Origin of the sequence: Pseudomonas sp. DL (assembly GCF_047199225.1) — a bacterium.
Taxonomy (GTDB): Bacteria; Pseudomonadota; Gammaproteobacteria; order Pseudomonadales; family Pseudomonadaceae; genus Pseudomonas; species Pseudomonas aeruginosa.
The window spans coordinates 5,916,032-6,028,292 of the sequence record NZ_CP178323.1 but is presented as its reverse complement, the minus strand read 5'-3'; the positions used below and the strand labels follow the sequence as shown (position 1 = coordinate 6,028,292).

General features: G+C 66.8%; 103 protein-coding genes and 2 tRNA genes (2 of these 105 cut by a window edge). 50 read left to right on the top strand and 55 right to left on the bottom strand.

Annotated elements, in window-relative coordinates:
- Together ACI766_RS28090 and ACI766_RS28085 are read left to right on the top strand one after the other, a co-directional pair.
- A protein-coding gene (locus tag ACI766_RS28090) for an iron-containing alcohol dehydrogenase (RefSeq protein ID WP_023108868.1) crosses the window boundary here: on the top strand, nt 1–588 show its 3' portion. The gene continues 576 nt to the left of window position 1, outside the view; only the last 588 of its 1,164 coding nucleotides appear in the window; its start codon lies beyond the left edge, outside the window; it ends in the stop codon at nt 586–588.
- 22 nt (nt 589–610) lie between these two features.
- Nucleotides 611–1,054 (top strand): acyl-CoA thioesterase, encoded by a 444-nt coding sequence (locus ACI766_RS28085; protein WP_016254019.1) that lies wholly within the window; start codon nt 611–613, stop codon nt 1,052–1,054.
- Here the strand turns inward: ACI766_RS28085 and ACI766_RS28080 are convergent.
- Nucleotides 1,036–1,593, bottom strand: coding sequence for a chorismate mutase (locus tag ACI766_RS28080; RefSeq protein WP_023122413.1), 558 nt, complete (start codon nt 1,591–1,593; stop codon nt 1,036–1,038). The genes ACI766_RS28085 and ACI766_RS28080 overlap by 19 nt on opposite strands.
- A gap of 224 nt (nt 1,594–1,817) precedes the next feature.
- Here ACI766_RS28080 and ACI766_RS28075 point away from each other — a divergent pair, with 224 nt between their 5' ends.
- The gene (locus ACI766_RS28075) at nt 1,818–2,033 is read left to right on the top strand and encodes a carbon storage regulator (protein WP_003096222.1); all 216 of its coding nucleotides are present in this window, start codon (nt 1,818–1,820) and stop codon (nt 2,031–2,033) included.
- 68 nt (nt 2,034–2,101) lie between these two features.
- Here the strand turns inward: ACI766_RS28075 and ACI766_RS28070 are convergent, their stop codons facing one another.
- The 5 genes from ACI766_RS28070 to ACI766_RS28050 all read right to left on the bottom strand — a co-directional run bounded on the left by ACI766_RS28070 (nt 2,102) and on the right by ACI766_RS28050 (nt 7,578).
- Nucleotides 2,102–2,509 carry a glycine zipper domain-containing protein gene (locus tag ACI766_RS28070; RefSeq protein ID WP_003100051.1) on the bottom strand — a complete coding sequence of 136 codons (408 nt, stop codon included), beginning with the start codon at nt 2,507–2,509 and terminating at the stop codon, nt 2,102–2,104.
- 98 nt (nt 2,510–2,607) lie between these two features.
- Nucleotides 2,608–3,123, bottom strand: coding sequence for a hypothetical protein (locus ACI766_RS28065; protein WP_003100049.1), 516 nt, complete (start codon nt 3,121–3,123; stop codon nt 2,608–2,610).
- 308 nt (nt 3,124–3,431) lie between these two features.
- Entirely contained in the window at nt 3,432–5,753 is a 2,322-nt protein-coding gene (locus tag ACI766_RS28060) for an FdhF/YdeP family oxidoreductase (RefSeq protein ID WP_003118023.1), read from the bottom strand.
- A gap of 7 nt (nt 5,754–5,760) precedes the next feature.
- On the bottom strand, nt 5,761–6,600 hold the full coding sequence (gene fdhD, locus ACI766_RS28055; RefSeq protein WP_003100044.1) for a formate dehydrogenase accessory sulfurtransferase FdhD: 840 nt from the start codon (nt 6,598–6,600) through the stop codon (nt 5,761–5,763).
- 96 nt (nt 6,601–6,696) lie between these two features.
- Nucleotides 6,697–7,578: a LysR family transcriptional regulator gene (locus ACI766_RS28050; RefSeq protein WP_003100042.1), complete on the bottom strand. Its 882-nt coding sequence runs from the start codon at nt 7,576–7,578 to the stop codon at nt 6,697–6,699.
- A 173-nt stretch (nt 7,579–7,751) separates the two neighbouring features.
- On the opposite strand from ACI766_RS28050, the gene lysM reads away from it, so the two are divergent.
- Nucleotides 7,752–8,189 carry a peptidoglycan-binding protein LysM gene (gene lysM, locus ACI766_RS28045; protein ID WP_003096210.1) on the top strand — a complete coding sequence of 146 codons (438 nt, stop codon included), beginning with the start codon at nt 7,752–7,754 and terminating at the stop codon, nt 8,187–8,189.
- A gap of 51 nt (nt 8,190–8,240) precedes the next feature.
- Here lysM and yrfG read toward each other — a convergent pair whose 3' ends face one another.
- A complete protein-coding gene (yrfG, locus tag ACI766_RS28040; RefSeq protein ID WP_003114065.1) occupies nt 8,241–8,906 on the bottom strand; it encodes a GMP/IMP nucleotidase in 666 nt (221 codons plus the stop codon).
- A gap of 125 nt (nt 8,907–9,031) precedes the next feature.
- On the opposite strand from yrfG, the gene nudE reads away from it, so the two are divergent.
- Together nudE and cysQ are read left to right on the top strand one after the other, a co-directional pair.
- The gene (gene nudE, locus ACI766_RS28035; protein ID WP_003096206.1) at nt 9,032–9,598 is read left to right on the top strand and encodes an ADP compounds hydrolase NudE; all 567 of its coding nucleotides are present in this window, start codon (nt 9,032–9,034) and stop codon (nt 9,596–9,598) included.
- Complete coding sequence (gene cysQ / locus ACI766_RS28030; RefSeq protein WP_087823882.1) at nt 9,595–10,416, top strand: 3'(2'),5'-bisphosphate nucleotidase CysQ; 822 nt, start codon at nt 9,595–9,597, stop codon at nt 10,414–10,416. Before nudE ends, cysQ begins: the two co-directional genes overlap by 4 nt.
- Nucleotides 10,417–10,462: 46 nt before the next feature.
- On the opposite strand, the gene fabY is transcribed toward cysQ, so the two are convergent.
- The 25 genes from fabY to ACI766_RS27905 form a co-directional block, all read right to left on the bottom strand.
- The gene (fabY, locus tag ACI766_RS28025) at nt 10,463–12,367 is read right to left on the bottom strand and encodes a beta-ketoacyl-ACP synthase FabY (protein WP_003114068.1); all 1,905 of its coding nucleotides are present in this window, start codon (nt 12,365–12,367) and stop codon (nt 10,463–10,465) included.
- A 415-nt stretch (nt 12,368–12,782) separates the two neighbouring features.
- Entirely contained in the window at nt 12,783–13,715 is a 933-nt protein-coding gene (gene arcC / locus ACI766_RS28020) for a carbamate kinase (RefSeq protein WP_023120080.1), read from the bottom strand.
- A gap of 60 nt (nt 13,716–13,775) precedes the next feature.
- Entirely contained in the window at nt 13,776–14,786 is a 1,011-nt protein-coding gene (locus tag ACI766_RS28015) for an ornithine carbamoyltransferase (RefSeq protein ID WP_003096197.1), read from the bottom strand.
- Between the two features lie 79 nt (nt 14,787–14,865).
- Nucleotides 14,866–16,122 (bottom strand): arginine deiminase, encoded by a 1,257-nt coding sequence (arcA, locus tag ACI766_RS28010; RefSeq protein ID WP_023108863.1) that lies wholly within the window; start codon nt 16,120–16,122, stop codon nt 14,866–14,868.
- 21 nt (nt 16,123–16,143) lie between these two features.
- Nucleotides 16,144–17,592 (bottom strand): arginine-ornithine antiporter, encoded by a 1,449-nt coding sequence (arcD, locus tag ACI766_RS28005; RefSeq protein WP_003123669.1) that lies wholly within the window; start codon nt 17,590–17,592, stop codon nt 16,144–16,146.
- Nucleotides 17,593–18,386: 794 nt separating this feature from the next.
- Nucleotides 18,387–19,670, bottom strand: coding sequence for a C4-dicarboxylate TRAP transporter large permease protein DctM (gene dctM, locus ACI766_RS28000; protein WP_003105529.1), 1,284 nt, complete (start codon nt 19,668–19,670; stop codon nt 18,387–18,389).
- Nucleotides 19,667–20,299: a C4-dicarboxylate TRAP transporter small permease protein DctQ gene (dctQ, locus tag ACI766_RS27995; RefSeq protein ID WP_076939057.1), complete on the bottom strand. Its 633-nt coding sequence runs from the start codon at nt 20,297–20,299 to the stop codon at nt 19,667–19,669. The genes dctM and dctQ overlap by 4 nt, the downstream gene beginning before the upstream one ends.
- 18 nt (nt 20,300–20,317) lie before the next feature.
- Nucleotides 20,318–21,313 carry a C4-dicarboxylate TRAP substrate-binding protein DctP gene (gene dctP / locus ACI766_RS27990; protein WP_003105525.1) on the bottom strand — a complete coding sequence of 332 codons (996 nt, stop codon included), beginning with the start codon at nt 21,311–21,313 and terminating at the stop codon, nt 20,318–20,320.
- A 240-nt stretch (nt 21,314–21,553) separates the two neighbouring features.
- The gene (dctD, locus tag ACI766_RS27985; RefSeq protein ID WP_003096187.1) at nt 21,554–22,942 is read right to left on the bottom strand and encodes a two-component system response regulator DctD; all 1,389 of its coding nucleotides are present in this window, start codon (nt 22,940–22,942) and stop codon (nt 21,554–21,556) included.
- Nucleotides 22,939–24,777: a two-component system sensor histidine kinase DctB gene (gene dctB, locus ACI766_RS27980; RefSeq protein ID WP_003123664.1), complete on the bottom strand. Its 1,839-nt coding sequence runs from the start codon at nt 24,775–24,777 to the stop codon at nt 22,939–22,941. The genes dctD and dctB overlap by 4 nt, the downstream gene beginning before the upstream one ends.
- A 59-nt stretch (nt 24,778–24,836) precedes the next feature.
- Complete coding sequence (gene rfbC / locus ACI766_RS27975) at nt 24,837–25,382, bottom strand: dTDP-4-dehydrorhamnose 3,5-epimerase (RefSeq protein ID WP_003096184.1); 546 nt, start codon at nt 25,380–25,382, stop codon at nt 24,837–24,839.
- A complete protein-coding gene (gene rfbA, locus ACI766_RS27970; protein WP_003105518.1) occupies nt 25,382–26,263 on the bottom strand; it encodes a glucose-1-phosphate thymidylyltransferase RfbA in 882 nt (293 codons plus the stop codon). The genes rfbC and rfbA overlap by 1 nt, the downstream gene beginning before the upstream one ends.
- Nucleotides 26,260–27,168 carry a dTDP-4-dehydrorhamnose reductase gene (gene rfbD / locus ACI766_RS27965; RefSeq protein ID WP_023086729.1) on the bottom strand — a complete coding sequence of 303 codons (909 nt, stop codon included), beginning with the start codon at nt 27,166–27,168 and terminating at the stop codon, nt 26,260–26,262. The genes rfbA and rfbD overlap by 4 nt, the downstream gene beginning before the upstream one ends.
- Nucleotides 27,165–28,223, bottom strand: coding sequence for a dTDP-glucose 4,6-dehydratase (rfbB, locus tag ACI766_RS27960; RefSeq protein WP_003096179.1), 1,059 nt, complete (start codon nt 28,221–28,223; stop codon nt 27,165–27,167). The genes rfbD and rfbB overlap by 4 nt, the downstream gene beginning before the upstream one ends.
- A gap of 234 nt (nt 28,224–28,457) precedes the next feature.
- Nucleotides 28,458–28,533: transfer RNA gene (locus ACI766_RS27955), tRNA-Thr, on the bottom strand.
- A 73-nt stretch (nt 28,534–28,606) separates the two neighbouring features.
- Nucleotides 28,607–30,136 (bottom strand): DHA2 family efflux MFS transporter permease subunit, encoded by a 1,530-nt coding sequence (locus tag ACI766_RS27950; protein ID WP_003096173.1) that lies wholly within the window; start codon nt 30,134–30,136, stop codon nt 28,607–28,609.
- Between the two features lie 10 nt (nt 30,137–30,146).
- Nucleotides 30,147–31,331, bottom strand: coding sequence for an efflux RND transporter periplasmic adaptor subunit (locus ACI766_RS27945; protein ID WP_003110594.1), 1,185 nt, complete (start codon nt 31,329–31,331; stop codon nt 30,147–30,149).
- 14 nt (nt 31,332–31,345) lie between these two features.
- Complete coding sequence (locus ACI766_RS27940; RefSeq protein ID WP_003118019.1) at nt 31,346–32,824, bottom strand: efflux transporter outer membrane subunit; 1,479 nt, start codon at nt 32,822–32,824, stop codon at nt 31,346–31,348.
- 3 nt (nt 32,825–32,827) lie between these two features.
- A complete protein-coding gene (locus tag ACI766_RS27935; protein WP_003110596.1) occupies nt 32,828–33,298 on the bottom strand; it encodes a MarR family winged helix-turn-helix transcriptional regulator in 471 nt (156 codons plus the stop codon).
- A 403-nt stretch (nt 33,299–33,701) separates the two neighbouring features.
- Nucleotides 33,702–34,922, bottom strand: a complete 1,221-nt coding sequence (locus tag ACI766_RS27930; RefSeq protein ID WP_017001320.1) for a methyltransferase — start codon at nt 34,920–34,922, stop codon at nt 33,702–33,704.
- A 68-nt stretch (nt 34,923–34,990) separates the two neighbouring features.
- The gene (locus ACI766_RS27925) at nt 34,991–35,683 is read right to left on the bottom strand and encodes an ABC transporter permease (RefSeq protein ID WP_003096163.1); all 693 of its coding nucleotides are present in this window, start codon (nt 35,681–35,683) and stop codon (nt 34,991–34,993) included.
- Nucleotides 35,680–36,375: an ABC transporter permease gene (locus ACI766_RS27920; protein ID WP_003110597.1), complete on the bottom strand. Its 696-nt coding sequence runs from the start codon at nt 36,373–36,375 to the stop codon at nt 35,680–35,682. Before ACI766_RS27920 ends, ACI766_RS27925 begins: the two co-directional genes overlap by 4 nt.
- 61 nt (nt 36,376–36,436) lie before the next feature.
- A complete protein-coding gene (locus tag ACI766_RS27915; RefSeq protein ID WP_003096156.1) occupies nt 36,437–37,189 on the bottom strand; it encodes an ABC transporter substrate-binding protein in 753 nt (250 codons plus the stop codon).
- 14 nt (nt 37,190–37,203) lie between these two features.
- A complete protein-coding gene (locus tag ACI766_RS27910) occupies nt 37,204–37,977 on the bottom strand; it encodes an ABC transporter ATP-binding protein (RefSeq protein ID WP_087823881.1) in 774 nt (257 codons plus the stop codon).
- 248 nt (nt 37,978–38,225) lie between these two features.
- Nucleotides 38,226–38,915, bottom strand: a complete 690-nt coding sequence (locus ACI766_RS27905) for a DUF502 domain-containing protein (protein ID WP_003110598.1) — start codon at nt 38,913–38,915, stop codon at nt 38,226–38,228.
- Nucleotides 38,916–39,073: 158 nt separating this feature from the next.
- Between ACI766_RS27905 and ACI766_RS27900 the strand changes: the two genes are divergently transcribed.
- Nucleotides 39,074–39,811 (top strand): SDR family NAD(P)-dependent oxidoreductase, encoded by a 738-nt coding sequence (locus ACI766_RS27900; RefSeq protein ID WP_003096148.1) that lies wholly within the window; start codon nt 39,074–39,076, stop codon nt 39,809–39,811.
- Between the two features lie 56 nt (nt 39,812–39,867).
- Here the strand turns inward: ACI766_RS27900 and ACI766_RS27895 are convergent.
- The 8 genes from ACI766_RS27895 to ACI766_RS27860 all read right to left on the bottom strand — a co-directional run bounded on the left by ACI766_RS27895 (nt 39,868) and on the right by ACI766_RS27860 (nt 46,667).
- A tRNA-Phe gene (locus ACI766_RS27895) sits at nt 39,868–39,943 on the bottom strand.
- 113 nt (nt 39,944–40,056) lie between these two features.
- Nucleotides 40,057–41,139 carry an oxidoreductase gene (locus tag ACI766_RS27890; protein WP_034076864.1) on the bottom strand — a complete coding sequence of 361 codons (1,083 nt, stop codon included), beginning with the start codon at nt 41,137–41,139 and terminating at the stop codon, nt 40,057–40,059.
- A 27-nt stretch (nt 41,140–41,166) separates the two neighbouring features.
- Nucleotides 41,167–41,439, bottom strand: a complete 273-nt coding sequence (locus ACI766_RS27885) for an oxidative damage protection protein (protein WP_003096100.1) — start codon at nt 41,437–41,439, stop codon at nt 41,167–41,169.
- Between the two features lie 43 nt (nt 41,440–41,482).
- Nucleotides 41,483–42,550: an A/G-specific adenine glycosylase gene (mutY, locus tag ACI766_RS27880; RefSeq protein ID WP_003110600.1), complete on the bottom strand. Its 1,068-nt coding sequence runs from the start codon at nt 42,548–42,550 to the stop codon at nt 41,483–41,485.
- Nucleotides 42,547–44,799, bottom strand: coding sequence for an AsmA family protein (locus ACI766_RS27875; protein WP_003105535.1), 2,253 nt, complete (start codon nt 44,797–44,799; stop codon nt 42,547–42,549). The genes mutY and ACI766_RS27875 overlap by 4 nt, the downstream gene beginning before the upstream one ends.
- Before the next feature lie 93 nt (nt 44,800–44,892).
- A complete protein-coding gene (locus ACI766_RS27870; RefSeq protein WP_012614645.1) occupies nt 44,893–45,999 on the bottom strand; it encodes an NAD(P)/FAD-dependent oxidoreductase in 1,107 nt (368 codons plus the stop codon).
- Complete coding sequence (locus tag ACI766_RS27865; RefSeq protein WP_003112622.1) at nt 45,996–46,232, bottom strand: hypothetical protein; 237 nt, start codon at nt 46,230–46,232, stop codon at nt 45,996–45,998. The genes ACI766_RS27870 and ACI766_RS27865 overlap by 4 nt, the downstream gene beginning before the upstream one ends.
- Before the next feature lie 36 nt (nt 46,233–46,268).
- Nucleotides 46,269–46,667 (bottom strand): acetyl-CoA sensor PanZ family protein, encoded by a 399-nt coding sequence (locus ACI766_RS27860; protein ID WP_003457678.1) that lies wholly within the window; start codon nt 46,665–46,667, stop codon nt 46,269–46,271.
- A gap of 160 nt (nt 46,668–46,827) precedes the next feature.
- Here ACI766_RS27860 and hisB point away from each other — a divergent pair, with 160 nt between their 5' ends.
- From hisB to ACI766_RS27820, 8 genes are all read left to right on the top strand, one after another.
- A complete protein-coding gene (hisB, locus tag ACI766_RS27855) occupies nt 46,828–47,421 on the top strand; it encodes an imidazoleglycerol-phosphate dehydratase HisB (RefSeq protein ID WP_003096088.1) in 594 nt (197 codons plus the stop codon).
- Nucleotides 47,421–48,059, top strand: a complete 639-nt coding sequence (gene hisH / locus ACI766_RS27850; RefSeq protein WP_003096087.1) for an imidazole glycerol phosphate synthase subunit HisH — start codon at nt 47,421–47,423, stop codon at nt 48,057–48,059. Before hisB ends, hisH begins: the two co-directional genes overlap by 1 nt.
- A 3-nt stretch (nt 48,060–48,062) precedes the next feature.
- A complete protein-coding gene (locus tag ACI766_RS27845) occupies nt 48,063–48,323 on the top strand; it encodes a DUF2164 domain-containing protein (protein ID WP_003096084.1) in 261 nt (86 codons plus the stop codon).
- 48 nt (nt 48,324–48,371) lie between these two features.
- The gene (hisA, locus tag ACI766_RS27840) at nt 48,372–49,109 is read left to right on the top strand and encodes a 1-(5-phosphoribosyl)-5-[(5-phosphoribosylamino)methylideneamino]imidazole-4-carboxamide isomerase (RefSeq protein WP_003106336.1); all 738 of its coding nucleotides are present in this window, start codon (nt 48,372–48,374) and stop codon (nt 49,107–49,109) included.
- Nucleotides 49,110–49,119: 10 nt separating this feature from the next.
- The gene (gene hisF, locus ACI766_RS27835) at nt 49,120–49,890 is read left to right on the top strand and encodes an imidazole glycerol phosphate synthase subunit HisF (protein ID WP_412828484.1); all 771 of its coding nucleotides are present in this window, start codon (nt 49,120–49,122) and stop codon (nt 49,888–49,890) included.
- 171 nt (nt 49,891–50,061) lie between these two features.
- Nucleotides 50,062–50,808 (top strand): substrate-binding periplasmic protein, encoded by a 747-nt coding sequence (locus tag ACI766_RS27830; RefSeq protein WP_003106332.1) that lies wholly within the window; start codon nt 50,062–50,064, stop codon nt 50,806–50,808.
- 90 nt (nt 50,809–50,898) lie between these two features.
- Nucleotides 50,899–51,651, top strand: a complete 753-nt coding sequence (locus ACI766_RS27825; protein ID WP_003106330.1) for a substrate-binding periplasmic protein — start codon at nt 50,899–50,901, stop codon at nt 51,649–51,651.
- 149 nt (nt 51,652–51,800) lie between these two features.
- Complete coding sequence (locus ACI766_RS27820; RefSeq protein WP_003096075.1) at nt 51,801–52,556, top strand: substrate-binding periplasmic protein; 756 nt, start codon at nt 51,801–51,803, stop codon at nt 52,554–52,556.
- A 36-nt stretch (nt 52,557–52,592) separates the two neighbouring features.
- Here ACI766_RS27820 and ACI766_RS27815 read toward each other — a convergent pair whose 3' ends face one another.
- The 6 genes from ACI766_RS27815 to gpmM all read right to left on the bottom strand — a co-directional run bounded on the left by ACI766_RS27815 (nt 52,593) and on the right by gpmM (nt 60,370).
- On the bottom strand, nt 52,593–54,074 hold the full coding sequence (locus ACI766_RS27815; protein WP_010793678.1) for a hypothetical protein: 1,482 nt from the start codon (nt 54,072–54,074) through the stop codon (nt 52,593–52,595).
- Nucleotides 54,075–54,142: 68 nt separating this feature from the next.
- Nucleotides 54,143–54,916, bottom strand: coding sequence for a divergent polysaccharide deacetylase family protein (locus tag ACI766_RS27810; protein WP_003096069.1), 774 nt, complete (start codon nt 54,914–54,916; stop codon nt 54,143–54,145).
- A complete protein-coding gene (cptA, locus tag ACI766_RS27805; RefSeq protein ID WP_003096067.1) occupies nt 54,916–56,226 on the bottom strand; it encodes a proteolytic complex protein CptA in 1,311 nt (436 codons plus the stop codon). Before cptA ends, ACI766_RS27810 begins: the two co-directional genes overlap by 1 nt.
- 28 nt (nt 56,227–56,254) lie before the next feature.
- Nucleotides 56,255–57,541: a murein hydrolase activator EnvC family protein gene (locus ACI766_RS27800; protein WP_033943229.1), complete on the bottom strand. Its 1,287-nt coding sequence runs from the start codon at nt 57,539–57,541 to the stop codon at nt 56,255–56,257.
- Between the two features lie 149 nt (nt 57,542–57,690).
- Nucleotides 57,691–58,509, bottom strand: coding sequence for a CPBP family intramembrane glutamic endopeptidase (locus tag ACI766_RS27795; RefSeq protein ID WP_003125784.1), 819 nt, complete (start codon nt 58,507–58,509; stop codon nt 57,691–57,693).
- Between the two features lie 313 nt (nt 58,510–58,822).
- Complete coding sequence (gene gpmM, locus ACI766_RS27790; protein WP_034076860.1) at nt 58,823–60,370, bottom strand: 2,3-bisphosphoglycerate-independent phosphoglycerate mutase; 1,548 nt, start codon at nt 60,368–60,370, stop codon at nt 58,823–58,825.
- Between the two features lie 324 nt (nt 60,371–60,694).
- Between gpmM and ACI766_RS27785 the strand changes: the two genes are divergently transcribed.
- From ACI766_RS27785 to secB, 3 genes are read left to right on the top strand one after another with little or no spacing between them, the layout of a single operon-like run.
- On the top strand, nt 60,695–61,114 hold the full coding sequence (locus ACI766_RS27785; RefSeq protein ID WP_034076858.1) for a rhodanese-like domain-containing protein: 420 nt from the start codon (nt 60,695–60,697) through the stop codon (nt 61,112–61,114).
- A gap of 1 nt (nt 61,115) precedes the next feature.
- Nucleotides 61,116–61,370 carry a glutaredoxin 3 gene (grxC, locus tag ACI766_RS27780; RefSeq protein WP_003096057.1) on the top strand — a complete coding sequence of 85 codons (255 nt, stop codon included), beginning with the start codon at nt 61,116–61,118 and terminating at the stop codon, nt 61,368–61,370.
- Between the two features lie 36 nt (nt 61,371–61,406).
- A complete protein-coding gene (secB, locus tag ACI766_RS27775) occupies nt 61,407–61,898 on the top strand; it encodes a protein-export chaperone SecB (protein ID WP_003096050.1) in 492 nt (163 codons plus the stop codon).
- A 58-nt stretch (nt 61,899–61,956) separates the two neighbouring features.
- Here the strand turns inward: secB and trmL are convergent, their stop codons facing one another.
- Entirely contained in the window at nt 61,957–62,418 is a 462-nt protein-coding gene (gene trmL, locus ACI766_RS27770) for a tRNA (uridine(34)/cytosine(34)/5-carboxymethylaminomethyluridine(34)-2'-O)-methyltransferase TrmL (protein WP_003104666.1), read from the bottom strand.
- On the opposite strand from trmL, the gene ACI766_RS27765 reads away from it, so the two are divergent.
- Complete coding sequence (locus ACI766_RS27765) at nt 62,417–62,884, top strand: hypothetical protein (RefSeq protein WP_031657304.1); 468 nt, start codon at nt 62,417–62,419, stop codon at nt 62,882–62,884. The two genes, trmL and ACI766_RS27765, sit on opposite strands and share 2 nt — an antisense overlap.
- 667 nt (nt 62,885–63,551) lie before the next feature.
- Here the strand turns inward: ACI766_RS27765 and ntrC are convergent.
- The 4 genes from ntrC to ACI766_RS27745 all read right to left on the bottom strand — a co-directional run bounded on the left by ntrC (nt 63,552) and on the right by ACI766_RS27745 (nt 67,422).
- Nucleotides 63,552–64,982 carry a two-component system response regulator NtrC gene (gene ntrC / locus ACI766_RS27760; RefSeq protein ID WP_003104661.1) on the bottom strand — a complete coding sequence of 477 codons (1,431 nt, stop codon included), beginning with the start codon at nt 64,980–64,982 and terminating at the stop codon, nt 63,552–63,554.
- Between the two features lie 2 nt (nt 64,983–64,984).
- Complete coding sequence (gene ntrB / locus ACI766_RS27755; protein ID WP_412828483.1) at nt 64,985–66,061, bottom strand: two-component system sensor histidine kinase NtrB; 1,077 nt, start codon at nt 66,059–66,061, stop codon at nt 64,985–64,987.
- Between the two features lie 270 nt (nt 66,062–66,331).
- Entirely contained in the window at nt 66,332–66,904 is a 573-nt protein-coding gene (locus ACI766_RS27750; RefSeq protein ID WP_003114474.1) for a DUF4124 domain-containing protein, read from the bottom strand.
- A complete protein-coding gene (locus ACI766_RS27745; protein WP_003104660.1) occupies nt 66,901–67,422 on the bottom strand; it encodes a DUF4124 domain-containing protein in 522 nt (173 codons plus the stop codon). The genes ACI766_RS27750 and ACI766_RS27745 overlap by 4 nt, the downstream gene beginning before the upstream one ends.
- A 287-nt stretch (nt 67,423–67,709) precedes the next feature.
- Here ACI766_RS27745 and ACI766_RS27740 point away from each other — a divergent pair, with 287 nt between their 5' ends.
- Nucleotides 67,710–69,917 (top strand): mechanosensitive ion channel family protein, encoded by a 2,208-nt coding sequence (locus tag ACI766_RS27740; RefSeq protein ID WP_003104646.1) that lies wholly within the window; start codon nt 67,710–67,712, stop codon nt 69,915–69,917.
- Here ACI766_RS27740 and ACI766_RS27735 read toward each other — a convergent pair.
- Nucleotides 69,914–70,318, bottom strand: a complete 405-nt coding sequence (locus ACI766_RS27735) for a hypothetical protein (protein ID WP_003104642.1) — start codon at nt 70,316–70,318, stop codon at nt 69,914–69,916. The two genes, ACI766_RS27740 and ACI766_RS27735, sit on opposite strands and share 4 nt — an antisense overlap.
- A 147-nt stretch (nt 70,319–70,465) precedes the next feature.
- Nucleotides 70,466–71,875, bottom strand: a complete 1,410-nt coding sequence (gene glnA / locus ACI766_RS27730; RefSeq protein ID WP_003096016.1) for a glutamate--ammonia ligase — start codon at nt 71,873–71,875, stop codon at nt 70,466–70,468.
- A 336-nt stretch (nt 71,876–72,211) separates the two neighbouring features.
- On the opposite strand from glnA, the gene thiI reads away from it, so the two are divergent.
- Together thiI and typA are read left to right on the top strand one after the other, a co-directional pair.
- Nucleotides 72,212–73,666: a tRNA uracil 4-sulfurtransferase ThiI gene (thiI, locus tag ACI766_RS27725; protein WP_003096011.1), complete on the top strand. Its 1,455-nt coding sequence runs from the start codon at nt 72,212–72,214 to the stop codon at nt 73,664–73,666.
- A 216-nt stretch (nt 73,667–73,882) separates the two neighbouring features.
- Entirely contained in the window at nt 73,883–75,700 is a 1,818-nt protein-coding gene (gene typA / locus ACI766_RS27720) for a translational GTPase TypA (protein WP_003096009.1), read from the top strand.
- 83 nt (nt 75,701–75,783) lie between these two features.
- Here the strand turns inward: typA and ACI766_RS27715 are convergent, their stop codons facing one another.
- Nucleotides 75,784–76,209: a helix-turn-helix domain-containing protein gene (locus ACI766_RS27715; RefSeq protein WP_003114472.1), complete on the bottom strand. Its 426-nt coding sequence runs from the start codon at nt 76,207–76,209 to the stop codon at nt 75,784–75,786.
- Between the two features lie 83 nt (nt 76,210–76,292).
- Between ACI766_RS27715 and ACI766_RS27710 the strand changes: the two genes are divergently transcribed.
- The 9 genes from ACI766_RS27710 to ACI766_RS27670 all read left to right on the top strand — a co-directional run bounded on the left by ACI766_RS27710 (nt 76,293) and on the right by ACI766_RS27670 (nt 87,401).
- Nucleotides 76,293–76,877 (top strand): SAM-dependent methyltransferase, encoded by a 585-nt coding sequence (locus ACI766_RS27710; protein WP_014603390.1) that lies wholly within the window; start codon nt 76,293–76,295, stop codon nt 76,875–76,877.
- Nucleotides 76,878–77,015: 138 nt separating this feature from the next.
- Nucleotides 77,016–80,621 carry a DUF2339 domain-containing protein gene (locus ACI766_RS27705; protein WP_003114470.1) on the top strand — a complete coding sequence of 1,202 codons (3,606 nt, stop codon included), beginning with the start codon at nt 77,016–77,018 and terminating at the stop codon, nt 80,619–80,621.
- Nucleotides 80,618–82,012 carry a DUF3999 domain-containing protein gene (locus tag ACI766_RS27700; RefSeq protein WP_087823880.1) on the top strand — a complete coding sequence of 465 codons (1,395 nt, stop codon included), beginning with the start codon at nt 80,618–80,620 and terminating at the stop codon, nt 82,010–82,012. Before ACI766_RS27705 ends, ACI766_RS27700 begins: the two co-directional genes overlap by 4 nt.
- 108 nt (nt 82,013–82,120) lie before the next feature.
- The gene (gene estA, locus ACI766_RS27695; protein ID WP_087823879.1) at nt 82,121–84,061 is read left to right on the top strand and encodes an esterase EstA; all 1,941 of its coding nucleotides are present in this window, start codon (nt 82,121–82,123) and stop codon (nt 84,059–84,061) included.
- A gap of 156 nt (nt 84,062–84,217) precedes the next feature.
- Complete coding sequence (gene gloA, locus ACI766_RS27690) at nt 84,218–84,748, top strand: lactoylglutathione lyase (protein WP_003101793.1); 531 nt, start codon at nt 84,218–84,220, stop codon at nt 84,746–84,748.
- Between the two features lie 139 nt (nt 84,749–84,887).
- Nucleotides 84,888–85,898 carry a class 1 fructose-bisphosphatase gene (locus tag ACI766_RS27685; RefSeq protein ID WP_003095990.1) on the top strand — a complete coding sequence of 337 codons (1,011 nt, stop codon included), beginning with the start codon at nt 84,888–84,890 and terminating at the stop codon, nt 85,896–85,898.
- Between the two features lie 4 nt (nt 85,899–85,902).
- Nucleotides 85,903–86,505, top strand: a complete 603-nt coding sequence (locus tag ACI766_RS27680; RefSeq protein WP_087823878.1) for a DUF924 family protein — start codon at nt 85,903–85,905, stop codon at nt 86,503–86,505.
- A 72-nt stretch (nt 86,506–86,577) separates the two neighbouring features.
- Nucleotides 86,578–86,835, top strand: coding sequence for an outer membrane protein assembly factor BamE (gene bamE / locus ACI766_RS27675; protein WP_003095983.1), 258 nt, complete (start codon nt 86,578–86,580; stop codon nt 86,833–86,835).
- Complete coding sequence (locus ACI766_RS27670; protein ID WP_003095980.1) at nt 86,832–87,401, top strand: lipocalin family protein; 570 nt, start codon at nt 86,832–86,834, stop codon at nt 87,399–87,401. Before bamE ends, ACI766_RS27670 begins: the two co-directional genes overlap by 4 nt.
- 142 nt (nt 87,402–87,543) lie before the next feature.
- Here ACI766_RS27670 and ACI766_RS27665 read toward each other — a convergent pair whose 3' ends face one another.
- On the bottom strand, nt 87,544–88,905 hold the full coding sequence (locus tag ACI766_RS27665; protein ID WP_023086722.1) for a formimidoylglutamate deiminase: 1,362 nt from the start codon (nt 88,903–88,905) through the stop codon (nt 87,544–87,546).
- 100 nt (nt 88,906–89,005) lie between these two features.
- Between ACI766_RS27665 and hutC the strand changes: the two genes are divergently transcribed.
- From hutC to ACI766_RS27570, 19 genes are all read left to right on the top strand, one after another.
- Entirely contained in the window at nt 89,006–89,758 is a 753-nt protein-coding gene (gene hutC / locus ACI766_RS27660) for a histidine utilization repressor (protein ID WP_003095970.1), read from the top strand.
- The gene (locus tag ACI766_RS27655; RefSeq protein WP_003118004.1) at nt 89,755–90,345 is read left to right on the top strand and encodes a HutD family protein; all 591 of its coding nucleotides are present in this window, start codon (nt 89,755–89,757) and stop codon (nt 90,343–90,345) included. Before hutC ends, ACI766_RS27655 begins: the two co-directional genes overlap by 4 nt.
- Nucleotides 90,346–90,486: 141 nt before the next feature.
- On the top strand, nt 90,487–91,509 hold the full coding sequence (locus ACI766_RS27650; protein WP_003101766.1) for an ABC transporter substrate-binding protein: 1,023 nt from the start codon (nt 90,487–90,489) through the stop codon (nt 91,507–91,509).
- 15 nt (nt 91,510–91,524) lie between these two features.
- On the top strand, nt 91,525–92,463 hold the full coding sequence (locus ACI766_RS27645; RefSeq protein WP_010793681.1) for a fatty acid desaturase: 939 nt from the start codon (nt 91,525–91,527) through the stop codon (nt 92,461–92,463).
- 18 nt (nt 92,464–92,481) lie between these two features.
- Nucleotides 92,482–93,279: a phosphate/phosphite/phosphonate ABC transporter substrate-binding protein gene (locus ACI766_RS27640; RefSeq protein WP_023086721.1), complete on the top strand. Its 798-nt coding sequence runs from the start codon at nt 92,482–92,484 to the stop codon at nt 93,277–93,279.
- Nucleotides 93,280–93,604: 325 nt separating this feature from the next.
- Nucleotides 93,605–95,284 (top strand): urocanate hydratase, encoded by a 1,680-nt coding sequence (hutU, locus tag ACI766_RS27635; protein WP_023086720.1) that lies wholly within the window; start codon nt 93,605–93,607, stop codon nt 95,282–95,284.
- Between the two features lie 107 nt (nt 95,285–95,391).
- A complete protein-coding gene (locus ACI766_RS27630; RefSeq protein ID WP_003101761.1) occupies nt 95,392–96,834 on the top strand; it encodes a purine-cytosine permease family protein in 1,443 nt (480 codons plus the stop codon).
- 96 nt (nt 96,835–96,930) lie between these two features.
- Nucleotides 96,931–98,460 (top strand): histidine ammonia-lyase, encoded by a 1,530-nt coding sequence (gene hutH / locus ACI766_RS27625; protein WP_003114461.1) that lies wholly within the window; start codon nt 96,931–96,933, stop codon nt 98,458–98,460.
- A 62-nt stretch (nt 98,461–98,522) separates the two neighbouring features.
- Complete coding sequence (locus tag ACI766_RS27620) at nt 98,523–99,926, top strand: amino acid permease (RefSeq protein WP_023086719.1); 1,404 nt, start codon at nt 98,523–98,525, stop codon at nt 99,924–99,926.
- Between the two features lie 117 nt (nt 99,927–100,043).
- On the top strand, nt 100,044–101,012 hold the full coding sequence (locus ACI766_RS27615) for an ABC transporter substrate-binding protein (protein ID WP_003095948.1): 969 nt from the start codon (nt 100,044–100,046) through the stop codon (nt 101,010–101,012).
- A 24-nt stretch (nt 101,013–101,036) separates the two neighbouring features.
- Nucleotides 101,037–101,888 carry an ABC transporter permease gene (locus ACI766_RS27610; protein ID WP_003095946.1) on the top strand — a complete coding sequence of 284 codons (852 nt, stop codon included), beginning with the start codon at nt 101,037–101,039 and terminating at the stop codon, nt 101,886–101,888.
- Nucleotides 101,885–102,715, top strand: coding sequence for a quaternary amine ABC transporter ATP-binding protein (locus ACI766_RS27605; RefSeq protein ID WP_023104801.1), 831 nt, complete (start codon nt 101,885–101,887; stop codon nt 102,713–102,715). Before ACI766_RS27610 ends, ACI766_RS27605 begins: the two co-directional genes overlap by 4 nt.
- A complete protein-coding gene (locus ACI766_RS27600; RefSeq protein ID WP_023104800.1) occupies nt 102,712–104,244 on the top strand; it encodes an HAL/PAL/TAL family ammonia-lyase in 1,533 nt (510 codons plus the stop codon). The genes ACI766_RS27605 and ACI766_RS27600 overlap by 4 nt, the downstream gene beginning before the upstream one ends.
- A complete protein-coding gene (gene hutI / locus ACI766_RS27595; protein ID WP_023090132.1) occupies nt 104,241–105,449 on the top strand; it encodes an imidazolonepropionase in 1,209 nt (402 codons plus the stop codon). The genes ACI766_RS27600 and hutI overlap by 4 nt, the downstream gene beginning before the upstream one ends.
- A complete protein-coding gene (hutG, locus tag ACI766_RS27590; RefSeq protein ID WP_003117997.1) occupies nt 105,442–106,242 on the top strand; it encodes an N-formylglutamate deformylase in 801 nt (266 codons plus the stop codon). The genes hutI and hutG overlap by 8 nt, the downstream gene beginning before the upstream one ends.
- Before the next feature lie 270 nt (nt 106,243–106,512).
- Complete coding sequence (locus tag ACI766_RS27585; RefSeq protein WP_023122408.1) at nt 106,513–108,885, top strand: type VI secretion system tip protein VgrG; 2,373 nt, start codon at nt 106,513–106,515, stop codon at nt 108,883–108,885.
- Entirely contained in the window at nt 108,882–111,119 is a 2,238-nt protein-coding gene (pldB, locus tag ACI766_RS27580; protein WP_023104798.1) for a type VI secrection system-dependent phospholipase D effector PldB, read from the top strand. Before ACI766_RS27585 ends, pldB begins: the two co-directional genes overlap by 4 nt.
- A 3-nt stretch (nt 111,120–111,122) precedes the next feature.
- Complete coding sequence (locus ACI766_RS27575) at nt 111,123–111,995, top strand: tetratricopeptide repeat protein (RefSeq protein ID WP_076939055.1); 873 nt, start codon at nt 111,123–111,125, stop codon at nt 111,993–111,995.
- Nucleotides 111,996–112,054: 59 nt separating this feature from the next.
- Nucleotides 112,055–112,261 carry the beginning of a tetratricopeptide repeat protein gene (locus ACI766_RS27570; RefSeq protein ID WP_049874928.1) on the top strand. The gene runs 615 nt beyond the window's last position, so the window shows 207 of its 822 coding nt (coding positions 1–207); the start codon lies at nt 112,055–112,057; its stop codon lies beyond the right edge, outside the window.

Here is a 112,261-nt window from a genome sequence, read left to right as displayed (position 1 = left end):
GGTATCGACGCGATGGTGCATGCGATCGAGAGCTATACCAGCAAACTGAAGAAGAACCCGCTGTCCGACCTGCTGGCGCGGGAGGCGTTGCGCCTGCTGGCGGCCAACCTGGAACGCGCGGTAGGCGACGGCGGCGACCGCGAGGCGCGCCAGGCCATGCTGCTGGGCGCCTGCCTGGCCGGGCAGGCCTTCGCCAATGCGCCGGTGGCGGCGGTGCATGCCCTGGCCTATCCGCTGGGAGGGCATTTCCACATTCCCCACGGCCTGAGCAATGCGCTGGTGCTACCGGAGGTGATCCGTTTCAACGCTCCCGCTGCCGCTGGACTCTATGCCGAGCTGGCGCCGCTGCTGCTGGGCGACCGCTTGCGTCCGGGCGATCGCGACGCGCTTACCGTGCAGCTGATCGACGAACTGGCCCAGCTCAGTCCGCGCAACGGCCTGCCGAGCCGCTTGCGCGACGCCGGGGTGGACGAGGCGATGCTGCCGCGCCTGGCCGCCGACGCGATGCTCCAGCAGCGTCTGCTGGTCAACAACCCGCGCGAGGTCGGCGAGGCGGATGCCCTGGCGATCTATCGCGCGGCATACTGAATCCCTTCTACGAGGACCGGGCATGGCGACCGCCCTGCGACCGCTGCGCGAGCAGTACCTTCATTTCCAGCCGATCACCACGCGCTGGCACGACAACGACATCTACGGACACGTGAACAACGTGACCTACTATGCGTTCTTCGACACGGCGGTGAATACCTACCTGATCGAGCGCGGCGGCCTGGATATCCAGGGCGGCGAAGTGATCGGCCTGGTGGTCAGTTCCAGCTGCGACTATTTCGCGCCGGTGGCCTTCCCCCAGCGGATCGAGATGGGCCTGCGGGTGGCGCGCCTGGGCAACAGCTCGGTGCAGTACGAATTGGCCTTGTTCCTCGAAGGGCAGCGGGAGGCCTGCGCGGCCGGGCGTTTCGTGCATGTCTTCGTGGAGCGCCGAAGCAGCCGCCCGGTGGCCATTCCGCAGGAACTACGCGATGCGCTGGCCGCGCTTCAGAGCGCGGCCCAGTGACAGAGATCGCCCGCCGCCCGTGACAGGGCGATGGCGTGCAGCTCGTTCAGGCGATCGACGCGTACCTGCCGTTGCAGCGCCTGGTTGAGCCTCGGCCGGCAGTCGTCGACGCGCAGTTCGGCGAGCGCCGGGGCGTAGCCGCGCAGCAGCTCCAGGTTGAGCTGATTGAGGCGGCTGCGGATGCGCTCCAGGTCGACCGCCTGGCCAGCGTCCGGTAGCGGCCGGCTGAGCAGGCGGTACTGGACCAGCTTGTTCGCCTCGATCTGCGCGGCGAACAGCAGGCGCACCTGCTCGGCGCCGACCCCGTGGCTCCCGGCTTGTCCGGCGAGCATCTGCAACTGTTGTTCTTCCCGCGGGCTGTCCTGTACCGCCTTGCCCGACTGGGCCTTGCTCTGGGCTACCTGATCGGCTAGTTGCAAACGCTGGCTGCTCAGGCTCAACAGTTGCTGGAGAGCCGGTGACAGCGGCTGGGCCTGGAGCAACGGGCCTTGCAGGAGCAGGAGGGCAAGCAGGCCCCAACTGGCGAACGACGGGCGCATCTGGAAATCTCGGATGGAATTGATGTCCGGCACGCTAGCAAAGCGAGCCCGGTGCGACAATCCATGACATGGCGTGAGGCGAACAGGAAGCGCTGGATGGGACATTTCTGATTGAACGTTTGCAGTCTCGACGCTGGAGCAATGTTCTGTGACCATCCCTCCACACCATTTCATTCACCAAAGGGGCCGGTTTGCCCCTGCTATGACTGGCAAGGACGCGGAACATGGGTTTCCTGATACTCTCCCGCCGAGAAGGCGAAGGCATCACCCTGTCCCTCAAGGCCGACTACCCGGCGGAGGAACTGATTCGGCAATTGCGCGAAGGCGGCATCCGGATCCTGGTCACCGATATCATCGGCAACCAGGCCCGGGTCGGAATCGAGGCGCCGCGTGGCGTCCTGATCGTTCGCGACGAGTTGAAAACGGCACCGAAAGGCTGACGAACGGTAGAAAGTAAAAGCCCCGCGTTCGCGGGGCTTTTACACATCAGCTTCGGCAAGCATGCCGATCAACGATGCTTGTGCTTGCGGTGTTTCTTGCCGCGGTGACCGCTGTCGTTGTCCTTGCCCAGGTTGTTACCGACCGCGCCACCCGCTGCGCCGCCGAGGCCTGCACCTATGGTCGCGCCGGTGCTGCCGCCCAGCTTGTTGCCGATCACCGAACCGCCGGCCGCGCCGAGCCCGCCACCCAGGGCGGCTTCGGTCTTGCGCCCGTCCTTGGCGGTCATCGCGCCGCCGGCCGCGCCACCCAGGCCGGCGCCTATGGCCGCACCGGTGCTACCGCCGATGGCGCCGCCCACGACGTTGCCCAGGGCACCGCCTACGCCGCCGCCCACCGCGGTCTTGGTGGAATCGCCGGCGAGCGCGGCTTGTGCGCTCAGCAGGCCGAACGCGATTACCAGGAGAGATTTACGCATCGTGCGTGCCTCATCGTTTCAATCGGGAGGGAAATACGGTCGTTCGCACAAAGGCCGGACCATCCGGCCCGGCCTTTGCCTCGTAGGGAGCGGCGGGTTCAGTCGTCGTAGTAGCGACGATGATGCTTGTGGCGCTTCCACTTCTTGTACTGGCCATAGTGATGGCCGTTGTCATGCCGGTAATAGCCATCGCGATAGCCGGCGCGGCGGTAGTAGCGACGGTCGCGGTAGTCGTCATCGTCGTCGTAGCGGCGGTTGCCGTCGCCATAATGGTTGCCCAGCGCGCCGCCGCCGGCGCCGCCGAGGGCCGCGCCGATCAGGCCACCGGTGCTGCCACCGATCTGCCGGCCGATGACGTTGCCGCCTGCGGCACCGAGGCCGCCGCCGATCGCCGCTTCGGTCTTGTTGCCGCGTCCGGCGCCGACTGCACCGCCCGCAGCGCCACCGATGCCACTACCGATCGCGGCGCCAGTGCTGCCGCCGACCGCATCGCCGACGACCGAACCCAACACCCCGCCCAAGGCGCCGCCGATGGCCGCGCGGGTGTCGTCGCCTGCGAAGGCGGTACTACCGACCAGACTCAGGGACAACAGGAGTATCGAGGAATACTTCATAGAGAGTTTCTCTCTGTGGGGATGACGGCTGCGATGCTGGGGTTGGCCCAAACCGCTGACAAGCGCCAGCCGACGATTGGTAGAGCAAATTCGAAATATTCCAAGTGCTTGTTTTGTATGGGGAACTTTCTTAAGTAGAGGCGGTCGTAGACCGAATGTGAAGCGCGATTTCAGGGTCGAAATCGGTATTTTTGCTGGCGGGATGCTGGCCATTCTAACGCCGACGAGCGGCCTGCCTTCAAGGCCTTTCATCGACTTTTCCTTAAGACGCCGCCTCCTGTTGCAGGAGGCGGCGTTTTTCGTGGGCTTCAGATAATGCGCCCGTCGCCCGTGGCCTTTTCCAGGCGTACCGCGATGAACTTCGAAGTCGGCGTATGGCTGCCGACGCCGACGCTCTCCAGCGGCACCAGGGGATTGGTTTCCGGGTAGTAGGCGGCTGCCTGGCCGGCCGGGATGTCGAAGGCGAGCAGGGTGAAGCGGCGTACCCGGCGTTCGATGCCATCGCTCCACAGCGAGACCAGGTCGACCTTGTCGCCCGGCTGGTAGCCCAGGCGGCGGATATCCGCCTCGTTGGCGAATACCACTTCGCGCTGGCCCTTCACTCCGCGATAGCGATCGTCCAGGCCGTAGATGGTGGTGTTGTACTGGTCATGGGAGCGCAGGGTCTGCAGGATCAGGTCGGGTTCGAGGCCGCTGTCGCGCACCTGTGCCGGCAACAGGTCGCGGGGCAGCGGGTTGGCGACGAAGTTGGCCTTGCCGCTGGCGGTGTTCCAGCGTCGTTCGCCGGCGGAGTTGCCGAGGTAGAAGCCACCGGGATGGCGGACGCGGCGGTTGAAGTCGGCGAAACCGGGGATGGTGTCGGCGATCAGCTCGCGGATGCGCTCGTAGTTGGCGATCAGCGCGTCCCAGTCCACCGGATGGTTGCCCAGGGTTGCCTTGGCGATGCCGGCGATGATCGCCGGCTCCGAACGCATCTGCTGCGAGAGCGGCTCCAGTTGCCCGTAGGATGCGTGGATCATGCTGAACGAGTCTTCCACCGTGACCGCCTGCGGGCCTTCGGCCTGGCGGTCGATGTCGGTGCGCCCCAGGCAGGGCAGGATCAGTGCGTCGCGGCCGGTGGTCAGGTGGCTGCGGTTGAGCTTGGTGCTGATGTGCACGGTCAGGTCGCATGACGCCAGGGCGGCGTGGGTGCGCGGACTGTCCGGGGTGGCCTGGGCGAAATTGCCGCCCAGGCCGATGAAGACCTTCGACTTGCCGGCGAGCATCGCGGCGATCGCCTCGACGGCGTTGTGCCCGTTGTGGCGTGGCACTTCGAAGCCGAAGCGCCGTTCCAGTGCGTCGAGCAGCGCCGCCGGCGGCCGCTCGTTGATGCCCATGGTGCGGTCACCCTGAACGTTGCTGTGGCCGCGGACCGGGCAGAGACCGGCGCCCGGGCGGCCCAGGTTGCCGCGCAGGAGTTGCAGGTTGACGATTTCCTGGATGATCGCCACCGAATGGTGGTGCTGGGTGATGCCCATCGCCCAGCAGACGATGACCCTGTTCGCCCGCCGGTACATCCGCGCAGCCTGCTCGATTTCCGCCAGGCCCAGCCCGGACTGGCGCTCCAGGTGTTCCCAGGGGGTGGCATCCAGTTCGGCCAGGTAGGCCTCGAGGCCGTCGGTGTGCTCGGCGATGAAGGCGTGGTCGAATACCGGCTCGCTACCCTCGGCCTGGGCTTCGCGCTCCCAGGCGAGGAGGAACTTGGCGATCCCGCGGATCGCCGCCATGTCGCCGCCCAGTGCCGGACGGAAGAACGCGGTGTTCAGCGGCGAGGACCCGTTGGTCAGCATTTCCAGCGCGTTCTGCGGGTGCTGGAAGCGCTCCAGGCCGCGCTCCTTGAGAGGGTTGAAGCAGACCACCTGGGCACCGCGCTTCACTGCCTCGCGCAGCGGCTCGAGCATGCGCGGGTGGTTGGTGCCGGGGTTCTGCCCAAGGATGAAGATCGCGTCGGCGTGTTCGAAGTCGTCGAAGGTCACGCTGCCCTTGCCGACCCCGACGCTGCGGCCCAGTGCCACGCCGCTGGCTTCGTGGCACATGTTCGAGCAGTCGGGGAAGTTGTTTGTGCCGAACGCGCGGACGAACAACTGGTAGAGGTAGGCCGCCTCGTTGCTGGCCCGCCCGGAGGTATAGAACTCCGCCTGGTCGGGGCTATCCAGGCGTCGCAGGTGCTCGGCGACCAGGGCGAAGGCGGCGTCCCAGGTGATCGGCTGGTAGTGGTCGCTGAGCGGGTCGTAGCGCATCGGTCCGGTGAGGCGGCCCTGGTATTCCAGCCAGTAGTCGCTCTGTTCGCGCAGGGCGCTGACGCTGTAGCGGGCGAAGAACGCCGCGTCGACGCGGCGCTTGGTGGCTTCCCAGTTGACTGCCTTGGCACCGTTCTCGCAGAACTTCACCCGGCCGTCTTCCGGCGAGTCGCCCCAGGCGCAGCCGGGGCAGTCGAAACCGCCGTTCTGGTTGGTCTTGAGCAGGGCGCGGAGGTTCTTGAACGGCTGTTTGCTGTCCAGCCAGAAGTGCGCCACGCTGCGCAGCGCGCCCCAGCCGGCGGCGGCGCCGGCATAGGGCTTGTAGCGGGGTTGGAGAGGTTGCAGGCTCATGGCGGACTCACTCGGTTGCGGCCGGCGCCGGGCTGTAGACCCGCGGGGCGTTGTGATGGGGCTGGTGGATCAGGTTCAGTTGGTGGCGGCGCGCCCATTGCACGGTCAGGGCGGTGGGGGCGGAGAGGCTGACCAGGGTGCCGATCCCGGCACGTACGGCCTTGTGGATAAGCTCCAGGCTGCAGCGGCTGGTGACCACGGCGAAACCGCGCGCGGCGTCGAGGCCTTGGCGGTGCAGGGCGCCGATCAGCTTGTCGAGGGCGTTGTGGCGGCCGATGTCCTCGCGACACAGGCGCAGCTCGCCATGCCCGTCGAAATACAGCGCGGCATGCAGGGCGCCGCTATGGCGCGCCAGTCGCTGGGCCTGCTCGATACGCTGGCGCAGGGCGCCGAGATGGGCGGCGGGAGGCAGCGCCTGCGGCGACCGTTCCGGCAGTTGCGGCAGGGCCTGCTCCAGGGCTTCGACGCCGCACAGGCCGCAGCCGGAAGTGCCGGCCAGTTGCCGGCGTTGGCGCTTGAGGTTCCAGAACGCGCGGCTGCTGATTTCGACCTCGGCGTGGAGGGATTCGCCCTGGCCGCTGACGCGGATTTCATAGATGTCGTCGATGGACTCCACGAAGCCGCTGCTGAGGCTGAAACCGCGGACGAAATCCTCGATGTCCTCGGGCGAGGCCATCATCACCGCCTGGTTCAGTCCGTTGTAGCTGATCGCCACGGCACACTCGGCGGCAAGGGAGGCCTGGCCGACCTGCTGCGGCAGGTGCAGGTCGGCGTAGCGGTAATCGTCGGGAACGGCGGAAGGCGCCCAGGTATCCGCGGATACCGGGCATGCAGGCTGGCAAGGCATGGGCTGGGCCCTATCGTTCTAGGTGTGGCACCAGCCTAGGCCTGACGCGGGGCAGCGTCTAATCGGTTGTGCCGATGCGCTGATCGACGTGATCTATCAAGACTGCGGCGCCAACCAGTTCCGGGCTTCCTCGAAACAGGCTTCGGCCAGCGCCGAGCGCGGCTGTCCGCTGCGGATGATCAGACCGAGCGCTGCCAGGGTATGGGCGTCCTCGATGGGGATCAGGCGCAACTCGCCGTCGACTTCGCTGCCCAGCGGCATGATCGCGCAGCACAAGCCGCGCTGCACCGCCTGCAGCAGTTGCTGTACCGAGTCGGTTTCCAGGCGCGCGATGGGGCTCAACCCGCGGCTGCGGAAGTTGTGGTCGATGGATTGGCGGAAGTGCATGCCCGCCGAGAGCAGGCCTAGCGGCAGGCCAGCCAGCGCTTCCCAGTTCAGCAGCGCGGCGTCGAGCGGGAAATGGCTGGGGTGATGGAGCAGGCCCATGCGGGTCTCCGCCAGTTCGATGCCCTCGAAATGGCTGCGGTCCAGACGGTCCAGATAAGAGACGCCGAGATCGAACTGGTTGCGCGCCAGGCCTTCGAGTACCTGTTCCGAACTCAGGGAATAGAGCTGGAAACGCAACTCCGGGTGGCGCCCGGCCATGTGCTGGACCAGGCGCATCGGGTCGAAGCTGGCCAGCGGCACCACGCCCAGGCGCAGGGTCCCGACCAGTTGCCCGCGGCAGGCGGCGGCTTCCGCGTACAGCCCTTCCTGGGCCGCCAGCAGGCTGCGTGCCCAGGCCAGTACGCGCTCGCCGGCCTCGGTGAAGCCTTCGAAGCGCTGGCTGCGTCGCACCAGTTCCAGGCCGAGTTCTTCCTCCAGGCTGCGCAGGCGCATGGACAGGGTCGGCTGGGTGACGTGGCAGCGCGCGGCGGCCTGGCCGAAGTGGCGGGTTTCGTCGAGGGCGCAGAGGAATTTCAGTTGCTTGATGTCCATCGGCGCTTCCGTGGCGGGGGTGTCGCCGAATCTTAACGCGAATGGGCGCAGTGTTATGGGGTGACGAAGGAGCCTGGGGATATTTCGCCGGTTTTTGCAGTCTAGACTTGGCTAGTCGCGGATCGGGATTGCGCCGGCCGCTTGCAACCGTAACCGTAAAGGGAGAACCAAAGATGGGTATTTTCGCGTTCGTGAAGGAAGCCGGTGAAAAGCTGTGGGATACGCTGACGGGGCATGAGGCACAGGCGGCCGAGTCGCTGAAGGAGCACGTCGCCAAGGTCGGCCTGGGCAACCCGAACATCCAGGTTTCGGTGGAAGGCGACAAGGTCATCGCCTCGGGCGAGGTGGCCAGCCAGGAGGAGAAAGAGAAGATCCTGCTGGCGCTGGGCAACGTCGCCGGCGTCTCCTCGGTGGAAGACAAGATCACCGTGGCCCAGGCCGCTCCGGAGGCGCGCTTCGTCACCGTGAAGAAAGGCGACACCCTGAGCGCCATCGCCAAGGCCGAATACGGCAATGCCAACGCCTACATGAAGATCTTCGAGGCCAACAAGCCGATGCTCAGCCATCCGGACAAGATCTACCCCGGCCAGGTCCTGCGCATTCCCGAGTGATCCCGGCGTTTCGCCAACCCCGCCCGCGTGGCGGGGTTTTCGTTTCCGCGGCTACGGCAGTCCTTCGAGCAGCCGCCGGTAGTCCTCCTGGGCGGCGAACTCCTCGGTGTCCCGGACCTGGCCACGGCTGTCCGGGTGGCGTACCGCCAACAGGTGGGCGACACCATAGGCGCGGGCGCTGCGCAGGATCGGCAGGCTGTCGTCGATGAACAGGCTGCGCTGCGGGTCGAAGCCGAAATCGGCTTGCAGGGCGCTCCAGAAGCGCGCGTCCTCCTTCGGGTAGCCGTAGTCGTGGGAGCTGATCAGTCGGTCGAAATAGGGCGCCAGTTCGATCCGTTCCAGCTTCAGCGACAGCGAGTCGCGGTGCGCGTTGGTGATCAGCGCCACGCGCTTGCCGGCCCGGCGCAGGGCGGCGAGGAAGGTATCGGCGTGCGGACGCAGCGAGATCAGGTGCGCCACCTCGTGCTTGAGTTCGCGGATCGACAGGTCCAGTTCCCGGCTCCAGAAATCCAGGCAGTACCAGTTGAGCTGGCCGGCGTGTTCGCGGAACAGCGGCTCGAGCACGGCGTCGGCTTCGGTGCGACTGAGGCCATTGCGTTCGGCATAGCGCTGGGGCAGGTGTTCCAGCCAGAAGTGGTTGTCGAAGTGCAGGTCGAGCAGGGTGCCGTCCATGTCGAGCAGCACGGTGTCGATGGCGGACCAGGGCAGGGTGGGCATGGCGGCTCTTGTCGCGGTTCGTCGCGATCGATGCGGAAATCTGTCGCTTCCCATCAATCTCCGACAGGGATAATCGGAAAAGCCGGGGTATGATAACCCGCCGGCTTCGCCAAGGAGTTATCCACATGCGTCAGAAACCCACCGTACTCGCCAGCGAGATCGTCGCGAAGAGCCGACTGTTCGCTGTCGAGGAGTTGCAACTGCGCTTCAGCAATGGCGTCGAGCGCACCTACGAGCGTCTGGTCGGCAAGGGCCAGGGCTACGGTGCGGTGATGGTGGTGGCCATGCTCGATGCCGAGCACGCGGTGCTGGTGGAGGAATATTGCGCCGGGGTCGACGAATACCAGTTGTCGCTGCCCAAGGGCCTGGTCGAGCCGGGCGAGGACATCCTCGCGGCGGCCAACCGCGAGCTCAAGGAGGAAGCGGGCTACGGTGCCCGGCAACTGGAGCACATCACCGAACTGTCGCTGTCGCCGGGCTACATGAGCCAGCGCATCCAGGTGGTGCTGGCGCGCGACCTCTACGAGGAGCGCCTGCCGGGCGACGAGCCGGAGCCGATGGGCGTCGATCGCATCAGCCTGCGCGAACTGTCGAGCCTGGCCCAGCACGCCCAGTTCAGCGAAGGCCGCGCCCTGGCTGCGCTGTACCTGGTACGCGACCTGCTCACTCAGCGCGGCGAGTACCAGGCATGAGACCGGTGCCCTGGGGCGAATTGGTGGCGCTGGTGCGGCGCGCCGGCGAGGCGATCCTGCCGCACTGGCGCGCCGACGTGGCGGTGCGCTCGAAGGCCGACGAATCGCCGGTTACCGCCGCCGACCTTGCCGCGCACCATATATTGGAGGCGGGGTTGTGGGCGCTGGCGCCGGACATTCCGGTGCTTTCCGAAGAGGATTGCGAGATACCGCTGAGCGAGCGCGGCCACTGGCGGCGCTGGTGGCTGGTGGACCCGCTGGACGGCACCAAGGAGTTCATCTCCGGTAGCGAGGAGTTCACCGTCAACGTGGCCCTGGTCGAGGATGGCCGGGTGCTGTTCGGCCTGGTCGGCGTGCCGGTGAGCGGCCGCTGCTACTACGGTGGCGCCGGTCTCGGTGCCTGGCGCGAGGAGGCCGATGGCCGCGCGCAACCGATCAGTGTGCGCCTGGAGCCCGAGGAGGCCTTCACCGTGGTGGCCAGCAAGCGCCATGGCAGCCCGGCCCAGGAGCGCCTGCTGGATGGCTTGAGTGAGCGCTTCGGCGACCTGCGGCGAGCCAGCATCGGCAGTTCGCTGAAGTTCTGCCTGCTGGCCGAGGGCGCTGCCGACTGCTATCCGCGCCTGACGCCAACCTCGCAATGGGACACGGCCGCCGCCCAGGGTGTGCTGGAAGGCGCCGGCGGCGAGGTGCTCGACCTGCATGGCGCGCCATTCACCTACGAGCCGCGCGAGGACTACCTCAACGGCTCCTTCCTGGCCCTGCCGCGCGCTGCCGAGTGGCGCAGCGAGCTGATCCAACTGGCGCGCGCGCTGCACTGAAACGAAAAGGCCCGGTCTAGCCGGGCCTTTTCCGTTGTGGTGGCGCTCAGTCGAGCATGTCACTGAAACGCGCGTCCTTCTTGTATACCAGCGGCTGGCTGAAGCCGGGCACCGTCACCTGTTCGGCGCTGACCTCGATGGCGTGTTCGTCGATCAGGTCCTGGCCGAAGTTGTAGATGATCTCCAGGTCGCCCTGCAGCGCGCGCTGGTCGTAGGCGCGGGCGGCGGCGCGGGTCTGCTCGCGCTTCTCGACGTAGGCGGCGAAGGCCGCTTGGCCATGGCGCTTGCGCAGCATCTTCTCGGCGATTCGCGGCGACAGCACCACGCCGCTGGCGTTGTTGCCGCCGAAGCCCTTGGAGTTGATGAAGCACACCTCCAGCGGCTTGTCCTGGCGCATGTCGCGATTGGAGATGCTCAGGCGCTGCTGGTGGACGTCGTCGGCGACCTTGTCGATGGTCTTGATCCCAGGGAGGATGCCGTACTTGAAGGTGCCCAGGGCGGAAATCAGTTGATCGGCGCTGGCGGTGGCCAGGGAGTGGCCGACGTAGGCCTTCACCGCGGTGACCGGCCAGCCGTCGATGCCGAAGGCGCTGGCCACGCGGTCGAGGATTTCCGATTCGGTGACCCGGTTGGCCGGCGTGCTGGAGCCGTGGGCGTGGACGAAGCTGGCGTGGCGCACGGTGTCCAGGCCGACGATCTGCACCGCGCTGGCCACCGCCTTGGCTACCGTCAGGTAGTTGCCCGGGCCGGGGGCGGAGATGGACTTCTTGAAACCGTCGGCGTTGATGAACACGTCGGTTACCGCGCCGTGGATATCCGCGCCCAGACGCAGGGCCAGTTCGTCGTCCATCAGCACTACGTACTGGCTGGACTCGGCCAGGGTGAAGCCGCAGTTCTCGCCGAACGGCCGGCTGGCGCGGCGGAAGTCCACGTCGTCGCGGCCTTCTATCAGGCGCAGGCCTTCTTCGGTGGCCAGTGCGCCCATGGCGCTGTAGCCCTCGATGCACTCCGGCAGGATCGGCGCCTCGCTGTTGCCGACGATGACCACCCGGGCCTGGCCGCTGGTGATGACGTCGATACCCTTCTGCAGGTTGTAGAGGAAGGTGGCGCAGGCGCCTGTGATGCTGCCGGTCATGCCGACGCTGCCGAGCACGTAGGCATTGATGAAATCGGTGGGCATGCTGTTGAAGCCCAGCGGCAGTTGCTTGGCCGAGACCCGGTGGCCCTTCAGGCGGGATTGCATCAGGCCGCCGAAACCGTTGTCGTCGAGCTGGCTCATGATGCTGCCGGAGAATACCGCGATCTCGTCGGGCTGGACGTTGTCGACGATGGTCTTCCAGTCGATGCCGGTGGAGCGGATCGCGTCGGTCGCGGCGACCACCGACATCTGCAGGCCGCGCGGGTGGAAGCGCGAGTTGTACAGCTCGCCCGGTTCGAAACCGGTGGGCAACTGGCCGGCGGACTTCACCGTCAGCGCACGGTAGCTGTCCACCTTGAACTCGCAGCGCTCGTGGATGCTCACCAGCACCTCGCCGTCCTCCGCGGGAGCGATCGACCAGTTGGCCGGCAGCGGCTCGGGCAGTTGCTTGGGCGAGGCCTTGAAGGTCAGCGCCTGGCCTTCGGCAGGGGACAGCTCGAGGACCTTGTGCCAGTGGACTGCATCCGGGTCGAGGTACTGCGGTTCGATGCGTCGCACCAGGGTAGAGGCGAAGATGCGTTCGGCGTAGCGCCGCTCGATGTCCTCCGGGGACAGCGGCGTGCCGTCTTCGGCCAGGTAGCGGCCGCCTTCGGCCTTGACCAGTTTCATCATGACCGCCAGGCCGGCTAGGGTTTCCTGGCGCGCCTGCGGGTCCATCGATTCGATGACCATGCGGCGGAAGCCGTGGTGGAAGGAACTACGGCCTGCTGCGTTGTAGCCACCGAAACCAACAATGACCGGTAGTCGAGACATCACTCAGAAACTCCTTCGAATAGTCGTTCGCGTGCCGGGCTGCTGCCTGGTCCGGAGCGGGAAGCGCGTGGCGGCGATGGCGGCCTTTCCCGTCGGCGAGGCGAGCTTCACGGACCCGGGCACGAGCCAGTGGCCGTTGAAATGATCAGGGTGACTATGCTGACGTGAATCATGACTATCGAGTCACGTATTTTCCTACTGAATACCGCGTTGCGTGGGCTTTCCACAAGTGCTGGCGGTCTGCCGTGGGGGGATTGACGCCCATGGCCGGGCTGTTGGCAGAGGTGGGGCGTGGGCGAGTGTTGCGGGACTTGCTTGAAAGTCCGCGCGCAGAGGCGTGGCGCTATCCACCTTTCGCCCGATGCCGGCAGAGGAGAATGAAGAAGGGCCGCGAAGCGGCCCTGGGGGTGGTGTATCAGCGGTACTCGATGCCCGCCTTGCGCGTGCTGACCCGTGTTCCCGCCTTGCCCTCGGTGATTGCGACGATGTCCGCGAGCGAACCGATCACCGCGTCCTTGCCGGTGGCGCGGGCGAACTCGATGGCGGCCTGGACCTTCGGACCCATGGAGCCGGCGGCGAAGCCGAGGCGCTCCAGTTCGTCCGGGTGGGCCTGGGCGATGGCCTTCTGGGTCGGCTTGCCCCAGTCGATGTAGGCCGCGTCGACGTCGGTGGCGATGATCAGGATGTCGGCCACCAGCTCCTGGGCCAGCAGCGAGGAGCAAAGGTCCTTGTCGATCACCGCCTCGACGCCGCTGAGCTTCTTCCCGGCCTCGTCGTACATGGTCGGGATACCGCCGCCGCCAGCGCAGATGACGATGGTGCCTTTCTCCAGCAGCCACTTCACCGGGCGGATCTCGAAGATCCGCTTCGGCCGCGGGCTGGGCACCACGCGGCGGAACTTGTCGCCGTCCGGGGCGATGCTCCAGCCCTTCTCGGCGGCCAGGCGCTCGGCTTCTTCCCTGGAGTAGACCGGGCCGATCGGCTTGGTCGGGTTCTGGAACGCCGGATCCTTACCGTCCACCTCGACCTGGGTGAGGATGGTGGCGAACGGCACTTCGAACGGCAGCAGGTTGCCCATTTCCTGTTCGATCATGTAGCCGATCATGCCCTCGGTTTCCGCGCCGAGGACGTCCAGCGGGTAGGGCGAGACCTTGTCGTAGGCGGCACCCTGGAGGGCCAGCAGGCCGACCTGGGGGCCGTTGCCGTGGGCGATCACCAGCTCGTTGCCGGGCGCCACCTTGGCGATCTGTTCGGCGGCGATCCGCACGTTTTCCCGCTGGTTGTCCGCGGTCATGGGTTCGCCACGGCGTAGCAGGGCATTACCGCCCAATGCGACGACGATACGCATATCGGTTACCTCCGGAAGGCGGCTGCGCCCGGCCGCGTGGGCCGGGGCGCAGGAGCGCGGTCAGATGTCGGCGAGGGTCGAGACGAGGATCGCCTTGATGGTGTGCATGCGGTTCTCGGCCTGCTCGAAGGCGATGTTGTAGGGCGACTCGAAGACGTCCTCGGTCACCTCGATGCCGTTGGCCAGGTTCGGATACTGCTCGGCGATCTGCTTGCCGACCTTGGTCTCGCTGTTGTGGAACGCCGGCAGGCAGTGCATGAACTTGGCCCGCGGGTTGCCGGTGGCCTTCATGATCTCCATGTTGACCTGGTAGGGCAGCAGTTCCTTGATCCGCTCGCCCCAGGCTTCCACCGGCTCGCCCATCGACACCCAGACGTCGGTGTGGACGAAGTCCACGCCCTTCACGGCTTCCTTCGGATCCTCGGTGAGGGTCAGCTTGGCGCCGCTTTCCTCGGCGAACTTCTTGCACTGGGCGACGAACTCGTCGTGCGGCCAGAGCGCCTTCGGTGCGGCGATGCGTACGTCCATGCCGAGCTTGGCGCCGATCAGCAGCAGGGAGTTGCCCATGTTGTTGCGCGCGTCGCCCAGGTAGGCGTAGCTGATGTCGTGCAGCGGCTTGTCGCTGTGCTCGCGCATGGTCAGCACGTCGGCGAGCATCTGGGTCGGGTGGTATTCGTCGGTCAGGCCGTTGAACACCGGAACGCCGGCGAACTTCGCGAGTTCCTCGACGATTTCCTGCTTGAAGCCGCGGTACTCGATGGCGTCGTACATCCGGCCGAGGACCCGCGCGGTGTCCTTCATGCTCTCCTTGTGGCCGATCTGCGAGGAGTTCGGGTCGATGTAGGTGACGTTGGCGCCCTGGTCGTAGGCGGCCACCTCGAAGGCGCAGCGGGTGCGGGTGGAGGTCTTCTCGAAGATCAGGGCGATGTTCTTGCGTTGCAGGTGCTGCTGCTCGGTGCCGGTGTACTTGGCGCGCTTGAGGTCGCGGGACAGGTCGAGCAGGTAACGCAGCTCGCGGGTGCTGTGGTGCATCAGGCTGAGCAGGTTACGGTTGTGCATGTTGAAAGCCATGATTGATCTCCTTGTGGGAAGTCGGTGGGCGGCGCCCCTCCTGGGGACGCCGCCGTTCAGCTCGAGAGAGGGTTGTCTGTCAGTAGTCGATCGGGTCGCGGACGATCGGGCAGGTCATGCAGTGGCCGCCGCCGCGACCGCGACCCAGTTCGCTGGCGCTGATGGTGATGACCTCGACGCCGGCCTTGCGCAGCAGGGTGTTGGTGTAGGTGTTGCGGTCGTAGCCGACCACCACGCCCGGCTCCAGGCAGACCACGTTGTTACCGTCGTCCCATTGCTCGCGCTCGGCGGCGAAGCTGTTGCCGCCGGTCTCGACCACGCGCAGTTTCTTCAGGCCGAGGGATTCGGCGACCACTTCGAGGAAGGTTTTCTCCTCGCGGCGGATGTTCATGCCGTAGGGGCTGCTCGGATCGGGGCGCAGGCTGAAGGGCACGATTTCCTTGACCACTTCCGGGAAGACCGTGACCAGGTCGCGGTCGCAGAAGCTGAACACGGTGTCCAGGTGCATCGCGGCGCGGGACTTCGGCAGGCCGGCGACGATCACCCGCTCGGCGGCGCCCTTGGCGAACAGCGACTGGGCGACCTGACCGATGGCCTGGCGCGAGGAGCGCTCGCCCATGCCGATCAGGACCACGCCGTTGCCGATCGGCATCACGTCGCCGCCTTCCAGGGTCGAGGAGCCGTGGTCCTTGTCCGGGTCGCCGTACCAGATCTCGAACTCGGCGTTGGCGAACTCGGGGTGGAACTTGTAGATGGCGGTGGTCAGCAGGGTTTCCTGTCGTCGCGCCGGCCAGTACATCGGGTTCAGGGTCACGCCGCCGTAGATCCAGCAAGTGGTGTCGCGGGTGAACTGGGTGTTCGGCAACGGCGGCAGCAGGAAGCTGGAATGGCCCAGGTACTCGCGGTACATCTTGAGGATGTCGGCGCCTTCGCTGGCGGGCAGGTCGTCAGCGGCGACGCCGCCGATCAGGTACTCGGCCAGCTTGCGCGGCTCCAGGCTCTCCAGCCAGGAGCGCAGCTCGCTGGTCAGGCCCAGGCCGACGCTGTCGGCGGTGATCTTGCGATCGAGGATCCACTTCAGCGCTTCCGGGTTCTGGATGGTCTCGGTCAGCAGATTGTGCATCTCGAGGACGTCGATGCCGCGCTCGCGCATCTTGGTGACGAAGTCGAAGTGGTCGCGCTTGGCCTGGTTCACCCAGATCACGTCGTCGAACAGCAACTCGTCGCAGTTGCTCGGGGTCAGGCGCTGGTGGGCGAGTCCGGGCGAGCAGACCATCACTTTGCGCAGTTTGCCGGCTTCGGAGTGGACGCCAAGTTTGGTTTTTTCCGTGCTCATTTCACGTCTCCAGTGGAGTAATCAGAGGGTGAGGAAACCGTCGTAGAGGCCGTAGGCAGCCACCAGGGCGCCAATGACGACTGCGGCGAAGATCAGTTTTTCGATTCCGGTGAAGATCGGCTGGCCGACCTCGTGCTTGGCCTTGGCGAAAAGGATCGCGCCGGGCGCATACAGCAGGGCGGACAGCAGCAGGTACTTCAGGCCCCCGGCGTAGAGCAGCCAGACCGCGTAGGCCACGGCGATGCCGGCGATGACCAGGTCCTTGCTGCGTTCGCGGGCATCGTTCTCGTAGGTCTCGCCCTTCAGGGTCAGCAGCAGGCCATAGGCGGCGGACCAGAAGTACGGGATCAGGATCATCGAGGTGGCCAGGAGCAGCATCTTGGTGTACGGGTCCATGCCGTCCGGGTCGCCCGAGGTGAAGAACACCACCACCAGGAACACCTGTACGCAGATGTTGGTCAGCCACAGGGCGTTGGCCGGCACCTGGTTGGCGTTCTCGCGGCGCAGGAACTCCGGCATGGTGTGGTCCTTGGCGGCGGCGAACATGATCTCGGCGCACAGCAGCACCCAGGAGAGCAGCGCGCCCAGCAGCGAGATCAGCAGGCCGACGCTGATCAGCACGGCGCCCCAGTGGCCGACCACATGCTCGAGTACCAGCGCCATCGACGGGTTCTGCAGCTTGGCCAGTTCCGGCTGGGTCATCACGCCCATGGACAGCACGTTGACCAGCACCAGCAGGAGCAGGACGGTGATGAAGCCGATCACGGTGGCCTTGCCGACGTCGGAACGTTTTTCCGCGCGGGAGGAGAAGATGCTCGCGCCCTCGATGCCGATGAACACCCAGACGGTGACCAGCATCATGTTGCGCACCTGGTTCATCACGCTGCCCAGGTCCGGGTTGCTCTTGCCCCAGATGTCGGCGGTGAAGATGTCCAGCTTGAAGGCGAACAGGCAGATCAGGATGAACAGGAACAGCGGCACGACCTTGGCCACGGTGGTGACGGTGTTGATGAACGCCGCCTCCTTGATCCCGCGCAGCACCAGGAAGTGCAGGGCCCAGAGCAGGACCGAGGCGCAGACGATCGCCGCGACGGTGTCGCCCTTGCCGAAGATCGGGAAGAAGTAGCCGAGGGTGCTGAACAACAGGACGAAGTAGCCGACGTTGCCCAGCCAGGCGCTGATCCAGTAGCCCCAGGCCGAGGAGAAACCCATGTAGTCGCCGAAGCCGGCCTTGGCGTAGGCGTACACGCCGCCGTCGAGTTCGGGCTTGCGGTTGGCGAGGGTCTGGAAGACGAAAGCGAGGGTGAGCATGCCGACGGCGGTGATCGCCCATCCGATCAGGACGGCGCCGACGTCGGCGCTGGCTGCCATGTTTTGCGGAAGGGAGAAGATGCCCCCTCCGATCATCGAGCCGACAACCAGAGCCGTTAGCGCTCCTAGTCGGAGTTTTTGGCTGGATTCTTGGGACATTTTCGGAATCTCCCTATAGGAATTGAGAGTGAAGCCATTAGGCGGCAGCGGCTATTGTTGAATGCTGATCCACGTCAATAGCTTCCTACTCAAAGTAATTAGATGACGCATTCCTGTAAGTCGCGAGTGCCAAAGATAGAAGAGGAATCTAAGACCTGCCCGGAATAGGGCGGTTTTTCATGTGATAGGGGAAGTCTTGCCATCCGCTACGGGGAAAGCTTGAAATTGCTCGAAATCGGGCTATAAGCCGCGGATCAAGCCGGATCGTTGATGCCGATCAATGAATTTCGCGAGACGGTATTCTGACTTTTGGAGGGGGGCTCGCCAGCTTGTTGGCGGTCCGCCGAAAACCGCCACGGTTTGCCAGAGAAGTGTTTCAGTATTTCGGTGTAGGTGCTTTTTTATTTATAAGTAAAAATAATTTTCCGCTCTTATCAAAGAACGAAAAAGCACAAGGAAAGAAATGAAGAAGCCCGGCGAACGCCGGGCTCTTCATTTGGGCTTCAGGGTATGAAGACCGCTGGGGGGACGGGATCGCCGCCCACCCGCCGCGCGTGCTGGCGCACGTCGGCACAGGGGAAGGGGCCGCCATCCGGTTCGTGGCCGAAGGGCGCGGTTCGCTGGGCGAACCGAAAGCCGGTGCCAGGGGCACTGCGAGCGATTGAGCAAGCGGCGTGCCAGCCATCGACAGGTGGCCCGGCCCGTCAACTGCGGGGCACGGGCCTGCGGCATGAGCGGATTTTTGCCGAAGGCCCGAGCGCAGGGCGGGGTTTTCCGCCGTCGTTACCGTTCCGTCAGCTCATCCCCAGCCAGTTCGGCAATGCCAGGGATACCGCCGGGATGTAGGTCACGATGATCAGGAACACCAGCAGGATCATCAGCCACGGCAGCGCTGCGCGGATGGTCGCGCCCAGCGGCATGCCGGTGACCGCCGAGGTGACGAACAGGTTGAGCCCGACCGGCGGCGTGATCAGGCCGATCTCCATGTTCACCACCATGATGATGCCGAGGTGGATCGGATCGATGCCCAGCTCCATGGCGATGGGGAAGAAGATCGGCGCCAGGATCAGGATGATCGCCGAAGGCTCCATGAAGTTGCCGGCGATCAGCAGCACGATGTTCACCACCAGCAGGAACATCCATGGCGAAAGTCCCAGTTCCGTGACCCAGCTGGCGATGCTCTGCGGTATCTGCTCGGTGGTCAGCACGTGGGCGAAGAGCATGGCGTTGGCGATGATGAACATCAGCATGATGGTCAGCTTGCCGGACTCCAGCAGCACCTTCGGGCATTCGCTCAGGCGCATGTCGCGGTAGACGAACAGTGCGACGAAGGCCGAGTACACCGCGGCGACGGCGGCGGCCTCGGTGGGGGTGAAGGCGCCGGAATAGATGCCGCCGAGGATGATCACCATCAGCAGCAGCCCCCACAGCGCCTTGCGCGCGCTGGCCAGCCATTCGCGCAGACTGACCCTTGGCATGGCGGGCAGCTTCTTGACCCGGGCGACGATGTAGATCACCACCATCAGGATCAGTCCCAGCAGCAGCCCCGGAACCACGCCGGCGATGAACAGCTTGCCCACCGAGGTCTCGGTGGCGGCGGCGTAGACCACCATCACGATCGATGGCGGGATGAGGATGCCGAGGGTGCCGGCGTTGCAGACGATCCCGGCGCCGAACGCCTGTGGATAACCCGAGCGGACCATGCCGGCGATGGCGATCGAACCCACTGCCGCCACCGTTGCCGGAGACGAGCCGGATAGCGCGGCGAAGAGCATGCAGGCGAGCACCGCGGCGATCGCCAGGCCGCCACGGATGTGTCCGACGCAGGCGTTGGCGAAGTCGATCAGGCGCCGCGCCACGCCACCGGTGGTCATGAACGCGCCGGAGAGCAGGAAGAACGGGATCGCCAGCAGGGTGTAGTGCTCGGAGGTCTCGAACAGCTTGATCGCCAGCGAGCGTACCGAGTCCGGGCTGAACAGGAGGATCGTCAGTGCGCCGGAGAGACCCAGGGAGACGGCGATCGGCACGCCGATGAACATCAGCAGGAAGAGCAGCAGGAAGAGGAACAGAATGGTCATGTCTTGGGCTCCTCGTGCTCGGTCAGCTTCAGCGCGTCGGCAGCCTCGTCGGCCAGTCCCAGTCCGGTCTGGCGGTTGCGCAGGATGCGCACGAGGATCTCGGCGAAACGGATGAACACCAGGGCGAAGCCGACCGGCACGATCAGGCCGATGTGCCATTGGCGGATGCCGAAGTGGTCGAGGTCCTCGGCGCCGATGCCGGCGATGAACAGGGTCTTCACCCAGTCGTAGCTGGCCACGCAGAGCAGGCCGGCGTAGCCGAGGCAGGCCAGGCAGGCGATCACGCCGAGCACGCGCTGTATCGGTCGCGAGGCCAGCTTCACCAGCACGTCCACACCGAGGTGCCCGGCGGTGCGTACGCCGTAGGCGATGCCGAGGAAGATCAGCCAGGCGAACAGGGCCTTGGTCAGGGCGTTGCTCCAGGTCATCTCCTGGGCCAGGGTGAGGACCCCATCGCCGATGGCGAGCAGCGTCTCGTTGCCGCCCTCCCAGAGATCGGCGAGATCGTAGAGCAGCGTATAGAGGTTATTGAGGACTACATAAACGAAGGTAACCAGCGTCATGGCGGCGAGGAGGAAGGCGATCAGGCCTTCCTCCAGGCGCGCCCAGACGCGCGCGAGCGCGTGCATGGGCTTTCCCTCTTCTTCTTATTGGGCCTGGTTGGCGGCTTCGGCGGCCTTGATCAGGTCGGCGCCGATCTCGCCTTCGAACTTCTTCCACACCGGCTGCATGGCCTTGCGCCATTCGGCCCGCTGTTCGGGAGTGAGTTCGATGATCTCGCTGGTCTTGGCCTCGACGATGCGCTGCTTGTCGCCCTGGTTGAGCGCCTCGGCCTGCTTGTTCACCTCCACGGTGACCTCGTCCATGGTCTTGGCCAGCACGCCGCGCACGTCTTCCGGCAGGCCGTTCCAGAACTTGGTGTTGGTGATCACCATGTAGTCCAGCACGCCGTGGTCGGACTCGGTGATGTACTTCTGCACTTCGTGCATCTTCTGCGAGTAGATGTTCGACCAGGGGTTCTCGGTACCGTTGACCACGCCGGTCTGCAGGCCCTGATAGACCTCGGCGAAGCTCATCTTGCGCGGGTTGGCGCGCACCGCCTTGAACTGTTCCTCGAGCACCTTGGAGGCCTGCACGCGGAACTTCAGGCCGCGGGCGTCCTTCGGCTCGCGCAGGGGCTTGTTGGCGGACAACTGCTTCATCCCGTTGTGCCAGTAGCCGAGGCCAGTGATGCCCTTGTCCTGCATCGAGGTCAGCAGCTCCTTGCCCTGCGGGCTCTGCTGGAAGCGGTCGACCGCCTGGATGTTGTCGAACAGGAACGGCAGGTCGAAGATCTGCAATTTCTTGGTGTACTGCTCGAACTTGGCCAGCGACGGCGCGATGATCTGCACGTCGCCCAGCAGCAGGGCTTCCATCTCCTTGCCGTCGCCGAACAGCGACGAGTTCGGGTAGACCTCCACCTTGACCTTGCCCGGCAGGCGTTCCTCCACCAGTTTCTTGAACAGCAGCGCGCCCTGGCCCTTGGGCGTGTGCTCGGCGACGACGTGGGAGAACTTGATGACGATCGGGTCGGCCGCCTGGACGATTCCGGCGACGGTCAGGGAAAGTGCGCAGACGAGCGCCTTCGCGGTGTGCTTGAGCATGAGACTTCCTCTTTGTTCTTGTCTGTCTTTTATGAAGAGGACGGGTGTCCTCTCGGCGTGGCCGAACAAGGGAAGTCTAGGCAGCGCAGCGGCAGATGCTGCGTGAATCGGAAAAGCGCCTGGTCTTCTGCTTGTTGGAACGCTCGGGAAGCCGTGAGCAAGCCCTGTGCCAGTCGGGCAAGGGTACGCAGGGGAGATGCTGCGGGCGCGGATGGCGAACGGTTGGCGGTAATCCGCCATTCATTCGCCATCATCTGGCGGATTTTCGCCAGGCGTGTTGAACGGCAGGCCGTGCTTGCGCAGCTTGTCGTGCAGGGTCTTGCGCGGGATACCGAGGGCCTCGGCGACGCTGCGCAGCGAATTGTGCGGGCGTTCCAGTTCGGCAGCGATCAGCGAGCGCTCGAAGGCCTCGACCTTGGCGCTGAGGTTGTGCGGCTCGTCGGCGGCGTCGGGCAGGACTCCGTCGTCCAGGCTCAGGCCGAGACCCAGGGCGAAGCGCTCGGCGGCGTTCTGCAATTCGCGCACGTTGCCCGGCCAGTCGTAGGCCAGCAGCCGCGCCGACTGGCCGGCGTCCAGTTCGCGTGGCGTCAGGCCATGACGCATGGCGCCGGCTTCGGCGAAATGGCGGAACAGCAGCGGGATGTCTTCGCCGCGCTCGCGCAGCGGTGGAATGCGCAGGCTGGCGACGTTGAGGCGGTAATAGAGGTCGGCGCGGAAGCGGCCCTGGTCGGCGGCCTGGCGCAGGTCTTCCTTGGTTGCCGCGATGATGCGGATATCCAGCGGGATCAACTGGTTGGAGCCGAGCCGCTCGACTACCCGTTCCTGCAGCAGGCGCAACAGCTTGACCTGCACGTCCAGGCTCATGCTCTCGATCTCGTCGAGGAACAGGGTGCCGCCATTGGCGTACTCGAACTTGCCGATGCGGCGCTTCTGCGCGCCGGTGAAGGCGCCGGCCTCGTGACCGAACAGTTCGCTTTCCACCACCGATTCGGCGAGGGCGCCGGCGTTGATCGCGACGAACGGTCCGTCGCGTCGGCTCGACAGGTCATGCAGGGCCCGCGCGACCACCTCCTTGCCGGCGCCGGTTTCGCCAAGGACCAGCACGTCGGCCTGGATCGCCGCCAGCGAGCCGACCTGCTCGCGCAGGCGCTGCATGCCGGCCGAGCGTCCGATCAGGCGCCCATGCAGCTCGTGGCGTTCGGCCAGGGCCAGGCGCAGGGTGCGGTTCTCCAGGACCAGCCGGCGCACCTCCAGGGCGCGGCGCACGCTGTCGAGCAGGGCGTCGCTGGGGAAGGGCTTTTCCAGGAAGTCATAGGCGCCGCCGCGCATGGCCTGGACCGCCAGCGGCACGTCGCCGTGGCCGGTGATCAGGATCACCGGCAGGTCGGCGTCCTGTTCGTGCAATTGGCGGAGCAATTCCATGCCATCGATGCCGGGCATGCGGATGTCGCTGACCACCACCCCGGGCCAGTCCTTGCACTGCGCGGTATCCAGCTGGCGCGCGTCGTCCAGGGTCGCGACCTTGAGCCCGGCGAGGTCGAGCGTCTGGCGCAGGGCCTGGCGCAGGTGCGGATCGTCGTCGATCAGCAGGACCTGGGTCTGGGCATCGAATGGCGCGAAGGGACTCATGCGCGGGTTTCCTCCTGGGGCATGGCGGCGACGCCGGGAACTCCCGGCAGCAAGTGCAGGCGCACCACGGCGCCGCCTTCGAGATGGTTGCCCATTTCCAGGCGGCCGCCGAGGGCGCGCAATAGGTTATCGCAGATGGCCAGGCCGAGGCCGAGCCCTTTGGCGGTGGTCTTGGTGGTGAAGAAGGGTTCGTGGGCGTGGGCCAGGGCGTCCTCGGAAAACCCCGGGCCGTTGTCGCGCAGAGTCAGGGTCACGCCGTGCTGGTCCTGGCTGGCGATCACCCACAGGCGCCGCGGCGGAGCTTTCTCGGCGAGCGCGTCGAGGGCATTGGTGAGCAGGTTGCCGAGGATCTGCCGCAAGCGGGTCTCGCCGGCCTGGACCCACAGCGGGGCGTCCGGCACGTCGCGCAGCAGTTCGACGTTCATCGCCCGCCGCCGGCTGGCCACCATCGACAGGGCGTCCTCGATCGCCGGCTGCAACTGCACGTTCTCCGGCGCCCGGCGCGCACCGCGGGCATAGGCCTTGAGGTGGGCGATGATCGAGGCCATGCGGGTGGTGAGGTCGCTGATCTGCTCGAGATTGCCGCGGGCGTCCTCGGTGCGCTGGTGGTCGAGCAGCACCCGGGCGTTGTCGGCGTAGCTGCGGATCGCCGCCAGCGGCTGGTTGAGTTCGTGGCTGATGCTCGCCGACATGGTGCCGAGGGCCGTGAGCTTGCCGGCCTGGACCACTTCGTCCTGGGCGCGCATCAGCTCGCGCTGGGCCTGCTCGCGTTCGTGGACTTCCTGCTGCAACTGCGCGTTGGCGTTCTCCAGCTCGCGGGTGCGTTCCAGTACGCGCTCTTCCAACTGGCGCTTGGCCTCGGCCTCGAGAGCGATGCGGTCCAGGTAGTGACGGCGGCTGAGGGTCAGCAGGGTAAGCAGCAGGAGCAGGGCGAGCAGGGTCGCGCCGCCGATCAGCAGGACGCTGCGCACCGGCCGTTCGATGAGGGTGCGGGGGGCGTAGATGCTCACCGTCCAGCCGGTTTCCGGCAGCGTCCGGCTCTGGCTGAGCCAGGCGCTCTGTTGCAGGCGCAGGGGCTTCGGGTCCTGCACCGGGTAGGGGATGTTGGCGTGGATCTCGTCGCGCTCCGCCGCGCTCAGCGGCCGACTGGCATGGAAGCGCCAATCCTCGCGCGAGGAGAGGATCACCACGCCGTAGTTGTCTATCACCAGCAGTTGCTCCGGGGAATTGCCCCAGAGCCGTTCGATGTGTTCGAGATCGACCTTCACCACCAGCACGCCGATGATCCGCGAGCCTTCCTTCACCGCACTGGCGAAGTAGTAGCCGCGCTTGATCGAGGTGGTGCCCAGGCCGAAGAAGCGCGCCAGGCGGCCCTGCATGGCCTCGCGATAATAGGGGCGGAAGGCGAAGTTGCGGTGGACGAAACTGTCCGCCTGGGCCCAGTTGGAGGCGACCTGGGTGGTGCCGTCCGGTTGCAGCAGGTAGATCACGTCGGCGCCGGTGCGTCGGCGGATGTCGGCCAGCGCCTCGTTGGCGATCTTCTGCAGCAACGGGTCGCCAGGTTGTTGCAGGGCCTGGCGCAGCACCGGCAGGCCGCCGAGGATCTGCGGCAGTTCTTCGTAGCGGCGCAGCGTGCCGAGCAGGTTGGCGACGTAGAGGTCGAGCGTCTGGCGGTTCTGCTCGGCCAACTGCTCGCTGTAGTAGCGCTCGGCGAAATATTGCAGGGGCCAGAGCAAGGGCGCGAGAAGCAGGGCGAGGATGACCAGCGAGCGCCAGCGATGGAAATAGGCTTTCAAGACGAACGAACCTGCCGTGGCTGCGAGTATCCGGGGCATCCCGGACGGGATGCCCTAAATTATCACGCCTTGCGCCGAGTCCGGTCGCTCCCTGCCGTTCAGGGGAAGCAGTCGGCGTCGGCGAATGCCTTGCCCTGGCGGTCCTTCTCCGAAAGCAGGGGGGCATCCTGCAGCGGCCAGTCGATCTTCAGCTCGGGATCGTTCCAGACGATGCAGCGTTCGTGTTCCGGCGCCCAGAAGTCGGTGGTCTTGTAGAGGAACTCGGCGTATTCGCTGAGCACCACGAAGCCGTGCGCGAAGCCGGCCGGAATCCACATCTGGCGCTTGTTCTCCGCGCTCAGGCGTTCGCCTACCCACTGGCCGAAGGTCGGCGAGCCGCGACGCAGGTCGACGGCCACGTCGAATACCTCGCCGAGAGTGGCGCGCACCAGTTTTCCCTGGGCTTGCCGGATCTGGTAGTGCAGGCCGCGGAGGACGCCACGGGCGGAACGCGAATGGTTGTCCTGGACGAAGCTGACCGGATGACCGCAGGCCTCCTCGAAGGCGCGCTGGTTGTAGCTTTCGAAGAAGAATCCGCGATCGTCGCCGAACACCCGGGGTTCGAAGAGGATGACGTCGGGGATTGCCAGGCGGGTCGCTTTCATCAGTACACGGTCTCGGTCAGCAGGCGCTTGAGGTATTGGCCGTAGCCGTTCTTGGCCAGCGGCGCGGCGAGTTTTTCCAGTTGCGCGGCGTCGATCCACTTCTGCCGGTAGGCGATCTCTTCCGGGCAGGCCACCTTGAGACCCTGGCGGTTCTCCAGGGTGGCGATGAACTGGCCGGCCTCGAGCAGCGAATCGTGGGTGCCGGTATCCAGCCAGGCGTAGCCGCGGCCCATGATCTCCACGCTGAGCTGGCCGCGCTCCAGATAGGCGCGGTTGACGTCGGTGATCTCCAGCTCGCCGCGCGGCGAAGGCTTCAGGTCCCTGGCGATGTCCACCACCTGCTGGTCGTAGAAATACAGGCCGGTGACCGCGTAGTTCGACTTCGGCTCCAGTGGCTTCTCTTCCAGGCTGATGGCCTTGCCGCCCTGGTCGAACTCGACCACGCCGTAGCGCTCCGGGTCCAGCACGTGGTAGGCGAAGACGCTGGCGCCGGTCTGGCGCTGCGAAGCGCTGCCGAGCAACTCGTGGAAGTCGTGGCCGTAATAGAGGTTGTCGCCCAGGACCAGCGCGCTGAGGTCGTTGCCGATGAACGACTCGCCGATCAGGAAGGCCTGGGCCAGGCCGTCCGGCGACGGTTGCACGGCATATTGCAGGTCCAGGCCCCAGTTCGAACCGTCGCCCAGCAACTGCTGGAAGCGTGGGGTGTCCTGTGGGGTCGAGATGATCAGTATCTCGCGGATGCCCGCCAGCATCAGGGTACTGAGCGGGTAGTAGATCATCGGCTTGTCGTACACCGGCAGCAACTGCTTGGAGATGGCCAGCGTTGCCGGGTGCAGGCGGGTGCCCGAGCCTCCGGCGAGGATGATGCCCTTGCGTTTCATAGTGGTCCCTGCTCGCTCAGTTCCTGGATCATGCGTCCGGCATGGTAGCGCCAGTCTGGCAGTACCAGGCCGAAGACCTGTTGCAGCTTGCGGTTGTCGAGGCGCGAATTGGCCGGACGCTTCGCCGGCACCGGGTAGTCCTCGGTGGCGATCGGCAGGACCCGCTGCGGCGTCGCCTGCAACTCCCAGCCCCGCTCCAGCGCCTGTTCGATGACGAAGCGCGCATAGAGGTGCCAGGACGTCTCGCCGCTGGCGACCAGGTGGTAGGTGCCGCTGGCCCGTGCTGCCAGCTCGACATCCCAGCGCAGGCGCTGCAGGGCCTGGGCGGTGACGTCGGCGATCAGCTCGGCGCTGGTGGGCGCGCCGAACTGGTCGGCCACGACCTTGAGTTCGTCGCGTTGCCCGGCCAGGCGCAGCATGGTCTTGGCGAAGTTTCCGCCGCGCGCGGCGTAGACCCAGCTGGTGCGGAAGATCAGGTGGCGGCAGCCGCTGGCGCGGATGGCCTGCTCGCCTTCCAGCTTGGTCTGCCCGTAGACGCTCAGCGGGCCGGTCGGCGCGTCCTCGGCGAAAGGCGTGCTGCCCGCGCCGTCGAACACGTAGTCCGTGGAGTAATGCACCAGCCAGGCGCCGCAGCCCGCGGCCTCCTCGGCCAGTACCGCGACGGCGCGGGCATTGATCAGGCGGGCGTTGTCGGCATCGCTCTCGGCCTTGTCCACCGCGGTGTAGGCACCGGCGTTGACGATGAACTGCGGCCGCTCGGCGCGAACCAGTCGCGCCAGGCCTTCGGGGTCGGCGAGATCGGCGCGCCGGCGGTCGCAGACCAGCAGTTCGCCCAGCGGCGCCAGGGCGCGCTGCAGCTCCCAGCCGACCTGGCCGTTGGCGCCGAGGAGAAGGATCCGGTTCATGCGTACTGCTTACCTACCCACTCGCGGTAGGCACCGCTGGTTACGTTGGCCACCCAGTCCTGGTTGTCCAGGTACCAGCGCACGGTCTTGCGGATGCCGGTCTCGAAGGTTTCCGCCGGCTTCCAGCCCAGCTCGCGCTCCAGGCGCGTGGCATCGATGGCGTAGCGGCGATCATGGCCCGGACGATCCTTGACGAAGGTGATCTGCTCGCGATAGCTGCGGCCGTCGGCGCGCGGCTGCTCCTGGTCGAGGATGGCGCAGAGGGTCTCGACCACGTCGAGGTTGGCCTTTTCGTTCCAGCCGCCGACATTGTAGGTCTCGCCCAGTTGCCCGGCTTCGAGGACCCGGCGGATGGCGCTGCAATGGTCCTTGACGTAGAGCCAGTCGCGGATCTGCTGGCCGTCGCCGTAGATCGGCAGCGGCTTGCCGGCCAGGGCGTTGTGGATCACCAGTGGGATGAGCTTTTCCGGGAAGTGGTAGGGGCCGTAGTTGTTCGAGCAGTTGGTGGTCAGCACCGGCAGCCCGTAGGTGTGGTGATAGGCCCGCACCAGGTGGTCGGAGGCCGCCTTGGACGCTGAGTAGGGACTGTTCGGCTCGTAGCGGTTGTTCTCGGTGAAGGCCGGATCGCTCGGTGCCAGCGAGCCATAGACTTCGTCGGTGGAGACGTGGAGGAAGCGGAATGCCGCCTTCGCTTCCGGCTCCAGCGCGCCCCAGTAGGCGCGCACTTCTTCCAGCAGGCGGAAGGTGCCGACGATGTTGGTCTGGATGAAGTCCTCGGGGCCGTGGATCGAGCGGTCCACATGAGATTCCGCGGCGAAGTTGAGGATCGCCCGCGGCTGGTGCTCGGCGAGCAGGCGGGCTACCAGCTGGCTATCGCCGATATCGCCGGCGACGAAGGTGTGCCGGGCGTCGCCGTCGAGGCTGGCGAGGTTCTGCCGGTTGCCGGCGTAGGTGAGCTTGTCGAGGCTGACCACCGGCTCGTCATGCAGGGCCAGCCAGTCGAGCACGAAATTGGCGCCGATGAAGCCGGCGCTGCCGGTCACGAGAATCGTCATGAGTCATACCTTGTTCAAGCAGTGGTTGTCCGTAGGGCTGCTTCGACACGTCCCGCCAAGGTGTACCAATCGATCGTGAAGACGACGATTAGTACGGGAAAAATGGCGATCCTGCCAACCCCAGATCTGGTAGGTGCATCTGACCCGGCATTCTATTCGAAGTGCCATCACTGGGTAGAAAGGAAGCAGGATAAAACAAAAAGCCCCGCGCGAGGCGGGGCTTTTCGGGATTCATGGTGCCGGCACCAGGAGTCGAACCCGGGACCTACTGATTACAAGTCAGTTGCTCTACCAGCTGAGCTATACCGGCGAAGAGGGCGACATTATAGCCAGCCGCCGCCAGGAGTAAACCACTGATTTTCCTGCCCGAATGCCGTTCGTCCTCAGTGCCCGGAGGCGGCCGCGCCGGGCTTGGCGCCGAACGGCGGGCGGGCCAGCCAGATGATCACCAGCAGGGCGAGGAACAGCCAGCCGAGCATGGTGAAGTAGTCGATGGTGGACATCATGTAGGCCTGGCTCTGCACCATCCGGTCGAGCAGCGCCGCGTTCGCCTGGGTGTTGCCGCCGAGCTGGGCGAGGGTTTCGTGGGTGGCCGGGTCGTAGAGGCTGATGTTTTCGCTGAGGTAGGCGTGGTGTTGCGTGGCGCGGCGGTTCCAGATCCAGGTGGTCAGCGAGGCGGCGAAGCTGCCGCCGAGGGTGCGCAGGAAGGTGGCCAGGCCGGAGCCGTCGGCGATCTGGTCGGGGGGCAGGTCGGAGAGCAGGATGCTCAGGATCGGCATGAAGAAGAACGCCACGCCGAGCCCCATGATCAACTGCACGATGGCGATGTGCTGGTAGTCGACCTCGGTGGTGAAGTTGGCGCGCATGAAGCAGGTGATGGCCATCGCCAGGAACGACAGGCCGGCGAGCATGCGCAGGTCGAAATGGTTGGCGTAGCGGCCGACCAGCGGCGAGAGGAACACCGGGAGGATGCCGATTGGCGCGGCGGCCAGCCCGGCCCAGGTGGCGGTGTAGCCCATCTGGGTCTGTAGCCATTGCGGGAGCAGCAGGTTGATGCCGAAGAACGCGGCATAGCCCAGCACCAGCGCCAGGGTGCCGGCGGCGAAGTTGCGGTGGGCGAACAGGCGCAGGTTGACGATCGGATGGCGGTCGGTGAATTCCCAGATGATGAAGAAGGCCAGGGCGATCGCCGCGATCAGCGCGCCGCCGACGATGAAGTTCGACTCGAACCAGTCCAGGTCGTTGCCCTTGTCGAGGACGATCTGCAGGGCGCCGACGCCGATCACCAGGGCGATCAGGCCGACGTAGTCCATCGGCGCCTTCTTGATCACCACCGGGCGTGCCTTCAGTTGCTGGTAGACGACGAAGGCGGCGAACAGGCCGACCGGCACGTTGATGAAGAAGATCCACGGCCAGCTGTAGTCGTCGGTGATCCAGCCGCCGAGGATCGGCCCGGCGATCGGCGCCACCACCGTGACCATCGCGAGCAGGGCCAGGGCCATGCCGCGCTTCGCCGGTGGGTAGATGGAGATCAGCAGGGTCTGGGTGATCGGATACAGCGGCCCGGCGACGAAGCCCTGCAAGGCGCGGAAGCCGACCAGAGAAGGCATCGACTGGGCGATGCCGCAGAGGAACGAGGCGAGTACGAACAGCAGCGCGGCGGCGATGAACAGGCGCACCTCGCCGACCCGCCGGGCCAGCCAGCCGGTCAGCGGCAGGGCGATGGCGTTGCTCACGGCGAACGAGGTGATCACCCAGGTGCCCTGTTCCGAACTCACCCCGAGGTTACCGGAGATGGTCGGCAGGGCGACGTTGGCGATGGTGGTGTCGAGCACCTGCATGAAAGTCGCCAGGGACAGGCCGATGGTCGCCATCACCAGGCTGGGCGGGGAGAAGCTGCTGCTTTCGCTCATGCTGGCGGGCTCAACGCTGGGCGGTCTTGCCGTGGTCTTCGGCGAGGTTGGCTTCGATCAGGCGTTCGATCAGCTTGTCGGCCGAGGCCAGTTGCTGCTGGTAGACATCGGTGGAGAACAGCGCTTCGCGCGGTGGCTGCTGGGCCAGGGCCGGGCCGCTCTGGTCGTGCAGGTCGACCTTGACGTCCATCGACAGGCCGATGCGCAGCGGATGCTTCTGCAATTCTTGCGGATCGATATGGATGCGCACCGGCACCCGCTGGACGATCTTGATCCAGTTGCCGGTGGCGTTCTGCGCCGGCAGCAGGGAGAACGCGCTGCCGGTGCCCACGCCGAGGCTGTCGACGGTGCCGCTGTAGCGCACGTCGCTGCCGTAGAGGTCGGAGCGGATCTCCACCGGCTGGCCGATACGCATGTGCTTGAGCTGGGTTTCCTTGAAGTTGGCGTCGATCCAGATCTGGTCCAGCGGGACCACGGCCATCAGCGCATTGCCCGGTTGCACGCGCTGGCCGACCTGTACGCTGCGCTTGGCGACGTAGCCGGTGACCGGCGCGACGATGGTCGAGCGGGCGTCGTCCAGGTAGGCCTGGCGCAGTTGCGCGGCGGCGGCCTTGACGTCCGGATGGGAGGTGATCTGGGTGTCGTCGACCAGCGCGCGATTGGTGTTCAACTGCTGTTCCGAGCTGGTCAGCGAGGCTTTCGCGCTGTCCAGGGCGTCGCGGGCGTGGGCCAGTTCCTCCTGGGAAATGGCGCCGTCGTCTGCGAGGTTCTTGCGCCGCTTGTAGTCGGCCTCGGCCTTGGCCAGCGCGACCTTGCGGGTGGCGACCTCGGCGCGATAGCCGTCGACGTTGCTGAACAGCCCGCGCACCTGGCGCACGGTGTGGGCCAGGTTGGCCTCGGCGCGTTGGAGGGCGATGTCGGCGTCGCTGGGATCGAACCTGACCAGTTCCTGGCCCTTGCGCACCAGGTCGCCGTCGTCGGCGCCGATGCTGACCACGGTGCCGACGATCTGCGGGGTGATCTGTACCACGTTGCCGTTGATGTAGGCGTCGTCGGTGTCCTCGTGCCAGCGGCCGTAGAAGAACTCCCAGGCCACGCTGGCCAGGGTGGCGAGAACGATCACGGCGAGCAGGATCAGCAACCAGCGCTTGCGCTTCGGGTTGCCGGCGGGGGTTTCGCTGTTGGCGGTAGTCATGGTGGGTGCCTCGTTCATTCTGCCGGCGCTTTCGCGGTAGCGAGCGCAGCGGAGCGGGAATCGGGTTGGAAACCGCCGCCCAGGGCCTGGACCAGCTGGACGGAAAGATCGATCTGCTGGCTCTCCAGGCTGGCCAGCTGGCGTTCGGCGACCAGCAGTTGCTGTTGCACGCTGAGGGCGTCGAGGTAGCTGCCGACGCCTTCGCCGTAGCGACGCATGGCCAGGTCGAAGTTGGACCTGGCGATATCGCGGGCCTGGCGCTGGTCGATCACCTGCTGCTCCAGGGAGCGCAACTTGCCGAGGTTATCGCTGACCTCGCCGAGGGCCTGGACCAGCGTCTTGTTGTACTGGCCGACGGCCAGGTCGTAGTCGGCGTCGCGTTCGGCCAGGTTGGCGCGGCGGCGGCCACCGTCGAAGATCGGCAGGGAGATCGCCGGCGCCACCTGGAAGAAGCGGCTCGGCGCCTGCAACACGTCGCTGGTGTGCAGGGCGGCGAGGCCGGCCATCGCGCCGAGATTGAGGTTGGGATAGAACTCGGTCTTCGCCGAGTCGATGTTGCGGCGCGCCGCCTCGACCCGCCAGCGCGCGGCAACGATGTCGGCGCGGCGGCCGAGCAGTTCCGCCGGGAGCACCGAGGGCAGGCTCAGGCTGGCCGGGTTCAGCGGTTGCGGGCGCTGCAGTTCGAGACCGCGATCGGGCCCCTTGCCCAGCAGCACGGCGAGGGCGATGCGGGCGCTGGCGATGTCCTGCTCGGCGGCGCTGAGCTGCTGGCGGGCGGTGGCCAGCTGGGTCTGCGTCTGTTGCAGCTGGACCTTACTGTCGAGTCCGGCGCTCATGCGCTTCTGGCTCAGCTCGGTCATGCGCTGCGAGCGCTTCAGTTCTTCCTCGGCGAGATCGCGCACGGTAAAGGCGTGGGCGAGGTCGCTGTAGGCGCGGGCGATGCTCGCCGAGAGGCCGATGCGTGCGGCCTGGCTGTCGATCCGGGCGGCATTGGCCTGGCCGAGGGCGGCTTCCCAGGCGGCGCGCTCGCCGCCCCAGAGGTCGAAGTCGTAGTTGAAGCCGAGCGACAGGTACTTGATCGCCGAATAGCGGCCGCCGAGCGGTGCCGGGGCCACGCTGGTCGGCGCGCGGATGCCGGAGTAGCTGGCCTTGGCGTCCAGCGTCGGCTGGCGCGCGGCATCTTGCGCCTGGGCCGTTGCCGCCGCCTGGCGCGCACGCGCCTCGGCGATCTGCAGGTCGGGGGTGCCTTGCAGGGCTTCGCCGATCAGTTGGTCGAGCTGCCGGTCGCCGAGCCCGGTCCACCAGTCCTGGCGCGGCCAGGCCGCTGGCGAAAGGGCTACGCCGTCCAGGCTCCTGCCCGCCTGGAGGGCGCCTGCCGGTTGCAGTCGGGCGTTCGGTTCCAGGCCTTCGGAAGTGACGCAGCCGGCGGCCAGCACTATCGCCGAGGCCAGCGCCAATCGCTGCGGCCAGGGATGGAGAAGAGGGAACGGCATGGATCAGGACTCCTGCAGGCTGGCCCTAGGGCAGCCGGCGTGTAGCAGAACCTTGGTCAGCAGATGGGTCAGCGTCTGCAATTCTTCCGTGCTCAGGCAGGCGACCAGCTCGTTCATCGCCGCCGAGGCGATCAGCGGAAGCTGCTCCTGGACCTTCCGTCCCGCTTCGCTGAGATCCAGGCGCAGGCAACGGCGGTCTTCGGGACAGCGGCCGCGCAGCAGCAGCCCTTTTTTCTCCAGGCGCGCCAGCATGCGCGTCATCGAGCCGCTGTCCACCGACAGCTCGCGACACAGTTCGACCGGACTGTTGGCGCGGTTGAGACCGACGAAGATCAGCACCTTGAACTGGGCGGCGGTGATGTCCAGCGCGGCGAGGTGCTTCTCGAGGATGCGGTCCTTGGTCGCGGCACTGACGCCGATGAGCTGGCCAATGGAGCCCTTGAAGGGAAAGTCGGAGGCGCTGTAGTGACCCATGGTGGAGGGGATCGCTGTCTAGGCAGGGAAAGTGTTTCAAAATAATACTGCCTAGGCAGCGATTAACAAGAGCTCAACCGTTGCAATAAAAGAACAATCCGTTCCTTCGAACGTCATGCGATGCCGTTCTGCAACTATTGCCGGTGCTGAAGTCCACTTTCGGATTAACCGGAAAGCCAGGCTTATGCACAAGTGGGCAAGGGATAGGAAGGAAACGCTCTAAGAATCGCTGCGGTTATCTCGGTTGTTATCAAGATATTGTTTTATATGGATTTTATTTTTTCTGTTCATTTTTTGAACAGCATTGACCGCCCCTGGATACGGGCCCCTCGGCAGATGTTTCCCAGAACTTGTCACCAGACTTATCCACAGGTTGTGTGGGCAACCATCCGGAACACCCGTATCAGCTGCGCTCCGCAAGGATCAGCAGGTTTCGCGGAGACAGGGAGGTCGGACAGAACTCGCCCAGGCGGACGCTATAGCCCTGTTCGACCAGATACAGGCAGCGGTCCAGCAGCAGCCAGAGTTCCAGCGGGCGGCGGAACAGGGCGCGCACCAGTTCCAGGTTGCGAACCATCGCCAGGCGCTTCCAGCCGGCCGCTTCCAGCGCCTGCCAGTCGCGCGCGGCCGGTTCGGGAAGTCCCTTGAGGGCGGCGAGTTCGCGACAGTAGTCGGCGTATGGACGTTCCAGCCAGGCCACCGGAAGGGAAGGCACGCTGAGGTACTGGTCGATTCCGCGTAGCTCGCGCTGCAGCAGGTCGAAACCCAGGCGCCGGGCCATCGACTGGTCGCGCTGGCGACGGACCCGTTGGCTGGCGGTGACTGTCTCGCTCAGGGGCAGGCGCAGGTCGTCAAGCGATAGCGCGAGCAGCGATCGGCCTGCTGCTTGCGAGAGTGGCTGGTAGAAAGGCCCCGGAATGCGGTTGTAGCAGCATGGCGCCACCGCCAGTTGGCGACAGCCGGCCTGGCTGGCCAGGCGCAGCAGGCGCAGGTGCAGTTCGCCGCAAGCGTGCAGGGCCACTGGCGTATGCCCGGGAAGCAGGCGCTCGGCGCAGTCCGCGGCCAGCACATCCTGGCGGAGGTGGTGGGCGGAGAGCCCCAGGCGGTCGCTCAGGCGCTGTCCGTCGGCGACCAGCGCGGGATCGTGTTCGAGGCAGGTCAGCGGTTGCCCCGTATGGGCCAGCAGGCGGCCCAGATGGCCCTTGCCGGAGCACCAGTCGAGCCAGTGGACGACCGGCCGGGCGAACTGCAGGCGCCCGGCGAACAGGCCGATCTGCTGCCACTTGCGTCCCGGTACGTCGACGTTGAAGCGGTTCGGTGCCTGCGGGCGTTCCGCCAATGGCAGTTCGCCGACCGCGCCCAGCGCCGCGGCTTGGGCGGCGAGCTGCGGATAAGGCGCGGGCGCGGCCAGGCGGGTGGGCTGGTTGTGCTCCGCGTCGGCCTGTTCGAGGCTGCGCCCGCGCAGCCAGGACGCCAGCTCGGTGTGTTCGGCTTCCCACGCCAGGGTCGGTTCGCTGAACGGGCGGGGTCGCCAGAGCCGCTGGTGTTCGAGGAGGAACGCGTCCAGCGCGAGGAAGCGCTGCGACAGGGCGTCGCCAGTGAGGAACGGGAAGGTTTCGGACACGATGCGAGCGGCAGCGGGAAAACGGGGCGGCGATTATAGCCGCCCCGCAGGCATCGGAAAGCGCCCGCTCAGCGGCCCTGGGTGGCGTCGACCCGCAACCAGCGTTCGATCAGGCGGAATATCCGCGTCAGCACGATGGTGATCACCAGGTACAGCGCGCCGGCCAGGCAGAAGAACAGCATCGATTCGTAGGTGCGGGCGATGATGGTCCGGGCCATGCCCATGATGTCGAACAGGGTCACGGTGTAGACCACCGCGCTGGCCTTGAGCATCAGGATCACTTCGTTGCTGTAGGCCGGCAGGCCGATGCGCACCGCGCGCGGCAGGATGATGTGCCAGAGCGCCTGGCGCCGCGACATGCCGAGGGCGCGGGCGGCCTCCACCTCGCCGACCGGCACCGAGTGGATCGCGCCGCGGAGGATCTCGGCGATATAGGCGGCGGTGTGCAGGGTCATGGTCAGCAGCGCGCACCAGTACGGATCGCGCAGGTAGGGCCAGAAGGCGCTCTTGCGCACTTCCTCGAACTGCGCCAGGCCGTAGTAGACGATGAACAGTTGCAGCAGCAGCGGCGTGCCGCGGAAGAAGAAGATGTAGGCGTACGGCACCGCGCGCACGTACCAGTGCCGCGAGGCGCGGGCGATGCCCAGCGGCAGGGCCAGGGCGAGCCCGGCGACCACCGCGATCGCCAGCAGCTCCAGGGTCAGCGCCGCGCCCTGGAGCATCTTCGGCATCCACTTGAGGATCAGCTCCCACTCGCTCATAGCTCGTTCCTCACGAAACCACGGCCGGCGCGACGTTCGAGGAAGTGCAGGGCGACCATGATGACGACCGTGAGGCTCAGGTAGATGGCGGCCGCGGTCATGTAGAAGGTGAAGGGTTCCTTGGTCGCGTTGGAGGCGACCTGCGCCTTGCGCATGATCTCGTCGAGGGTGATCAGCGACACCAGCGCGGTGTCCTTCAGCAGGATCAGGTACAGGTTGCCGAGGCCGGGCAGGGCGACCCGCCAGATCTGCGGCAGGACGATGCGCCAGAAGATCCGTCCGGGCGACAGGCCGAGCGCCTGGCCGGCCTCGCGATGGCCGCGCGGAATGGACAACAGCGCGCCGCGGAACACCTCGGTGGCGTAGGCGCCGAAGCACAGGCCGAGGGCCAGGGTGCCGGCGGCGAACGGCGAGAGTGCCAGGTCCGGCTTGCCGAAAAGGTCGCCGAGGGCGTTCAGGCCGCTCACCGTGCCGAAATAGATCATCAGTACCCAGAGCGTTTCCGGCACGCCACGGACGATGGTGGTGTAGGTGCCGCCGAGGAAGCGCAGGGCCGCGTACTTCGAAGTCTTCGCGATGGCGCCGAGGAGGCCGAGCAACAGCCCCACGCAGACCGCCGCCAGCGACAGCTTGAGGGTCATCCAGGTCCCGGCGAGCAGTTGGTCGCCGAACCCATGCAGGTCGAGAATCATGAGAAGTCAGGCCTGAAGGCGGCCACCGCCGGGACGCGCCCGGCGGTGGCCTGGCTTGGCATCAATAGATGCTGAAGGGGAAGTACTTGTCGTTGATCTTCTTGTAGGTACCGTCGGCGACGATTTCCTTCAGCGCGGCGTTGAGCTTCTCGCGCAGCGGGTCGCCCTTGCGCACGGCGATACCGATCTTGTCGTTGTCGAACACCGGTTCGCCCTTGAACTCGAACTCCTTGCCGGCGTCGCTCTTCAGCCAGTCGTACTGCACGAACTTGTCGGCCAGCACGCCGTCCAGGCGCCCCGAGGAGAGGTCGAGGTAGGCGTTCTCCTGGGTGTCGTAGAGCTTGATGGTGACCACGTCGGCCATGTTGTCTTCCAGCCAGGTGCCGGCGATGGTGGCGCGCTGGGCGCCGATCACCTTGCCCTTCAGGGAGTCCTTGTCGGTCTTGAAGTCGACGCTCTTCGGCGCGACGAACTGCAGCTTGTTGGTGTAGTAGGGATCGGTGAAGTCGACTGCCTGCTTGCGCTCGTCGGTGATCGACATGGACGCGACGATGAAGTCGAACTTCTTGGCGTTCAACGCCGGGATGATGCCGTCCCAGTCGGAGGTCACCACCTCGCACTCGGTCTTCATCTTGGCGCACAGCGCCTTGCCGATGTCGAGGTCGAAGCCGACCGCCTGGCCGCTGGCATCGATGCCGTTGAAGGGCGGGTAGGCGCCTTCGGTGCCGATGCGCAGCTTGTCGGCGGCGCTGGCGTCGAGGGCGAAGGCCAGGGTTGCAGCGGCGGCCAGCAGGATCTTCTTATAGTTCTTCATGCGGTGTTGCTCCGTTAGCGGTGGCTGGACATGAACTGTTTGCAGCGCGCCGACTGGGGGTTTTCGAAAACCTGTTGCGGCGTTCCCTGCTCTTCTACCAGGCCCTGGTGGAGGAATACCACCTCGCTGGAAACCTGGCGGGCGAAGCTTATTTCGTGGGTGACCAGCAGCATGGTCCGGCCCTCTTCGGCGAGCGCACGGATCACGTTAAGCACTTCCTGTACCATTTCCGGGTCGAGCGCCGAGGTGGGCTCGTCGAACAGGATCACCTTGGGTTGCATGGCCAGGGTCCGGGCGATGGCCGCGCGCTGCTGCTGGCCGCCGGAAAGTTGCGCGGGATAGCTGTGGCGCTTGTCGGCGATGCCGACCTTGGCCAGCAGGCCCTCGGCGATCTCGATCGCTTCGGCCTTGCTCTTGCCCAGTACGCGACGTGGCGCCTCGATCACGTTGTCGAGGATGCTCATGTGCGGCCACAGGTTGAAATTCTGGAAGACGAAACCGAGTTCGCTGCGCAGCCGGTTGATCTGCTGGCTGTCGGCGGCGACCAGGTCGCCGTTCTTGCTCTTCTTCAGGCGCAGCTCTTCGCCGGAGACCAGGATCTGGCCCTGGTGCGGGTTCTCCAGCAGGTTGATGCAGCGCAGGAAGGTGGATTTGCCCGAGCCGGACGATCCGAGGATGGAGATCACGTCGCCGTCGCGGGCGGTGAGGGAGATGCCCTTGAGCACTTCGAGGTCGCCGTAGCGCTTGTGCAGGTTACGGATTTCCAGTGCGGGGGTGGCCTCGGCCATGGATTTTCCTCTTGTTATTCGGATTGGAAGGGCCTTCCTGGCGAAGGCAAGCTAGCACAGCGCTTCAACCGGAGCCAAGCAGGCGGCGTGCCTCTGGAGCGGGGTTGGCGGCATCTTGTCGCATCGCTGCAGTGCGCTGTCGCGTAGGAACAAAACTGTCGGCTTTCGAAGAAAACTCCTGGCGAACCCTGACCTGAAGCAGAGCCTGGAGGTCGGTGCGCGCCCCGTTCCCGGGCATGCGGGACCGCCTATGGAGCCGCCGGCGGCTGCTCCGCGCGCGGCTCCGCCAGCACCTTGGCGGCGGCCAGCGGCGGCGGTGGGGTGATGCCCATCGACACATAGATGCTGGTGAAGGTGTCCATGCCGATCTGTGCCGGTTTCACCCATTCCACCGGAACGTAGAGCAGGCCGCCGCCCACCGGGATCGGCGCGGTCGGCACCAGGATCGCGTAGTGCGCGCGGCCGTCCAGTTCCACCGCTTCGGGGTTGGGCATCAGCGCCAGCACGGCGGCGCCGTCGCCGCCGAAGAAACACCACACCGGACTCATCGCGGCGATGTCGGCGTCCTGCTTCTTGTCCAGCAGGCCGACGAAACGGTCGGCCAGGTTGTACAGGTTGCCGATCAGCGGGGTGCGCCGCAGGGTCAGGTCGAACAGGTTGGCCAGCGGCCGCTTCAGGCCTAGCTGTACGCCGAGGCCAAGCAGGTAGATGGCTACCAGCAGTAGCGCGGTACCGAGCAGGTAGGCCAGTGGCGAATCGCCGGCGAGCGGCTGGCCGATGGCGGCGAAGCCGCGACCGATCAGGCTGGATGGACCGACGAAGCGGTTCAGCAAGCTGACCACCCAGGCCAGCAAGGCTACGGTGAGTACCAGCGGCAGCATCACCAGCAGGCCGGCGAGCCAGGTGGTGAGCAGGGAGTTGAAGCTTTTCTTCAGCATCGATCGGGGGTCCGGACAAGGTCCGCCTAGTCTATCGGCACTGCCTGGCTCACGCTCGGCCGTTCGCCGGGATGGGCGAAAGATCCGCCGCGGCGATTCGTCATTCCTTGTAGGCTGTGCGAGTCGCGTTCATTCCAGCAGGCCTTCACGGAGGGCGTATGGCGGAGAGAAAGACCCTGTTGCTGACCGGGGCGAGCCGCGGTATCGGGCATGCCACGGTGAAGTACTTCAATGCCGCGGGTTGGCGGGTGTTCACCGCGTCGCGGCAGAGCTGGGCCAGCGAATGTCCCTGGGCGGACGGCGAGGAAAACCACATCCACCTGGACCTGGAGGACATTCCCGGCGTCGAGGCCAGCCTGGAACTGATCCGCGAGAAGCTCGGCGACGGCCGGCTCCACGCGCTGGTGGACAATGCCGGCATCTCGCCCAAGGGCGAAGGCGGCGAGCGCCTCGGTGTGCTGGAAACCGACTACGCCACCTGGCTGCGGGTGTTCAACGTCAACCTGTTCTCCACCGCGCTGCTGGCGCGCGGCCTGTTCGCCGAGCTGAAGGCGGCGCAGGGAACGGTGATAAACGTGACCTCCATCGCCGGCTCGAAGGTGCATCCGTTCGCCGGGGTGGCCTACGCAACTTCCAAGGCGGCGTTGTCCGCGCTGACCCGCGAGATGGCCCACGACTTCGGCCCGCATGGGGTGCGGGTGAACGCCATCGCGCCGGGGGAGATCGACACCTCGATCCTGTCGCCGGGCACCGAGGAGATCGTCGAGCGCAGCATCCCGCTGCACCGCCTCGGCCGGCCGGAGGAGATCGCTTCGCTGATCTACTTCCTCTGCACCAGCGGCGCATCCTACGTGAATGGCGCGGAAATCCACGTCAACGGCGGGCAGCACGTCTAGGCGAACGGCGGAAAGCAAAAAGGCCCACCCGGAGGTGAGCCTTTTCGTCGTATTCATGGTGCCCAGGGACGGAATCGAACCGCCGACACGGGGATTTTCAATCCCCTGCTCTACCAACTGAGCTACCTGGGCAACGGGGCGCAATTAAACGGGTTTAGCGCGGCAGTGTCAACACCGGCGAAGAAATTTTTTTTGTTTTTTAACGCCTTACGATCCCCTCGCGGTTTCCGCCGGACTGCCGTGCCTCAGTTCCAGGCCTGGCGTTCCTCGTCGCGCAGCTCCACCGGCAGGCTCCGGCCTTCCTCGGCGGAGCGTCGTGCCAACTCCAGCAGGGCCATCAGCGCGCAGGCCTGTTGCGCCGACACCGGGTTGCGCGACTGGCCGCGGATGGCGGCGGCCAGCGCCTGGTAGTAGCGGCTCTGGTCGCCTGCCGGGGTGACCAGCGACTGGCGCAGACCCTGGCCATCGATGTGCTGCAACAGCTCGGGATCGCGGCCCCAGCCGGCGGAACCGGGGTGCAGTCCCTGGAGCAGTTGCGCTTCCTGGATATCGGCGCCGGCCTTGAGCAGGCTGCCGTGGTCGCCGTGCACATTGAAGCGTGGCGCCGGATTGGCGGCGAGCATGCTGGCGCGCAGCGCTACCTGGCAGTGCGGATAATCGAGCAGGACCTCGAACCAGTCGTCGGTCTGCGCCCCCTCGCGCAGCCGGCGCAGGTGTCCGAGCACACGCTGCGGTATGCCGAACAGGCACAGTGCCTGGTCGAGCAGGTGCGGGCCGAGGTCGAACCACAGCCCGGAGCCGGGCAGGTCGTGTTCGCGCCAGCGGTCGCGGACCTGCGGACGGAAGCGCTCGATGGCCGACTCGAAGTAGCGCACCGGGCCGATGCTGCCGGCCTGCAGGGCGGCCTCCACGGCGAGGAAGTCGCTGTCGAAGCGCCGGTTCTGGAACACCGAGAGGACCTGCCCAGGCCGTTCACGGGCGAGGTCGGCGAGGCGCCGGGCTTCGGCCAGGGTGACGGTGAACGGCTTGTCCACCACCACGTGCTTGCCGGCGCGCAAGGCCCGTTCGGCGAGGCTGGCGTGGGTGGCATTGGGCGAGGCGATGACCACCAGGTCGATGTCGGCGGCCTCGATGGCCTCATCCGGATCGGCGCTGACCCGGGCTTCGGGCAGGTCGGCGTGCACCCGCCCAGGGTCGCGGGAGACCACGTGCTCCAGGCACAACGCCGGTACCGCGCGGATCAGCGGGGCGTGGAAGGTCTTGCCGGCGAAGCCGTAGCCGATCAGCGCGGTGCGGATCGGAGGCAGGCCAGAGAGGGATGGAGTCATGGCGGCCTCCGTCGGGCGGGGTGGGGGTCAGGCGGATGGCGGCACGTAGCCGTCGGCCTTGGCGTAGTCCTCGCCGGAGAGGAACTTGTCCATCTCCTGCTGGAGGAACTTGCGGTCCTCGGCGTTCATCATGTTCAGGCGACGCTCGTTGATCAGCATGGTCTGGTGCTTCTGCCACTCGTCCCAGGCCTTGCGCGACACGTTGTTGTAGATGTCCTCGCCCTTCGCGCCAGGATACGGCGGGCGGTCGAGGCCGGGCAGCTCTTCGTGGTACTTGCGGCACATCACGGTGCGGCTCATGGTCGTTCTCCTGCAGTTGCCGCCGGGCCCGCGGGCCCGGCATTCACGCGGCCGTGCCGCGTCCGAGTTCCTGTTCTGCGCGCTTGAGCAGCTTCTTCACCGGAGCGGCGAGGCCCAGGCGCGGCGGGGTGGCGAGGTTATACCAGAGCCAGTCGCCCTCGGCCACGGCGCGCGGAGCGCCTTCCACCGCCACCAGCCAGGGCTCGATGGCGAGCTGGAAATGACTGAAGGTATGGGTCAGGCCGCTCAGTTCGCGGCGCTCGCCGAGGGCCAGGGAATGGCGCGCGGCGAGCGGTTCGAGGCCGTCGAGGTCGTCCAGTTCGGGGAGGCTCCAGAGCCCGCCCCAGAGTCCGCTGGAAGGCCGCCGGTAGAGCAGTATGGCGCCGTCGCGGTTGGCCAGGATCGGCATCAGCGTGCGCTTCTGCGGCAACGCCTTGCGCGGCTTGGGCTGCGGATAATCGGCTTCGCGGCCGAGCAGGTGCGCGCGGCAGCCGGAGACCAGCGGGCAAAGCAGGCAACTGGGCTTGCTGCGCGTGCAGAGGGTGGCGCCGAGGTCCATCATCGCCTGGGTGTAGTGGTTGACCCGTGCGTGCGGGGTGAAGCGTTCGGCGGCTTCCCACAGCGCCCTGGCCACCTTCGGTTCGCCGGGATAGCCGTCCTGCGCCAGGTAGCGCGCCAGTACGCGCTTGACGTTGCCGTCGAGGATCGGTGCGCGCAGGCCCATCGACAGGCTGGCGATGGCTCCAGCGGTGGAGCGGCCGATGCCGGGCAGTTCGGCGAGTTGCTCGACGTCGCGGGGGAACTCCCCCGCATGCCGCTCGACCACGATCTGCGCGGTCTTGTGCAGGTTGCGCGCACGGCTGTAGTAGCCGAGCCCGGTCCACAGGTGCAGGACTTCGTCCTCGGCCGCCGCGGCCAGTGCCTCGACGTCGGGCAACGCTGCCATGAAACGGTCGAAGTAACCGAGCACGGTGCTGACCTGGGTCTGCTGCAGCATGATTTCCGAGACCCACACCCGGTAGGGGGTGATGCCCTGTTGCCAGGGCAGATCCTTGCGACCGTGACGGTCGTACCAGTCGAGGACCGCGCCGTTGAAGCCTTCAGGTGTCATTTGCGGTTGAACAGCCCTTTGAGTGCGTCTTTCAGCTCCGGACTGACCTTGTCGCCGAGCTTCTCTTCGAGTTTTTCGTTGAGGCGATTGCCGGCCAGTTTCGCGGCGACCTTGCCCATGCCTTCCTTGTCCAGGCGGCAGGCCTTGGCGCCGAGTTCCAGCGGGCCGCGGCAGAGCAGCGGCCATTCGATGCCGGCGTAGCGCTGGTTGACCTGGCAGGCCGGGTCCGGCATGTCGCTCTTGTCGCCCTGGATCTCCACGCCGATGCGATAGTCCATGCCCAGCACGCGCAGGTCGATATCGCCGTGGCCGCTGACCGCCAGGCCGGGAATGGCCACTTTCAGGTCAGGGTTGCTGGCCACGCCGTTGGTGAAGTTCAGGCTGCCCTTGAGCTCGCGGAAAGGCGTGTCCTTGCCGCCGTGAGTACCGGCAAGGGCCTTGCGGTTGAGGGTAGCGATGCCCTGGCAGAGCTGTTGCTCCAGGTTGGCGTCGGGCAGCACGCCGTTGATCAGGCTGAAGCGTGCGTTGCCGTTGAGATGGTCGATCCAGGATTTCTCGCTGTTGCCGCTGGTGCGGATGTCGGCGTCGAGGTCGAGCAGCCCCTTCACCGGCGGTTTCTTGCCCTGGGCTTCGAGCAGGCGCTCCACCGGCACGTTGGCGATGTGCTTGGTGGCGGTCAGCACGGCGCTGTCCTGGCGTACATCGAGGTTGGCCTTGGCGTTGAAGCGGCCGTTGTACAGCCCGCCGCGCATGTCGTCGAGGCTGATCACGCCGCCCTGGCCGCGCAGCTTCAGGCTGGCGTCGTCGATCGGCAGCTTCTCGACGGTCAGCCGGCCGAAGTTCAGCGCCACGTCCAGGTCGAGCTTGCGCAGGGTCGCGATGGGCAGCAGCGGCGCGTCGCTCCAGGCCTGCCTGGTCGGTTTTTCCGGTAGCGGCGTGTTGCCCTGGGCGGCACTGGCCACGGTGGCGTCGACTTCCGCCTTGCGCGTGGCGCTGGCGGCATCCTGGGCTTGCTTGGCCTTGGCCGGCAGGTAGCGGTCGAGGTCGAGCTTGTCGCCCTTGAGCTGGGCGCGCAGCGATTGCCTGGCGAAATCGGCGATGCCGAAGCGGCCGCTGAAGGCGGTGTCGTCCAGACCCAGCTTGAGGTCTTCGAGATTCAGGCTGTTGCGGCTGCCGGCCAGGCGGGTGTTCAGCTCGAACTTGCCGAGGGTGTTGGCATCGGCCATGGCCGGCAGGGTCACACCGATGCCGGCGAGGAACTCGCGCAGGTTCATCGGCGCGATCGACAGGCCGCCGCTGAACTTGGTGTCCTTGTCCAGCTCGCGGGCCTTCAGTTCGCCGAGGGCGCGCAACTGGTTGACGCTCAGCTTCAGGCCGTTCCACTCGGCGATCTGCGCCGACTGGTCGAGCAGCAACTGGCCCTGGGCGGAGAAGGTGGCGGTCTTGCCTTGCAGCGGCTCGCCCGAGGCTTCGCCGGAGAGCCTGGCGTCTTCCAGTTGGTAGCGCCTGAGCGCGGTGTCGAAGCGCAGGTTGCCGGTCAGCTCGGTCTTGACCCGTACCACCGGCTGGTTGGTGCCGAGGTAGGCGTTGAGCTTCAGCGGAATGCTGCTGCCTTCGCGAATGGCGCCGGTGCTCAGCTCGATGCCCTCGACGTTGTACTGCTTGCCGCTGGCTTCGTCGGTGTAGGTGACGCGGGCGTTGTTGACGTTGAGGCTGTCGATGTCGAGCTTGATCGGGGTGCGCGGGCTGTCGTTCTGCGGCGCCTGCTCCGGTGCCTGCGCCTGGGCGCCCTTGCCGTCCGCTGCCGGCGGGGTGGCGGAAGGAGCGGCCGGGGCCTGGGGCTGGGCCGGCTTGCCGATGTTTTCCCAGTTGCCCTTGCCCTGCTTGTCGCGGACCAGGTCCAGGCTCAGGCCTTCGACGCGGATCGCGCTCATCTGCACGTCCTTGCGCAGCAGCGGCAGGACCCGCACCGACAGGCCGAGCATCTGCAGGTCGGCGAACGGCTTGGTCGGCGTGGCGGCGCTGGCGATGCTGGTGTCGTGCAGCTCCAGGCCCAGCCAGGGGAACAGGCTCCAGCCGATGTCGCCCTTCAGGTCCAGCTCCAGGTTGGCCTTGTCGCGGGCGATCTGGCGGATTTCGTCCTTGTAGTCATTGGGATCGAACAGGTGGGTCAGGGCGAAGCCCAGGGCCACGACGAGCAGTAAGAGTCCCAGGAAGAACAGCCCCAGGACCTTGCCGAATGCTTTCATGGACGAATCCTTTGTGCTGGCAGCGGTGAATGTGCGGGCGAGTATAACAACGCCGTTTTGCCAGGCCGACCCTGCGCGCGGCGAAACCTCGTCTCAGAGTGCGCGGGCGACCCGTTCGGCGAGCGCCAGGCTGGCGGTGAGGCCGGGCGACTCGATGCCGAACAGGTTGACCAGGCCGGGCAGGCCGTGTTCGGCAGGGGTTTGGATGATGAAGTCGGCGGCGGGTTCCCCCGGCCCGCCGAGCTTGGGCCGGATGCCGGCGTAGCCGGCGGCCAGGCGCCGAGGATCGATGCCGGGGAAGTAGCGCGAGATGGCCTGGGCGAAGGCGGGGCGGAGGGATTCGTCGACGCGGTAGTCGAGGTTGTCCACGTAATTCACGTCGGGACCGAAGCGCAACTGGCCGCCGAGGTCGAGGGTGGCGTGGATGCCGAGCCCGGCGGTGTGCGCCTCGGGCATCGGGTAGACCAGGTGGCGGAACGGCGAGCGGCCGCTGTAGGAGAAATAGCGCCCCTGGCACAGGTGCAGCGCCGGCACCAGGCGCGGATCGAGGCCTTCGGTGCGTTGCGCCAGCGCCTGGGCGAACAGGCCGCCGGCATTGACCACCCAGCCCGCGCGCAACCGGAACGCTTCGCCGACGCTCTGTCCTTCGGCGCGCCAGCCGCCGGCGTGGCGCTCCAGGCGGTCGACCCGGGTGTCCAGCGCCAGTTGTGCGCCGTGGCGTTCGGCGACGGCCTGCAGCGATTGCAGGTAGGCGTGGCTGTCGATGATTCCCGTGCTCGGCGAGAGCAGGGCGGCGACCCCGCGGACCTGGGGCTCCAGCGCGCGCAGCGTGGTGCCGTCCAGCGGCATCAGGTCGTCGACCCCGCAGGCGCGTGCGTTGGCCGCCAGGGCCTGGAGCCTCTCGCGCTCGTTTTCCTCCACCGCCACCAGCAGCTTGCCGATGCGCCGGTGGCCGACGCCGTGGCGGGCGCACCAGGCGTACAGGCGTTCGCGGCCTTCCAGGCAGAGATCGGCCTTGAGCGAGCCGGGCGGGTAGTAGAGGCCGGCGTGGATCACTTCGGAATTGCGACTGGAGGTGTGGCTACCGACCAGCCGTTCGCGCTCCGCCACCAGTACGCCGTGGCCGGCTTCGGCCAGGCGCGCGGCGCAGGCCAGGCCGAGGGCGCCGGCGCCGACTACCAGTACGTCGACGTCGTTCATGCGTCGCTGGCTGCGCGCTGCAGCACGGCGACGATCGCTGCCCGCGCCTGCGGGCTGTTCTTCCAGCAACTGGAGCCGGTCAGGGCCGCGCCCTGGGCGAGGATACTCGCGGCGTCGCAGTCGCGCAGCCGGACGAAGCTGTCAAGGCCCATCTGCTCCAGGCGTTGCAGCACGGTCGGGCCGACCCCCTTGAGGGCAAGCAGGGCGGCGCGTTCGGCGGAGGAAAAGGACATGGCGAAGCTCCGTGGCGGGGACCGCCACCGAGCATATCAGAGGCTGTCCAGCGGCAGCCCGTGGCGTGCCGCGAGGGCACGGGCCTCCAGGTGCCCGTCCGGGGCGACCAGGCGCAGCGGCTTGCCGGCTTCGGCAGCCAGGCGCCGGGCCTCGTCGAGGAGGCGTCGGCCGACCCCGCGGCCGCGGGTGATGCCGCGCACGCAAAGGTGCGACAGCTGCCAGGCGTCGTCGCCGCGCCGCAGCAGGGCGGCACCCAGCAGGCGGTCGTTGAAGCGCCCGGCGATCAGCTCGTCGGCGGCCAGCCCGGCCGCGACCAGCGCCGCGCCGTCGGCATGCGGGGCGAACAGCCAGTCCGGCGCGTCGGCGTAGATCTTCGCCAGGTCCAGGCGATCCTGGGCGCTGGGTTGGGCGAGGGTTTCGACGATCACGGGCATGCGGCTCTCCGCGGCGGGATGAAAGGAGCGCAGTGTAAGGCCTGGCCCGCCGCCCGTGGGGCGATTCGCGCCGACGGTCGCGGCTGGCAGCGCCAGCCCGGGCCTGCCTATAATGCTGGCCCTCTTATAATTACGTGCAGTGTTAGCTGTGGAGCTGGTGATGGCCGAACGCAAGGCATCCGTCGCGCGCGACACCCTGGAGACCCAGATCAAGGTCTCCATCGACCTGGATGGGACCGGCAAGGCCCGGTTCGATACCGGGGTTCCCTTCCTTGACCACATGATGGACCAGATCGCCCGCCACGGCCTGATCGACCTGGACATCGAGTGCAAGGGCGACCTGCATATCGACGATCACCACACCGTCGAGGACATCGGCATCACCCTCGGCCAGGCCTTCGCCAAGGCCATCGGCGACAAGAAGGGCATCCGCCGCTACGGCCACGCCTACGTGCCCCTCGACGAGGCGCTGTCGCGGGTGGTCATCGACTTCTCCGGGCGGCCCGGCCTGCAGATGCACGTTCCCTTTACCCGTGCCAGCGTCGGCGGCTTCGACGTCGACCTGTTCATGGAATTCTTCCAGGGCTTCGTCAACCACGCCCAGGTGACCCTGCACATCGACAACCTGCGCGGGCACAACACCCACCACCAGATCGAGACCGTGTTCAAGGCCTTCGGCCGCGCGCTGCGCATGGCCATCGAGCTGGACGAGCGGATGGCCGGGCAGATGCCGTCGACCAAAGGGTGCCTGTGATGCAGACGGTAGCCGTGATCGACTACGGCATGGGCAACCTGCACTCGGTGGCCAAGGCCCTTGAGCACGTCGGTGCCGGCCGGGTGCTGGTTAGCAGCGACGCGGCGGTGATCCGCGAGGCCGACCGGGTGGTGTTCCCCGGGGTTGGCGCGATCCGCGACTGCATGGCCGAGATCCGCCGCCTGGGCTTCGACGCCTTGGTCCGCGAGGTCAGCCAGGACCGCCCGTTCCTCGGCATCTGCGTCGGCATGCAGGCATTGCTGGAGCGCAGCGAGGAGAACGACGGGGTCGATTGCATCGGTCTGTTCCCCGGCCAGGTGCGCTTCTTCGGCAAGGACCTGCACGAAGCCGGCGAGCACCTGAAGGTGCCGCACATGGGCTGGAACCAGGTGAGCCAGGCGGTGGAGCACCCGTTGTGGCACGAGATTCCCGACCAGGCGCGCTTCTACTTCGTGCACAGCTATTACATCGAGGCCGGTAACCCGCGCCAGGTGGTGGGGCACGGGCACTACGGCGTCGATTTCGCCGCCGCGCTGGCCGAAGGCTCGCGTTTCGCCGTGCAGTTCCACCCGGAAAAGAGCCATACCCACGGCCTGCAACTGCTGCAGAACTTCGTGGCCTGGGACGGGCGCTGGTAGGCCATGGCCAGGGCGAAGAGCAAGACGCCGATCCTCCAGCTGGACGCCGCGCAGACCCAGGACGCGGTACTGGCGATCAAGCGCTTCATGGAGGACCGCTTCGAACTGGAGCTGGGTTCCTTCGAAGCCGAGGAACTGCTCGATTTCTTCGCCCGCGAGTTCGCCCCGTACTTCTACAACAAGGCCATCCTCGACGTGCAGTCGTACCTGAAGGAACGGTTCGAAAGCATCGAGAGCGATGTCTGGGCGCTGGAAAAGAGTTGAGTTTCCGCGCGCCTGTCCACCGAATACAGACTTGAACAGGGTTCACCGATGCTGATCATTCCCGCGATCGACTTGAAAGACGGCGCCTGCGTGCGTCTGCGCCAGGGCCTGATGGAAGACGCCACGGTCTTCTCCGACGATCCGGTGGCGATGGCCGCCAAATGGGTCGATGGCGGTTGCCGCCGCCTGCACCTGGTGGACCTGAACGGCGCTTTCGAAGGCAAGCCGGTCAACGGCGAGGTGGTCACCGCCATCGCCCGTCGCTACCCGGACCTGCCGATCCAGATCGGCGGCGGCATCCGCTCGCTGGAAACCATCGAGCATTACGTTCGCGCCGGCGTCAGCTACGTCATCATCGGCACCAAGGCGGTCAAGCAGCCTGAGTTCGTCGGCGAGGCCTGCCGCGCCTTCCCGGGCAAGGTCATCGTCGGCCTGGATGCCAAGGACGGTTTCGTCGCCACCGACGGCTGGGCCGAGGTCAGCGAAGTCCAGGTGATCGACCTGGCTCGTCGCTTCGAGGCCGACGGGGTGTCCGCCATCGTCTACACGGATATTTCCAAGGACGGCATGATGCAGGGCTGCAATGTCGAGGCTACCGCCGCGCTGGCCAATGCCACGCGGATTCCGGTGATCGCCTCCGGCGGCATCCACAATCTCGGCGACATCCAGAAGCTGCTGGACGCCCGCACCCCGGGGATCATCGGCGCCATCACCGGCCGGGCGATCTACGAAGGCACCCTGGACGTGGCCGAAGCCCAGGCGCTGTGCGACAACTTCAAGGCCTGAGGCGAACCGCATGGCACTGGCAAAACGCATCATCCCCTGCCTCGACGTGGACAACGGCCGAGTGGTCAAGGGCGTCAAGTTCGAGAACATCCGCGACGCCGGCGACCCGGTCGAGATCGCCCGCCGTTACGACGAGCAGGGTGCCGACGAGATCACCTTCCTCGATATCACCGCCAGCGTCGACGGGCGCGACACCACCCTGCATACCGTCGAGCGCATGGCTAGCCAGGTGTTCATTCCGCTGACCGTGGGCGGCGGCGTACGCAGCGTGCAGGACATCCGCAACCTGTTGAATGCCGGCGCGGACAAGGTCTCGATCAACACCGCCGCGGTGTTCAACTCCGAGTTCGTCGGTGAGGCCGCCGACCGCTTCGGCTCGCAGTGCATCGTGGTCGCCATCGACGCGAAGAAGGTTTCCGCCCCGGGCGAGGCGCCGCGCTGGGAAATCTTCACCCATGGCGGGCGCAAGCCCACCGGGCTGGATGCCGTGCTCTGGGCTAAGAAGATGGAAGACTTGGGCGCTGGCGAGATTCTCCTGACCAGCATGGACCAGGACGGCGTGAAGAGCGGTTACGACCTGGGCGTGACCCGCGCCATCAGCGAGGCGGTGAACGTGCCGGTGATCGCTTCCGGCGGCGTCGGCAACCTGGAGCACCTGGCCGCCGGCATCCTCGAGGGCAAGGCCGACGCGGTGCTCGCGGCGAGCATCTTCCACTTCGGCGAGTACACCGTGCCGGAAGCCAAGGCCTACCTGGCCAGCCGCGGTATCGTGGTGCGCTGAGGCGCGTTGCGCCGCAGCGCACAGGGCCGGTGATCGGCTAGCCATTCCTGAGCGCGAGTCGACACTCGCGCGGCTTTCTTTCAGGTACAGTCACGCCCCCCGCATCAGGTGCCGCTAGAGCGCCGATGCCCTGCCATAACGACAAACATTGCGACCGACAGGGAGTCCTCCATGTCCATCTTCCGTCTGGCTCTCGGCTGCGTCGGCAGCCTGGCCCTGCTATGCGCTAGCGCCCTGGCGCGCGCCGAAACCCTGGTCCTGCTGACCGAGAACCTGGTGCCGTTCAACATGGCGGTGAACGGCGGCAACTACGCCAAGGACGATGGCATCAGCGGCATCAGCACCGATACCGTGCGCGCCGCCTGCGAGCGCGCGCAGATCGAGTGCCAGCTGATCCTGCGCTTCCCCTGGGACCGGGTCTACCAGCAGGCGCTGAGCGAGCCCGGCTATGGCGTGTTTTCCACCGCCCGTACGCCGGAGCGCGAGGACAAGTTCAAGTGGGTCGGCCCGCTGGCGGTCAACGACTGGGTACTGATGGCTCGCGGCGACAGCAGCATCCACCTGAACAGCCTGGAAGACGCCGCGCGCTACCGGATCGGCGGCTACAAGAACGACGCCATCAGTCAGCACCTGGTCGACCGCGGCCTGCAGGTGCAACTGGCGCTGCGCGACAACGAGAACGTCGACAAGCTGGCCAGTGGGCAGATCGATCTCTGGGTCACCGCCGATCCGAGCGGGCGCTACGTCGCCCAGCGCGAGGGCCTCAAGGAGGTGAAGGTGGTCCAGCGTTTCCATACCGCCGAGCTGTTCCTGGCGCTGAACAAGGACACCCCGGACGAGCTGGTGCAGAAGTTGCAAACGGCGGTCGACGCGCTGCGCAGCGAAGGCTTGTTGAAGCAGATCCGCGAGCGCTACTGACGCCTCGCCGGCGATGCTGGCAAAAGGCTGGCCTGGCGGCGCGGCGCTGGTTATTCTGCCTCGCTCCAGGCCCCTGACAGGATGACAACAATGCAAAGAAGCCTGCTCTTCGCGCTGCTCGCAACCCTGCTGCTGGTCGGCGGCGCGCGTGCCGAAACCGATCCCGACTACAGCATGGTCCTGCTCACGGAGAACTTCCCGCCGTACAACATGGCGATCAACGGCAAGAACTTCGCCCAGGAAGACAACATCGACGGCATCGCCGTGGATATCGTCCGCGAGATGTTCAAGCGCGCCGGCATCAAGTACAGCCTGACCCTGCGTTTCCCCTGGGACCGCATCTACAAGCTGGCGCTGGAGAAGCCCGGCTACGGGGTGTTCGTCACCGCCCGCCTGGCCGAGCGCGAGGACAAGTTCAAGTGGGTCGGTCCGATCGGCCCGGACGACTGGGTGCTGCTGGCCAAGGGCGACAGCCCGATCACCCTGGGCAGCCTGGACGAGGCGAAGAAATACCGGATCGGCGCCTACAAGGGCGATGCCATCGCCGAGTTCCTCGGCAAGAACGGTTTCGAGGCCGACCTGGCGCTACGCGACCAGGAAAACGCGCAGAAGCTGGTCAAGGGCCAGATCGACCTCTGGGCCAGCGGCGATCCTGCCGGGCGCTACCTGGCCAAGCAGGAAGGCGTGACCGGCCTGAAGACGGTGCTGCGCTTCAACAGCGACCAGCTGTACCTGGCGCTCAACCGCGAGACTCCCGACGAAGTGGTGCAGAAGCTCCAGGCAGCCCTGGACGGCATGCGCAAGGAAGGCTTCGTCGAGGACATCCTCAACAGCTATCTCTGATTCGCTCCGTCCGGCCAACAGGGGGCCGGGCGGGGAAACGCCTTTGCCGGCCCCGCCGGCAATGCCATGGAAGGCCGACGAGCCAGGTATTTCGTCCTGACGCAGGGATGCCGCTAGCCAATAACGATAACCAAGCGAGCGGTGTGACCATGCTGAAAGTCCTGATCCAGACCCTGATCCTGGGGGTGTTGCTGGGGGCCTCCGCGGCCCGTGCCGAATTGCCCGCCGACTACAAGGTGGTGCTGCTGACCGAGAACTTCCCGCCCTTCAACATGGCGGTGGACGACAAGAACTTCGCCCGCGACGACGGCATCGACGGCATCAGTGCCGACATCGTCCGGGAGATGTTCAGGCGCGCCGGCATCGGCTATTCCCTGAGCCTGCGCTTCCCCTGGGACCGCCTGTACCGGTTGACCCTGGACAAGCCCGGCTACGGGCTGTTCTCCATGACCTACACCCCCGAGCGGGTGCCGCAGTTCAAATGGGTCGGCCCGCTGGCCGACACCAGTTGGGTGTTGCTGGCGCCGGCCGGCAGCAAGATCGCCGTGAAGAATCTCAAGGACGCCGCCCGCTACAAGCTCGGCGCCTACAAGAACGACGCGGTCAGCCAGCACCTGGAGGCCCAGGGCATCCCGGTGATCAACGCCCTGCGCGACCAGGAAAACGTGAAGAAGCTTACCGGCGGGCAGATCGACCTGTGGGCCACCACCGATCCGGTCGGCCGCTACCTGGCCAAGCAGGAAGGCGTGTCCGGCCTGCAGACGGTGCTGCGTTTCAACGAGGCCAAGCTCTACCTGGCGTTGAACAAGGACACTCCGGACGAGGTGGTGGAGCGCCTGCAAAAGGCCCTGGAGCAGATGCGCCAGGAAGGCTTCGTCGACGAAGCCGTCGCCAACTACCTCTGACTGGCGGGCGCCCCTCCGCCGGCGCGGCGAGGGGGCTCAGTTCAGGTCGTAGGCCTGGACGCCGAGGTCGCGGCTGTCGTACCAGTTGCCGCGGGCCCAGAACACCCGGTCGTGCGCCTCGTCGAAACCGAGCACGCCGAGGTAGCCGGCGATGTCCAGGCGGCGCCAGGATGAGCCCCAGTCGTCCGAGTAGTACACCGCGTTGGCGGAGACGCTCGCCGGCTCTTCGTCGGGATACAGCCACAGCGGCACTTCGTAGTGGCTCATGGTGTTGGCCAGCAGCACATTCCTGCCCATGTAGAACTCGCGCAGCCCGGAACTGGACGGCAGGGGCCAGAACGGGCTGGGCAGCTTGCCGGTGATCTTCCATTCGAGCGCGTCGCGATCGAGCTCGGCGATCAGCGAGCGCGATTCGTCCGGGTGGTCGAGCACTGCGATCACCCGACCGTCCATGTTCTGTTCCAGGCGCTCGACGGCCACGCCGTCGGTGCGCCGGATCGCGCCCATCTGCCAGCGTCCGCCCTCGCGGCGCAGTTCGGCCTGGGTGGTGACCAATATCGAGCTGGTCAGGTAGCGCCCCTCGGGTGGGCCATAGCGGAAGGTCTGGCTTACCCAGATCGCGGCGCGCTCCGCGTCCAGTTGGGCGACGTGTGCCTTGATCTGCCCGTGCTTGCCGTTGTAGTCGCCCCAGTTGACGCCGTTCGGCGCCAACTCGCGGGCGTAGGCGAGGTCGACCAGCAGCGGCGCGGAGGTGGCGATCGACTCGACACTGGCGCCGCGGTCGGGCGAATAGAACAGCCCGCTCGGCTGGCCGGGTTCCCGGCCGCCATCGGCACCGCCGTATTCGAAATCACCCCAGACCCAGACTTCGTCCTTGCCGTGGAAGCGCGGTGCGAGAGCCCAGCCCAGTCGATTCGCCTCGGCCATGAAGCCTTCCTCGAGCCGCCGCCAGCTCTTGCCCTGGTCGTCGCTGCGCAGCACCACTGTCTGCTCGCGCTGACCGTTGTCCTTGCCCGGGCGCCGCAGGCCGGTGAGCAGGAAGACGCTGGAACCGTCCGGCGTGACTTCCAGGCAGGCGGTCTCGCCGAGCCGCGCCACTTCGTGGAACACGCCGTCCGCGCCCAGGCGCGAGACATAGGTGGTTTCCGGATCGCCGCCGGATAGCAGCATGCCGTTGAGGAAGTTGAAGAGGTGGGGTTCGGACTCTTCTTCCCTGGGCTGGGCGGCCGCCACCAGGTCCAGGTCGATGACGCCCTCGGGCAGAGCCTGCTCGTCGCGGCCGACCTCGCGCCGGCCTACCAGCCAGGTGCCGGCGGGCGTCGCCCGCACGCCGGTGCAGAATTGCTCCATGGCGCGCTGGTCGATGTTCTCGACCTTGCCGACGGTGCTCTCGCCGGGGCTGGCGCCGCCTATCTCGAACTTGGCGCTGGTGAGGATCCAGATGAAACCGAGGGGAATCGCGCCTGCGACCAGCAGGGCGGCGGCGAGCAGGGGCATGGGAGGGGAAGGGCGGGCCATCGGTGCGTCCGTGCAGGAATGACGAGGACGTCACCTTAACCGCTGCCGCGACGCCGGTAAACCCGGCTTCAGTGCGGCGCCTGGCGTGGGTTGACGTTGCGGTTGCCGCGCTCGCCGATGAGCATCTGCGGCGGTACCAGCTCGATGCCCTGGGCGCGCAGCTTCGGCAGCTCCCGCGCCAGCACGTCGAGGGTGGCCTTGTGCGGGTGGCCGATGAGCAACGCCGAACCCTGCTTGCGGGCCAGGGCGACGCCGGCCTGCAGTTGTGCGGAGACCGCTTCCGGTGTGGCTTCGTTGTCGAGGAACACATCGCGCGAGACGCTCGCCAGGCCGATCCGCTGCGCCTCGCTGGCGGCCACGGTGGCGGCGCTGGTGCGGCTGTCGACCAGGTACAGGCCGCGACGCTGGAGTTCCTCGGCGAGCCAGGCCATCGCCGGGCGCACCGCGGTCATGCGGCTGCCCTCGTGGTTGTTCAGGCCTTGCACGAACGGCACCTTGGCCAGCGCCGCGTCCAGCCGCCGCGCACGCTCTTCCTGGGTCAGCTCCGGCCGCCAGGCGTAGGGACCGCCGGCCGGGTCCATCGGCATGTGCAGGATCACCGTGCGCCCGCGCTGGTGCGCCTCGCGGGCCAGTTCGGCGGCATGCGGGGTTTCCGGGATGATCGCCAGGGTTACGCCGGGGGGCAGGTCGAGAACCCGGCGGTCGCGTGCCAGGTTCTGCCCGAGGTCATCGATGACCACGGTCAGCAGCGGCGGGCGCTGGTAGGGGACGGGGTCCTGGCGGGCCTGGGCCTGGTTGAACAGCAGGCACAGGCCCAGCAGGGCAACGCGAAACGCCGACATCAGTTGCCGCGGGTGACGCTCAGGCCTTTCAGCAGGCTAAGGGCCTGGCTGAGCTGGTAGTCGGAATCCTGCGGGCGCTCGCTCGGCGCGGCACGCTTGCCGGTGGGGCGGTCGGCGCCGCCGTTGCCGTTGGCCAGGTGGCCCTGCAGGTCGGCTTCCTTGAAGCCCTCGAAGCTGCTCCGCTCCTGGGTCACCTTGGCGCGTCCGACTTCGATGTCCGGAACGATGCCCTGGGCCTGGATGGAGCGCCCGTTGGGGGTGTAGTAGAGCGCGGTGGTGAGCTTCAGGGCGCGGTCGTTGTTCAGCGGCAGCACGGTCTGCACCGAGCCTTTGCCGAAGCTGTCGGTGCCCATCAGGATCGCGCGCTTCTGGTCCTGCAGGGCACCGGCGACGATTTCCGCCGCCGAGGCGCTGCCACCGTTGATCAGCACCACCAGCGGAACCTTGTCGCTGGGATCGGCCGGGTCGGCGCTGAAGCGCAGCTCGGAGTTGGCGATGCGGCCCTTGGTGTAGACGATCAGGCCCTTGGTGAGGAAGGCGTCGGCTACCTCGACGGCGGACTGCAGCACGCCGCCGGGGTTGTTGCGCAGGTCCAGGACCAGGCCCTTGAGACGGCCCTTGTTGTCCTTGCGCAGCTGGTTCAGCGCCTTGACCACTTCCTCGCCGGTGTTGACCTGGAACTGGGTGATGCGCAGGTAGGCGTAGCCGGGTTCGAGGACCTGGCTCTTGACACTCTTGACCTTGATGATGGCGCGCTTGAGTTCGACGTCGAACGGTCTGCCGCCATCGCGGACGATGGTCAGGGTGATCGGGGAGCCGGCCTTGCCGCGCATGCTGTCGACCGCTTCGGTCATCGACTGGCCCTTGGTCGGCTTGCCGTCGATCTGCACGATCAGGTCGCCGGGCTGGATGCCGGCGCGGGCCGCGGGGGTGTCGTCGATCGGCGAGACCACCTTGATGAAGCCGTCTTCGCTGCCGACCTCGATGCCCAGGCCGCCGAACTCGCCGCTGGTGCTTTCCTGCAGCTCGGCGAAGTCCTCCGGGCCGAGGTAGGCGGAGTGCGGGTCGAGGTTGCTGAGCATGCCCTTGATGGCGTTCTCCAGCAGGGTCTTGTCGTCCACTGGCTCGACATAGGCGGCCTTCACCCGGTCGAGAACCTCGGCGAAGGTACGCAGCTCGTCGAGGGGCAGCGGGGCACTGCTACCGTTGGCCAGTGGCGCGGCGTCGGCCGGGGCGTCGGCAGCCTGGGCCGCGCCCGCGCCGAGCAGCAGGGCCAGCGCCAGGGTGGTGGGACGGAAGCAATGCAGCATGTTCAGCTCCTAATCACGAGTTCGGCGCCTATCCCTGTGCGCGGCACCAGGTAGTAGGGTCCGCCGGGCGGCCCTGATGGCGAATGGCGAAGTACACGGCCGGGCTACTCTGGCCGCCGCTGGTTCCAACGGTGGCGATCGGGTCTCCGGCCTTCACGGTGTCGCCGGCGTCTTTCAGCAGGCTTTGATTATGGCCATAAAGGCTGAGGTAGCCGCCACCGTGGTCGAGGATGACCAACAGGCCGGCTCCGCGCAACCAGTCGGCGAATACCACGCGTCCGCCGTGCACCGCGCGGACGGTGCTGCCGGCGCTCGCCGAAATCAGTACGCCGTCCCATTTCGCCCGCGGATCGTCGCCGCGCTGGCTGCCGAAGCGCGCCACGACGCGGCCATTCACCGGCCACGGCAGCTTGCCGCGGGCCGAGCCGAACGCGCCGCCGTAGACCGCGCCAGTGCTTGAGACCAGCGGGCCCGGCGCAGGTTCGCGCGGCGGGCTGGTGACTCGTCCGGGGGCGGCCTGCTGCTGGCGCGCACGCTCGCGTTCGGCGGCCAGCGCGCGCTGGCGCTCGCGCTCCGCCGCGGCGGCGGCTTCGCGGGCCTGGCGGGCCAGGGTTTCCTCGATGGTCCGCAGTACCTTGGCCAGCTCGGCCTGGTCCTGTTGGCGGGACTTGAGCTTCTGGTCGCGTTCGCGGTAGTCGCTGTTCAGCTTGGCCAGGGCTTGCTGGCGCTCCTTGCGGGTCGCTGCCAGCGCCTCGCGGCGGCTGTCCAGCTCGCCTTGCTTGCTCAGTTGTTCGGCTTTCTGCGCAGAGATGTCCTGCTCGACGTTGGCCAGCTGGCGGAGGGTTTCGTTGAAGCTGGCGAGCTGTTCGAGACGGGCTTTGTTGATGTAGTCGTAGTAGGTGAGGGTGCGGCTGAATTTTTCCGGGTGTTCCTGGTTCAGCAGCAGCTTCAGGTATTCCTCGCGTCCACTCTGGTAGGCCGCGCGGGCCTGGATGGCGAGGAGGCGCTGCTGCTCAATGCGCGCGTCCTGGAGTTTTTTTTTCTCCCCATCCAGCCGTTTCAGCTCGGCTTCGCTCTTGTCCAGCTCGTCCTGCAGGGCCTTGATCTGTTTTTCCAGGTCGCCCATCTCGGTCTCGGTGGACTTCAGCAGCTTCTGCACGCCGCTCTTTTCCTGCTGGATGCCGTCCAGCAGCTTCTTCAGCTCGCCGATGTCCTTCTGCGTCTGTTCCAGCTGGCGTTGGGTGTCGGCGCGCTCGTCGGCGAAGGCCGGAGCGAGACAGGCGAGGGATAGCAGGAGAGGAAGGAGGCGGAGCATGGGGTGGCGGGCACCTGGGAATTGGACCGGCCTAGTATGCCCGTGGCCGCCGTTAAAAAAAACGCCCCGCACCGCGCGCTGTGGGGCGCTTCCACGTATTTCAGCCGGATGGCAGCGGCGGATGTCGTCGACGACGAAGGCCACGGGCATCAGGCGGGTCTGTAGAGCGGGTAGGTGAACAGCAGCAGATGCGTCAGGTTCAGCCCGAAGTGGAACAGCGTCGCCACCCACAGGCGGCCGCTCCACAGCCAGGCCAACCCGTAGATCAGCCCGGCGAGGCCGGCGAACAGCATCAGCAGCGGGCCGCCGGCGAAGTGCGCCAGGCCGAACAGCGCCGAGGCCAGCGCCAGGGCGGGCCAGGGGCCCAGCCATTGGCCCAGGCGTTGCTGCAGGTAGCCGCGGAACAGCGCTTCCTCGGCAAGGGAAACGAAGAACAGGTTGGCCAGGATGAACTGCCAGAGCCAGGCCGGCGCGTGGAGTTCCGGCCGCAGCAGGCCGACGCCGACAGCCAGCAGAAGCAGCGCCGGCACCGCCGCCACGAGCAGCAGCCAGTACCAGGGGCGGCCGGGAGCGCGGGCTTCGTCGCGGAACAGGCTCGGCAGGCAGGCCAGTAGCAGGAACGGCACCAGTGCCTTGTCGAAGTTGAAGTACATGGTGAACGGCAGGCTCTGCGGGCCGACCACCGCCTTGTCCAGGATCCTGGGGTTGGCGAAGCCGGGTAGCAGGTGCAGGAACAGGCCCACCGCGCCGGCGACCAGCAGCAGCTCCAGGCCCAGGGCCCAGGCGCGGCGTGCCGCCAGGCGCCGGCGCAACAGGGCGAGGACGCCCAGTGCAGCCAGGGCGGCGACCGCAGGCGGAGCGAGAACCCCGTCGTAGAAGGCGAGACAGCAGGTCGCGAGCAGCAAGACGAGGGCCAGCAGGCGCTGGAAGGACAGGGCGAGGAGCGAGGTGGCGAGGAGGAACCACATCGGCGGAAATCCTTGTAGGGCAGATGGAAAAGACAGCGCGGGCAAGGCTAGCACGGGCCTCGGCGACGTAGCGGGAGGCAGGGGGGGAGACGCGGAAAATGAAAACCGCGGCACACGTCTCGACGCCGCGTGGCCAGGCCTGTCGGCCGATCGGCAGCGTTAAAGCGGGGAAGGTGGCGTCGTGGAAACAGGGCGCGGCGCCCGGCCCGCTACGGCGGATAACGTCGCAGGCGTTATCCGTCGATGGCCTGCAGAAGCGGCGGATAACCGCGACGCGGTTATCCGCCCTGCGCGGGAGTTCGTCGTTCGCGGATCAGCCGAGGGTGACGATGCTGCGACCGGTCATTTCCGCCGGCTGCTCCAGCCCCATGAGGGTCAGCATGGTCGGCGCCACGTCGGCCAGCACGCCGCCTTCGCGGATGCTCAGCTTGCGCTTGCCGACGTAGACGAAGGGCACCGGTTCGCAGGTGTGCGCGGTGTGCGCCTGGCCGGTGGACTCGTCTTCCATCTGCTCGACATTGCCGTGGTCGGCGGTGATCAGGGCTTCGCCGCCGACCTTGTCCAGCGCCTCGACGATACGGCCCATGCAGGTGTCCAGGCACTCCACGGCCTTGACCGCGGCCTCGAACACCCCGGTGTGGCCGACCATGTCGCCGTTGGCGTAGTTGACCACGATCACGTCGTAGCGCTGTTGCTCGATGGCCTCGACGATACGGTCGGTGACTTCCGGCGCGCTCATCTCGGGTTGCAGGTCGTAGGTGGCGACCTTCGGCGAGGGGATCAGGATGCGCTCCTCGCCCTCGTAGGGTTCCTCGCGGCCGCCGGAGAAGAAGAAGGTCACATGGGCGTACTTCTCGGTCTCGGCGATGCGCAGCTGGGTCTTGCCATGCTTGGCCAGGTACTCGCCGAGGACGTTGGTCAGCGGCTCCGGCGGGAAGGCGCAGGGCGCCGGGATGCTCGCCGCGTACTGGGTCAGCATGACGAAACCTGCCAGCTGCGGGGCTCGTTCGCGGGGGAACTCATTGAATGCCGGCTCGACGAAGGCGCGGCTCAGCTCGCGGGCGCGGTCGGCGCGGAAGTTCATGAAGATCACCGCGTCGCCATCCTCGACCCGCACCGCTTCGGCGCCGGCCGGGACCACCGCGGTGGCCTTGACGAATTCGTCGCTCTCGCCGCGGGCGTAGGCGGCCTCGAGGGCTGCCACCGAGGAGTCGGCGGTGAACTCGGCCTTGCCGTCGGCAATCAGTTCATAGGCGGCCTGGACGCGGTCCCAGCGGTTGTCGCGGTCCATCGCGAAATAGCGGCCGATGATCGAGGCGATGCGGCCCTTGCCGAGCCCGGCGAAGGTGGCGTCGAGACGCTCCAGCGACGGCTGCGCGCTTTTCGGCGGGGTATCGCGGCCATCCAGGAAGGCATGCAGGTAGATCTTGCCGGCGCCGCGCCTGGCGGCCATCTGCGCCATCGCCACCAGGTGGTCTTCATGGCTGTGTACGCCGCCCGGGGAGAGCAGGCCGAGGATGTGCACCGCCTTGTCGGCGGCGACGGCCTTGTCGACCGCGCCGGCGATCACCGGGTTTTCGAAGAATTCGCCGTCGCGGATGGCCTTGGTGACGCGGGTGAAGTCCTGGTACACCACGCGGCCTGCGCCGAGGTTCATGTGGCCGACCTCGGAATTGCCCATCTGGCCGTCGGGCAGGCCGACGTCCATGCCGGAGCCGGAGATCAGGCCGTGCGGCTGGGTTGCCAGGAGGCGATCCCAGACCGGCTTCTTCGCGGCGTAGATGGCGTTGTAGTCAGGGCTTTCGCTGTGGCCGAAGCCGTCCAGGATGATCAGGACCAGGGGTTTGGGCGTGGCAGTCATATGTCCGGCTCTATTTCCGCGGGGTTCAGAAACTGACCAAATTTAGTGGGAACATTGTCGTTCAAGACGTAGGAAGAGGCTGATTGATTAAACCGATGACGCCGATCCGCAACCGAATGCCGCTATCCTCGCTCCCTCTGTCCTGCCCGAGCCGTGCCCGGGCCGGAACTGGCCAGCTTCACAGAAAAGGACCGGCATTCTAACCGTGAAGTTTCCCGCGACGCCATTTCCTGGAGCCGAGCGGGGCGCCGCCCGGCGGGTTCCCCCCTGGCCGGCGCGGTCTGTATACTGGCCGGCATTTTTACGCCCTGGATATCCGTCACCATGCAATTCGTTTCCCGTCTGATCGAGTTCGCCACCAACCACTACCTGCTGGTCGCGGCGCTGCTGGTCCTGCTGGTCCTGCTGTTGCTGCACGAGCTGCGCAAGGGCGGCAAGAGCCTGTCGACCCGCGAGCTGACCGCGCTGGTCAATGCCGACCAGGCGGTGGTCCTGGATATCCGTCCGGCCAAGGAGTTCGCCAGCGGGCACATCGTCGACGCGCTGAACATCCCGGCCGACAAGCTGAACAGCCGCATGACCGAGCTGGAAAAGTACAAGGGCAAGACCATCATCCTGGTCGACGCCATGGGCCAGCATTCCGGTACCTGGGGCGGCGTCCTGAATAAGGCCGGCTTCAACGCCGCCAAGCTGTCCGGCGGGATCGGCAGCTGGCGCGGCGACAACCTGCCGCTGGTGAAGTGACATGCCGCCCGTCGTGATCTACACCACCGCCTGGTGTCCGTACTGCATCCGCGCCAAGCAGCTGCTGCAACGCAAGGGTGTGGACTTCCAGGAGATCGCCTGCGACGGCAAGCCCGAACTGCGCGCCGAGCTGGCACGCAAGGCGGGATCGACCACCGTGCCGCAGATCTGGATCGGCGAGACCCATGTCGGCGGCTGCGACGACCTTCATGCACTGGAGCGCGCCGGCAAGCTGGACGCGCTGCTGTCTGCCTGAAACCATTCATGAATTGACCCAAGGGAAGGCCCGAAAATGACCGAGCAAGCTACCAACGGCGCTGCCGACGAGCAGCAACCCCAGTTCTCCCTGCAGCGCATCTACCTGCGCGACCTGTCGTTCGAGTCGCCGAAGTCACCGGAAATCTTCCGCCAGGAATGGAACCCGTCCATCAGCCTGGACCTGAACACTCGCCAGAAGCAGCTGGACGGCGACTTCTACGAAGTGGTCCTGACCGTATCGGTGACCGTGAAGAACGGCGAGGACACCACTGCCTTCATCGCCGAAGTGCAGCAGGCCGGCATCTTCCTGATCAAGAACCTCGATCCGTCGAGCATGAGCCATACCCTTGGCGCGTTCTGCCCGAACATCCTCTTCCCGTACGCTCGCGAAGCCCTGGACAACCTGGTGGTACGCGGTTCGTTCCCGGCGCTGATGCTGTCGCCGGTGAACTTCGACGCCCTCTACGCCCAGGAAATCGCCCGCATGCAGGCCTCCGGCGAGATCCCGACGCCGTCGGTCCAGTAAGCCCAGCGCTTGCGAAGAAGCCCGCCTTGAGCGGGCTTTTTCATGCCTGTCGGCCGGCTCAGTCCATGGCGAAGCCGAGCTGGCGCCAGGCTTCGTAGACGGTCACCGCCACCGTGTTGGACAGGTTCAGGCTACGGCAGCCTTCGCGCATCGGCAGGCGCAGGCGCCGATCGGTTGGCAGGGCGTTGCGCACGTCCTCCGGCAGTCCGCGGCTTTCCGGGCCGAAGAGGAAGGCATCGTCGCGCTGGTAGGCCACTTCGTGGAAGGCCCGCGACCCCTTGGTGGTGAAGGCGAACAGGCGTGGCTGGCCGAGGGCCTCGAGGCAGCTCTGCAGATCCGGGTAGCGGCGTACGCTGGCGTATTCGTGGTAGTCGAGGCCGGCACGGCGCAAGCGCTTGTCGTCCAGTTCGAAACCGAGCGGCTCGATCAGGTGCAGACTGCATCCGGCGTTGGCGCAGAGCCTGATAATGTTGCCGGTATTCGGAGGTATCTCCGGTTGAAACAGGATGACGTGGAACATGCAGGGCTCCGGAGCAGATAACGGGCGGCATTCTACCTCCGCCATCGACGATCTGCGGCGCCAGCGCTGGAAAGTCTGGGGTGCGCTGGTGCTTGCCGGGTTGTTGTTCGGGCTGATGCTCGGCAGGTTGTTCGGTCCCGCTTCGCTGCCGACGTCTGCGCCGCAACTGCTGGCGGTCGGGGAGAGCGAGCAGGGCCTGGTCCTGCGCTTCGATCGCCAGGCTGCGGTTACGGCGGCACGGGTGGAGGGTGCCCTGACGTTGCGCATCGTCGCCCGGGGCGCGGCGCAGCAGGGAGACGGACGATGGCTGGGCCAGCCGTTGCGCTGGCGCGTCCGCGAGGAGGGAAAGGGGCTGCTGTTGAGCCTGGTCTCGACCCGCCCCTTGCAGGGGCGCTGGCAGTGGTCGGAGGACGGCGAGGGCTGGCGCCTCGTCGTCGAGCTGCAGGAGCGCGACGGCCGGGAATAAAAGGGGGAATTCTCAGCCTGCCTGTACCGAGGTCCCCAAACGGGAGGGCGGAGGCGCGGATCGCTGCGCTACCGCCGGGCATAAAAGAGGGGAGTTCTCAGCCTGCCTGTACCGAGGTCCCCGAAACGGGTGTGGCGGTTGCGCGCGGATGCTGCGTCTGCCGCCGGGTGTAAAAGAGGGGATTCCCCAGCCTGCCTGTACCGAGGCCCCCGAAATCTTCGTTATCTGCTCCAATGCAGGGTCTGTGCCAATTCTCATGAGCGCGCTGGCGGCGCGCTCGCTTTCCTGAAGGATTGTGGATAAGTCTGTGGGCGAGCTGGTGATGAATGCCTCTGGAAGCCCGTGGATCAAGGGCTTGGCGGCATCCCAGGGGTTTGTGGGAAGTCGATTGCGGAAAAATGACGGAGCGGGCTTTTCCGCCAGCGATTGATGCCGATTTGTCGCCTGCTGGTGCACGCTGCCCAAAATCCGGGCAAGGGCCGCTGCCCTGCACAACCGGCGGATAACCGCGATGCGGTTATTCGCCCTACGCTACGATTTGACCGGTGGTTCCGGGCGGGCGCCCTGCCGAGGCTGGGGCGGCGTCTCGCTTGGTACGGGCGCGCGACGGACCATGAAAAACGGGGCCCGAAGGCCCCGTTGGGTCGCTCATGGGAGCAGTGGCGCTTCAGTCGTCGCCTTCGTCGTCGGCTCCATCGACGTTCATCCCCAGCTCCTTGATCTTGCGGGTCAGGGTATTGCGGCCCCAGCCGAGCAGCACGGCGGCATCGCGGCGGCGGCCGGCGGTGTGCTTGAGGGCGGTTTCTATCATGATCCGTTCGAAGGCCGGCACGGCGCTGTCCAGCAGGTTCGACTGGCCGCGGCCCAGCGCCTGGTCGGCCCACTGGCGAAGGGCCTGTTCCCAGTTCGCCGCCGGCGCGCTGTCCTGCGGCTGGGTCAGCAGCTCCGGCGGCAGGTCGTCGATGTGCACCTCGCGGCCGGAGGCCATCACGGTGATCCAGCGACAGGTGTTCTCCAGTTGGCGGACGTTGCCCGGCCAGCCGAGGTTCTTCAGGTACTCCTCGGTTTCCGCCTTCAGCAGCTTGGGTTCCACCGCCAGCTCCTGGGCGGCGCGGCTGAGGAAGTGCCGGGCCAGCGCCGGGATGTCCTCGCGGCGGTCGGCCAGCCGCGGGATGTGGATGCGGATCACGTTCAGGCGATGGAACAGGTCCTCGCGGAACTTGCCGTCGCGCACCAGGCTTTCCAGGTTCTGGTGGGTGGCGGCGATGATCCGCACGTCGACCTTCACCGGCGTGTGCCCGCCGACCCGGTAGAACTCGCCGTCGGCCAGGACGCGCAGCAGGCGGGTCTGGGTGTCGGCCGGCATGTCGCCGATCTCGTCGAGGAACAGGGTGCCGCCATCGGCCTGCTCGAAGCGTCCGCGGCGCTGGGCGGCGGCCCCGGTGAAGGCGCCCTTCTCATGGCCGAACAGCTCGGATTCCATCAGGTCCTTGGGGATCGCCGCCATGTTCAGCGCGATGAATGGCGAGGCTGCGCGCGGGCTGTGGCGATGCAGGGCATGGGCGACCAGCTCCTTGCCGGTACCCGATTCGCCGTTGATCAGCACGGTGATGTTGGAATGGCTGAGGCGGCCGATGGCGCGGAATACCTCCTGCATCGCCGGCGCCTCGCCGATGATCTCCGGCGTGCGCGCCTGGTTCGCCGGCAGCTCCAGGCCCTGCTGCTCCTGGGCGTGTTGGTTGGCGCGCTTGACCAGGGAGACCGCCTCGTCGACGTCGAACGGCTTGGGCAGGTATTCGAAGGCGCCGCCCTGGTAGGAGGCCACCGCGCTGTCGAGGTCGGAATGCGCGGTCATGATGATCACCGGCAGGCGCGGATGCAGTTCGCGGATCTGCGCCAGCAGGTCGAGGCCGCTGGCGCCGGGCATGCGGATATCGGAGATGATCACGTCCGGCTGCTGCCGGCCGAGGCGGCCGATCACGCTGTCGGCGCTGTCGAAGCTCACCGTGGTCATGCCTTCCTGTTGCAGGGCTTTTTCCAGTACCCAGCGGATGGAGCGGTCGTCGTCGACGATCCAGACGGTCTCTGATCGGCTCATGGTCAATGCACTCCTTGTTCCAGGGGCAGGAACAGACTGAACACGGTATGGCCGGGGTGGCTCTCGCATTCAATCAGCCCCTGGTGCTGGCTGATGATGTTCTGGGCGATGGCCAGGCCGAGTCCGGTACCGTCCGGACGGCCGCTGACCATGGGGTAGAAGATGGTTTCCTGGAGCTCGGCCGGAATGCCCGGGCCGTTGTCGATGATCTCCACCTTGCACACCAGGCGGTGACGCGTGTGGCCGATGGTGAACTGGCGCAGGGTACGGCTGCGCAGGGTGATGCGACCGAGGCGCAGGTCGTTCTGCCCGGCGATCGCCTGCATGGCGTTGCGTACCATGTTGAGCACGGCCTGGATCATTTGCTCGCGGTCGAGCAGCAGGTCGGGGATGCTCGGGTCGTAGTCGCGGACCAGGGTGATGCTGCCCTGGCTCTCCGCTTCCACCAGGCTGCTGACCCGCTCCAGCACTTCATGGATGTTGGTCGGCGCCAGGTTCGGCAGTTTGTTCGAGCCGAGCATGCGGTCCACCAGGTTCCGCAACCGGTCGGCTTCTTCGATGATGACGTTGGTGTAGTCCTTCAGCGACTCTTCCGGCAGCTCGCGGGATAGCAGTTGCGCCGCTCCGCGGATGCCGCCGAGCGGGTTCTTGATCTCGTGGGCGAGCCCGCGCACCAGCAGCTTGGTGGTCTCCTGCTTGGACAACTGCGCTTCTTCGCGGGTGATCCGCATCAGCCGGTCGCGCGGATGGACCTCGAGCAGCAGCAGCGTCTCGTTGCGGTTGAGGATGGGCGTCACCGCATAGTCGACCGTGATGCTGACGCCGGTGATCGAGGTCAGGGTCGCTTCGCGCTTGGTGAACGGATGTGCCTGTTCCACCGCCTGGCGCAGCGAGTTCAAGGCTTCCGGCGATTCGGTGAACAGCTCGCTGATGAATTGCCCGTGGCTGCGCTGGCCGCTCACGGCCAGGAGCATCTCCGCCGCCGGGTTCATGTACTCCAGGCGCAGTTCGCCGTTGATCAGGATCACCGCGGTGGTCAGGTTGTCGAGCAACAGTCGGTGCAGGGTATCGGTCGGCATGGCGGGCAGCTGTTCCAAGGTTGGGCAGGAAAATGCAAAAAGCAAACCAGGCGCCGAAAAGGCGCGTTTTTTCTGCCGAGGCGCTGGCTAGAGGTGCGCCGGGAAGGTTTTCGGCGACGAGCGGTGACCCGAAATGGGGACAGTATAGAAAGTGGTGCGGGTAATCGCACCAATCTGGTGCGTTGGCGTGGCCGGCGGCGTTTTCGCCAGGAGAGTCGGGAAAAAAACCGGAAAATCCCGCCCACCGTGGAGTGGGCAGGGGAAGTTCGGCTAGCGCTCGCTTGGCTCTATCGCGCTGACCAGCGGCGTATCGACCTCCGGCAGGGGTTGCCCGGCGATGCTCACTCGATGCAGGTGGAAGGGCTGGCTCGGGGTGCTTTCGACGGTCATGCCGTCGCCATCGATGATTTCCACTGCGACCTGGTGGGTGCCGCGATCGAGGTTCTTCAACGGGAACACCGGGCTGCGTCCCGGCACTCCGGCAGGCTTGCCGTCGAGCAGCAGGCGATAGCGATGGCCGGGCAGCAGCGCCGGCTCGCTGGTGACGGTGACGATGACGTCGCCGCTGTTGGCGCGCAGGGTTGCGTCCGGTTCGGGGAAGAGGATGCGCAGTAGCTGGTAGGCCGGCGGCTTCACCTCCAGCGGCGCGGCGGGCGGACGATAGCGTATGCCCGGCGGCGCCACGCTGTTGCCCGGCGCCAGTTCGACGCGTTGGGCCTTGCGCCCGCTGGGCGGCTGGTCGGTGTAGACGCGGTTGCCCTCGGCGTCGATGTAGGTGTAGACCCCCGCTTGCGCGGCGCAGGCCAGGCACAGCAGGAGGGCGCCGAGAATGCGCGGGATCATCGCTTCTTCCCGAGGTGCACGCGCTGCACGGTGAAGGTCACCGGCGGGCTGGATTGCAGCACCCGTTCGCCGTTGAGTACCTGTACCGCGAGGCTGTGGTCGCCGCGGTCGATCTCGTGCAGGGTGAAGCGGGTGCCGCTGCTGGGCGTGCCGTAGGGTTTGCCGTCCAGCACCAGTTGCAACTGGTGGCCGCTGTGCAGGGCCGGGCGGATGCTGACGCTGACGTTGAAGGTGCCGTTGTTGGCGCGCAGCGCCTCTTCCGTGGGGAGGTCGCTGAGGGCAAGGATCTCGTAGGCGGCGGCCTCGCTATCGGCGGCCGGGGCATTGCCCGCGGAGGACTTTTCCGGCGTGTCGATTCCTACGGTATTGGTCGGCTGCAGTTCGACGGTCTGCGCCTGCACCCCGTCTGGCGGCTGGTTGGTGAATACCTTGTTGCCGTTGGCGTCGGTGTATTGGTAGATCTGCGCCATGGCCGGCAGGGCGGCGGCCAGGAGCAGGCAGCTGGTGATCAGGCGCATGGACGGTCTCCGGGTGAACCTGCCAAGCGTTGCACCGCATCGGCGCGCTGGCAAGCCGTGCATTGTGCGGCATGCGGGTATTCGAAGGTGTGCGCTGGGGCACGTTGGCGGTCGCTGTGCCCCGCCGCGCGGCTGCGTTCGTCTCAGCCGGCACTGGCGGGGCGAACCCTCGTTGCGCCAGAGTGTCTGTGCTTGCGCCGCCGGCCGGCGGCCCCGTTCGAAACGGCGGGTGTCCGGCTTGTATGATGCGGCTGTTTCGGTTTCTCACCTTGGGGACTGCCTTTCTCGTGCCGATCATCGCCCGCTTCACCCTTCGCTCCCGCGTCCTGGCGGCCCTGCTGCTGTGCCTCTGCGCCGCCCTGTTCTACTCGCCGCCGGGCGCCGCGGCGCTGCCGAACCCGTTGGCGGGGAGTTCCTCCGGTGGCGAGAAGGTCAGCGATGCGCAGTTGGAACAATCGCTGAACCAGGTCATCCAGACCCTGGAGAACGACAGGCAGCGCGCCGACCTGCTGAAAAAGCTGAAACAGCTGCGCGACGTGACCAAGAAAGGCAAGGAAAGCGAGGGTGGGGTGCTGGGGCTGATCGGCGATACCCTGACCAGCCTGGAAAAGCAGTTCCAGGGCGCGAACAGCCCGGTCGCGTTATGGGGCAACCAGTTCCAGCTGGCGCGTGCCGAACTCGAGGAGCGCTTTCCCAGCTGGCGCGACCTGCCGGCGATGGTCTTCGATTTTTCGGTGGTGATCCTCCTCTGGGCCTGCCTGGCCAGCGCGCTGCTCTGGCTCAGCCGGCGCATGCGCGAGCGCTTCGGCCTGTCGGCGGAGTTGCCGCAGCATCCGAAGACCCGCGACCTGCTGCTGTTTTCCCTGCGCAAGCTGGGCCCCTGGCTGGTGGCCTTCCTCATCACCCTGTACCTGTCGGTGGTGCTGCCGGACTCCCTGAGCAAGACCCTGGCGATGGTCATGGCCTATGTGCTGGTCTGCGGCACGCTGTTCTCCGCGCTGTGCGTGATTTCCCTCTCGCTGCTCAGCGGCCCGCACCGCCAGCGCGCCCTGGATATCCTGCGGCGCCAGGCGTTCCGCCCGTTGTGGCTGATCGGCAGCCTCGCCGCGCTGGGCGAGGTCGCCCACGATCCGCGGCTGATCGCCGGCCTCGGCGAGCACACCTCGATCTGCCTGAGTACCCTGGCCAACGCCAGCGCCGCGCTGTTCACTGCGCTGTTCGTGATGCGTTTCCGCCGGCCGATCGCCCACCTGATCCGCAACCAGCCGCTGGAGCGCCGCCTCAAGCGCCGTAGCCTGCACGACCTGGTGCAACTGGTCGGCTCGCTGTGGTTCGTGCCGGTGCTGGTGCTGGTGGGGATTTCCCTGTTCGCCACCTTCGTTTCCGCCGGCGACAGCAGTTCGGCGTTGCGCCGGGCGCTGGTCTGCGCGGTGCTGGCGGTGGTGGCGATGACCGTGATCGGGCTGATCCGCCGCCGTTCCAGTCGGGTCGGCGCCGGCCCGCGCCGCAGCGCGCCGTACATCGAGCAGTTGCAGAGCTTCGGCTACACCCTGCTGCACATCTTCGTGGTGCTGTTCTTCATCGAGGTCGCCTTGCGCGTCTGGGGCATGTCGCTGATTCGCTATGCGGAAGGCGAGGGCGAGCAGATCAGCATGAAGGTAGTCAGCTTCGGCACCACCCTGCTGGTCGCCTGGCTGATCTGGATCCTCACCGATACCGCGATCCAGCACAGCCTCGGCCTGGGCGGCAAGAGCCGGCCGAACACCCGCGCGCTGACCATGCTGCCGCTGATCCGCAACGTGCTGTTCGCCACCATCGCGGTGATCGCCCTGATCGTCGCCCTGGCCAACATGGGCATGAACGTCACCCCGCTGCTGGCCGGTGCCGGCGTGATCGGCCTGGCCATCGGCTTCGGTGCGCAGTCGCTGGTGGCGGACCTGATCACCGGCCTGTTCATCATCATCGAGGACTCGCTGTCGATCGACGACTACGTCGACGTCGGCGGCCACCTTGGCACGGTCGAGGGCCTGACTATCCGTACCGTGCGCCTGCGCGACCTGGACGGCGTGGTGCATACCATCCCGTTCAGCGAGATCAAGAGCATCAAGAACTACTCGCGCCAGTTCGGCTACGCGATGTTCCGCTGGCCGGTGCCGGCGAGCATGCCGATCGACGACGCGGTGGCGCTGGTGCGCGAGGTCGCGATGGAGCTGCGCAGCGACCCGGCGGTCTACCGCAACCTGTGGTCGCCGATGGAATTGCAGGGCGTGGAGAGTTTCGACAACGGCCAGGCGATCCTGCGCTTCCGCTTCAAGACCGCGCCGATCAAGCAGTGGGAGGTCCAGCGGGCGTTCAACCTGCGCCTGCGTCGGCGCCTCGACCAGGCCGGCCTCGAACTGTCCATGCCGCGTCTCAACGTACAGTTGAGCCGGGCGCCCAAGGCGAAATCCGCGGAACCGGACGAGCCGGGCACGCCGGCGGACGGCGGCATCTAGCGCGACAGGATGACCCGGCAGATGCGGCGCATGTCGCGGTCGTCGATGCCGTCGCACTGCCACGGCGCACGCGATACCACGGCCCGGCACTGGCGGCGCATGTCGCGGCTGTCGATGTCGTCGCAGCGCTTGCGGTCGCCGCGGACGATGGCGCGGCACTGGCGGCGCGTGTCGCCGTCGCGGATGTCGTCGCAGTCGTAGCGCTGTCCCGGCGCCAGCAGCGCGCCGCAGTAACGCCGCAGGTCGCGGCTGTCGATGTCGCCGCAATCCCCGCTGTCGCCGCGTTCCAGTGCGTTGCACATGCGCCGCAGGTCGCGGTCGTGGATATCGCGGCATTCGGTGCCGGCCTGGGCGGGCAGGCTGAGGATGGCGGCAAGCAGGAGCCAGAGAGAGTGACGCATGGACGGTCCTTATCCTTGGGGCGGGGAGCGCGGCAAGTCTAACCGAACGGCGCGGCGAACTTTGCGTTTCTCCATGGGCCGGCCCATAAAAAAGGCCTCCCGAAGGAGGCCTCAAGAGGGTGACTCGTTGTTATAGGAAAGGGTGGATCAGACGCTGTAGTACAGGTCGTATTCCAGCGGGTGCACGAAGGTGCGCACCTTGATCTCTTCTTCGCTCTTCAGCTCGATGTAGGCATCGATGAACTCGTCGGTGAACACGCCGCCCTTGGTCAGGAACGCGCGGCCCTTGTCGAGTTCTTCCAGCGCCTCTTTCAGGCTGCCGCAAACCTGCGGGATTTCCTTCGCCTCTTCCGGCGGCAGGTCGTACAGGTTCTTGTCGGCGGCATCGCCGGGGTGGATCTTGTTCTGGATGCCGTCCAGGCCGGCCATCAGCAGCGCGGCGAAGGCCAGGTAGGGGTTGGCTGCCGGGTCCGGGAAGCGCGCTTCGATACGGCGGGCCTTCGGGCTGGATACGTAGGGGATACGGATCGAGGCGGAACGGTTGCGCGCCGAGTAGGCCAGCATCACCGGAGCTTCGAAGCCCGGGACCAGGCGCTTGTAGGAGTTGGTCGAGGGGTTGGTGAAGCCGTTCAGGGCCTTGCCGTGCTTGATGATGCCGCCGATGAAGTACAGGGCGGTCTCGGACAGGCCGGCATAGCCTTCGCCGGCGAAGGTGTTCTTGCCGTCCTTGGAGATCGACATGTGCACGTGCATGCCCGAACCGTTGTCGCCGTACAGCGGCTTCGGCATGAAGGTCACGGTCTTGCCGTAGGCGTCGGCGACGTTGTGCACGCAGTACTTCAGGGTCTGCACTTCGTCGGCCTTGGCGACCAGGGTGTTGAACTTCACGCCGATCTCGTTCTGGCCGGCGGTTGCCACTTCGTGGTGGTGGACTTCGACCACCAGGCCCATTTCTTCCAGGGCGTTGCACATGGCGGTGCGGATTTCATGGTCGTGGTCGACCGGCGGTACCGGGAAGTAGCCGCCCTTCACGCCCGGGCGATGGCCCTTGTTGCCGGACTCGATGTCGGCGTCGGTGTTCCAGGAAGCCTGCTCGGAGAAGATCTTGAACATCGAGCCGGAGATGTCGGACTTGAACTTCACTTCGTCGAAGATGAAGAACTCCGGCTCCGGGCCGACGAACACGGTGTCGCCGATGCCGGTGGACTTCAGGTACTCCTCGGCGCGCTTGGCGATGTTGCGCGGGTCGCGCTCGTAGCCTTGCATGGTGCTCGGCTCGATGATGTCGCAGACCAGGATCAGGGTCGGCTCTTCGGTGAACGGATCGAGGACGGCGGTGCTGTCGTCCGGCATCAGGATCATGTCGGAGGCTTCGATGCCTTTCCAGCCGGCGATGGAGGAGCCGTCGAACATCTTGCCGGCTTCGAAGAACTCATCGTCCAGCGCGTCGCGAGCCGGCATGGTGACGTGTTGCTGCTTGCCCTTGGTATCGGTGAAGCGCAGGTCTACCCACTTCACGTCATGGTCTTTGATCAGTTGGTGCGACTTGTACGACATGCTGTCCTCCAGGAGGGATTAGAGCTGGGAGCTTTTTCTGTGCCCCAGTATCGGGTGATGCCGGCCGGAATACTCCGCCAGGGCAACCTGCCTCACAAGTGAGCAAGTTGCGTGCCAGTGCCCGGAATCGGGCAGGGCCCCATGTTTGGCGGGGCCAGGTCTTCTTCAGGGTAGCTGGGCGGCCTTCGGGTGCACCGTTATGGTGCTCCATGTTGGTGCATCATTCCATTTTGGTGCAGCAAAAATAACTGTGCATATTTCTGCTCAATACGTGAGCAATTTCAGATATAATTCCGCCCCTTTTTTTCCGTCGCCCCGCGCGTTCGCGTCCCTCGCATGAAACTCATCGTCAAGACCTTCCAGGAAATCACCATCAAGAGCCGGCCGGTGCGCAAGCGCTTCATCCGGCAGTTGGCGAAGAACATCCGCGCAGTGCTGCGCGACCTGGACCCGGAGCTGAAGGTCGAGGGCGAGTGGGACAACCTGGAGGTAGAGACCGCCGTGGTCGACGCCAAGGCCAGGCGCGAGATGATCGAGCGCCTGACCTGCACCCCGGGCATCGGTCATTTCCTCGAGGTCCACGAGTATCCGCTGGGCGATTTCGACGACATCCTCGCCAAGTGCAAGGCGCATTTCGGCGACCAGTTGGCCGGCAAGACCTTCGCCGTGCGCTGCAAGCGCGCCGGCAAGCACGCGTTCACCTCGATGGAGGTGGAGCGTTACGTCGGCAGCGGCCTGCGCCGCGAATGCGGGGCTGCCGGGATCGACCTGAAGCAGCCGGAAGTCGAGGTGCGGATGGAAATCCGCCTCGACCGCCTGTTCGTCATCCATCGCCAGCATCCGGGCCTGGGCGGCTATCCGCTGGGCGCGCTGGAACAGGTGCTGGTGCTGATGTCCGGCGGCTTCGACTCGACCGTGGCGGCCTACCAGATGATGCGCCGCGGGATGATCAGCCACTTCGTGTTCTTCAACCTCGGCGGGCGCGCCCACGAACTGGGGGTGATGGAAGTCGCCCACTACCTGTGGGAGAAGTACGGCCGCTCGCAGCGCGTGTTGTTCGTCAGCGTGCCGTTCGAGGAAGTGGTCGGCGAGATCCTCACCAAGGTCGACGACAGCTATATGGGCGTGACCCTCAAGCGCATGATGCTGCGCGCCGCCAGCCGCGTGGCCGAGCGCCTGGAGCTGGACGCGCTGGTGACCGGCGAGGCGATCTCCCAGGTGTCCAGCCAGACCCTGCCGAACCTCTCGGTGATCGACCGGGTTACCGACACCCTGGTGCTGCGCCCGCTGATCGTCAGCCACAAGCAGGACATCATCGACACCGCCCGGCAGATCGGCACCGCCGAGTTCGCCCGGCACATGCCGGAATACTGCGGGGTGATCTCGGTGAACCCGACCACCCAGGCCAAGCCCTACCGCGTCGAGCACGAAGAGTCGAAATTCGACATGGCGGTGCTCGAGCGCGCCCTGGAGCGCGCCACCCAGCGCACCGTCGACCGGGTGATCGACGAACTCGGCCAGGACCTGCAGGTGGAAGAGGTCGGCGAGGTGCTGCCCGGTCAGATTGTCATCGATATCCGCCATCCTGATGCCCAGGAAGACGAACCCCTGGCCCTGGAAGGCGTCGAAGTCCAGGCGCTGCCGTTCTACGCGATCAACAGCCGCTTCAAGGAACTGGACGCCAACCGCCAGTACCTCCTGTATTGCGACAAAGGGGTGATGAGCCGCCTGCATGCCCATCACCTGCTCAACGAGGGGCACACCAATGTGCGTGTTTATCGTCCGGCTTAAGCAGCCGGGCTTGTTCGGCGGCAGCATCCGCCACCGTCCTCCCGACACGTCCGCCGCCTAGGCCGATGCCCGCCCTTCGGCGTGCCGGCCGGACCGGGGCAGCGTCCGCCTGCTGCCCGCCCCTTAATTGAAGAAGCCTGTCGTGTCGGGCGCCGCCCTGTCCGACCCCACCACCGCCGCGAAGCCGCGCTTCGGGCGTTAAACGAGACAAGACTTGTGATCGAAAATCTGCGCAACATCGCCATCATCGCCCACGTCGACCATGGCAAGACCACCCTGGTGGACAAGCTGCTGAAGCTGTCCGGCACCCTCGACCGCAAAGAAGCGGAAAGCGAGCGGGTGATGGACTCCAACGACCAGGAAAAAGAGCGTGGCATCACCATCCTGGCGAAGAACACCGCGATCAAGTGGAACGGCTACAACATCAACATCGTCGACACCCCCGGTCACGCCGACTTCGGCGGCGAGGTGGAGCGCGTGATGTCGATGGTCGACTCCGTGCTGCTGGTGGTCGACGCCCAGGACGGCCCCATGCCGCAGACCCGCTTCGTGACCCAGAAGGCCTTCAAGGCCGGCCTGCGTCCGATCGTGGTGGTGAACAAGATCGACCGCCCGGGCGCGCGTCCGGACTGGGTCATCGACCAGATCTTCGACCTGTTCGACAACCTCGGCGCCACCGACGAGCAACTCGACTTCCCGATCGTCTACGCCAGCGCCCTGAACGGCATCGCCGGCCTCGACCACGAGAAGATGGACGACAACATGGACGCGCTGTTCCAGGCGATCATCGACCACGTCCCGGCCCCGGTGGTGGACACCGAGGGTCCGTTCCAGATGCAGATCTCGCAGCTGGACTACAACAGCTTCCTCGGCGTGATCGGTATCGGCCGCATCACCCGCGGCAAGGTCAAGTCCAACACCCCGGTGGTGGCCATCAGCGACGACGGCAGCAAGCGCAACGGCCGCATCCTGAAGATCATGGGCCACCACGGCCTGCAGCGCGTCGAGGTGGCCGAGGCGGAAGCCGGCGACATCGTCTGCGTCAGCGGCATGGAGGAGCTGTTCATCTCCGATACCCTGTGCGACCCGCAGAACGTCGAGGCGCTGCCGCCGCTGACCGTCGACCAGCCGACCGTGAGCATGACCTTCCAGGTCAACGATTCGCCGTTCGCCGGCCGCGAAGGCAAGTTCGTCACCAGCCGCAACATCAAGGAGCGCCTGGAGAAGGAACTGCTGCATAACGTGGCGCTGCGCGTCGAGCCGGGCGACAGCCCGGAGAAGTTCAAGGTTTCCGGCCGTGGCGAACTGCACCTGTCGGTACTGATCGAGACCATGCGCCGCGAAGGCTTCGAGCTGGCCGTGGGCCGCCCGGAAGTGGTGATCATCGAGAAGGACGGCGAGAAGCAGGAGCCCTACGAGAACGTCACCATCGACATCGAGGAGCAGCACCAGGGCTCGGTGATGGAGCAGATGGGCCTGCGCAAGGGCGACCTGAGCAACATGATTCCCGACGGCAAGGGCCGCGTGCGCCTGGAGTACACCATTCCGGCGCGCGGCCTGATCGGCTTCCGCAACAACTTCCTGACCCTGACTTCGGGCACCGGCATCCTGACCTCGACCTTCAGCCACTACGGTCCGATCAAGGCCGGCGAAGTCAGCAACCGCCAGAACGGCGTACTGGTCTCCATGGCCACCGGCACCGCCCTGACCTACTCGCTGGAGACCCTGCAGAGCCGCGGCAAGCTGTTCCTCGGCCCGGGCGACGAAATCTACGAAGGCCAGTTGGCCGGCATCAACAGCCGTGACAACGACCTGGTGATCAACCCGACCAAGGGCAAGAAGCTCGACAACATGCGCGCTTCCGGCAAGGACGAAGTCATCGCCCTGGTTCCGCCGATCCGCTTCACCCTCGAGCAGGCGCTGGAGTTCATCGCCGACGACGAGCTGGTGGAAGTGACGCCGAAGTCGATCCGCCTGCGCAAGAAGATGCTCAACGAGAACGACCGCAAGCGCTACGAGCGCAGCAAGGTCTAAACCGTTGCCGTACCGGCGCGCCGCAACGGCGTGCCTCGCGGCCGGCAGGCAGGGCAGGGGTGCCCGGCCTGCCGGCCGTTTTGCTATGCGCCGGGCGCTTTCCGGCGTGGCTTGATGGCCCCCGCGGCAGCGGCCCGCAGCAAGCGGCGGAACGTCGGGCAGTCCATGTGCTCGCGCGCCGGACAGGCCGCGGCATGCCGCAGGCCGTCGCGCATGGCGGCGAGGCGGCGGATCGTCCGGTCCAGTTCGTCGGCCTTGGCCGCCAGCGCCGCGCGGTCGATCCGCAGCGCGCCGTCGGCTGCGCCCATGCCGGCAATCTCGTCCAGCGACAACCCGGCGGCGCGGCCCAGCCCGATCAGCGCCAGCCGCTCCAGCACGCCTGCATCGAACAGCCGGCGCAGGCCGTGCCGGCCGCTGGAGGCGATCAGTCCCTTTTCCTCGTAGTAGCGCAGGGTCGAGGCCGGTACCCCGGATCGTCGCGCGACCTCGCCTATGTCCAGTTGGCGCATGCCCTTGACCTCAAGTCGACTTGAAGTGGAAGACTAGCGTTTCGGCACCTGGGCCGTGACGAAATACAGACGAGGTGAACCTCATGTGGGACGAACGCTATGCCGCCGAAGAGTATGTCTACGGAACCGAACCCAACGCTTTCCTGAAGGAGCATGCGCAGCGGCTGGCCGGGCCGGTGCTGAGCGTCGCCGAGGGCGAGGGGCGCAACGCGGTGTTCCTCGCTTCGCTGGGGCTGGAGGTGCTTGGCGTGGACGGCTCCGCCGTCGGCCTGGCCAAGGCGCGCCGGTTGGCCGAGGCGAAAGGCGTGTCGATCGACACCCTGGTGGTCGACCTGGCGGACTACGAACCGCCGGCAGCGGCGTTCGGCGCGGTGGTGTCGATCTTCGCGCACCTGCCCAGTCGCGTGCGCGGCAGACTCAACTGCCTGCTGGAGCGTTCGCTGCGACCGGGCGGTCTCTTCCTGCTGGAGGCCTATCGGCCGGAACAGCTCGGCCGCGGCACCGGCGGCCCGGCGGACGTCGACATGCTGGTGAGCCGCGCGGCGCTGGAGGCGGAGCTGCCGGAGTGCGAGGTGCTGCTGGCGCGGGAAATCGAGCGCGAGGTGGTCGAGGGCCGTTTCCACACCGGCGCGGCCTGCGTGGTCCAGTTCATCGCCAGGAAGAGGTAGCTCGCCACGGGGCGGGCGTCGGAATGCGTCGAATCTCTGGAATGCGGGCTGTATACTCCCGGGGCGGGTTCCGCTCTGGCAGGATGGCCAGGGCAGGTATCAGTGGATCGTGGTACCTCTTGATCAAGGATTCGACGCATGCAATGGATTTTCATGCTGGTGGGCCTGATCCTCGGCGGCTTCGCCGGGGAATCGCTGGTCGGCGCCCTCCTCGGCGGCCTTTCCGGCCTGGCCCTGGGACAGGCCGTCTCGCTGCAGAACCTGGCGCAACAGAACGAGCGCCTGCGCAAGCAGATGAGCGAATTCGCCGAACGCTTCGAGCGCGGCACCGAGGTCATCCACCAGCGCTTGCTGCGCGTGGAGCGCCAGGCGCAGGACCTTCCCGAAAGCGTTCCCGAGCCGGCCGCCGGCATCGACCAGCCGCTCGCAGACACGCCTCCCGCTCCTCCCGCCGAGGTTGCCCCGCCGCTGGACTGGGACATCGAGCTGCCGGCCGTCGAGGCTGCGCCGCCTCCGCCTCGTCCCCCCGAACCCGTCCAGCCCATCGAGCGTCAGCCGGCGTTCCAGCCTGACGCCCAGCCAGCGCCGCGCCGTGCCGCCCCTCCAGCGCCTCCACGCGAACCCTCGCTGGTCGAGCGTGGCTTCGCCGCGGCCAAGGGCTGGCTGTTCGGCGGCAACACGGTATTGCGCATCGGCGTGGTGCTGCTGTTCATCGGCCTGGCCTTCCTCCTGCGCTATGCCTCGGAACGGGTGGCGGTGCCGGTGGAGTACCGCTACGCCGGGGTGGCGCTGGCAGCGATGGCGCTGCTCGGCGTCGGCTGGTGGTTGCGCGAGCGGCGCGCCGCCTACGGCCTGATCCTGCAAGGCACCGGTATCGCGGTGTTGTACCTGACCATCTTCGCCGCCATGCGCCTGCATCCGCTGATCTCTCCCGGCGCGGCGCTGGCCCTGCTGGTGGTGGTGACGATCTGCTCGGCGATCCTCGCCGTGCTGCAGAACGCCATGGGCCTGGCGGTGGTGGCGGCGCTCGGCGGCTTCGCCGCGCCGATCCTGACCTCCACCGGCAGCGGCAACCATGTAGCGCTGTTCAGCTACTTCGCCCTGCTCAACGCCGGCATCTTCGCCATCGCCTGGTTCCGCGCCTGGCGGCCGCTCAACCTGGTCGGCTTCGTCGGCACCTTCGGCATCGGCTTCGCCTGGGGACTGCGCTCCTATACACCGGAGCTGTTCGCCAGCACCGAGCCGTTCCTGGCCCTGTTCTTCCTGATGTACGTCGGGATCGGCCTGCTCTTCGCCCGCCGCAAGCTGCTGGAGGCCGCGCAGGCGCCTGCCGAGCGCGGCGAACTGCTGCGCTGGTCGGCGCGACAGGCCGACTACATCGACGCCACCGTGCTGTTCGGCCCGCCACTGGTGGGGTTCGGCCTGCAATGCGCGGTGATCGGCCACATCGACTTCGGCATGGCCTTCAGCGCCCTGGCCCTGGGGCTCTTCTACATGGTCCTGGCGCGGGTGCTGCGCGGCCATGCTTCGGCCGGACGCACCAGCCTGCTGGTGGAAATCTGCCTGGCGCTGGGGGTGGTCTTCGGCACCCTGGCCATTCCGCTCGGCCTGGACGCGCGCTGGACCTCGGCCGCCTGGGCCGTCGAGGGCGCCGGCATCTACTGGCTCGGCCTGCACCAGCAACGCCGCCTGGCGCGGCTCTTCGCCCTGCTGTTGCAGGGCGGTGCGGCGTTGGCCTACCTGAATGGCGTGCGCCCGGGTGAGACGACGTTGCTGGAGGGTTCGCCGCTGGGCGCGCTGATGCTCGGTGCGGCGGCGCTGTTCAGCTTCTGGCAGCTGCGTCGCGCGCCGGCGAAAGCGCTGGCCGACTGGGAGCCGGCCTGCCGGCCGTTGCTGGCGGCCGCCGGCCTGGCCTTCCTCTACCTGGTCGCACCGCTCTGCCTGGCCGTCGACGGCACCGCCATCGCCTGGGCCGTGGCCGGCCTGGCGAGCTTGTTCGCCGGCTTGCGCCTGGGCTCGCGTACTTTCCTGTTCTGCGCCTTCGCCGTGCAACTGCTGGGCGGTGCGCTGTTCCTCCTGCATTTGCAGGGCGGCGATGGCCAGGGTGGGGTATTCGACTCGGGCTGGCGTGGCTTGATGACCGCCTCGCTGATTGGCCTGGCGCTGATCGGCGGCATGCTGCTGGCGGCGCGCGACCCGCTGGTGAAGGACGACAGTCGGCTGCTCATGGGCTTGAGCCTGGTGCTGCTGGCCGGTCTGGCGTTCGTCAACCTGGCAGTGCTGTTCGTCCTGCCTTGGCGCAGCGCCAGCGCGGTATGGGCCGGTAGCGGGCTGCTGATCATCTGGCTGAGCCTGGTGCTGCGCCAGCGCCTGAGCTTCTACTTCGGCCTCGCCTTGCAGGTAGTGGGCGGCCTGGCGTTCCTCCTCGCCGGGCCGTCGCTGTTCGGCTCGCTGAGCGGCGAAGGCCTGCGGCCCCTGGCCCATTCCGGGTTCTGGACGCCGGCAGTGCTGGCCCTGGCGGCGCTGGTCGGCGCCTGGCGGCTGCGCCGCGCCGGCGAGCGCGAGCGGGCGCTGGGTATCGGTACCCTCGGCCTGGCCGAGCTGTCGCACTTGCTGCTGCTCTGGGGAGCCGGCTGGTGGGCGCTGACCGCGCTGTGCGAAACCGTCCGCTTCGTGCCTTATGGCCTGCGCGAGCATGCGTTGCTGCTGGTGGCCGCGGCGACAGTGGCGTCGTGGATGCTGCTGGCGCTGCGCGAGCGCTGGCGCGAACTGGCCCTGCTGTGCCTGGCGCTGGTCCCGGTGGCGCTGTTGGCCCTGGCCAGTGCCTGGCGTTTCGATTACCAGCCGTTCGGCGAATTCGGCTGGCTGGCCTGGCCGCTGCTGTTCGCCACGCACCTGCTGTCGCTGCGACGCCTTGCCCCGTTGCTGCCGGCGAAGGCCCTGAGCGTTGCCCATGTGCTCGGTTGCTGGCTGTTGCTAGGGGTGCTGGCGCTGGAGCTGCGCTACCTGTTCGCCCTGCTCGCCGAACAGTACAACGCCTGGCGTTGGCTGGGCTGGGCGTTGGTCCCGAGCGCCTACCTGCTGCTGGTGGCTGGCGGGCGGAGCCTGCCCTGGCCGCTGCGCGACTTCCCGCGGGAGTATCGGCTGCTCGCCGCTGCGCCGGTGGCGCTGTTGCTGCTCGGCTGGTTCTGGAGCGCCAACCTGCTCAGCGACGGCGCTGCCGAGCCGCTGCCTTACCTGCCGCTGGCCAACCCGCTGGAACTGGGGCTGCTGATCGTGCTGTTCGCCCTCTACCGCTGGAGCGACGCCAGCCTGGCCTCGCTCGTCGATGGCAATGCCAGCGCGCGCCTGGGGCGCCAGGCGTTGGCCGGCGCCTCGCTGTTCGCCCTGCTGACCCTGGCGGTGTGCCGCGCCGCGCACCACCTGGCCGGCGTACCGTTCCAGGCCGAGGCGCTGACCGCGTCGATGCTGGTGCAGGCGGGGCTGTCGCTGGTCTGGACGCTCTGTGCGCTGGGCCTGACCATCGCCGGTACCCGTCTCGGCCGGCGCGACCTGTGGATGGTCGGCGCGGCGCTGGTCGGCGTCGTGGTGGTCAAGCTGTTCTTCGTCGAGCTGGGCAACAGTGGCAGCCTGGAGCGAATCATCTCCTTCATCGGGGTCGGCGTCCTGTTGCTGGTCGTCGGCTACTTCTCACCCTTGCCTCCGCGTCGCGCCGAGGTCGCATCGGAGGCCGAGCAGCCATGACGCGCTCCTTTTCGTTCAGAACCGCCGGCCTGCTCCTGCTGGGCGCCTGCCTGTCCCTGCCGCTGTCGGCGCAGGAGTCTGCCGAAGGTTTCAGCCGCCAGGTGGCGCTGTCGCTGCAGGGCGAAGGTCCCTGGTATCGCCTGAGCATCCCGATGAGCGTGCAGTTGTCGGCTGCCCATGCCGACCTGCGCGACCTGCGGGTCTTCGATGCCGAAGGCGAGGCCTTGCCCTACGCCCTGGTGGCCGGCAGCGAGCGCCAGGCCAGCACGCCGCATGAGGCCGAGGTGCGGCTGTTCCCGTTGCGAGGCACGTCCGCCGCCGACGCGACGCAACCGAACCTGCGGGTGCAGCGCAACACCAGCGGCACCATAGTCGAGGTGCTGCCGGAAAACGCCGGGCGGGCTGCCGAGACTTTGCGCGGCTGGCTGATCGACGCGAGCGCGGTGACGTTTCCCCTGGAGCGCCTGCGGCTGGACTGGAGCAGCCCGGAGGAGGGCTTCCAGCGCTTCTCCGTGGAAGCCAGCGACGACCTCGAGCATTGGCAGGCCTGGGGGGACGGACAGATCGCCCGCTTGACCTTCAACGGCGAACGCATCGACGTCAGCGAGGTCAAGCTTCCCGGCCGCCAGGCCCGCTACCTGCGTCTGGCCTGGCCGGCCGGGGCAACCGCGGCAGACCTCCATGGCGCCCGCCTGCAAGGCAGCACGCGGAGCACCGAGCCGGCGCCGATGATCTGGTCCGAGCCGCTGGCCGGGCGCCAGGCGGGGGACGGCGAGTACCGCTGGCAGTTGCCGCTGGCGTTGCCGTTGCAGCGGGTGCGGGTGTCCCTGGAGCAGGCGCTGACCCACACCATCGTCCCGGTGGAACTGTCCGGCCGTGATCGTACGGAGAACGCTTCGCCGCGCCGGGAGGCCGCCTGGAGCAGCCTGGCACGCGGGGTCCTCTACCGGCTGCCGATCGACGGCCGCAACGTACAGCAGAACGAGCTGGAACTGCCGGGCTGGGCGGTGCGCGAGCTGCGTCTGCAGGTGGACCAACGAGGTACCGGCCTGGGCCCGGAGGTCCCGTCCCTGAGTGTCGGCCTGCCGGCCAGCGAACTGGTGTTCCTGGTGCGCGGCAGCCCGCCGTACCGGCTGGCGTTCGGCAAGCCCGGCGCGCAGTCGGCGGCGCTGCCGCTCGGCGTACTGATTCCCGGCTATACCGAGAGCAAGCGCGCCACCCTGGGTAGCGCCAGCCTGGGCGAACCGCTGGAGGTGGCCATGGCGGCCGCGGCGCCGGCACCGGGTAGCGACTGGAAGAAGATCGGCCTGTGGGCGGTACTTCTGCTGGGGGTCGCTCTGCTGGTAATAATGGCAATGAGCCTGCTGCGTTCCTCGCCGAACAAGCCATGAGCCGGTTCCGCGCTATGCTGTTCGGCTGAGGAGGCTTTACGACGGGCCCCGGGGCGCATGCCGACGACGCGGCGGCCCGACAATAAAAACAAGTCACGGAGTAAGAGAATGATCAGAATGGCGCTCAAGCCACTGGTAGCGGCCTGCCTGCTGGCTTCGCTGTCCACCGCCCCGCAGGCTGCTCCTTCGCCCTATTCGACGCTGGTGGTGTTCGGCGACAGCCTCAGCGATGCCGGGCAGTTCCCCGATCCTGCCGGCCCCGCCGGAAGCACCTCGCGTTTCACCAACCGGGTCGGCCCGACCTACCAGAACGGCAGCGGCGAGATCTTCGGACCGACCGCGCCCATGCTGCTCGGCAATCAGCTCGGCATCGCCCCGGGCGACCTGGCTGCCTCGACCTCGCCGGTCAACGCCCAGCAGGGCATCGCCGACGGCAACAACTGGGCGGTGGGAGGCTACCGGACCGACCAGATCTACGACTCGATCACCGCGGCCAACGGCTCGCTGATCGAGCGCGACAATACCCTCCTGCGCAGCCGCGATGGCTACCTGGTGGACCGTGCCCGCCAGGGCCTGGGTGCCGATCCGAACGCGTTGTACTACATCACCGGCGGCGGCAACGACTTCCTCCAGGGGCGCATCCTCAACGACGTCCAGGCACAACAGGCCGCCGGTCGCCTGGTGGATAGCGTGCAGGCCCTGCAGCAGGCCGGCGCGCGCTACATCGTGGTCTGGCTGTTGCCCGACCTGGGCCTGACCCCGGCTACCTTCGGTGGTCCCTTGCAGCCTTTCGCCAGCCAACTCAGCGGCACGTTCAACGCCGAGCTGACCGCCCAGTTGAGCCAGGCCGGCGCCAACGTCATTCCGTTGAACATCCCGCTGCTGCTCAAGGAAGGCATGGCCAACCCGGCTTCCTTTGGCCTGGCCGCCGACCAGAACCTGATCGGCACCTGTTTCAGCGGCAACGGCTGCACCATGAACCCGACCTACGGGATCAACGGCAGCACGCCCGACCCGAGCAAACTGCTGTTCAATGACAGCGTGCACCCGACCATCACCGGCCAGCGCCTGATCGCCGACTACACCTATTCGCTGCTGTCGGCGCCCTGGGAGTTGACCCTGCTGCCGGAAATGGCCCACGGCACCCTGCGTGCCTACCAGGACGAACTGCGCAGCCAGTGGCAGGCGGACTGGGAGAACTGGCAGAACGTCGGCCAGTGGCGCGGCTTCGTCGGCGGCGGTGGCCAGCGCCTGGACTTCGACTCCCAGGACGGCGCCGCCAGCGGCGACGGCAATGGCTACAACCTGACCCTTGGCGGCAGCTACCGCATCGACGAGGCCTGGCGCGCCGGGGTCGCCGCCGGTTTCTACCGGCAGAAGCTGGAAGCCGGCGCCAAGGATTCCGACTACCGGATGAACAGCTACATGGCCAGCGCCTTCGTGCAGTACCAGGAAAACCGCTGGTGGGCCGACGCGGCGTTGACCGGCGGCTACCTCGACTACGACGACCTGAAGCGCAAGTTCGCCCTGGGCGGCGGCGAGCGCAGCGAGAAAGGCGACACCAACGGCCACCTGTGGGCGTTCAGCGCGCGCCTGGGCTACGACATCGCCCAGCAGGCCGACAGTCCCTGGCACCTGTCGCCGTTCGTCAGCGCCGACTATGCACGGGTCGAGGTCGACGGCTATTCCGAGAAGGGCGCCAGCGCCAGCGCGCTCGACTACGACGACCAGAAGCGCAGCTCGAAGCGCCTGGGCGCCGGCCTGCAAGGCAAGTACGCGTTCGGCAGCGATACCCAGCTGTTCGCCGAGTACGCCCACGAACGCGAGTACGAGGACGACACCCAGGACCTGACCATGTCCCTCAACAGCCTGCCGGGCAATCGCTTCACCCTCGAAGGCTACACCCCGCAGGACCACCTCAACCGCGTCTCCCTCGGCTTCAGCCAGAAGCTGGCACCGGAGCTGTCGCTGCGCGGCGGCTACAACTGGCGCAAGGGCGAGGACGATACCCAGCAGAGCGTCAGCCTGGCGCTGAGCCTGGACTTCTGAGGTAGCGGCGACCGGCGCCCGGGCGGCGCCGGTCGCGTTTCTCGCCGACGGAACGAACGGCGCGCGCCGGCATCAAGAGAGTAGTACCCCGCTGTTACTCGCCGCCCGGTCGACCGCCATACACTGCCGATCCGTTTCGTTCGAGGGAATCGCCCGATGAGTTTCAACACCGAAGTACAGCCCGGCATCTGCATGGAGCCGGACGCCATCACCCAGGAATACGTGTTCAACCACACCATGTTGCGGGTCAAGGATCCGAAGCGCTCGCTCGACTTCTACTCGCGGGTGCTCGGCATGCGCCTGCTGCGTCGCCTGGATTTCGAGGAAGGCCGCTTCTCCCTGTATTTCCTCGCCATGACCCGTGGCGAAGAAGTGCCTGATGCGGTCGACGAGCGCCAGCGATATACCTTCGGGCGCCAGTCGGTCCTCGAGCTGACCCACAACTGGGGCAGCGAGAGCGACGACAGCCAGTACCACAACGGCAACCAGGACCCGCGCGGGTTCGGCCATATCTGTTTCTCGGTGCCCGACCTGGTGGCGGCTTGCGAGCGTTTCGAAACGCTCGGGGTGAACTTCGTCAAGCCGTTGGACCGAGGCATGAAGAACGTGGCCTTCATCAGCGATCCCGACGGCTACTGGGTGGAAATCGTCCAGGCCAGCCTGAACGGCGAGATGGGGCGCGGCTGACGACCGTCGATCGGTTGCGCGCCGCGGAAATGAACCGCGCCGCCGCCGCCGATCTCCAACCGGCGGTTGCGCGGAGTCAAGCGTGACCGCCAATTCCGCGTTAAACTGCGCGGGTTTTTTCCTCTCTCCGGAGCCATCCATGTCCCGCGTTACCCTGAGCCGCTATCTGATCGAGCAGACCCGCAGCCACAACACCCCGGCCGACCTGCGCTTCCTCATCGAGGTCGTGGCGCGTGCCTGCAAGGAAATCAGCCATGCGGTGTCCAAGGGCGCGCTGGGCGGCGTGCTCGGCAGCATGGGCACCGAGAACGTGCAGGGCGAGGTGCAGAAGAAGCTGGACGTGATGTCCAACGAGATCCTGCTGGAAGCCAACGAATGGGCCGGCAACCTGGCCGGCATGGCCTCCGAGGAGATGGACCACCCCTACCAGATTCCGGGGCGCTATCCGAAAGGCGCCTACCTGTTGGTCTTCGACCCGCTGGACGGCTCCAGCAACATCGACGTCAACGTCTCGGTCGGCACCATCTTCTCGGTGCTGCGCTGCCCCAACGAGTACCTGAACCAGAACGATACCCTGCGCGAGGAAGCCTTCCTCCAGCCGGGCACCACCCAGGTCGCCGCCGGCTACGCCATCTACGGCCCGCAGACCATGCTGATGCTGACCCTCGGCAATGGCGTCAAGGGCTTCACCCTGGATCGCGAGCTGGGCAGCTTCGTCCTCACCCACGACAACATCAGCGTGCCGGAAAGCACCGCCGAGTTCGCCATCAACATGTCCAACCAGCGCCACTGGGAAGCGCCGGTGAAACGCTACGTGGAAGAACTGCTGGCCGGCAAGGAAGGCCCGCTGGGCAAGAACTACAACATGCGCTGGATCGCCTCGATGGTCGCCGACGTCCACCGCATCCTGACCCGTGGCGGCGTCTTCATGTACCCGCGCGACGCCCGCGAGCCGGAGAAGCCCGGCAAGCTGCGCCTGATGTACGAAGCCAACCCGATGTCGTTCATCATCGAGCAGGCCGGCGGCGCCGCCACCAACGGCACCCAGCGCATCCTCGACATCAAGCCGGAGAACCTGCACCAGCGTGTCGCGGTGTTCCTCGGCTCGAAGCAGGAAGTCGAGCGCATCACCGGCTACCACGCGGAGTAGGCCGATGAGCGCGCCCTGGGAGACCTTGCTCGACTGGTGGTTCGGCACCTCCAGCGATGCCGCCGAGGTGGTTGCCCAGCGCAACGGCCTGTGGTTCGGCAAGAACGTCTGCCAGGACGCCGATGCCGGCGGCCGTTTCGGCGACCTGGTGAACCAGGCGCTGGACGGCGGCTTGCAGGAGTGGACGGCCGAGGCCGATGGCTGGCTGGCGCTGATCCTGTTGCTCGACCAGTTGCCGCGGATGATCTACCGCGACACGCCGCGCGCCTACGCCGGCGACGCCCGGGCGCAACGGGTGGTGCGCGAGGGCCTGGAAAAAGGCTTCGACCGCCAGTTGCCGCCGGTGCGCCGGGTGTTCGCCTACCTGGTCCTGGAGCACGCCGAGGACCTGCCCAGCCAGGAGCGGGCGGTAGCCTGCTTCCGCGACCTGCGCGATCAGGTCGGTGGCAGCGTGCGCAAGTCCTTCGACGATTTCTACGACTATGCCGAGCGGCATCATGCGGTAGTCGCCCGCTTCGGTCGCTTTCCCCATCGCAACGCCATTCTCGGCCGCCCCTCCAGCGAGGAGGAGACGGCGTTCCTCAGGGAACCCGGTTCGCGTTTCTGACTCCAAGGCTCCGGATTTCCCCTGCGTGTGCCAAGCTGTAGGGCAGCGCTTCCCCCGAACAAGGAGTTCCTCATGGCGTCGTTCCGTACCCTGGCCGTGGTCGCTTTCTGCGTCGTCCTGGCCGCCTGCAGCAAGATCAACCAGGAAAACTATTCCAAGCTCAAGGCCGGCATGAGCAAGGCCGAGGTCGAGGCGATCCTCGGCAAGCCCACCGAGTGCTCCGGCGCGCTGGGCATGTCCAGTTGCACCTGGGGCGACGAGAAGGCTTTCATCAGCGTGCAGTACGCGGCCGACAAGGCGCTGCTCTTCTCCGGCCAGGGGCTCAAGTGATCGGTCTGCCGATCCGGGTGCTCTGCACCCTGTGGCTGGGCTTGCTGCTGGTCGGTTGCGCGGGCTCGCCGAAGAATCCGCCGGCCACCGAGCAGGTCGACCTCCAGCGCTACCAGGGCACCTGGTACGAACTGGCGCGCTTGCCGATGTTCTTCCAGCGCAACTGCGCGCAATCGGAGGCGCATTACCGCTTGCAGGAAGACCAGAGCATCCAGGTGATCAATCGCTGCCTGACCCTGGATGGCGACTGGGAGCAGGTGGAGGGGCGGGCGGTCGCCCAGCAGCCGGGTCGCACCGACAAGTTGTGGGTGCGCTTCGACAACTGGTTCGCCAATCTCTTCCCCAACGTGGCGCGCGGCGACTATTGGGTGCTGGCGGTGGACGACGACTACCGTACCGCGCTGGTGGGCAATCCGAACCGTGAATACCTGTGGCTGCTGTCGCGTACTCCGCAGGTTTCGCAGCAGACCCGCGAACGTCTGCTGGAAGAAGCGCGCAGCCGCGGTTACGCGGTGGACGAGCTGATCTGGCGGGTACCCGACGGCCAGTTGAAGCGGAGCCAGTGAAGGAACGCCCCGCCGGGGCGTTTTTTCTTTCCAGCGCCGTTCACGCCTGGCGGCTGGCGTGGGAAGTATCGGCGTTTAGCGCCCGACGGCTCGAACGAGTGGGGCGGATAAGTGCAACGCGGTTGTCCGCCGCTGTGCAGGGTCAGTCGAGCAGTTCCCCCAGCACCTGGACGAATGCCCGTGCGCTGCGTTCTTCCCCTGCATGCCGGCCGTCGCGCACCACCCATCTGCCGGCCACCATCACGTCGCGCACCTGGCGGTCGCCGCCGGCGAACAGCCAGCGGTTGAGCAGGGCGTCGCCCTCGGCGCTGGCCAGGTAGGGGTCGCTGCCGTCGAGCACCAGCAGGTCGGCGCGACGGCCCACGGCGAGACTACCGATCGGCTGCCCAAGGGCCTGGGCGCCGCCAGCCAGAGCAGCGTCGTAGAGCGTGCGGCCGATCATCGGCTGGTCGTCGCGGTACAGCCGGTTGCGTTTCCGGTCACGCAGGCGCTGGCCGTATTCCAGCCAGCGGAGTTCCTCGACCACGCTGAGCGAGACGTGGCTGTCCGAGCCGATGCCCAGGCGCCCGCCCTGGGCGAGGAAGTCCGTCGCCGGGAAGATGCCGTCGCCGAGGTTGGCCTCGGTGCTCAGGCACAGGCCGGCCACCGCGCCGCTACGCGCCATCGCCGCCACCTCGGCGGGGTCGGCGTGGGTCGCATGGACCAGGCACCAGCGCTGGTCGACCGCGACGTTCTCGTACAGCCATTGCAACGGCCGGCGTCCGCTCCAGGCCTGGCAGTCGTCGACTTCCTTCTGCTGTTCGGCGATATGGATGTGGACCGGCAGGTCGTCGTGGCCGGCGGCGAGGACCGTGGCGATCTGCTGCGGAGTCACCGCGCGCAGGGAGTGGAAGCACAGGCCCAGGGAGTGGCCTGCCGCCTCCAGCGGCGCGCGCAGGCGCTGGAGCAGTTCCAGGTAGGCCTCGCTGCCATTGATGAAGCGCCGCTGGCCCTCGCTGGCCGGCTGGCCGCCGAAGCCTGCGTGACTGTAAAGCACGGGCAGCAGGGTCAGGCCGATACCTGCGGCGCTGGCGGCGCGGGAGATGCGCAGGGAAAGTTCGGCGGGGTCGGCGTAGGAGCGGCCGTCGAGGTCGTGATGGACGTAGTGGAATTCCGCCACCGCGGTGTAGCCGGCCTTGAGCATCTCGATGTAGAGCTGGCGGGCGATGACCTCGATCTGTTCCGGCGACAGTCGAGCGACCATCCGGTACATCAGCTCGCGCCAGGTCCAGAAACTGTCGTTGGGATTGCCGGCGACTTCGGCGAGCCCGGCCATGGCGCGCTGGAACGCGTGCGAATGGAGGTTGGGCATCCCCGGCAGCACGGCGCCGCCGAGGCGTTCGGCGCCGTCGGCGTTGGCGTCGGGACGAATCCCGGCGAGGACTCCGTCCGCGGAAATCTCGAAACGGACATTTCGCGCCCAGCCTTCCGGCAGCAACGCACGTTCAGCGAAAATTGCGGACATAATCAGCTCACACGCAGTCTGTTTTATTTGTATATACATATACAGACGATTAAGCGGTGCGTAAACTCACTTCATCGACGCCTCGACAAGGAGTCTCTCCGTGACGTCCTCTTCCTCCGATCGTTCCCCGCTGGCCTCGCAACTCGGCGAGGTACCGGCGCCGCTCTACGCGCGGGTCAAGCAGATGATCGTCAGCCAGATCCAGTCGGGCGCCTGGCCGCCGCACCACCGGGTGCCGTCCGAGAGCGAACTGGTCAGCCAGCTCGGCTTCAGTCGCATGACCATCAATCGCGCCCTGCGCGAACTGACCAGCGACGGCCTGCTGGTGCGCATGCAGGGGGTAGGAACCTTCGTCGCCGAGCCCAAGGGCCAGTCGGCGCTGTTCGAGGTGCACAACATCGCCGACGAGATCGCGGCCCGCGGGCATCGCCATCGTTGCCAGGTGATCACCCTCGGCGAGGAGGTCGCCGGCCCCGAGCGCGCCCTGGCACTGGACGTGCGCGAAGGCCAGCGGGTGTTCCACTCGCTGATCGTGCACTACGAGAACGATATCCCGGTGCAGATCGAGGACCGCTACGTGAACGCCGCGGTGGCACCGGACTACCTCAAGCAGGATTTCACCCGGCAAACGCCCTATGCCTACCTGACCCAGGTGGCGCCGCTCACCGAGGGCGAGCATGTGGTCGAGGCGATCCTCGCCGAGCCGGCCGAGTGCAAGCTGTTGCAGATCGAACGCGGCGAGCCGTGCCTGCTGATCCGCCGCCGCACCTGGTCCGGGCGTGTCGCGGTGACCGCCGCGCGGCTGCTGCACCCGGGTTCCCGCCACCGTCTGGAAGGACGTTTCAGCTCATGAGCGAACTCCGCATCCTGCGCGCCGTCGACTACCCGAGAATGCCGTGGAAGAACGGCGCCGGCTCCACCGAGGAGATCGCCCGCGACGGCGGCGACGGCCTGGACGGCTTCGGCTGGCGCCTGTCGATCGCCGATGTCGGCGAGTCCGGCGGCTTCTCCCGCTTCGCCGGTTACCAGCGGATCATCAGCGTGCTGGAGGGCGGCGGCATGCGCCTGCGGGTGGATGGCGCGGAATCCGCGCCGCTACGCGCCCGGCAGGCCTTCGCCTTTTCCGGCGACAGCGAGGTGCACTGCACCCTGCTCGATGGAGCTATCCGCGACTTCAACCTGATCTATGCGCCCCGGCGCCATCGCGCGCGCCTGCAATGGCTGCGGGTCGAGGGCGAGCTGGACTGGCACGGCACGGCGAGCACGCTGCTGCTGTTCGCCCAGCAGGACGGGGTAGCGATTTCCTTGCAAGGGCAACCTCGCGGGCAACTGGCTGCCCACGACTGCCTGTGCGCCGAGGGGCTGCAGGGCTTGCAGCATTGGCGCCTGACGGCCCACGAGCCGGCGTGGGTCTGTGCGGTGGAACTCGATTCGCTGTGATTCGCCGGCGCCGCCAGGAAAAAGCGTCTACACCGAAAGGGTAGGCGCTTTTGTCTATCCAAAGAATCAAACGTTATTAATCCAATATTTTTAATGCCTATATAGTTCCGCATGCCGTCCGACTCCAACCGGGAGACCCGCATGCCCCCGCTTCGCCAGATCCTCGCCGTCCTCGCCCTGGGCGCCAGCCTCGCCAGCCAGACCGCCGTCGCGGCGGAATGCCCGTACCCGGGCAAAGTGGTGTTCGCCGGGCTGAACTGGGAAAGCGGCATGTTCACCACCGACCTGTTGCGCTACGTACTGGAAAAAGGCTACGGCTGCGAGACCGACGCGCTGCCGGGCAATACCGTGACCATGGAAAACGCCCTGCGCCAGAACGATATCCAGGTCACCGGGGAGCAATGGGCCGGGCGTAGCCCGGTGTGGCGCGCGGCGGAGGAGGCGGGCGAGGTGTTCTCCGTCGGCGAGACGGTGAAGGGCGCCACCGAGGGCTGGTGGGTGCCGGAGTACCTGGTCAAGGGCGACCCGCAACGAGGCATCGAGGCGAAGGCGCCGGAGTTGAGGTCGGTCGCCGACCTGCCGCGCTACAAGGCGCTATTCCGCGATCCCGAGGAGCCCGCCAAGGGGCGTTTCTACAACTGCCCGACCGGCTGGACCTGCGAGATCGTCAACAGCCAGAAGCTCAAGGCCTACAGGTTGCAGGACAGCTACACGAACTTCCGCACCGGCACCGGCCCGGCGCTGGATGCGGCGATCAGTGCGGCCTTCCGGCGCGGCGAGCCGGTGCTTTTCTACTATTGGTCGCCGACTCCGTTGATGGGCCGTTTCAAGCTGGTGCAACTGGAAGAGCCGCCGTTCAGCGAGAAGGCCTGGGCCACCCTGTCCGATCCGAAGAACCCCGACCCCATCGGTTCCCGCTCGTTGCCGGCGAAGATCACCATTGGCGTTTCCCGCGATTTCCATGACAAGGCGCCGGCGTTGGTCGAGCTGTTCCGCAAGGTCGAGATCCCCTTGCCGCTGTTCAACGAGCTGCTCGCCGACATGGCGCAGAATCATCGCGAGGTCGGCGAGGTGCGTGCGCAGTTTCTTCGCCAGCATCGCGAAATCTGGAGCCACTGGGTGCCGGCCGAAGTCGCCGCGCGCCTCGATACCTCCCTGAAGTAAGCCTCGCCAGCCTTCATGGCGCACTACCTGAGCGGGCGTCAGCGCACCCTGGTGCGGCGGCTCCAGGATACCTTCCAGGCGCGCAGCGAATGGCCGACCTGGCTGCTGATCGCCTGCCTGTACGGCGGTTGGGCACTGCTCGCCAGCCAGTATGAGCGCTGGGGTTGGCCGGTGCTGGCGGGACTGGTGCCGTTCGCCTCCCTCTACATGTCGTTGCAGCATGAGCTGATCCATGGCCACCCGACCCGCTGGCCGAGGTTCAACGCCATGCTCGGCTACCTGCCACTGGCCGTCTGGTATCCCTATCCGCTGTACCGTGACAGCCACTTGCGGCACCACCTCGACGAGCAACTGACCTACCCGGGGCTGGACCCCGAGAGTCGCTACGTCAGTCTGTCCGAATGGCCGCGCCTGGGCTCCTGGCGGCGGCGCTGGCTCTGCCTGGACAAGACCCTGCTCGGTCGCGCCACCCTCGGCCCGCTGCTGGCCCTGGCGGCGATGGCGCGCCTGGAGGGTTCGCGGTTGCGCCGGGGAGAGGGCGCCGCCTGGCGCCTGTGGGGCCTGCATGCCGTGCTGCTGGGCGGGTTGCTGGCCGGGCTTTGGCGCTGGGCGGGCATCCCGCCCTGGCTGTATGTGCCGGCGGTGGCCTATCCGGCCCTCGGCCTGAGCATGCTGCGCTCTTTCTACGAGCACCGTCCGGCCCGCGAGCCGGCGCAGCGCAGCGTGCTGGTCGAGGCGGGGTGGCCGTGGCGGCTGCTGTTCCTCAACAACAACTTGCATCTGGTCCACCACGATCTGCCGGGCCTGCCCTGGTACCTGCTGCCGCGCGTGTATAGCGCAAGCCGCCGTGCCTACCGGCGACGCAGTGGCGATTTCCACCTGCCCGGCTATGGTCGTCTATGGCGGCGCCACGGTTGGCGGCCAGTGGATGCGCCGGTGCATCCCGAGCATTGAAGGCAGGCGGACGAGAGCATGATCGATACCCCGGTGGTGGCGGCGCTGGACATGTATGTCGAGCCGGACTGCGTCAGGCAGGCCGGCGCAACCTTCATCGGCGAGGTCTGCCGGCGCCTGGGCGTGCGCCGTTACGCGTCGGCCGCCACCGATCTGGCGGTGCAGTGGCGACAGCCTAACCTGTTGTTCGCGCAGACCTGCGGCTATCCGCTGATGACCCAGTTGCGCGGCCAGGTGGCGGTGCTCGCGGTGCCCAGCTACGACTTGCCCGATTGTGCTCCCGGCGAGCATTGCAGCCTGTTCGTCGCCGCCGAAGGACAGGCGCGCCAGCGCCTCGGCGACTTCCGCAATACCCGCCTGGCGCTCAACGACCACGACTCCAACAGCGGCATGAACCTGCTGCGCCATGCGCTGGCGCCACTGGGGCGAGACTCGGCGTTCTTCGCCGAAGTGCGCATCAGCGGCGGCCACCTGCGCAGTCTGGCGATGGTGGCGGCGGGTGAGGTCGAGCTGACCTCGGTGGATGCAGTGACCTTCGGCTACCTGCAACGCCACGCACCGGAGCGCCTGGACGGCCTGCGCGTGCTCGGGCGCAGCGCGCCGAGCCCGGCCTTGCCGCTGATCACCTCGCTGCACTGGAGTGCGGCGCAACGCCGCGAGCTGTTCGAAGCGCTGAACCTGACGCTGATCGAGTGCCCGCACCTGGCCGCGACACTGGCGCTGAAAAGCTTCCTCCCGGCCGGCGAGGAGCATTACCGGATTCTCCTCGACTACGAGCGTCAGGCGCAGGGCTGGGGTTACCCGCAATTGCGCTGAACGGTGTTACCGAAGGCCCCAAACCGGTGCGCGCACGCTTCGATCACGTGCACCCAGGGCCGTTCCGGCAGGCTCCTTCTCCCGGGGGAGAGGCTACCTTCGCTAATTCTTAACTACAGAAAAATCAACGGGTTGAATGAAATTCACGGGAATGTGGAGATATCGCCGGAGGGCGTGGCGGCAGAATTGGCCCTTCCTTTGCTTATACTTGTATGTACAAGCATAGATGTGTTCGGTAGACCCAATCCGACCTCTGCTTCGTCCCCGAATTCAGGCGCACCCTCGCCGGTCGCCGCCCGTTGAACGCCACGCCCAGGAGCCTGCCGTGACCACCCCGAGCAAATTCCGCGATATTGAAATCCGCGCCCCGCGCGGCACTACGCTGACCGCCAAGAGCTGGCTGACCGAAGCGCCGCTGCGCATGCTGATGAACAACCTCGACCCGGAGGTCGCGGAGAACCCCAGGGAACTGGTGGTTTACGGCGGCATCGGCCGTGCCGCGCGCAACTGGGAGTGCTACGACAGGATCGTCGAGACCCTCAAGCAACTGAACGACGACGAGACCCTGCTGGTACAGTCCGGCAAGCCGGTCGGCGTGTTCAAGACCCACGCCAACGCGCCGCGGGTGCTGATCGCCAACTCCAACCTGGTGCCGCACTGGGCGACCTGGGAACACTTCCACGAACTGGACGCCAAGGGCCTGGCGATGTACGGCCAGATGACCGCCGGTTCGTGGATCTACATCGGCAGCCAGGGCATCGTCCAGGGCACCTACGAAACCTTCGTCGAGGCTGGCCGCCAGCATTACGACGGCAATCTCAAGGGCCGCTGGGTGCTTACCGCCGGCCTTGGCGGCATGGGCGGCGCCCAGCCGCTGGCGGCGACCCTGGCCGGCGCCTGTTCGCTGAACATCGAGTGCCAGCAGAGCCGCATCGACTTCCGCCTGCGCAGTCGCTACGTCGACGAGCAGGCCAAGGACCTGGACGACGCCCTGGCGCGGATCCAGCGCTACACCGCCGAAGGCAAGGCCATCTCCATCGCCCTGCTGGGCAATGCCGCCGAGATCCTTCCGGAACTGGTTCGCCGCGGCGTACGCCCGGACATGGTCACCGACCAGACCAGCGCCCACGATCCACTCAACGGCTACCTGCCGGCCGGCTGGAGCTGGGAAGAGTACCGCGACCGCGCGCAGACCGACCCGGCCGCCGTGGTCAAGGCCGCCAAGCAGTCCATGGCGGTACACGTGCGGGCCATGCTGGCGTTCCAGCAGCAGGGCGTGCCGACCTTCGACTATGGCAACAACATCCGCCAGATGGCCAAGGAAGAGGGGGTGGCCAATGCCTTCGATTTCCCCGGCTTCGTCCCGGCCTACATCCGCCCGCTGTTCTGTCGCGGCATCGGTCCGTTCCGCTGGGCCGCGCTGTCGGGCGACCCGCAGGACATCTACAAGACCGACGCCAAGGTCAAGCAACTGATCCCCGACGATGCCCACCTGCACCGTTGGCTGGACATGGCCCGCGAGCGCATCAGCTTCCAGGGCCTGCCGGCGCGCATCTGCTGGGTTGGCCTGGGGCTGCGCGCCAAGCTCGGCCTGGCCTTCAACGAGATGGTGCGCAGCGGCGAGCTGTCCGCGCCGATCGTCATCGGCCGCGACCACCTCGACTCCGGCTCGGTGGCCAGCCCCAACCGCGAGACCGAGGCCATGCAGGACGGCTCCGACGCGGTGTCCGACTGGCCGCTGCTGAATGCCCTGCTGAATACCGCCAGCGGCGCCACCTGGGTCTCGCTGCACCACGGCGGCGGCGTAGGCATGGGCTTCTCCCAGCACTCCGGGATGGTGATTGTCTGCGACGGTAGCGACGAGGCCGCCGAACGCATCGCCCGCGTGCTGACCAACGACCCGGGTACCGGGGTGATGCGGCACGCCGACGCCGGCTACCAGGTCGCCATCGATTGCGCGAAGGAGCAGGGCCTGAACCTGCCGATGATCACCGCCCAGCGCTGACCTCGAAAACCGCCTCCACGCCGGCGGGGCGTGGGGGCGGCCGCCCACTGTCCCGACCAGGCCACAACAAGAATGGCGGCGCGCGAGCCGCAGCGGAGTACAGCAGCATGACCCAGGGCAGCGACAGCAAGCCACTGATCGAACGGCGCTCTATCGACTACATCCCGGCGAACGAGCGCCACGGCCGCCTCTACAGCCAGTTCACCCTCTGGCTGGGGGCCAACCTGCAGATCACCGCCATCGTCACCGGCGCCCTCGCCGTGGTCCTCGGCGGCGACGTGTTCTGGTCGCTGGTCGGCCTGCTCATCGGCCAGCTCCTCGGCGGCGCGGTGATGGCCCTGCACGCCGCGCAGGGGCCGCGCCTGGGGCTGCCGCAGATGATTTCCAGCCGGGTGCAGTTCGGCGTCTACGGCGCCTGCATCCCGATCGCACTGGTGTGCCTGATGTACCTGGGCTTCACCGCCACCGGCACGGTGCTTTCCGGCCAGGCCATCGGCCAGCTCACCGGGCTCAGCGACAGCGCCGGGATCTTCATCTTCGCCGCCTTCATCGTCCTGGTGACGGTGCTCGGCTATCGCGTCATCCACATCATCGGGCGGATCGCCAGCGTCCTCGGCATCATCGCCTTCGCCTACCTGTTCAGCCGCCTGATGCTGCTCAGCGACATCGGCGACCTGCTCGCCATCCGCCATTTCAGCTGGGCCTCGTTCCTCCTCGCGGTGTCGCTGGCGGCGTCCTGGCAGATCGCCTTCGGCCCCTACGTGGCCGACTATTCACGCTACCTGCCGGCGTCCACCTCGTCGTGGAAGACCTTCCTCGCCGTCGGCCTCGGCTCGGTGCTCGGCGCCCAGGCCTCGATGGTCCTCGGGGTGTTCTCCGCAGCCCTGGCCAACGGCCAGTTCGCCGGCCGCGAGGTGGCCTACATCGTCGGCCTGGGCAGCAGCGGGACCGTCGCCGCGCTGCTCTACTTCAGCATCGCCTTCGGCAAGGTGACCATTTCCACGCTGAACTCCTACGGCAGCTTCATGTGCATCGCGACCATCATCAGCAGCGTACGCGGCCAACTGGAGATCACCCGCGTGCAACGCCTGTTCTTCGTCCTCGCGATCGTCGGCGCCTCGACGCTCATCGCGCTGCTCGGCCAGCACTCGTTCCTCGCTGCGTTCAAGTCCTTCATCCTGTTCCTGCTGACCTTCTTCACCCCGTGGAGCGCGGTGAACCTGGTCGACTACTACTTCATCACCCGCGAGCGCTATGACGTGCCCGCGCTGGCCGACCCCGACGGCCGCTACGGTCGCTGGAACCTGCCGGGAATCGCCGTCTATACCCTCGGCGTGCTGGTGCAGATGCCGTTCCTGGCGACCACGCTGTACACCGGACCGATGGTCGAGCACCTCGGCGGCGTGGATATCTCCTGGATCATCGGCTTGCTGGTGCCGGCGGTCCTCTACTACCTGGTGGCGCGGCGCAAGGCCACGCGCCAGGCCCCGGCGCGAATGATCCTGCCGGCCGATCCCGGCGCCTTCGAACATCCCGCGCACGGGGCCTGAGACGAATTTCCAGGGCGGCGCGGCCGCCTTCAATCCCATGAAACGCCGCCGGCGGACGGCGCTGCCGAGCCCGCCGAACCGAACAAGGAGCCTTCGATGAGCCTGCATCTGAAACCCGGCCAGTTGACCCTGGCCGACCTGCGCCAAGCCTACCTGGCCCCCGTGCGCCTGAGCCTGGATCCCAGCGCCGACGCGCCGATCGCCGCCAGCGTCGCCTGTGTCGAGAACATCATCGCCGAGGGCCGCACCGCCTACGGCATCAACACCGGCTTCGGCCTGCTGGCCTCGACGCGGATTTCCCCGGCAGACCTGGAGAAGCTCCAGCGTTCCATCGTCCTGTCCCATGCCGCCGGCGTCGGCGAGGCGCTGGACGACGCCATGGTGCGGCTGGTCATGCTGCTCAAGGTGAACAGCCTGGCGCGCGGGTTCTCCGGCATCCGCCGCAAGGTGATCGACGCGCTGATCGCGCTGATCAACGCCGAGGTCTATCCGCACATCCCGCTGAAAGGCTCGGTGGGTGCGTCCGGCGACCTGGCGCCGCTGGCGCACATGTCGCTGGTGCTGATCGGCGAAAGCCGGGCGCGCCATCGCGGTGAGTGGCTGCCGGCCGCCGAAGCGCTGGCGGTGGCCGGGCTGGAGCCGCTGACCCTGGCGGCGAAGGAAGGCCTGGCCCTGCTCAATGGCACCCAGGTGTCCACCGCCTACGCGCTGCGCGGGTTGTTCGAGGCCGAGGACCTGTTCGCCGCCGCCACCGTCTGCGGCGGGCTCAGCGTCGAGGCCATGCTCGGTTCGCGGGCGCCGTTCGATGCGCGCATCCATGCCGCGCGCGGCCAGCGCGGGCAGATCGACGTGGCCGCGGCCTATCGCGACCTGCTCACCGCCAGCAGCGAGGTGGCGCGTTCCCATGAGAAGTGCGACAAGGTCCAGGACCCCTATTCGCTGCGTTGCCAGCCGCAGGTGATGGGCGCCTGCCTGACCCAGATGCGCCAGGCCGCCGAGGTGCTGGAGATCGAAGCCAACGCGGTGTCCGACAACCCGCTGGTATTCGCCGCCGAGGGCGACGTGATCTCCGGCGGCAACTTCCACGCCGAACCGGTGGCGATGGCCGCCGACAACCTGGCCCTGGCGTTGGCCGAGATCGGTTCGCTGTCGGAACGGCGCATCTCGCTGATGATGGACATGCACATGTCGCAGTTGCCGCCGTTCCTGGTGGCCAACGGCGGGGTCAACTCCGGCTTCATGATCGCCCAGGTCACCGCCGCCGCGCTGGCCAGCGACAACAAGGCCCTGGCCCACCCGGCCAGCGTCGACAGCCTGCCGACCTCGGCCAACCAGGAAGACCATGTGTCGATGGCGCCGAACGCCGGCAAACGGCTCTGGGCGATGGCCGAGAACGTCCGCGGGATTCTCGCCGTGGAGTGGCTGGGTGCCTGCCAGGGCCTGGACTTCCGCGAGGGCCTGAAGAGTTCGCCGAAGCTGGAGCAGGCTCGCCGCCTGCTGCGCGACAAGGTGCCGTACTACCAGGAGGATCGCTTCTTCGCCCCTGACATCGAGGCAGCCAGCCAGTTGCTCGCCAGCGGTTGCCTGAACGCGCTGCTGCCGGCCCGGCTGTTGCCGAGTCTTTGATACCCGCCCCCGGCCGCTCGGCCGGGGCGCTCCAGCAAGAACAACAACAGGAGAGCCGAGGGATGACGCACGACACGGGGCTTCGGCGCGGACTGAACGCCCGTCATATTCGTTTCATGGCACTGGGGTCGGCGATCGGCACCGGCCTGTTCTACGGTTCCGCATCGGCCATCCAGATGGCCGGGCCGGCGGTGCTGCTGGCCTACCTGGTCGCCGGCGCGGCGGTGTACATGGTGATGCGCGCGCTCGGCGAGATGGCGGTGCACGAGCCGGTGTCCGGCTCGTTCGGCCATTACGCCAGCAGCTATCTCGGCCCCCTGGCCGGGTTCGTCACCGGCTGGACCTACGCTTTCGAGATGATCATCGTCTGCCTCGCCGATGTCACCGCGTTCGGCATCTACATGGGGTTCTGGTTTCCCGACGTGCCGCGCTGGATCTGGGTACTGTCCATCGTGCTGTTCATCGGCGGGCTGAACCTCTGCCATGTCAAGGTCTTCGGCGAGCTGGAGTTCTGGCTGTCGCTGGTCAAGGTCGGCGCCATCGTCGCGATGATCCTCGCCGGGCTCGGCATCATGTTCTTCGGCTTCAGCCTGGACGGCGCGGCGACGTCCGCCACCGGCGTGCACAACCTGTGGCAGCACGGCGGCTTCCTGCCCAACGGCTGGGCCGGGCTGGTCGCCTCGCTGTCGGTGGTGGTATTCGCCTTCGGCGGCATCGAGATCATCGGCATCACCGCCGGCGAGGCGCAGGACCCGCAGCGGGTGATCCCGCGGGCGATCAATGCGGTGCCGCTGCGCATCCTGCTGTTCTACGTGCTGGCCCTGTTCGTGCTGATGGCGATCTTCCCCTGGCAGCAGATCGGCAGCAACGGCAGTCCCTTCGTGCAGATCTTCGACGGCCTGGGGATCGAGTCGGCCGCGGCGATCCTCAATGTCGTGGTGATCACCGCGGCGATCTCGGCGATCAACAGCGACATCTTCGGCGCCGGTCGCATGCTCTACGGCATGGCCCGCCAGGGCCAGGCGCCGGTCGGCTTCTCGCGGGTGTCGCGGCACGGCGTGCCGTGGATGACCGTGCTGCTGATGGCGGTGGCCCTGCTGCTCGGCGTGGCGCTGAACTACCTGATCCCGCAGAGCGTATTCCTGCTGATCGCTTCCATCGCCACCTTCGCCACCGTGTGGGTCTGGCTGATGATCCTCCTGGCCCAGGTCGGCATGCGCCGGCGCATGGGGCCGCGCCAGGTCGCCGCGCTGAAGTTCCCGGTGCCGCTGTGGCCATTCGCGCCGGCGGCGGCGATCGTCTTCATGCTGTTCATCTTCGTGGTGCTCGGCTATTTCCCGGACACCCGCCCGGCCCTGTGGGTCGGGGCTATCTGGATCGCCTTGCTGGTGATCGCCTACCGGCGCTGGGTCAGGCCGAAGGGCGATGCCGCGCATGGCGTGCTTCAGGCCCAGGGAGGGCTGTGACGGAACCGACGGCGGCCTGGGCCGCCGGCCAATAACAACGATCGAGGCCGTTCCCCCGGGCGCGGCCCGCAGGTTTTCCAACTGCCTTTCCCAATCGTGCATCTGGAGCGTCGAACCATGCGATACAAGAAGTCGATGTTGAGTGTTCTCTGTGCCCTCGGCCTGCTCGCCGCCGCGGCGGGCGCCCAGGCGGAAGGCTGGTGCGAGTCCGGCAAGGCGGTGAAGTTCGCCGGGCTGAACTGGGAGAGCGGGACCCTGCTCACCGAGCTGATGCAGTTCGTCCTGGCCAAGGGCTACGGCTGTACCACCGACAGCCTGCCGGGCAACTCGATCACCATGGAGCAGGCGCTGAGCACCAATGACATCCAGGTCTTCGCCGAGGAGTGGATCGGCCGCAGCGACGCCTGGAACAAGGCTGCCGCGGCCGGCAAGGTGGTCGGCGTCGGCGAACCCATCGTCGGCGCGGTGGAGGGCTGGTACGTGCCGCGCTACGTGATCGAGGGCGACCCGCAGCGCAAGCTCGAGGCGAAGGCGCCGAAGCTGCGCTCTATCGCCGACCTGGCGCAGTACGCCGAGGTCTTCCGCGACCCGGAAGAGCCGGGCAAGGGGCGCTTCTACAATTGCCCGGCCGGCTGGACCTGCGAGCTGGAGAACAGCGAGATGCTGAAAAGCTACGGCCTGGAGGAGACGTTCACCAATTTCCGGCCGGGCACCGGCCCGGCACTGGACGCGGCGGTGCTGTCGAGCTATCGGCGCGGCGAGCCTATCCTGTTCTACTACTGGTCGCCGACGCCGCTGATGGGCCGCGCCGACCTGGTGCGCCTGGAGGAAAGGCCCGGCGTCGACAAGCGCATCAGGATCCAGGTCGGCCTGTCGCGGACCTTCCACGACCAGGCGCCGGAGCTGGTGGCGGTGCTGGAGAAGGTCAACCTGCCGGCGGAGCTGCTGAACAGCGACCTGGCGCGGATGGCCAAGGACCGGATCGATGCGGCGCGCCTGGCGCGCGAGTTCCTCAAGGAGCACCCCGAGGTCTGGCACGCCTGGGTCGACGAGGACGCGGCGAAGAAGATCGAAGCGGCACTCTGAACCCACGACCGACGAGAGCAGACCATGTTTCCCGAACGCCTGACATTTTCCATCGCCGACTGGGTCAACGCTTGGGTCGACGCCCTGGTGACCAACTACGGCGACCTGTTCCGCAAGATCTCCGACACCCTGCTGTGGGCCATCGTCAACCTCGAAGGGCTGCTCCGCGCCACGCCCTGGTGGCTGTTGCTGGCGATCGTCGCGGCGATCGCCTGGCACGCTACCCGGCGCCTGCTGCCGACCCTGGTGATTACCGGCCTGCTGTTCCTGGTCGGCGCCGTCGGCCTCTGGGACAAGCTGATGCAGACCCTCGCGCTGATGCTGGTGGCGACCTTCATCTCGGTGCTGATCGGCATCCCCCTGGGCATCCTCGCCGCGCGCAGCAACCGCCTGCGCGCGGTGCTGATGCCGCTGCTGGACATCATGCAGACCATGCCCAGCTTCGTGTACCTGATCCCGGTGCTGATGTTGTTCGGCCTGGGCAAGGTGCCGGCGATCTTCGCCACCGTGATCTATGCCGCGCCGCCGCTGATCCGCCTCACCGACCTGGGTATCCGCCAGGTCGACAGCGAGGTGATGGAGGCGGTCAACGCCTTCGGCGCCAACCGCTGGCAACAGCTGTTCGGCGTGCAGTTGCCGCTGGCCCTGCCGAGCATCATGGCGGGGATCAACCAGACCACCATGATGGCCCTGTCGATGGTGGTGATCGCTTCGATGATCGGCGCCCGCGGCCTCGGCGAAGACGTACTGGTGGGCATCCAGACGCTGAACGTGGGCAAGGGCCTGGAAGCCGGCCTGGCGATCGTCATCCTCGCGGTGGTGATCGACCGCATCACCCAGGCCTATGGCCGTTCCCGGCACGAGACGAGCAAATGAGCGGTGCGCAGATGAACAAGATCGAAGTGAAGAACGTGTTCAAGATCTTCGGCCCGCGCGCCGATGCCGCGCTGGCCCTGATCCGCCAGGGACGCAGCAAGGCCGAAGTGCTGGCGCAGACCGGCTGCGTGGTCGGCGTCAACGACCTGTCGCTGGCCATCGGTGCTGGCGAGATCTTCGTGATCATGGGCCTGTCGGGTTCCGGCAAGTCGACCCTGGTGCGCCATTTCAACCGCCTGATCGACCCCACCAGCGGCGAGATCCTGGTGGATGGCGAGGACATCCTGCGCTACGACATGGAAGCCCTCCGGCAATTCCGCCGGCGCAAGATCAGCATGGTGTTCCAGAGTTTCGGCCTGCTGCCGCACAAGAGCGTGCTCGACAATGTCGCCTACGGCCTGAAGGTTCGCGGCGAAAGCCGGGCGCAGTGCCACGAGCGGGCCCTGCACTGGATCGCCACGGTGGGCCTGAAGGGCTACGAGAAGTCCTATCCGCACCAGCTTTCCGGCGGCATGCGCCAGCGTGTCGGCCTGGCCCGCGCGCTGGCCGCCGACACCGAGATCATTCTCATGGACGAGGCCTTCAGCGCCCTCGACCCGTTGATCCGCGCGGACATGCAGGACCAGTTGCTGGAACTGCAGAAAACCCTGCACAAGACCATCGTCTTCATCACCCACGACCTCGACGAGGCGGTACGCATCGGCAACCGCATCGCGATCCTCAAGGACGGCCAACTGATCCAGGTCGGCACGCCACGGGAAATCCTCCACCAGCCGGCCGACGACTACGTCGACCGCTTCGTCCAGCGGCGGGTGGCGAACCTATGAGCGACCTACCGAGCGTCGTGTTCGGCGACGGTCCGCTGCGTTGGCAGGAACTGGTCGCGGTGGCCCGGCACGGTGCGCGCCTGGAACTGTCGGCGGCGGCCTGGGCACGGATCGACAACGCCCGCGCCATCGTCTGCCGTATCGTCGCCAACGGCGAGCGTGCCTACGGCATCAGTACCGGCCTCGGCGCGCTGTGCGACGTCCTGCTGGAAGGCGAGCAGCTCGCCGAGCTGTCGCGCAACACCTTGCTCAGCCATGCCTGCGGGGTCGGCGAGCCGCTGCGCGACGAACAGACCCGGGCGATCATCTGTGCCGCCGTCGCCAACTACAGCCAGGGCAAGTCCGGGCTCGACCGTTCGCTGGTGGAAGGGCTGCTGGCGCTGCTCAACCACGGCATTACCCCGCAGGTGCCGGCCCAGGGCTCGGTGGGCTACCTGACCCACATGGCGCACGTCGGCATCGCCCTGCTCGGCATCGGCGAGGTCAGCTACCGCGGCAGCGTCGTGCCGGCCGCCGCCGCGTTGGCGGCGGAAGGCCTGGCGACGGTGCGCCTGGGAGCCAAGGACGGGCTCTGCCTGGTCAACGGCACGCCGTGCATGACCGGCCTCGCCTGCCTGGCCCTGGACGACGCGCAGCGCCTGGCGCAGTGGGCCGACGTGATCGGGGCGATGAGCTTCGAGGCCCTGCGCGGCCAACTGGCGGCGTTCGACGCCGAGATCGTTGCGCTCAAGCCGCATCCCGGGATGCAGCGGGTCGCCGCCAATCTGCGAGCCTTGCTGGCTGGCAGCCAGGTACTGGAGAACGCCCGCGGCATCCGCACCCAGGATGCCCTGAGCATCCGCTCGATACCGCAGATCCATGGCGCCTGCCGTGACCAGTTGGCCCACGCGGCGCGGCAGATAGAGACCGAACTCAACTCGGCCACCGACAACCCGCTGCTGCTGGGTACGCGGGAAGCCTACCGGGTGGTATCCCAGGCCAATCCCCACGGCGAATCGGTGGCGATGGCCGCCGACCTGCTGGCGATCGCCGTGGCCGAGCTGGGCGGGGTCGCCGAACGGCGCCTGGATCGCCTGGTCAACCCGCTGGTCAGCGGCCTGCCGGCGTTCCTGGTGGGCAAGCCGGGAGTCAACTCGGGGATGATGATCACCCAGTACGTCGCCGCCTCCCTGGCTGGCGAGAACCGCCAGCTGGCGCAGCCGGCGGTGGTCGACAACTTCGTCACCTCGGCGCTCCAGGAGGACCACCTGAGCCTCGGCACCAGTGCCGCGCTCAAGCTTGGCAGGGCCCTGGAGAACCTCCGGCGGATCCTCGCCATCGAGTACCTGCTGGCCGCCCAGGCCTTCGAATTCCTCGCCCCGCAACGCTTCGGCCAGGGCACCGCGGCGGCCTGGGGCATCCTGCGCGAGCGCGTGCCCGCGTACGACACCGACCGCTGGCTGGCTCCCGACATCGCCAGCGCGGCGGCCATCCTCGGCGAGCGGAAGAGTCTCGCCCGGCTGGCCGCGAGCATAGGAGACCTGCAATGAAACGACTCTGGCAGCATTGCCATGCCGCCACCCTCAAGGGCGGCAAGTACTCGATCGTCGAGGACGCCGCCCTGGTCACCGACGGTCCGCTGATCCACTGGATCGGCCCGCGCGCCGAACTGCCGCCCGACGACTACGCCGAACGCATCGACCTCGATGGCGCCTGGCTGACCCCGGGGTTGATCGACTGCCACACCCACGCGGTGTTCGGCGGCAACCGCAGCGGCGAATTCGAGCAGCGCCTGGAGGGCGTCAGCTACGCCGAGATCGCCGCCGCCGGCGGCGGCATCGCCAGCACCGTACGCGCCACCCGCGAGGCCAGCGAGGAAGAATTGCTGGCCAGCGCGCGCAAGCGCCTGGAGCCCTTGCTGCGCGACGGCGTGACGGCGCTGGAGATCAAGTCCGGCTACGGCCTCGACCTGGCCAGCGAGCGCAAGATGCTACGAGTCATCCGCCGCCTCGGCGAACGCCTGCCGGCGACCGTGCGCAGCACCTGCCTGGCCGCCCATGCGCTACCGCCGGAATACGCCGGGCGCGCCGACGACTACATCGAGCATATCTGCTCGACGATGCTCCCCGCGCTGGCCGGAGAGGGACTGGTGGACGCGGTGGACGCCTTCTGCGAGCACCTGGCGTTTTCCCCGGCGCAGGTCGAGCGGGTATTCATCGCCGCCCGCGAGCTGGGCCTGCCGGTGAAGCTGCACGCCGAGCAGCTATCCTCGCTGCACGGTTCCAGCCTGGCGGCGCGCTACCGGGCTTTGTCGGCCGACCACCTGGAGTACATGACCGAGGACGACGCCCGCGCCATGGGCGAGGCGGGCACCGTCGCGGTGCTGCTGCCGGGCGCCTTCTACCTGCTGCGCGAGACCCAGCTGCCGCCGATCGATGCCCTGCGCCGGCACGGCGTGGCCATGGCCATTGCCAGCGATCTCAATCCCGGCACCTCGCCGGCGCTGTCGTTGCGCCTGATGCTGAACATGGCCTGTACCCTGTTCCGCCTGACCCCGGAGGAGACGCTGGCCGGTGTCACCCTGCACGCCGCCCGGGCGCTGGGGCTGGAAGCCAGCCACGGCAGCCTGGAGGTCGGCAAGCTGGCCGACTTCGTCGCCTGGGACATCGAGCGTCCGGCGGAGCTGGCCTACTGGCTGGGAGGCGATCTGCCGAAACGCGTCATTCGCCACGCCGAGGAGGTATACCGTGGATGAAGTCCTGAGTTTCAAGCGCGGCCGCGTGCCGCTACTGATCAGCATGCCGCACCCCGGCACGCGCCTGACCCCGGCGGTGGACGCCGGCCTGGTGGAGGAGGCGCGGGCGCTGACCGATACCGACTGGCACATTCCCCGGCTCTACGATTTCGCCGAGGAACTGGGCGCCAGCACCCTGGCTGCCCACTATTCGCGCTATGTGGTCGATCTCAACCGCCCTTCCGACGACAAGCCGCTGTACAGCACCGCCACTACCGGCCTGTATCCGGACACCCTGTTCGACGGCCGGCCGCTCTACCGCGAAGGCATGGCGCCGTCCGCCGAGGAACGCATGCGCTACCTGGCCGAAGTGTGGACGCCCTACCACCGGACCATCGCCGAGGAACTGGCGCGGCTGAAGGCCGAGTTCGGCTACGCGCTGCTCTGGGACGCCCACTCGATCCGTTCCCACGTGCCGCACCTGTTCGACGGCCGACTGCCCGACTTCAATCTCGGCACCAACGCCGGCGCCAGTTGCGATCCAGCGCTGGCGGCCCGCCTGGAGGCGGTCTGCGCTGCCGCCGAAGGCTACAGCCATGTGCTCAACGGGCGCTTCAAGGGCGGCCACATCACCCGCCACTACGGCCAGCCGGAGCAGCACGTCCATGCCGTCCAGCTGGAGCTGGCGCAGTGCACCTACATGGACGAGCAGGCCCCGTTCGCTTACCGCGCGGACCTCGCCGAAGCGACCCGCGCGGTCATCCGCGAACTGCTGGAAAGCCTCCTCGCCTGGGGGCACGAGCGCTACGCCTGAGGCGCTCGGAGGCGGCGGACGCCTGGCCCGTCCTGGCGGACGTGAATGCCGCGGATGGGGTGGGGCGTCCGCGTCGGCATTCTGGAAATTTTCTGTTACAAATTTATTGAGATCAGCGTTGATGCGGCCGGGAGGCCGAGTGCGCAAAGAGTTGCACAACTGTTCTCCTCTATCCTCTCGGCCAGCATTTCCATCGCGCGGGCGCAGGCGCGTCGCGCCCGGAACCGAATACGCCAGGAACGCACGGCTGCGTTTCCAAGAGGACAGTGAATGTTCGCCCCCGCCAACCAGACGCACTTCAGCCTTCGCATCGAAAACCTCCGGCACGACTTCCAGGTACTCGCCTTCCGCGGTCGCGAAGCCATCAGCCAGCCCTTTCGCTTCGACCTTGAGCTAGTCAGCGAGCGATCCGACCTGGACCTCGACGCGCTGCTGCACCAGCCGGCCTTCCTGATCCTTTCGCCGAGCGGGGAGGGGGTCCACGGACAGCTCACCAGCATCGCCCAGGGGGACTCCGGCAAGCGCCTGACCGGCTATCGCGCGACCCTGGAGCCGCGCCTGGCCTACCTGGGGCTGTGCAGCGACCAACGCATCTTCCAGCGCCTCAGCGTGCCGGAAATCATCGGCCGGGTGCTGGAGGGCCACGGCATTCTCGCCGACGCCTACCGCTTCCAGCTGGGCCCGACGCCGTACCCGGCCCGCGAATACTGCACGCAGTACGACGAAACCGACCTGGCGTTCCTCAGCAGGCTCTGCGAGGAGGAAGGCATCCATTACCACCATGAGTTTTCTGCCCAGGGCCATATGCTGGTCTTCGGCGACGACCAGACCTCCTTTCCGCGGCTGCAACGCCCCGTCGCCTACGTGCAGGACGCCGGGCTGGTCGCCGACCAGCCGGTGGTCAAGCGCTTCGGCGTGCGCTTCGACACCCGTGCCAGCCGGGTTACCCGGCGCGACTACGACTTCGAGCAACCCGCGTTGCAGATGCAGGCCGCCCATGGCCCGCAGCCCGGGGCGCAGCAACCGGACCTGGAGGACTACGACTATCCCGGCCGCTTCACCCACCGCGAGCGCGGCAAGCACCTGAGCCGGCGCGCGCTGGAACGGCATCGCGCCGACTACCTACAGGCCAGGGGCGAAAGCGACGAACCGGCGCTGCTCAGCGGACACTTCCTGACGCTGTCCGCGCATCCCCGCGGCGAATGGAACGATCTCTGGCTGCTTACTGAGGTTCTCCACGAAGGGCGGCAGCCGCAGGTACTGGAAGAGTCGATCGACAGCGACGTCGCGCAGGGCCGGGGCGATTTCCGCCAGGGCTATCGCAACCGTTTCGTCGCCACTCCCTGGAGCGCGCATTTCCGCCCCCCGCTGGAGCATCCCAAGCCACGCGTGCTGGGCTGTCAGACGGCGGTCGTGACCGGCCCCGCCGGCGAGACCATCCACTGCGACCAATACGGCCGGGTCAAGGTGCAGTTCTTCTGGGATCGCCTCGGCCAGGCCGACGACAACACCAGTTGCTGGTTGCGCGTCGCCTCCAACTGGGCGGGCAAACGCTATGGCGGCGTAGCCATCCCGCGGGTGGGCATGGAAGTCCTGGTGGGTTTCCTGGAGGGCGATCCGGATCAGCCGCTGGTCACCGGTTGCCTCTACCACAGCGAAAACCGGGTGCCCTACGAGCTGCCGCAGAACAAGACCCGCAGCGTTTTCAAGACCGACAGCTACCCCGGCGGCGGCGGTTTCAACGAACTGCGCATCGAGGACCGCAAGGGCCAGGAACAGATCTTCGTCCACGCCCAGCGCGACTGGGACGAGAACATCGAGCACGACCAGAAGATCCGCGTCGGCCATGAGCGCCACGACACGGTCGAGGGCGATAGCTACAGCGAGTTCAGGGCCGAGGAACAGCGCACGGTCCACGCCGACCGCAAGGTCGAACTGAAGGCGGCCGACCACCTCAGCGTCGCCGACGCGTTGCACCTGAGGATCGGCACCGGCCAGTTCGTCGAGGCGGGCGACGAGATCCATTTCAAGGCCGGCGACAAGGTAGTGATCGAGGCAGGCATGGAGCTGACCCTAAAGGGCGGTGGCAGCTTCGCCAGGCTCGACCCGGGCGGTGTCACCCTCGACGGCGCCCAGGTGATGATCAACAGCGGCGGCAGCCCCGGCATCGGTAGCGGCGTTCGCGCGCTGTCGCCGCTGCAACCGCTCGCGGCCGACTCCGCGGCGGCGGGAGGCGCCTTGTTGGGAGCCATCGCCCAGAAGGTCGGCGAAGCGCCGCAGAAACTCCTGCGTTTCGAACTCAGTCCGTTGCCCGGCGTGCCATCGGCGGCCAGGCAACCGTATCGGCTCTACGCCAACGGTGCCTTCAAGGAGGAGGGCATCGCCGACGAAGGCGGCGCAATCAGCTTCGAACCGCTGCCGGGCGAACGCACCTATCGCATCGAGACCGCCAATGGCCACGCCTACGAAGTGGAGATGGTCGACCAGCCGGACGCACTGCAGGCCGACGATCGGCTCGCCCAGCAGGGGTTCCGCGACTACCGGGCGGAAATGCCCCAGCACAAGCCGCGTTCCGCCCCGGACGCCTACCGGCGCGACGCCTCGCGGCCCGGCGCCGCCGACAAGGATGACCCCACGCCATGAGCGACCTGTACAAACCGCAGACCCTCAAGCTGTACGCGCAACAGGCCGGCAGCGTCCGGCTGACCCTCGACTGGTTCGCCAACAAGGCTTTCTACCCGCCGCGCGCGGGTGTGCACATCAAGCCGCTGATCAATGGCCAGGCGGCCTTCGACGCGGTGCATGCGGCGATGGAAGCGGCCCGGCAGAGCATCGACATCATCACCTGGGGCTTCGACCCGGCCATGCGCTTCAAACGCCCCGACGGACCGCGAATCGGCGAATTGCTGCAGACGAAGGGCCGCGAAGGAGTGCAGGCGCGAGTGCTGGTCTGGAGCAACCAACTCGCCAGGCTCAAGGAAAACACCATCCCCGGGGCCGGCGTCGGCGGTTCCGGCGGCACCTGGGCGGGCTCGGGCGTCGCCAGCGGCAGCGCGGTGGACAACGAGGTGCTGCGACTGGAGCAGCGGCGCCAGCATAACCTCAACCTCATCGCGCGGCAGCAGGAAGCCCTGGAACGCTCGGAACGGCTGCACCGCGAAGGCAGGCTGCCGAGCTTCGACCCGCGGGGCGCCGCCCACGCGCGGGCGCGCATCGCCGAGCTGGAGGCGGAGAACGCCGAGATCCAGCGCACTCTCGACAGCAGCGAGGCCCGGGGCTACGGCGGCAAGCGCGGTTCCGGCGGCACCCGCCAGGATCCCTGGGGGCAGATATTCACCCGCGACTGGTTCAAGGCGGTACGCGGCGGCGGGTTGCAGAACGTCGAGTTCCGTACCCGCGACTTCGAGCAGACGGCCAGGCCGGTGATGAACGGCGAGCAGGTGCGCCTCGTCAATGGGCGACTGCAAAGCCTGATCCACCTGCTGCGCGCCGATGGCATCGACGACTTGGGCATCGGCCAGTTGCTGGTACTCACCCAGTTCGCCAGCCATCACCAGAAGATGGTCCTGGTCGACTATGGCAGCCCGCAGGCCATCGGCTTCGTCATGGGTCACAACATGCACCGCAACTACTGGGACACCAGCGCCCACCTGTTCGACGACCGCGCCGCCGGTCGCGATCCCGGGTTCGGGCCCTGGCAGGATATCTCCATGCAGGTCCAGGGACCGGTGCTGGCCGACCTCAGCCGCAACTTCAGCGAGGCCTGGGACCTCGAGACGCCGTGGTACAAGCGCTGGTTCTCGACGCCATCGCTGACCGCCGAGCGCGACGCCTTGCCGCTGCCGAAGATCGCCACGCCCGCCAGCAACAGCGTCGCGCAGATTTGCCGGACCCAGCCGCAGGACGACGAGCGCTCGATCCTGGAGCACTATCTCAAGGCCCTGGGCAATGCCACCGACTACGTCTACATGGAAAACCAGTACTTCCGTTATGCCGGCTTCGCCGAGCGCCTGCGGAAGACTGCGCAGGTGCGCAAGGCCCGGGGCGTGCCTGGCGACCTGTACCTGTTCGTCGTGACCAACACCCCCGACTCCAGCGACGCCTCGAAGACCACCTACGACATGATGAAAGGCCTGGGCCAGGAGCAACTGATGCCGCAGGTACAGCGCGACCTGGCGCATGACTTGAGGGAAAAGCGGGAGCAGTTGAAGCAGGTCAGGGAAAACCTACATCCCGATCCCTATGTCCGGCGCGGCCAGGAAAACAACATCGAACGGCTGGAGCGCAAGATCGAGGCGCTCGAAGAGAAAGGCGTGACGCCGGAAGTCGAGCAACGCCTCGGCGATCTCGGCGCGCAGGACATTCCCGAACTGGCGAAGAACACCAGCGAGGACGACAAGCCCTACCAGCTCGCCGAAGTACCCGGCCTCAAGGTGGTCGTCGCCACCCTGGCCACCAGCGACCCCGCCCCCGGCAGCCCGCCGCCAGCGCGCCTGTCCGCCGAAGCCGAGGCCGCCCTCGGGGCACCACCGTTGAAGGCACGCTACAAGCACATCTACGTGCACTCCAAGCTGCTGCTGGTGGACGACCTCTATACCCTGCTCAGCTCGGCCAATATCAATGTCCGCAGCATGCATGGCGACAGCGAGTTGGGGATTGCCCAGCCCAATCCGGATTTGGCGAGGGCGATGCGGGAGGAGTTGTGGGGACTACATGCTTATGAAGTTGCCAAAACGATCGAAGACAACTTCGAACTGTGGAGTCAGAAGATGGATGATAACTGGAAGGCCCAAGTGGCAGATGAGCCTTTTACCTCGCACTTGCTGCGTTTCTGGGATGTCACCACGCCCTATAGTCCCAATCTTACGGTGGACTGAGTAATGCGAAGCTCTATTGGTCTATTCATTTTCCTGTTGAGTTTCGGAGTTCCTGCTATGGCCGACAGTAAGCCGTTCGTCTGTGTTAATGAGAAAGACCATTTACCACCTCTCGATCCCCAGGCCGATACCTGGTATCGGGAAGCAGTTGCGCTAGCTAAGCCTGACACCTTGCGTCCTTGGGGACGTATTGTGGACTTATACAGTAAGGCAGTTGAGCGTGGGCATTGGAAGGCGATGCATAATTTGGCGAATCTTTATCGCACGGGGTGGCCCGGAGGGGTAGAAAAAGATACGCAGAAGGCACTGGACCTCTATCAAAAAATGATCGATCTGGAGGTGCCCCAAGGGTTCTATGATATGGGAGCAATGATCGGCAATCGTGCAGGGGTCAAGAATCCTGCAACTGACGGGCTTACTTTCCTTGATAAGGCTGCTAGCCTAGGAAATCCGCCGGCACTAACCGAGCTAGGTAAGCTTTATATATATGTGGCCAAAAAAAAGGATTTGGGGTTGGCGTATGCTCACTGTGCTGCTAGCCAGGGCTATGCGCCGGCTAATTATGAGTTGGGAGCGTATTACAAGATAGTGGAGCACAATTTCCCAAAGGCACTTGTTTATTATCAGGCGTCAGTCTCTCAGGGGGGCAAGAGCGCGGCTTTTTTCCTATCACGAGTCTTCGGAAGTGAGACTCCTCCTGCAAGTGCAATGTGGTACGCCCCAGACGAAAAGTTGCAAGAAGCGTATTATTCAATCTACAAAAAGCTTGAGGCCGACCCTGACTTACGTTTCCCCCATCTGATAGAAGACCATCCTCTGCCTCCACATCCAACGCAAGGCTATGATGCCGATCGGCCTGACTGGAAGCCAGAGTGACAACTGTGCGGTGGATTATTGGTGCGTTGGTCGCATCCTGCTTCGCAGCGCTTCCTGTCATGGCTGTTAGCAAGCCTTTTGTCTGCGTTAACGAAAAGGACCATCTACCCCCTCTGGACCCGCAGGCCGATGCTTGGTATCGCGAAGCGGCGACCCTGGCCAAGCCCGATACCTTGCGTCCGTGGCCTCGTATCGTCGGGTTGTACAGCAAAGCGGCCGAGCGCGGCCACTGGAAGGCGATGCATAACCTGGCGAATCTTTATCGT

Bases quoted from the DNA above. Each gene is read 5' to 3' on its own strand.
- ACI766_RS27645 (WP_010793681.1), top strand. From the start codon at position 91,525: ATGGCGCACTACCTGAGCGGGCGTCAGCGCACCCTGGTGCGGCGGCTC.
- ACI766_RS27845 (WP_003096084.1), top strand. From the start codon at position 48,063: ATGGCCAGGGCGAAGAGCAAGACGCCGATCCTCCAGCTGGACGCCGCG.
- ACI766_RS27815 (WP_010793678.1), bottom strand. From the start codon at position 54,074: ATGGCCCGCCCTTCCCCTCCCATGCCCCTGCTCGCCGCCGCCCTGCTG.
- ACI766_RS27715 (WP_003114472.1), bottom strand. From the start codon at position 76,209: ATGCGCCAACTGGACATAGGCGAGGTCGCGCGACGATCCGGGGTACCG.
- ACI766_RS27875 (WP_003105535.1), bottom strand. From the start codon at position 44,799: ATGAAAGCATTCGGCAAGGTCCTGGGGCTGTTCTTCCTGGGACTCTTA.
- gloA (WP_003101793.1), top strand. From the start codon at position 84,218: ATGAGTTTCAACACCGAAGTACAGCCCGGCATCTGCATGGAGCCGGAC.
- ACI766_RS27890 (WP_034076864.1), bottom strand. From the start codon at position 41,139: ATGACTCCATCCCTCTCTGGCCTGCCTCCGATCCGCACCGCGCTGATC.
- ACI766_RS27785 (WP_034076858.1), top strand. From the start codon at position 60,695: ATGCAATTCGTTTCCCGTCTGATCGAGTTCGCCACCAACCACTACCTG.
- hisB (WP_003096088.1), top strand. From the start codon at position 46,828: ATGGCCGAACGCAAGGCATCCGTCGCGCGCGACACCCTGGAGACCCAG.
- lysM (WP_003096210.1), top strand. From the start codon at position 7,752: ATGGGTATTTTCGCGTTCGTGAAGGAAGCCGGTGAAAAGCTGTGGGAT.
- ACI766_RS27860 (WP_003457678.1), bottom strand. From the start codon at position 46,667: ATGCCCGTGATCGTCGAAACCCTCGCCCAACCCAGCGCCCAGGATCGC.
- dctQ (WP_076939057.1), bottom strand. From the start codon at position 20,299: ATGCACGCGCTCGCGCGCGTCTGGGCGCGCCTGGAGGAAGGCCTGATC.
- mutY (WP_003110600.1), bottom strand. From the start codon at position 42,550: ATGACACCTGAAGGCTTCAACGGCGCGGTCCTCGACTGGTACGACCGT.
- ACI766_RS27735 (WP_003104642.1), bottom strand. From the start codon at position 70,318: ATGCGTCACTCTCTCTGGCTCCTGCTTGCCGCCATCCTCAGCCTGCCC.
- ACI766_RS27900 (WP_003096148.1), top strand. From the start codon at position 39,074: ATGGCGGAGAGAAAGACCCTGTTGCTGACCGGGGCGAGCCGCGGTATC.
- ACI766_RS28015 (WP_003096197.1), bottom strand. From the start codon at position 14,786: ATGGCTTTCAACATGCACAACCGTAACCTGCTCAGCCTGATGCACCAC.
- gpmM (WP_034076860.1), bottom strand. From the start codon at position 60,370: ATGACTGCCACGCCCAAACCCCTGGTCCTGATCATCCTGGACGGCTTC.
- cptA (WP_003096067.1), bottom strand. From the start codon at position 56,226: ATGCTGCATTGCTTCCGTCCCACCACCCTGGCGCTGGCCCTGCTGCTC.
- ACI766_RS28085 (WP_016254019.1), top strand. From the start codon at position 611: ATGGCGACCGCCCTGCGACCGCTGCGCGAGCAGTACCTTCATTTCCAG.
- ACI766_RS27920 (WP_003110597.1), bottom strand. From the start codon at position 36,375: ATGATTCTCGACCTGCATGGGTTCGGCGACCAACTGCTCGCCGGGACC.
- ACI766_RS27825 (WP_003106330.1), top strand. From the start codon at position 50,899: ATGCAAAGAAGCCTGCTCTTCGCGCTGCTCGCAACCCTGCTGCTGGTC.
- arcA (WP_023108863.1), bottom strand. From the start codon at position 16,122: ATGAGCACGGAAAAAACCAAACTTGGCGTCCACTCCGAAGCCGGCAAA.
- hisH (WP_003096087.1), top strand. From the start codon at position 47,421: ATGCAGACGGTAGCCGTGATCGACTACGGCATGGGCAACCTGCACTCG.
- rfbC (WP_003096184.1), bottom strand. From the start codon at position 25,382: ATGAAAGCGACCCGCCTGGCAATCCCCGACGTCATCCTCTTCGAACCC.
- ACI766_RS27795 (WP_003125784.1), bottom strand. From the start codon at position 58,509: ATGTGGTTCCTCCTCGCCACCTCGCTCCTCGCCCTGTCCTTCCAGCGC.
- ACI766_RS27610 (WP_003095946.1), top strand. From the start codon at position 101,037: ATGTTTCCCGAACGCCTGACATTTTCCATCGCCGACTGGGTCAACGCT.
- ACI766_RS27915 (WP_003096156.1), bottom strand. From the start codon at position 37,189: ATGAAGAACTATAAGAAGATCCTGCTGGCCGCCGCTGCAACCCTGGCC.
- ACI766_RS27600 (WP_023104800.1), top strand. From the start codon at position 102,712: ATGAGCGACCTACCGAGCGTCGTGTTCGGCGACGGTCCGCTGCGTTGG.
- ntrC (WP_003104661.1), bottom strand. From the start codon at position 64,982: ATGAGCCGATCAGAGACCGTCTGGATCGTCGACGACGACCGCTCCATC.
- ACI766_RS27745 (WP_003104660.1), bottom strand. From the start codon at position 67,422: ATGCGCCTGATCACCAGCTGCCTGCTCCTGGCCGCCGCCCTGCCGGCC.
- nudE (WP_003096206.1), top strand. From the start codon at position 9,032: ATGCGTCAGAAACCCACCGTACTCGCCAGCGAGATCGTCGCGAAGAGC.
- ACI766_RS27750 (WP_003114474.1), bottom strand. From the start codon at position 66,904: ATGATCCCGCGCATTCTCGGCGCCCTCCTGCTGTGCCTGGCCTGCGCC.
- trmL (WP_003104666.1), bottom strand. From the start codon at position 62,418: ATGTTCCACGTCATCCTGTTTCAACCGGAGATACCTCCGAATACCGGC.
- ACI766_RS27885 (WP_003096100.1), bottom strand. From the start codon at position 41,439: ATGAGCCGCACCGTGATGTGCCGCAAGTACCACGAAGAGCTGCCCGGC.
- ACI766_RS27575 (WP_076939055.1), top strand. From the start codon at position 111,123: ATGCGAAGCTCTATTGGTCTATTCATTTTCCTGTTGAGTTTCGGAGTT.
- arcC (WP_023120080.1), bottom strand. From the start codon at position 13,715: ATGCGTATCGTCGTCGCATTGGGCGGTAATGCCCTGCTACGCCGTGGC.
- hutH (WP_003114461.1), top strand. From the start codon at position 96,931: ATGAGCCTGCATCTGAAACCCGGCCAGTTGACCCTGGCCGACCTGCGC.
- ACI766_RS27910 (WP_087823881.1), bottom strand. From the start codon at position 37,977: ATGGCCGAGGCCACCCCCGCACTGGAAATCCGTAACCTGCACAAGCGC.
- rfbA (WP_003105518.1), bottom strand. From the start codon at position 26,263: ATGAAACGCAAGGGCATCATCCTCGCCGGAGGCTCGGGCACCCGCCTG.
- hisF (WP_412828484.1), top strand. From the start codon at position 49,120: ATGGCACTGGCAAAACGCATCATCCCCTGCCTCGACGTGGACAACGGC.
- ACI766_RS27820 (WP_003096075.1), top strand. From the start codon at position 51,801: ATGCTGAAAGTCCTGATCCAGACCCTGATCCTGGGGGTGTTGCTGGGG.
- ACI766_RS27950 (WP_003096173.1), bottom strand. From the start codon at position 30,136: ATGAGCGAAAGCAGCAGCTTCTCCCCGCCCAGCCTGGTGATGGCGACC.
- dctD (WP_003096187.1), bottom strand. From the start codon at position 22,942: ATGAGTCCCTTCGCGCCATTCGATGCCCAGACCCAGGTCCTGCTGATC.
- estA (WP_087823879.1), top strand. From the start codon at position 82,121: ATGATCAGAATGGCGCTCAAGCCACTGGTAGCGGCCTGCCTGCTGGCT.
- pldB (WP_023104798.1), top strand. From the start codon at position 108,882: ATGAGCGACCTGTACAAACCGCAGACCCTCAAGCTGTACGCGCAACAG.
- ACI766_RS27830 (WP_003106332.1), top strand. From the start codon at position 50,062: ATGTCCATCTTCCGTCTGGCTCTCGGCTGCGTCGGCAGCCTGGCCCTG.
- ACI766_RS28060 (WP_003118023.1), bottom strand. From the start codon at position 5,753: ATGAGCCTGCAACCTCTCCAACCCCGCTACAAGCCCTATGCCGGCGCC.
- dctM (WP_003105529.1), bottom strand. From the start codon at position 19,670: ATGACCATTCTGTTCCTCTTCCTGCTGCTCTTCCTGCTGATGTTCATC.
- ACI766_RS27705 (WP_003114470.1), top strand. From the start codon at position 77,016: ATGCAATGGATTTTCATGCTGGTGGGCCTGATCCTCGGCGGCTTCGCC.
- ACI766_RS27655 (WP_003118004.1), top strand. From the start codon at position 89,755: ATGAGCGAACTCCGCATCCTGCGCGCCGTCGACTACCCGAGAATGCCG.
- ACI766_RS28075 (WP_003096222.1), top strand. From the start codon at position 1,818: ATGGGTTTCCTGATACTCTCCCGCCGAGAAGGCGAAGGCATCACCCTG.
- ACI766_RS27615 (WP_003095948.1), top strand. From the start codon at position 100,044: ATGCGATACAAGAAGTCGATGTTGAGTGTTCTCTGTGCCCTCGGCCTG.
- ACI766_RS27870 (WP_012614645.1), bottom strand. From the start codon at position 45,999: ATGAACGACGTCGACGTACTGGTAGTCGGCGCCGGCGCCCTCGGCCTG.
- ACI766_RS27685 (WP_003095990.1), top strand. From the start codon at position 84,888: ATGTCCCGCGTTACCCTGAGCCGCTATCTGATCGAGCAGACCCGCAGC.
- ACI766_RS27945 (WP_003110594.1), bottom strand. From the start codon at position 31,331: ATGACTACCGCCAACAGCGAAACCCCCGCCGGCAACCCGAAGCGCAAG.
- dctB (WP_003123664.1), bottom strand. From the start codon at position 24,777: ATGCCCCGGATACTCGCAGCCACGGCAGGTTCGTTCGTCTTGAAAGCC.
- ACI766_RS28070 (WP_003100051.1), bottom strand. From the start codon at position 2,509: ATGCGTAAATCTCTCCTGGTAATCGCGTTCGGCCTGCTGAGCGCACAA.
- ACI766_RS27700 (WP_087823880.1), top strand. From the start codon at position 80,618: ATGACGCGCTCCTTTTCGTTCAGAACCGCCGGCCTGCTCCTGCTGGGC.
- ACI766_RS27650 (WP_003101766.1), top strand. From the start codon at position 90,487: ATGCCCCCGCTTCGCCAGATCCTCGCCGTCCTCGCCCTGGGCGCCAGC.
- bamE (WP_003095983.1), top strand. From the start codon at position 86,578: ATGGCGTCGTTCCGTACCCTGGCCGTGGTCGCTTTCTGCGTCGTCCTG.
- ACI766_RS28065 (WP_003100049.1), bottom strand. From the start codon at position 3,123: ATGAAGTATTCCTCGATACTCCTGTTGTCCCTGAGTCTGGTCGGTAGT.
- ACI766_RS27630 (WP_003101761.1), top strand. From the start codon at position 95,392: ATGACCCAGGGCAGCGACAGCAAGCCACTGATCGAACGGCGCTCTATC.
- ACI766_RS27710 (WP_014603390.1), top strand. From the start codon at position 76,293: ATGTGGGACGAACGCTATGCCGCCGAAGAGTATGTCTACGGAACCGAA.
- ACI766_RS27940 (WP_003118019.1), bottom strand. From the start codon at position 32,824: ATGCCGTTCCCTCTTCTCCATCCCTGGCCGCAGCGATTGGCGCTGGCC.
- ACI766_RS28080 (WP_023122413.1), bottom strand. From the start codon at position 1,593: ATGCGCCCGTCGTTCGCCAGTTGGGGCCTGCTTGCCCTCCTGCTCCTG.
- ACI766_RS27605 (WP_023104801.1), top strand. From the start codon at position 101,885: ATGAGCGGTGCGCAGATGAACAAGATCGAAGTGAAGAACGTGTTCAAG.
- rfbB (WP_003096179.1), bottom strand. From the start codon at position 28,223: ATGACGATTCTCGTGACCGGCAGCGCCGGCTTCATCGGCGCCAATTTC.
- ACI766_RS27905 (WP_003110598.1), bottom strand. From the start codon at position 38,915: ATGCTGAAGAAAAGCTTCAACTCCCTGCTCACCACCTGGCTCGCCGGC.
- ntrB (WP_412828483.1), bottom strand. From the start codon at position 66,061: ATGCCGACCGATACCCTGCACCGACTGTTGCTCGACAACCTGACCACC.
- ACI766_RS27925 (WP_003096163.1), bottom strand. From the start codon at position 35,683: ATGAGCGAGTGGGAGCTGATCCTCAAGTGGATGCCGAAGATGCTCCAG.
- yrfG (WP_003114065.1), bottom strand. From the start codon at position 8,906: ATGCCCACCCTGCCCTGGTCCGCCATCGACACCGTGCTGCTCGACATG.
- cysQ (WP_087823882.1), top strand. From the start codon at position 9,595: ATGAGACCGGTGCCCTGGGGCGAATTGGTGGCGCTGGTGCGGCGCGCC.
- grxC (WP_003096057.1), top strand. From the start codon at position 61,116: ATGCCGCCCGTCGTGATCTACACCACCGCCTGGTGTCCGTACTGCATC.
- thiI (WP_003096011.1), top strand. From the start codon at position 72,212: ATGAAACTCATCGTCAAGACCTTCCAGGAAATCACCATCAAGAGCCGG.
- dctP (WP_003105525.1), bottom strand. From the start codon at position 21,313: ATGCTCAAGCACACCGCGAAGGCGCTCGTCTGCGCACTTTCCCTGACC.
- glnA (WP_003096016.1), bottom strand. From the start codon at position 71,875: ATGTCGTACAAGTCGCACCAACTGATCAAAGACCATGACGTGAAGTGG.
- ACI766_RS27800 (WP_033943229.1), bottom strand. From the start codon at position 57,541: ATGCTCCGCCTCCTTCCTCTCCTGCTATCCCTCGCCTGTCTCGCTCCG.
- ACI766_RS27765 (WP_031657304.1), top strand. From the start codon at position 62,417: ATGCAGGGCTCCGGAGCAGATAACGGGCGGCATTCTACCTCCGCCATC.
- ACI766_RS27865 (WP_003112622.1), bottom strand. From the start codon at position 46,232: ATGTCCTTTTCCTCCGCCGAACGCGCCGCCCTGCTTGCCCTCAAGGGG.
- ACI766_RS27620 (WP_023086719.1), top strand. From the start codon at position 98,523: ATGACGCACGACACGGGGCTTCGGCGCGGACTGAACGCCCGTCATATT.
- secB (WP_003096050.1), top strand. From the start codon at position 61,407: ATGACCGAGCAAGCTACCAACGGCGCTGCCGACGAGCAGCAACCCCAG.
- ACI766_RS27585 (WP_023122408.1), top strand. From the start codon at position 106,513: ATGTTCGCCCCCGCCAACCAGACGCACTTCAGCCTTCGCATCGAAAAC.
- arcD (WP_003123669.1), bottom strand. From the start codon at position 17,592: ATGTCCCAAGAATCCAGCCAAAAACTCCGACTAGGAGCGCTAACGGCT.
- hutI (WP_023090132.1), top strand. From the start codon at position 104,241: ATGAAACGACTCTGGCAGCATTGCCATGCCGCCACCCTCAAGGGCGGC.
- rfbD (WP_023086729.1), bottom strand. From the start codon at position 27,168: ATGAACCGGATCCTTCTCCTCGGCGCCAACGGCCAGGTCGGCTGGGAG.
- ACI766_RS27810 (WP_003096069.1), bottom strand. From the start codon at position 54,916: ATGTCGGCGTTTCGCGTTGCCCTGCTGGGCCTGTGCCTGCTGTTCAAC.
- ACI766_RS27935 (WP_003110596.1), bottom strand. From the start codon at position 33,298: ATGGGTCACTACAGCGCCTCCGACTTTCCCTTCAAGGGCTCCATTGGC.
- ACI766_RS28050 (WP_003100042.1), bottom strand. From the start codon at position 7,578: ATGGACATCAAGCAACTGAAATTCCTCTGCGCCCTCGACGAAACCCGC.
- fdhD (WP_003100044.1), bottom strand. From the start codon at position 6,600: ATGCCTTGCCAGCCTGCATGCCCGGTATCCGCGGATACCTGGGCGCCT.
- ACI766_RS27640 (WP_023086721.1), top strand. From the start codon at position 92,482: ATGATCGATACCCCGGTGGTGGCGGCGCTGGACATGTATGTCGAGCCG.
- hisA (WP_003106336.1), top strand. From the start codon at position 48,372: ATGCTGATCATTCCCGCGATCGACTTGAAAGACGGCGCCTGCGTGCGT.
- fabY (WP_003114068.1), bottom strand. From the start codon at position 12,367: ATGTCTCGACTACCGGTCATTGTTGGTTTCGGTGGCTACAACGCAGCA.
- ACI766_RS27665 (WP_023086722.1), bottom strand. From the start codon at position 88,905: ATGTCCGCAATTTTCGCTGAACGTGCGTTGCTGCCGGAAGGCTGGGCG.
- ACI766_RS27680 (WP_087823878.1), top strand. From the start codon at position 85,903: ATGAGCGCGCCCTGGGAGACCTTGCTCGACTGGTGGTTCGGCACCTCC.